Genomic DNA, 115,343 nt, shown 5'->3' on the forward strand with positions numbered 1-115,343 from the left:
AACATTTCTCAGGTTGCAACGGCGGAATTTTTTCTGCTGCTGTTTCAGATTACAGACCCAATCAAATAGCTGAACAAAAAATTAAAAAATCTCAAGACAAGATGGTTGTTGAAATGGTTAAGAATCCTGATATTCTTAAATCTATTGGAGCTGTCAAAAAACAAAATCAGTGGTTGGTTGGTTTTGCCTTGGAAACTAATGATGCCTTAAAGTACGGGGCAGAAAAGCTCAAGAAGAAAAATTTAGACTTAATTGTGGTGAATACCTTACAAGATAAAGGAGCTGGATTTGGTTTCGATACAAATAAAATAACCTTGTTGGACTTTAACAATAAAACCACTAAATTTGAGTTAACAACTAAGAAAGAAGCAGCAAAAAACATATTAGATTATCTATTGACCATAAAAAAATGAAAAAAATACTCGTACTCCTTTTTATAGCGTTTTCATTTTCTTACACAGCGCAAGAATTGAATTGCCAAGTTAATGTTCAGATAAATCCAACCCTACAAGTTTCTACAACAGATAAGGAGATTTTTCAAGAATTAGAACAATCTATTTTTGAAATAATGAACAATACCTCTTGGACAAAAGATGAATTTGAGGTTGAAGAACGAATAAATTGTGTATTTCAGCTCTCAATTACTGAAGTCTTAGGAAGTGGAAATTATCAAGCAACTGTTCAAGTTCAAGCAACACGACCTGTTTTTAATACAAGTTACAATACTACTTTATTTAATTATTTAGATGAAGATGTTCATTTTAACTTTAGAAGAGGAGCTAAGATTATTTATTCTGAAAATCAATTTACCGATAATTTGTCTTCTATTATGGCATTTTATGCTTTTTATATTTTGGGGCTAGATGGTGATTCATTTGCGAATCAAGGTGGAAGTCCATACCTTAAAAAAGCACAAGAAATTACTATGATGGCACAAAGCAGTATGATGCCCGGCTGGAAAGCGGATGAAAAAGGTCGAAAAAATCGTTACTGGTTAGTAGAGAACTCCTTACAAGAATTATTTTCACCACTTCGTGAATGTTTTTATGATTATCACCGCAAGGGGCTTGACCGCATGTATGATAATCAAGAATTAGCGAGAACTGAAGTACATAATGCCTTAAAAAAACTGATGAATGTTAATAGATCACGACCTGGTTCTGTGAATGTTCTTAATTTTTTAACAGCCAAAAGACAAGAGGTAATAGGAATATTTAAGGATGCAGAAAGAAAACAGCAAACAGAAGTTGTTAATCTACTAAAAAGGATAGACCCAACAAATGCATCTAAATATCAAGAAATTATTCAATAATGTTAAACCGATTATCTGTTAATAATTTTGCTTTAATTGAAAACGCAGAACTCAATTTAAAGAACAGTTTTACTGTAATAACTGGAGAAACTGGATCTGGAAAGTCCATTCTTTTAGGAGCGTTAAAACTAATTTTAGGAGAGCGTGCTGATTATTCGGTTATTCGAGATAAGGATAAAAAAACCATTGTTGAGGCATTGTTTCAGCTGGATCGCAATCGATTTGAAAGCTTCTTTACGACAAATGATTTAGATTTTGAACCGGATACATTGATTAGAAGAGAAATTAATGCAAAAGGAAAATCTAGGGCTTTCATTAATGATACACCTGTACAATTAACTGTTTTGAAAGAGCTTTCTGAGCGTTTGATACATATTCATTCTCAGCATCATACATTAGAATTAAAAAATAAGAGTTATCAGCGAGAAATTTTGGATGTGATCGCTGGAAATGAATCAATTCTTAATAAGTTTAAAGGTATATATGCGCAAATTAAATCACTAAAAAGTGAAATAGCAACGCTAAAAGAAAACAAGGCTAAACTTTCAATTGAATCGGAGTTTAATTCCTTTCAATTAGAAGAACTCAATAAGCTTCAGCTGGATCAAATTAATTATGCACAAATTGAAGAGGAAGTTCAACGAGGCGAACAGTTTGAAGAAATTAAGAATGCATATCAAATTATTTCAGAAGCTATTAATACTGAAGAAGGTGTTTTCTCTACCTTAAATCGAGTTATAAAGTCAGTTTCTATTCAGGATGATAAGGTAACGGCTTTAATTGAGCGTTTACAATCTGTTAATATTGAACTTAATGATATAGGTACAAGTGCTGAAAATGATTTGTCTGATTTAACATTCTCACCAGAGGAATTAAATAAAAACATTGAATTACTTGATGGTTTTAATGCAGCGTTAAGAAAACATAACTTAACGACACAAGAGGAGTTAAAACTGAAAATTGTTGAGTTATCCGAAGATGTAAATTCAGCTGATCAAATTGAAGAGCGTATTGAAGAAAAGCAAATGCTACTTCATAAAGTTGAAAACGAGGCCCTTGAAATAGCAGAAAAGCTTTCAAAAAAGCGCAAAGAATCAGCAAATAAAATAGAGAAACAGGTTAAGGACCTATTGAATCAATTAAAACTTGTAGGAGCAACCATAAAGTTTGAATTTTCAGCAACGACTTTAAATGAATTTGGAGTTGATGATATTACTTTGTTTTTTGCTCCAAACAAAGGAATTGAACCGAAAATAATCGAAAAGTCTGCTTCTGGTGGAGAATTATCCCGCTTAATGTTAGTGGTTCAATTCTTAATGTCGCAGAAAAAAGCCTTACCAACTGTTATATTTGATGAGATTGACACAGGAGTATCTGGCGAGGTTGCACAAAAGATAGGTGAGCATTTGAAAAAAATGGGGGAGAGAATGCAGTTACTCGCTATAACACATTTACCGCAAGTAGCGAGTAAAGGTTCTCATCATATTTTAGTAAAAAAGCAAGATATTAAAGGTGTTACCAAAACTTCACTTCTACCATTAAATGAAGAGCAAAGAATTGAAGAAATAGCAAAACTTATGAGTGGAAGTGTTGTAAACGAAGCAGCTTTGTTAAATGCCAAAAACTTAATGAATGAATAATAAGAAATTAATATTGGTGGGTTTAATATTTATTCTTTTGGGAATCATATTAGGAGCAATGGGAGCACACTACCTCGAAACAATTGGTATTGTCGAAGAGCAAATTAACAGTTTTAAAGTTGGAACGAGTTATTTGTTTTACAATGGATTAGGTTTACTTGCTTTAGCAGGAGTGGTAGATAAGTTTGATTTTGGAATATTATCTCCATTTCGATCGATTTTTTGGGGAACATTACTTTTTTCAGTTTCGATTTTTCTACTGGTTTTAGGAAAACCTTTGCTGAATCTAAATCTTGGAAAGTTTATTGGTCCTGTTACGCCTATAGGTGGATTGATAATGATTCTTGGATGGACAGTTTTACTTGTTAAATTCTTGAGAACCTACAGGTCTTAACATTATCAAAAATAGATATACAACATTGAAATGTGAATAAATAAAACCAGATATTAATTGAAATCAATGAATATCATTATAAATTTGTAAACCATAAAAGCATTAAGCAAAAATTAATATTATGAATGAATTTGGTAAAAAAGGTTCAAACGCCAATTTAAAGAAAGACATAGATTTAGGAAATCTTGAAAATGTTTTTTGGAACATGAGTCCTGCAGAATTAATAGAGGATACGATTCTATTAGGGGAAGGAACCTTAACCGATTCCGGTGCAATTGCAGTAAATACAGGTGAATTTACAGGTAGATCTCCTGAAGATCGTTTCATCGTTTGTGATGAGAAAACAGAAAATAATGTTTGGTGGGGAAACATCAATAAAAAATTTGATTCAGATAAATTTGATGCATTGTATAATCGAATGAAAGCATATTTATCAGGTAAAGATATGTATGTACGTGATTCTTATGCGTGTGCAGATGATGATTATCGATTGAATATTCGTGTGGTAACGGAGTTACCTTGGTCAAATATGTTTGCACACAATATGTTTTTACGTCCAACGGATGAAGAAATTGAAAACTTTTCACCAGAATGGCATATCGTATGTGCTCCGAATTTTCCTGCCGATCCAGCGATAGACGGTACACGTCAATCAAACTTTGCAATTATCAATTTTACCAAAAAAATGATAATTATTGGAGGTACTGGCTATACAGGTGAGATTAAAAAAGGTATTTTTTCAGTGCTAAATTTTGTTTTACCTTTTGAAAAAAATGTTCTTTCTATGCATTGCTCTGCTAATGTTGGTAAAGATAATGATACAGCAATTTTTTTCGGATTATCGGGAACAGGAAAAACTACACTTTCATCAGACCCTAACCGCAGGTTGATCGGAGATGATGAGCATGGATGGGCTGAGAATGGAAGTGTTTTCAATTTTGAGGGTGGTTGTTATGCGAAAACAATAGATCTTTCAGCTGAAAAAGAACCTCAAATATACGAAGCCATCAAATTTGGTGCATTATTGGAAAATATTGGATTCAAGGAAAACACTACAACTCCAGATTATGAGGATGACACAATAACGCAAAATACTCGTGTTTCATACCCAATTCATCATATTGATAATATTATGGTGCCCTCAAAAGGTTCTGCACCTAAGAATATTTTCTTTTTAACCTGTGATGCTTTTGGTGTCTTACCTCCGATATCTAAACTTAATTCAGGTCAGGCGATGTATCATTTTATTTCAGGATATACAGCAAAGGTTGCTGGAACAGAAGCGGGAATTACTGAGCCACAAACTGTTTTTTCAGCTTGTTTTGGCGCTCCTTTCTTACCTTTACACCCAACAAAATATGCTGAAATGTTAGGTGAAAAAATAGAAAAAAATGATGTTAATGTTTGGCTTGTCAACACTGGATGGTCTGGTGGTGGCTACGGAGTAGGTCAGCGAATTAAATTAAAATATACACGTGCTTTAATTACTGCTGCATTAACAGGAGAATTAGACAATATCAATTATAGTAAGGATGAGTTTTTTGGACTCAATATGCCAAAGGAGTGTCCTAACGTTCCTGATGAAATCTTAAACCCTAGAAACACATGGGAAGATAAAGAAGCTTTTGATATGAAAGCCTCGGAACTAGCACAAGCATTTGTAAATAATTTTAAATCCTTTGAGAGTAACGCTTCTAAAGAAATAATGGATGCCGCTCCAAATGTTATGGTAAAATAAGTGTAAATTTAATTGTAAACTATAAACAGTCAGATATTTAATTATGTCTGGCTGTTTTTTTGGTATATTTATTGTTAATAGTTCACACGTAACTAAAAACAAGGTTTATGAGATATTTTACTTTTTTATTCGCCCAATTATTTGCTTTTGCTGCTATGGCAAATGTGCAATCTAATCCTGTGCCTTTTGAAAGAAAGGATTCTGATCATATAAAGGAAATTATGACCCGTTGGGATAAAACCAAAGGTGCTTACTTATATGAAAGCATTGCAGCAATTGTAATGAAAGAACAACAACCTGAACGACCGCAAAGTGTTAATCAAACTAGCTTTGAACTACTCCAAATGATGGATGAGCAAAGAATTGATCGTATGACTCGTATTGCAACTACAGCATTAGAGAATGAAAAGAAATCGACTCGAAATGATCGTTATTATTGGGAAGAGTGGAAGGAATATGTTCAGTCTTCTAAATGCGACATCAATAGAAATGGTAAGTCGAGTGGCGATCCTCATTTAAGAACGTATGACGGTGAACGCTTTGACTTTCAAAACGCTGGAGATTATCTGTTAACAGCCTCTGAAGATAATTCATTTATGGTTCAGACCCAGCAGGTAAGATCATCGCCTAGTATTGCTTTGAATGGTGGTGTAGCTATGAACATAAATGGAGATTTGGTAACCTTTTCTTCTCCAGATGAAGAGCGTGGTCAAAAAATGATCCATATAAATAATGAAGAAATTCAAAATGAAAAAACAGATTTAATTCTTCCTCAAGGTGGAATAATCAACTATAGAAAAGGAAAACACCTTGTTAAATGGCCAACAGGAGAGCAAATGAGTATTTCAACAAGAGAATTTACTGATCAAAACCTCTTTGATCTTAAACTTTATGTTCCTTCATGTCGAAATGATTACTATGGTTTGTTAGGAAATAATGACGGAGAGATTAATGATTTAGTTGTGCATGATGAAGAAACAGGAGAGGAGTACACAAGAAAAAATGTAGGGGATAATTATGAAAACACCTTCGGGTCGAATAGAAATAAACCTGCTGTTCTCAATAGAAAATCAGGTGATTTATTTTTCATTACACGTGTTTATGGAGGTGCTTATCAATTAGACAGTACAACATCTTTGAGGAGGCATCAAATGACTGATATTCCAGACAGTATTAGATATCCTAAAGAGATGTTGACCTTAGCAGAATTAGAAGATGAAAAAATTGAAGAAGGATTGAAAAAAGCTAGAACTGCTGGTGTTGCAGAAGAAGACTTGTTTGAAGCAGTTTATGATTATGGACATTTAGGGCTTGAACCAATCGCGCACAAAGATGATTATCAACGTCCAAAGCGTTCAACTAAATATAAGGAGCCAGAATTGAATAAAGAGGGGACTGGTGTTAAGAATGACGGAAATGGTAATCAGCCACGAATTCGCATAAGACCATCAATATTTATTGGGACTGGAGTTCAAGTTAATCCACCGAGAAGAAATCAACCGAGAACAACTAACCCAAGACCAAATACAAGAACAAACCCTGGAGGAACACGAAGTACACCTTCAAGCCGATCTGGTAGAAGATAAAATATGTATTTAATTACATTAAGGTAACCCTGAAGTTATGTTATGACTTCAGGGTGTTTTTTTATTTCTGTGCTCGATTGAAATATTTTTCTAGCCAAATGTAATCTTGTAATAAATTTTAACCTTAACATTATGATTTTTATGGCGATGTGTAAATAAAATACTAGATAGGTGTTCTAGATAGTTTCCTTAAACGAATTTAAGGTAGATAAGGTAGATATTTGTTTTCAGGTTAAACTTTTACCCCAACGATACAAACATCATCAATTTGCTCATAACCACCTTTCCATTTGTTCAGTTCATCTTTAAAAATTATACTCTGCTGATCAATAGAATGGTCGGCATGATTTGACATGAAACGTTTCATTCTTTTTGTGGTGTATTTTTTATTTTTACTTCCTCCAAATTGATCTTGAAATCCATCAGATAGGGCATATATAACATCACCTTTTTCTAGTTGAATTTTTATGGTTTCGAATGGCTGATTAAAATAAGGGTAATACCCTATAGGAGAACGATCACCTTTAATCTCAAGTAAATTGCTTTCAAAAGTTTTAAAACGTGCTTTTGGTAATGTATGATTTATATTTGAAATATCTGGACGAAGTATATAAATGCTGTTATTTGCTCCAGCAAATTCTAATAGGTTTGTTTTTGGATCCCAAACGCATATCACCATGTCCATTCCGTCTTGTTTATGATTGGATTGGTCTTTCTGATTCAATGTATGAATGACACCCTCTTTTAGTTTGTCTAAAATTGTCCCAGGATCTGAAACACCTTGTTCAATTACAATTTCATTAAGTAATCGTACACCTATAATGCTCATAAAAGCTCCAGGAACACCATGTCCTGTGCAATCTACAACGGCCCAGACAATATTTCCATTGGTTGTTTTATTTCGCCAGAAAAAGTCTCCACTAACAATTTGCTTGGGTTGATTGAAAACAAAATGCGCCGGAAGTAAATCTTCTTCAATTACATTGCCGTCGAGAATAGCTTCCTGAATTCTTTGTGCATAATTTAAACTGTCGGTCATTTCTTGATTTTTCTGCTTAATGACCTTGTTTTTCTCAGATAATAAATCATTTAATTTTTTTGTTTGATATAGTTTCGCACGATAATTAAACCAATGAATATTAAAAGAACAGAAACAACGACGAAAAAAAGTATAACATTTCTTTGACGCTGTGTTTCTAATCTTCTTTTTTCTATTTCAGCATTTTTTAAAGCAAGTTCAGCCTCATTTTTCTTAATTTCAGCTTCCTTAGCCTTGTTGTATTGATCAAGTAATTCAATTTTTAAATCCTTCTTTTCTAATTCATTCTCTGTAAATTTTATTTTGATTTGCTGCAGTTGATTTTCTCTACTTAATTTGTTGATTTTGTAGAAGAATTGTTCGGTTTCTTGTGCTTCTTTGGAGTTTTTATCTTCTATGTATGCAATGGCTTCATCATCTTTTAAGGATTTTAAATTATCTAACTCCTTTTTAGCCAGTTCAATTTTTTTACGTTTTTCATTAAACTGTCTAATCTCTTCAGTTAAATTTCGCGTATAGTTTTTTAATTTATTGGATTTTGCGATTCGTAATGCTTCCTCATAATGCGTAGCGGCATCTTCGTAATTATTTTGTAAAACATAACTTCGTGCATATTGTCGATTGTACAATATTGCCAAATCCTGAAATTCATTGTTTTTATTTCTTCGAGCTCCTCGGCGATAAAATCGTTGTCCTTTATTGATTTTATCTTCTTCGTTAACATAATAGTCACCTAAAAGAATATAAGTCTCAACAACAAGTTTTTGTTGATTTTCAGATTTGGCAGTTTTCAACTGTTCTTCTAGTTGCTCCAGTTTTTGTCCATGTACAGTAAAGCTCAGAATGCAAATTAGCCCAAAAAGTAGAAATGCAATATTAAATTTCTCTTTCATATTAATCATTGTAATTGCACAAGGATATGTATTTAAAATATAAGGCCATTTATAAGCTTTAAAATTTAACAAAAATATAAATAAGTTGTGCTTTACATGTAATTTTGAAATCTTTCTCTATTCATATTTAAAACGATAGCCATAAGCTAATCTTACATAATAGTATAATTGATTATACCTGAATGTCTTAAATCTAATATTTTTTTGATCAAATGAAGAGGTCAACATCAAGAACCAATTTTTAACGTTATATCCTACTTGAAGTTTTAGGTCAACACGAGGAGCTAATCCTAAAAAACCTCTTTGATTTCCTGGATAATTATAAACTTTTGCCTGAATAACGCCACCTAATCCAACAAATGCCCCAAATTGCCAACCATCAATATTATTTAAGAAAGCATATCCTGGAATTGCGCCAACATCAAATGCTGTAATAGATTCAGATAAATGTATAGAGGATTCAGAGTCAAAAAAATTATGTGGAATGAGACCTTTATTCGCGGAAATACCATGCAAATTAGTAGTAATTCTAATGTAAGGGCCATGTACGCGTTGTGTGTACCTACCTTTTATACCTATGGCAGCTTGCATATTCAAATCTTTTGAAAAAAAATGATAAGCATTAATGCCCAAAGAAGCAGATTGAATTTTACTATTTAAAAAATACCCAGATGTAGAAAGGGGAATAGTATCTGCAATTTTTGAAGCATTTTTAATTCCGTATCCTCGATAGTCATGAAAATCTACTCTAAAATACCACTTTTTAAGACTGAATTGCACTCCTAAATCAAAGTAATTAGTTTTTCCGAATTTTTCTGTATTGCGGACATAACCAGGTAGCTTATAGTTAATGTTAATGGCAAACCATTTGTGAGCAATACCAAATCCATGAATAACGTTTAGGTTCGCACGATAGTTTAACCTTTTAAAATTACCAAATTTATCTCGCAAACTAAACGGAGCATCCTTCAAGGATAGAGAAGTATGCACAGTAATTCTATTTTTGTGCATAGCAAACGCTAAACTGTCACTTTGGGCATACGTAAAATTAGAAATCACCCAAAAAAATAGGAGAAGTTTTATAATTTTCATCGACTACAAACATACGTTATTCAAATTAAATTGTAACATTGTGCTGCAACTTTATATTTTTGTATAAAAAGTTACTTCATCGAAATTTTCAAAAGCTAATGAAAAAGTTATATAAATTTTTACTCAATACGTTACCAAGACCTTTACTCATAAGAATGAGTTACTTATTTAAGAAAATAGCACCTATTTTATATAAAGGTAACAAAGTTGCGTGTCCGGTTTGTGAACGTTCCTTTAGTAAGTTTTTATCTTATGGCTCTAGTGTTGCGCACCGCGAAAATGTATTGTGCCCGTATGACTTGACCTTAGAGCGTCATCGGCTGATGTGGTTGTATTTACAGCAAGAAACACGTTTTTTTAAAGACAAGCTTTCTTTGCTGCACATAGCTCCAGAGCAATGTTTTCATGAAAAGTTTAAAGCTCAAGGAAATTTGGATTACCTAACTGGTGATTTAGTTTCCCCAATAGCAGATTTACATTTTGATTTACATGATATTCCATTAGAAGAAGATCGTTTTGATGTCATATTTTGCAACCATGTACTCGAGCATGTAGACGACGCTTTACAATGTATGCGTGAACTCAATCGTGTTATGAAACCAGGTGGCTGGGGAATTTTTCAAGTTCCTCAAGATTTGTCTCGTGAATTAACATACGAAGACCCTTCTATAACTTCACCAGAGGAAAGAGAAAAACATTTTTGGCAAAAAGATCATGTTCGATTATTTGGAAGGGATTACCCTGAGTGGCTTAAAAGAGCTGGTTTTGAAGTGGAAGAGTTTCATACAACTAAAGAGTTTCCACAACAGGATATTGAAAGATATCGACTGATTCCAGAAGAAATTCTATATATTGTTCATAAAAAGAAGTAATGCAATTGAGAAGGGGCTTATATTTTTTGATTGTACTTTTATTTGGATGCACATCTAAAACAAATAAAAATATTTCTGCATACCCAACAGATCTGCCGTCTAAAGAGAAGGATCAGTTACTGGTCGAACTAGGAAAGGCACTTTTTTTGATCAACGTCTTTCCTTAAATAACACTATTTCTTGTAGTTCTTGTCATTTGCCAGAATTAGCATTTTCAGACGCTTCAAAAACCAGTATTGGAATTCATCAACGTCAAGGAAAAAGAAATTCACCAAGTTTGTGGAATGTGCGTAATCAAGATCAATTTATGTGGGACGGTGGTGTTAAAACCTTAGAAATGCAAGCCATTGTGCCTTTGCAAGATACCAACGAAATGGGAGGTACCATTATGGATTTATTTCCTAAGCTATCTAAAATTAAATTATATGACAGTTTGGCCCATTCAATTTACCAAAGAGATTTTGATCCATTTGTTTTAACCCGTGCCCTTAGTGCATATCAAAAAAGTATTTATCAAGAAAACAGTACCTTTGATGATTGGAAAAACAAAGGAATAGTAAAAGATTCTGCCCTAGTGAGAGGTTTTAAATTATTTGATGAAGAATTAAATTGTACGGCTTGTCACAGCGGATCTTCTTTTACCAATAACTCACTTCAAAATAATGGAATTTACGCAAAGTATGAGGATCCAGGTAGGTATAACATTACAGCAGATTCAAACGATATTGGAAAATTTAAAGTGCCCACACTTAGAAATATCGCTATTACCAAACCTTATATGCACGATGGAGAAATGGAGACTTTAAAAGAGGTTGTCGAACATTACAAAACAGGAGGAAAGCAACATTTTAATCAAAGTCAGCACATCCAACCATTTACACTAACAAATCAAGAACAAACGGATTTAATATATTTTTTAAATGCGCTTACTGACAAGCAATTTCTGGATTAAGTACCTTTAAAAGCTTCCATATTTTAAATAACTTTACCCCTTTAAATTAATTAAAGAAAGTAGTAGGAAAACATTTTCGCTTTCCAATAGAGTTGGTGTGCGTAGAATTGATTTAAAACCCTTATTTTTGACGTCAAATATAAAGAGTAATATATGAAAGGTGTTGCCCATTTTTATAAATTAAATTATGACTTTTCTCCTGAATTTGCTGAAGCACATCACGATGGAAATGAGTCTGAAAACAATAGGTTTTACGATTGGCAAGATGAATTGGAGCTTACCAACACGATAAAGTCTATTGAAGTTGTGGAAGATTCAGTTTACAATCTTCAAGGTGAAAAGGATGGATTTCCCTTTAATTACGAAATTCCCAATATGACGTGCTTTCAATTTATTGGTGAAGATGATTCAATAACAACAATGGCTTGTTCTCAATCTATTGTAAATCGTTTTGAGATTAGCGAGGAAGATGAATTAACGCTTTCAGTATATTTAGAAGAAAAAGAGCCTTTAACTAATCCTTTACCTGGTATTTATATCGATATTCAGGATTTTCCGAAATCTTTAGTGGATTGAGTCTAAAACTTAAACATATTGGTTTTAATTACGCGCTATCTAAACCTGTTTTTAAAGGGGTTGAATTAGAAGTGTCGCCTGGAGAAATCTGTTCAATTGTTGGTCCTAGCGGCACAGGAAAGTCAACTCTTTTAAAGTGTATGGCTGGGCAATTGCAAATTTCACAGGGAGAAATATTAATAGATGGTCATAAACTTCTTGGACCACAAGAAAAATTAGTTGCAGGACATCCTGAAATAGCATTGGTCAATCAAAATTTTGAACAAGATGAGTATTTTACTGTAAGTGAAAACATTGCAAACCAACTTCATCATTTAAATCGCCAAGACAGGTTAAGTTTTGTACAAGAGTTATTGACTATTTTTGAACTTAACTCTGTTTCTAATAAGAAGTCAAAGAAAATTTCAGGAGGAGAAAAACAAAGACTATCAATGGCCTGCGCACTGGCTAAGGAACCGAAGTACTTGCTGCTCGATGAACCTTTTGTTCATTTTGATGTTCATCTACATAGAAAAATTGGAACATATCTAAAAGAGTTAGCCAAAATTAGAGAAATGGGTGTTGTTTTAGTAACTCATAATGGAGCAGAGGCTTTATCTTGGTCAAATCGTATTTTAATGATGTACAAAGGAAATATCCAACGTTCTTATACACCGGAAATGGCATATTATAAGCCGAAAACATTATTTGAAGGACGATTCTTTGGAGATTTAAACAGTGTTTACATTCAAGAAAAACAATATTTGTTTAGACCGAATGAATATAGTTTAGTACCTGAAAATAATAAATTGGCCGTATCCGTAACCTTTCGTAAGAGTCAGTTTAACGGGCCGTTTATTGAGAATTACTTTCAACTAAAAAATAAAAATGAAATTGTTTTATATGCATCAACCGAACTAAAAGAAATTAAAGAAATATATGTCTGAAGACACCGAATACAAAAAAGCGCCAAAGAAAAACATTCAAGTGGTTAAAGATAAAAACAGAGGTAGAAAGCTTACTTGGTCTGAATTATTAGAACTTACCAAAATTAGTTTTAAGGAATTTTTTAAAGGCGATAGCTTTATGCACGGTGCAGCTTTGGCGTATTACGCAATGATAGCCCTAATTCCAATAATCTATTTGGCAATCACCAGTTTCGGATTAATTGTTGGCCAAGATCAGGTCATTAAAATTGTCGGAAACCTCCTTGAAACCAATATGGGCATAGCAGATGTTTCTGCATTTACAGATTTAATGTATAAATGGGAATTCGGAAAAGGAGGAACTCCTTTCATGCAAGTGGTTGGTATAATAGCACTTGCATTTATTTCAACGGCCATGTTTAATTCATTACGGAAATCATTAAACTCATTTTTTGGTATTATTCCTATCAAACATTACAATGCTGTACTAGAAGAGTTAGTAAAACGCTTACTTTCCGTTGGCTTGATGGCTATCTTTGCAATGATCGCTATTGTAATTTATTTTGCACAGTCTATTCTTGTTGCTATCGGTGCGAAAATGCTATCTGATGGAAGTTTTTTTCAAGAGGTGCTTTTTTCCATACTCGAGCATATATCTATATTAGCAATCAACTTTTTAGTCTTCACCCTTGTCTTCAAATATTTACACGATGGAATAGTAAAATGGAAATTAGCAATGGCAGGAGCATTATTTACTGCAATTTTACTTTATGGAGGACAAACTTTAATCAATTATTATTTAGCCAATTACTTTTTTGCTGCAGATGATAGTGGAATAGCAGGAACAATTATGGCAGTGCTCACCTGGATATTTTTCACCTCTCAGATTGTTTTTCTGGGCGCAAAATACACTTCTGTCTATGCAAGAATGGTTGGAATGCCAATAAAAGCGAAATAATCTCTTTTAAGGTGCCATCTCCTTCTTCGTTTTTATTTCTTTTTTGCTTTCAGTTTTCTTCCATCGTATTGCAAGAGCTTTCCATTATTCGAATTATTACGTAAGGATTGAAATAGATTTTCCGCATAAGCTAAATTACGATTTGTTGAACATACTGAAATAAGAACACAGGCTCGTTTATGCGCATTTATTGTTTTTTGCCTAAAATTCTACCCCAAAATTGAGCATCAATTATTAAATGCTTGGTTTTTTTTAGCTTTAACATGTTTGTTAATCAAAAAGAGGGAGGTGCTTCAAAAAATAAAGTTGTATTGTGTTGCGGATGTACAATTTCTAAAGTTGTAGCATGTAGATATAGACGATCAGCTAAGTTTCCATACAAATCATCGCCTAATATGGGCATATTTAAACCCTTGGAATGCGCACAATGAACACGTAATTGGTGTGTACGACCAGTAACAGGAGTCAGTTCAATTCGGGTTTTCCCTTTCTTACGTTCTATCACTTTGTATGTTGTTCTTGCTGATTTTCCATTTTCAAAATCAACTTTTTGCCGAGGTCGATCCAACACATCCATCGCTAGAGGAAGATCAATTATACCTTCGGTAGTTTTTAAATATCCGTCTAATAACGCGGTGTATGATTTTTTTACTTTTCGTTTTATAAACTGTTCTTGTAGTTTTTTGTGTGACTCTAGATCTTTTGCGATTATCAGTAAACCCGAGGTTGACATGTCTAAACGATGAATTAGAAGAGGTCCTTTTGCATCAGGGTACTGTTTTTTAATTCTTGCATAAACAGAGTCATAGATTTCTTTTCCAGGTACTGAAAGCAAATCGTGTGGTTTATTAACAACGAGTATAAACTCATCTTCATAAATTGTTTTAATCGTCTTATTTGCCCCAGGGTTTTTCAGTAAAGGGTTTTCATCCACTTGCATACCTTTTAACATGTGTGAAAGAATAGGCTTGCATTTTCCCAAACAAGCTGGATAATATTGTTTGTGTTTACGAATTTCAGTTCCAGGAGGAGCACCCCACCAAAATTCAGCCATAGCTATTGGCTTTAATCTGTTTTTAAAAGCATAATGTAAAAGTTTTGGGGCAGCACATTCGCCAGCACCAGCTGGAGGTTTCTTAAATGCCGTTTCTTGAAATATATCAAGCAGCGCTTTTCTTTCACCTTTAGCATTAAGAAAGGTATAAGCTTTAAAAAGTTTAGCTTGTAAAGTTGATGAGTCCTGTTTTCTTTTGGATAAAAGTTGTTGTAATTCGGTATTATATGTTGTAAGTTGTTTTTCTATTTTTGATATGGCTTGCTGGTTTTTCTTTTTTAAATCATTCAGACTATTTTTATAAGCAACGCTTTCTTTAGCTAAGGAAACTTTTAAACTTTCATATTCTTTTAAATTTAAATTTTTCTGGCCTTCAGATCTTTTTGATTTACGTTCGGCTTTGGCTTTTCTCATTTTTTCACGAAACTGTTCCTCTTCGATTGCACAAGTATTTTTCAAATTAGTTAATTCTGCATTTAACTTTTGAAAGGAAGTGTTTTCTTCAATCTCCGAAATACGTGTGTTTATTGCATTAATTTTCTCCTCACCTTCCAAGAAAAAACTGCCATCTGTAAGCATATCAAATACGGGAGGTACAAAATATTTGTGATGGTTAGTGTTGGCTAATTTACCAGAAAATGCGGCCAAATAACCGAGTTCACCAGCAGTATTTTTAACTACTAAAACACCAAACATTTTCCCTATTTCTAATCCTTTAACATTTTGCGCTAACCCAAAATTATGTTCCCAATTTTTATTTTTTATAATGGTTTGTAATTCTTTACTTGCTAATACTGCTAAGGGATGGGGTTGATAGTAAAAAGGATATGTAAATTTATCAGGAAGCGGGTATTTACTTATATCTTCCTGAAATGAAATAAATTTGCTTGGGTTATGCATTTTTCCATTGTTTTTGGCAAATGTACAAATAAAAAAGCTTGCTATTGGGCGAAAACATTGAACGATATCTAGTGAAATCAAAATTAATCTTAGGGTTTCTCCATTAAATTAAATCGCACTTAATATTTTTGTTTAACTTCTTTGGTTTTTTATTTATGTTCTTTTAACTACAATTTAAGTTTATCTCTACCATTAAATATTTCTGTCTCCTTTGAATTTTTATATTTGTTTAAAAATAAATTATTATGAAAAAAACATTGTTTTTATTAGGAAGTATTGCACTAAGTTGGTGTACTATGGCTCAAGTGAACACGCCAGCATTAAGTCCAAAAGCAGAAATTGAGCAAACTGTAGGTTTAACAGAGTTCGAGTTGACCTATTCTCGTCCATCATTAAGAGGAAGAGACATGTATAAGGAAATTATTCCCGTTGATAAAATGTGGCGTTTTGGTGCAAATAAGAACTCAACATTATCTTTCGATACAGATGTAGTTTTTGGTGGAGTTGATGTTAAAGCAGGAGAATATGCAATTTTCGCAATACCTGGAGAGAAGGAGTGGACCATCTTTCTTTACGATGATACGAACAATTGGGGGGTTCCAAAAGAATGGAACGATAAGAAGGTGGTTGCTAAAATTGGTGTAGAATCCAAAAAAACACCTCATACAGTTGAAACTTTTACAGTTGCTTTTGAAAATTTAAACATTGATAAATTTGATATGACAATTGCGTGGGGTAAAACATATTTACCAATTCATATTAAACTTCCTACAGATAAATTGACCAGAGAATCAATTAAAGAAACGATGAGTTCAGAAGAACCTACTGAAAGGGATTATTATAACGCAGCAAGTTATTTATTAAATGTTAATGCAGATCTTGAAAATGCATTGACATATATGAATAAAGCTATTGAAATGAATGATAATGCACCTTTTTATTACATAAGAAAAAAAGCATTAATTCTACATGCAAATGGTGAAAATGAAAAGGCAATTTCTACTGCTAAAAAATCCTTAGAAATGGCTAAGGCTGCGGGTAGCGAAGAGTATGTTAGAAAAAACGAGAAATCAATCAAGGAGTGGAGTAAATAACACTTACCATTTTATTTGCCATTGATTAAGGCTTTCTTAATTGCAGTTGTTTGCTTTTGAGAAAGCCTTTTTTGATTAAGGAAACTGACTTTTTGTTGTTACAGATGAGATTTGTTTTTAAGGTGATTTATTTTAATTACTCCTTTGCTTATGGAGAATAAAAATCCAGTTAGTTAAAATCAATTTGTATTTTTGACTTAAGCTTGTTATTAGACGTTCAATTAGGTTTGAATACGCAATTTATGATTCAGAACATTTTGTTTATTCATCTTCTTCAGGAAATGCGGTTTTGTATTCAGTATATCTAATAAATATTGATTCAACATAATTGTAGGTTTCACTACCGCGCATGTACCCATAATAACAAACAGGGTCATGATAATACTTAGGCTCTGACAATTTTTGGATAAATAATTCAACATTATCGTCCCAAACCAAAGGATCTTTCCCGTATTTTTTTGTCAATCTTTGAGCATCAAGGACATGACCAATTCCAGCATTGTAAGTAGCAAAAGCAAACTTAACGCGTTGTGTAGAATCAGGTATACTTTCCCATTCTTTATAATTTTTCGTAATCTTTCTGATACCACCATCAATTTGGACAGAGGGAGGAGAATCAGGATAGACACCAAAAGTAGGACCAACCGAAGGCATAAATTGCATTAAACCATAAGCGCCAGCCCACGATTGTTGATTTAAGCGAAATTGAGACTCTTGATATATTAAGGCAGAAATTAATCTCCAATCCCATGCATACTTCTCAGAAACGCGCTTAATAATTTTATCGTATGGTGATATTTTGGAGCCACCAATTGAGGAGTAATTACTTTTGGAGCGCGAAGTGTAAGTTGAAATATTCAAATACTTATGTTTGATGTAATTAAAAGTAGAGCTTTTCATGAAATCAACGAGCCAAGCATTTAATTTCTTCCTGAGCAGTGGAGATGACTTACGAACACCAAAGGCTATTTTTTGCTTTACACTTATTTCTAACTCCGTATCAATATCAGGATAATAGCGTTGATTAATTTTAGCAACATTATCATCAACTACAGTATATTGTATAAACTCCTTATTTACCATCTCAATAGCATCTTCAGGGATTACATCTCCGCTAAGAGGCTTCAAAACAATAGTATCTCCTAATTCGTTTTGCAAATTAACCAAACGATCATAATAACTTGAATTTTTCCAGATATGAACTTCTTTTCGTGATAGTTCAGCGGGATCACGAATAATTTCTTTTTCCCAATCTTTTTTTCTTCTGGATCTCCAATCTCTTGGTTTCTTTTGAACCAAAACTTGTGCACTTCGTAAAATGGGTAAAGAAAAGTCAATTTTTCGTTTACGATCTTTTGTAACTGTGTAATGACATGCTATAAGATCACCCTTTCCTTCATTGAGCATGGTCGTAATTTCATCTAAGTCTTTGACGACCTTAACTTCTAACTTCACACCAATTTCCTTGGCAAACTCATTAAGAATTTCATATTCGAGCCCCATTTTATGACCTTTATATATGAAATAGCTTGTAGCACTATTCTCCGCTAATACAGTTAATTTATTTTTATTTAAAATTTCACCGAGATCATCTTGTTGCTCAATTTCAGCTTTTCCTATTAGTTCTTGCTCTGATTCAGTAGTGTTTTGACAACTCAATAAACACATTACAAATATGCCTGTTGAAATGAAAAATGCTGGAATATGTTTTAAGTTTAGCGTCAAATTATGGGTTTAATGAATTTTAAAGATAATAAAAAAAAGAATGATTGGTTTACGATTGATAGCAAAAAATGCTTAAATTAAATTGAAATCTTACTTAAATAACAAAATTTATTTTTTTTAACCTTCTTATTATTAGTTTAAAAGGTTTGTTTATGCTTAAATGTGTTTCTTTTTTTTTAAAATATTTTAAGGGTGTAAATTATTAAATTTGTTTTTGGAACGCAATTTGTAATTACTCCCGTTAGAACTTAAAAATTATTATTATGCAGAACTTAAAACTACTATTATTTAGCATTATTCTGATGAGCTTACAATTTAAAGCTCAGGCACAATATGCTCAATTTAAGCAACAAGACTCTGAGCATATCAAAGAAATTTTAGAAGCATGGGATCATAAAGCTGGTCCTTATTTATACGAAAGTATGAATGCTATTGTAATGGAATCTCAACAACCTGAACGACCAGCAGGATTGTTTAAAACACCTTATCAATTATTAAGCGGCATGCACCTTGATCGAAAGAAAAGATTAAAAAGAATCGCGTCTACCGAGCTTGAAAATGAAAAAGCCGCTAAAAGAGGAGAAAGAGACGCTTATTACTGGCAAGAGTGGATAGATTATTTAGAAACATCTAATTGTGGCGTCGACAAAGGATCTTCAACTGGTGAACCACACATGTTAACTTTTGATGGAGAACGTTATGATTTTCAAAATGCAGGAGACTATTTATTGTCAAAATCTAAAGATGAAACCTTCGAAATTCAAACGCAATTATTTAGACGTGCTGCAAATAGCCCATGGTCATTAAACAGTGGAGTAGTGGCACATGTAAACGGAGATATTATTGAATTTAGAGGTACCAAAACGCCACTTGATGGCGAAGTATATATCAATGGCGAATTGATTCATGATAGAGATGCAACTATTAATCTTGATAATGGAGGAACGCTGCGATTAAATAAAACGCCTAAAAAGCAAGCTAATAGACATATAAAAGGTGATCGTTATGTTGTAAATTGGCCTACAGGAGAAAAAATGAGAATTGCCATTATAAGGAATTTTAGTTTTGGTAGAAATAAAGGTGAGGAAAATAATTACCGTAATGTCCTTTACCAAGTTTATGTTGAAGTACCAAGTTGTAGAAATGACTATTTTGGACTTTTAGGAAATAATGATGGTGAAAAAAATGATTTGGTTGTTGATGATACAACAGATATTAACAACGACCGTTCTGTTTACTCGGAAGATGAACTTTTTGGTGAAGCTAGAAAGTCTCCTGATGTGCTTGAAAGAAAAGCTAAGTCTTGTGAATATTTGGCTTATACCTTTGGAGATGTTTTTGAATTAGATAGTTTGACTTCTCTTTTTGCCATGAAAATGACTGATATCCCCGATGAAATTAGGTATCCGTCAAGATGTGTTACATTAGCAGATGCGTCTGATCAACAAATTGCTGAAGCAAGACAGAGGTCAAGGGAAGCCGGTATTCAAAATGATGATATTTACAATACTGTTTTTGACTTTGCCTATGCGGGTATTGATCCGGAAGATCAGGTAGATGAAGGTAGCAATGATAGAAGTGCTAATCGAACAAATGGAAATGCGAATGATAATAATACAACACCTGCAAATAACAGGACATCTGATCGAAAAGCGGATAGCGGTAATGATAAAAGTGATAGAAACTCTCAGGTACAAAAACCTAGAAAGCCTCGTGTTGTTACACAACCGCAGCCACGTCATACAACGCGAAGAAAAAAACCACAGACGCAGCAAAGACCGAATACGAGAACAAAACCTGGAACTAGAAGTAAACCTGGAACAAGAAGCAAACCCGGTACACGATCAGCTCCAGATCCAAGATAAATAATTTAATTAATACAATTAGAAGAGAAAAGAGGTACATCCATTGGAGTGCCTCTTTTTTAATTAAAATAACTGGGCTACCATGATAGATCGTTAATCATTAGTTTTAAGGTTGTGATTTTTCAATAATTACAGCCGAGAATCGTATCAACTAATTTTATCTAGTGTTAAATTTTACCCCAGCCAAGCCAACAAAAACCTGTCATTCAAATGGAGTTGCGAGAACTCGGGGCGACGAGGAATCTTTTTTTAATAATTACGACTTATCTTGGTAACCAAATAAAATAATTGATGTTAAAACTTAATGTCTAATCAACAAGCTCTTTTTCAAAAGCTTCTTTTAATGTTGCAACAGCAAAATCAATATCGTCTTTTTTCGTGTATCTTGAGAATGAAAAACGTACATTCGGACGTGAGGTATCTGCATTTATCCCTTCTAAAACATGAGATCCTTTATTACTTCCTGATGAACAAGCTGAACCTCCAGAGCAAGCAATTCCTTTTAAATCTAAAGTAAACAATAACATTGCAGCTTTTGATGTTTTTGGTAAACATACATTAAGTACGGTGTATAAACTATTCTCAGGTCTAATATCTCCATGAAATTTCACACCGTTAATACTCTCTTTTAAGCTGTTTATCATATATGTTTTTAAACCTTGCACATGTTCTTGATGTGTCGATAAATCCTCATAAGCAATATCCATGGCTTTTGCTAAACCAACAATTCCATAAAGGTTTTCAGTTCCGCCTCGTAAACCCCGTTCTTGTGCACCACCATGAATAAAAGGAAGACCTTTGATATTCTTATTGATATATAAAAATCCAACGCCTTTTGGACCATGAAATTTATGTGCGGCACATGTGATAAAATCAATATCCAGTGTTTTTAAATCGAAAGGATAATGGGCCATTGTTTGTACTGTATCAGAATGGAAATAAGCATTGTGTGTTCTACACATCTGACTTACTTTTTGAAGATCTAGCAAGTTTCCTATTTCATTGTTGCCATGCATTAGTGACACAAGCGTTTTTTCATTGCTCTCCGATAAAAGTTCTTCTAAATGATTTAAATCTACACTTCCTGAATCATCTAAATTTACAAGCGCAAATTCTGTGTCATTTTTTTACACGTACTTTCAATGGTATGAATAACGGCATGATGTTCTATTTCTGAGGTAATAATTCGCTTAACATCTAATTCGTGAACAGCGATATTAAAAACCATATTATCAGCTTCTGTTCCTCCAGATGTAAAGATGATTTCTGATGGCACAGCATTGATATGTTCCGCAACTTTCCTTCTCGCAGTCTCAATCGTACCTTTTGCCTTACGACCAAAGGAATGTGTTGAGGAGGGGTTCCCGAATTCATTTTTTAAATATGGAATCATTTCATCAACAACCTCAGGAGCAATGGGAGTGGTTGCTGCATTATCTAAATATACTTTTTTCATGCTGAATTTGATTTTTATCGAATTTATTTTGGCTTTACAAAATACGGTAAATCATACTGTTTTTGACGTATTATGGTCATCAAAATTAGGCTATTCTTGTATTCTTATTTATAAATAAAAATAGGTTAGAGAATTGTCTCGATTTCAGACATTATGTGCTGCGCGAGTTCATCTGCTTTTGAATTGTTTTTGCTTTCTGCGTAAACGCGAATAATTGGCTCAGTGTTACTTTTTCTTAGGTGTACCCATTCCTTATCAAAATAAATCTTTACACCATCTGTAGAGTCAACTTCTTGCTGACTATATTTTTCAGACATTTGAATTAGGACTTGATCTACGTTTGTTTCCGGACTTAATTGAATTTTATTTTTAGAAATCGTGTATTTTGGATAACTATCTCTTAATTCTGAAACTTTTATGTTTTTATGTGCTAAATGAGTCAAAAATAATGCAATTCCAACCAAAGCATCTCTACCGTAATGAAGCTCTGGCAAAATAACACCACCATTTCCTTCTCCACCTATAACAGCGTTTACGTTTTTCATTTTCTCAACAACGTTAACCTCACCAACAGCAGAAGCATGATGTGTATATCCATACTTTTCAGTGATATCACGCAGCGCTCGAGTAGAAGATAGATTTGAAACTGTCGCACCACCTTTTTTTGAAAGTACATAATCAGCAACGGCAACTAGTGTATACTCCTCTCCGAACATTGAGCCGTCTTCACAAACCATAGCTAATCGGTCAACATCCGGATCAACAGTTATTCCTAAGTCAGCCTTATGACTTATTATGGCTTTAGATAAATCTGTTAAATGTGCAGGCAGAGGCTCTGGATTATGCGCAAAGTGGCCTGTAGGTTCACAATGTATTCCTATAACCGATTTTACACCTAATGCATCTAATAACAAGGGTACAGCGATTCCCCCTGTAGAGTTTACCGCGTCAACAACGATACTAAAATTAGCTTTCTTAATAGCCGAAACATCAACATAAGGAAGTTTTAAAATAGCATCAATGTGTTTTTGGATATAATCTTCTTTTACTTCTAATTTACCCAATTTATCAACGTGCGCAAAGTCAAAAGCTTCTGCATCAGCAATGTTTAAAACTTTTTCACCATCTTCAGCAGAAATAAATTCTCCATTTCCATTTAGTAACTTTAAAGCATTCCATTCTTTAGGATTGTGACTCGCAGTAATAATGATACCGCCATGCGCTTTTTCCATTGTAACAGCCATTTCTACTGTTGGAGTAGTGGATAAACCAAGATCAATAACATTAATACCTAAGCTTCTAAGCGTCGAGATTACTAAATCGTTTACAATTGGACCAGAGATTCGTGCATCACGACCGATAACTAGACTTAATTGTTTTGCATTATTTTCATTTTGTAACCAAGTACCAAAAGCCGCAGAAAATTTAACAATGTCAAGCGGAGAAAGTCCTTCACCTACCTTTCCACCAATAGTACCTCGAATTCCAGATATAGATTTAATTAAAGTCACGTTTTAAGTTTTAGATTGTCTTTTTTAACTGTATCATTTTTAAACAAGCTATAGCTGCTTCAATTCCTTTATTTCCGTGTTTTCCACCTGATCGATCTATAGCTTGTTGCATCGTATTGTCTGTTAATACGCAAAATATTGCGGGTTTATTGTATTTTAATCCCACATCTTTTATTCCTTGAGCAGTTGCATCGCAAACAAAGTCAAAATGTTTTGTTTCGCCTTGAATAACAGAGCCAATTGCGACAACTCCATCAATTTCATCTTTTTCAAGAAGCCATTGAGAACCTAGAGAAAGTTCAAAAGATCCTGGTGCAAAATGAACGTGTATATTATCTTCCTTTACGCCATTTTCTATTAGTGCTTCTTTTGCTCCTTTTAGAAGGTTTAGGGTGATATTATCGTTCCATTCAGAAACAACAATGCCGACTTTAAAATCGGCACCGTTTGGAATACTATTTTTATCGTAATGTGATAAATTCTTATTTATTGTAGCCACAACTATTCAATTATTGAGTTCTCTGCTCGTGTAATGTATTTGTCAATTCCTTTTTGATTAGAAAATGATAAGAAATTGTCCTTAATAACTTTATAATACTCGGCTGCTTTTGAAAAATCTCCTGCTTCCTCAGCGTTTAATCCAGCTTTGTAATAATATAATGGAGTAGTTGCTTCGTTATCAATTCGTGTTGCTGCTTTAACATACATTTCCACAGCACTTTTATAATCGCCTAGTTCTGAATAACAATCTCCTTGTGTTCCAATTGCTAAGGTCATCAAATAGGAGTCTTCTAGCTTAACGCCTTTTAGTTCGTTCAAAGCTGCTTCATAATCACCTTGTTCAAAATACATATTCCCTAATGCATATTGAGAAACCTCTCCACCTTTATAGCCATCATATTCACTTACTAAGGCTTCAAACTCATTGATTGCCATTTGTGTTGAATCATTTTCAAGATACAAAACTCCATTTGCAATTGCTTTTTCTGACTCTGCTTGATTTGGAGCAACAATAAATTGTTGGTATGCAAGTACAGCAAGCACAATGATAGCTATACCTCCAACGGCATACGTCGTGAATTTAAGGATCTTGTTCCCCTTAAATTGTTCGATAATTTCTTCTTTTGTTATATTTTCACTCATAATTAGCTGTTTTAAGCGAATGCAAAAATAAGTTTTTTTTTGATGCAAAGCCAACAATTTATGAAAAGTACTTTGTTGAGAACTAATTTTATTATTCTTTATGGGGTTAAAAATGAATAAATCCTTTCATTTTAATTAACTTTATGGCGTGAATAATCATGTTTTTGTTTCCAAATTGAGCTTAGTTAATTTTAAAAATTATAAACAAGCTGACTTATCACTTTCGCCTGATATCAATTGTTTTATTGGGGAAAATGGTGCGGGAAAAACCAATGTTTTAGATGCCGTTTATTATTTAAGTATGTGTAAATCATACTTGAATCCTGTTGATCGTCAAAATATTTTATTTGATGCGTCTTTTTTTGTAATTCAAAGCTCGTGGAATAAAAAAAATGAGGTCGATCAAATATATTGTGGTGTAAAAAAAGGTCAAAAAAAGGTTTTCAAAAAGAATAAAGTGACTTATGAGAAACTCGCAGACCATATAGGACAGTTTCCAACGGTGATGATTTCACCCTATGATCGCAATTTGATTTTAGAGGGAAGTGAAATCAGAAGGAAATGGATGGATGGAATAATTTCTCAATTCGATCGCAATTTTTTGTCACAATTAATTAAATATGGTAAGGTGCTTAACCAAAGGAATGCCTTGCTAAAAAACATGTCCAGCTATGGCTTTTTTGATAATGAAAGTATAAGTGTTTGGGATGAACAGTTAATTGAATGTGGGAAAGTTATTCATGAAGCAAGAAAAAAAACCATAGAAGAGTTTATTCCTATTTTTCAAAAATATTATAATTGGTTGTCTGGAAGTAAAGAAGAAGTTAATCTATCCTATCGCTCTCAACTTTTTGATAAGTCTTTCGAAGAATTACTTGAAGAAGCCCAAAGTCAAGACCAAAGAAGGCAATATACAACTGTTGGAGTTCATAAAGATGATTTCATTTTTACAATTAAAGATCATCCCATAAAAAAATTTGGCTCTCAAGGACAACAAAAAACTTATCTAATAGCTCTGAAATTGGCACAATACGAGTGGTTACTCTCTCGATTAAAGTTAAAACCTGTTTTGCTATTAGATGATATTTTCGATAAATTAGATAATGAAAGGGTAGAGCGTTTAATGCAAATGGTAAGTGATCAAGATTTTGGACAGGTACTGATAACAGATACTGACCAAGAACGAATAGATGAAATTTTTTCTAAAAATGGCATTGATTACAAATCGTTCTTTATTAAAGACAACATCATTGAAGAATCCAAAAATAAAGTTACGGTAGAATGAATGAAAAAGATCGCAATCAAAAAGATAAAGGTATTGACGCAATCATAGATAAAATGATGCGAGCATGGGGCTTAGACAATAAGATGAAAGAAATGGATGTCATAAATGCCTGGCCTGATTTGATGGGGCAAGGAATAGCTAATCGTACAGAAAGAATACGCATCACCAATAAGGTATTACATTTAAAAATGAATTCCTCTGTAATGCGTGATGAATTACATTACGGCAGAAATGTAATTATTCAAAGAATTAATGAATTTGCAGGTACGGAAATGATTAATGACATCTGGTTTGAATAATTGCTTATTGAAGGATTGAAATGTCATTGTTCTCTAAATTAAATCTTAAATCTGAGCTGATAAAATCCGCTTTTATATTGTCGTCTGGAACAATACTGGCCCAAGCAGTGAGCTATATTTTGATGCCTTTTATCACTCGACTCTACACGCCTGAGGATTTTGGAGAATTTGGACTTATCATGCGAATCGTTGCGTTTTTAGCTGTAGTTGGAGCTGGAAGATATGAGTTTGCTATTCCATTGCCTAAAAAAATGAGCATGCTTTTCATGTATATCGGTTAACACTAAGAATCTTAGTTTGGACCGTAAGCCTTTCTTTTGTAACTGCCTTTATAATTTGGTTGTTGAAGGATAATTCAACAGAACTCTTTTTTTATCTCGTATTGGTTGCTGCAATAACTGGTTTTACTGTGTTTATAAATATTGGAAGACATTGGGCTATTCGAATGAAGTGGTTTAAAAATATTACTATTTCAACCTTATTGACTTCCGCTACATCAAATACAGCTAAATTATTAGCCGGTATAGCTGGGATGGGGGTTTTTGGATTGGCTTTATCAACTTTACTGGGCTTAATTGTTGGAAGCTTGATTTATGTGTTTGATGCCTTAGGAGTTTATAAATCACCACAACATATAAAATCAAAAAATAGAAGAATCGTTTTAGCCCGCAGATATAGCGATTTTCCTAAAGTAAATTTACCTCATTACTTGATTGATGGCGCAAGAGAGGTGTTAATTGCCTTTTTGTTAACCATTTATTTAAGCGCATACCTATTTGGTTCTTTTGATCATGCGTATAAAATGTTGAAAATCCCTTTGCTTCTGGTTGGTGTTGCGATAGGGCAAGTTTTATATAATCGTCTATCGGCTGATTATGCCAATAAAAAAGCTATTTATCCATTGTTGAGAAAATCAGTAATTACATTGGTTTTTTTAGGAATGATTCCCTTTAGTATTATCTACTTTGCCGGAGCACCAGTTTTTGAATTTGTTTTTGGTGAGCAATGGAACCTGTCAGGAGAAATAGCTGGTGCTTTATCGCCGTGGCTTATGGCTAACTTTGTCGCATCATCTATTTCAATGGTTCCCTCAATTATTCATAAACTAAGATGGTACTTTTGGGTAGGTATGTTCATGACTTTTATTCAGGTGTTGTATTTTATTTTTTTACCCGATATTTTAAACCTATTAAAGATTAGCGAAGTAGTTGGTATTGAAATTATTTCTTGGATTATGTTTATGTTGTATGCAATTGTAATTGTTTGGCAATTAATCATTGTAAAAAACATGGATCTTAAGAAGCTAAAATAAGTGGTTTGGAAATATTAAAGCTGTTCAAAAACAATATTTTTGAAATAACTTAAATTCCTATAAATAGATATGATGGTTTCTTTTTCCTCAGGACTATAAATCATGTCTTGCCAACTCAAAGGACGATTATCTATGCTCCATTTAAATTGTTCAACACGTTCTTCCTCTTTTTTTATATCATTCATTGGATATAGCATCCCATCAGGGCTTTCACGGTAGGTGGCAGTTTCTATTTCTCCAGCTGAAAACCCTAAACTAATGTTTGAGGCATAAATTCTATTCATCCCTTTACGTTCAACTATAATGACGGTATCATTTTCATTTTCCTCTTCTAAAAAATAAATCGTTTTTGCATTTCCTTCTATATTCACCCTTCTTATTGCTGTGCTATCAAAAAGTGCGTTCATGCTTGTTCCTGCAACTTGATTATAATAATTGGTTGAATCGACATGCGTAATAACCAAACCATTTTTTCTTAAAAAAGCACGTTGTATTTCGTTATTCTCTTCGTAAATAGAAATTGTATCTCCTGAGAGTTGCGCTTTTTTTGCCCAAAGAGTAGGTGCCTTGTACATATTCATTTCTCCTAATTTTCTATCGTAGGTCAATGAATCGCAAACTCCTTGCATATCTCCTCGGAATATTTTAACCCCGTTGAAGGCTTGTAATAGTTTCGGAGCGCGTGTTGTGTCAAGGTAGTTATAAAGCGTATCAGCATGAATATATAAAGTGTCTTCGTCATCAAATCGCTTGGCCAATGCATGTCCAGTGATAAATGAAAAGTTTTTACTTTCATCGTTGATGGCGTAATCGCCATTAAATCCAACCTTATTTGTGGTGTCCAGAATGTTGACATTGTACTTTCCAATGTAGATGCTATCAATAGCAGAATAGTAAAGACTGTCTGCAGCAATAAAAAGTTCATTACGATCGATGAAAGCGTTCTGTTCTAAAACACCTACATTTTCATTCAAATTGTACCAGCCTTTTTCACAATACATGTTGCTTTCAGCATTCATAATATGTGTAGGACCAAAGAAAAATGCTTTTTTTGATAAACCATTAAACTGTAAGGTGTCAGTGGTAACGGTAAACTCATCATTTTTGTAAACTACCTCGTTTCTAAAATTAAATTGCTTTGATTCAGGATAAAAGTAACCTATAACACTATTGAGTTGATCGTTAGATTTAATACTGGTTATTTCTCCCTTGTTTTTGTAGATTCCTACGTTTTTTTTAATGTCGTAGTCTAACGAGTCAGTTGTTAATTTATATTCATTATCTCTAACTCGTACATTTCCATAGAGCTTAGCATATTCTTTTTTCGTATCGAAAAATAGTGAATCACAAAACATGTTTAAGGTGTCTTGCTTATTTAGATGAATATTTCCATACGCTCGAATTGTATTGTTAACAATGTTAAAATAGGCTGAATCACAGTAAAGTTGTGTGTTTTCTTTTTTAAAGATTACATTTCCTTTAACAATATAATTTCCTGTTTTACCATCCAAACGAAGTTCATCAGAACCTTCTATCAATTCGATAAATTCCTGATTAAGTGCGTTTTTAGGAAATAAAAAAATTGCGCCTCCAACAAAAAGCGCAATTTTTAATATGTTCATTAATCTATTCAAAGATTCATTTATTTTTTAATGTTTGACTTCTATCAGGACCTACAGAAACAGTTTCTATCGGAACTTCAAGGTGTTTTTCTAAATAAGAAACATAATCTTTTAATTCCTGAGGTGCATCTGCAAATGAGGTTAATTGAGTTGTATCTGTTTTCCAACCTTTAATTGACTCATAAACGGGCTTAAATTCAATATCTGTAATATCAAACGGTAAATAATCAACTTTCTTGCCATCTATGATATAATGTGTACAAACTTTAATTTCATCAAAGCCATCTAATACGTCCGATTTCATCATAGAAAGTTCTGAAGCACCGTTGATCATGATTGCATATTTTAATGCAGGTAAGTCAATCCATCCGCATCTTCTTGGACGTCCGGTTGTAGCACCAAACTCTCCACCTGCATTTCTGATTTCGTCACCAACTTCATCGTGTAATTCTGTAGGAAAAGGTCCAGAACCAACACGTGTACAATATGCCTTAAAAATACCAACTACATCTCCAATTTTTGTTGGTGCTACACCTAAACCAGTACACGTTCCTGCCGTAATGGTGTTTGAAGATGTTACAAAAGGATAACTTCCAAAATCAATATCCAAAAGTGTGCCTTGCGCTCCTTCTGCCAAAATCGTTTTTCCTTCCTTCATCGCTTGATTAATGAAGTGCTCACTATCAATCGTCGTTAAAGATTTTAATAAGTCAATTCCTTCAAAAAAGGCAGGCTCAAGCTCTTGAATGTCATACGAAAATCCTTCGTAATGTTTTAACATTCCTTTGTGCTTCTCTACCAAAGCGTTATACTTTTCTTTGAAAGTTGAAGTAAATATATCGCCAACACGTAAACCGTTTCTACCTGTTTTGTCCATATACGTAGGACCAATTCCTTTAAGCGTCGATCCAATTTTTGACTTTCCTTTGGCTTGTTCTGATGCCGCATCTAAAAGACGGTGTGTTGGCAGAATCAAATGCGCTTTATTTGAAATCAACAAAGTCTCTTTGATCGGTAAGTTAAACTGCGCTAAATTTTCTATTTCCTTTTGAAAAATTACAGGATCGATAACTACACCATTTCCTACAATATTTAAGGTGTCTTTACGGAAGATTCCTGATGGAATGGTATGTAAAACATGTTTAATACCATCGAATTCTAAGGTGTGTCCGGCGTTTGGACCGCCTTGAAAACGCGCAATAATATCATATTTTGGAGTTAAGACATCGACAATTTTTCCTTTGCCTTCGTCACCCCATTGTAATCCTAATAATACATCTACTTTACTCATGCCTCTTGTGCATTTAATTGGTTAATGGCAGAATATAAATCTACCGAAATATTTAAAATTATTTATTTTTTGAATTTTAGAATACTTATCATTTATATCAAAGCGTAACTGTGAAATTATTAATGTTTTTGAAAAAGAAAAAAAGTACTTTAACAATGTCAAACACTTATCCATCGATGCAGGGATAAACTGAATGTTGTGTATTTTTATTCTAGATGAAAAGTCCACGACTTTATGATTTATCAGAGGATTTATTTTTATCTGCTTGCGGATTTCTTTCTCCATAAAAGTAGAGCGAATGATGATTAATTTTAACACCAAACACTTCCTCTATGGTAGATTTTATGTTTTGGATTCTTGGATCGCAAAACTCAAGTAATTCACCAGTATCTGTAAGTACAAGATGATCGTGCTGCTTAAAGCCATGTGATTTCTCAAATTGTGCTATGTTTTTTCCAAATTGATGTTTACGAACAAGGTTGCAAGCTAATAAAAGATCGATAGTATTATATAGTGTAGCACGAGATACACGGTAATTTTTGTTTTTCATTTTAATATAAAGTGATTCTATATCAAAATGTCCTTCATAATTGTAAATTTCTTCGAGTATAGCAAATCTCTCTGGAGTTTTCCTGTGACTGTTTTTTTCTAAATATGCCGAAAAAATATTCTTAACTGTTTCTTGCACGCTTTCCATACATCTTTCACATTAAAACACAAAAATAAGGAAATTGTGAGATAGTGAATTAGAAAAGTAGACATTTATAAAGAAGTTATGCACAGCGAATTTTTTTAAGGTTCTTTTTTATTCTGATTTAATACCTTGCGAAGTGATTAGTAAGGATTTTACATATAAAACTAATGTTTGTCATTTTTTGAAGATAAGGTACTAATGTAACATAGACTTTGGTTTAATATCCTTATTTTTAGTATTTAACATTAAACAAATAAGTATGAAAAAGAAAGTAGTTTTAATTACGGGAGGAGCAGGTGGCATTGGTGTCGCTACAGGACAAAATTTAAAGGAATTTAAACTTGTTATCTCAGATTACGCAGATGATGTGATTCAGAAAACAGTAGATTCGTACAATAAACAAGGATTCGATGCAGTCGGTTTTAAATGTGATATTACCAATAAAGAAGAGGTTGAGGCGCTTATGAATTTCACAAAAAAGCAGGGTGCTTTGAGTGGAGTAGTGCATACAGCCGGAGTAAGTGAAACGGTAAATGATGTGGAGCAGATTTACAATATAAATCTTAAAGGAACTGCCTTAATTTTAGATGGTGTTTTGGATATTGTTGATGAAGGTGCCTCCATAGTATTGTTTTCCTCCATGATGGGGCACACTGTACCGCCAAGTGATGCGTATGATGAAGCGTTGACTAATCCACTTGAGGAAAATTCTTTTTCTAGCATTAAAAATGTTGTAAAAGAAGATTCAAATATGATGTATAACTTTACCAAGAGAGGAGTTTTGTTGTTGACAAAAGAAAATGCCCAGCGTTTTGGGGCAAAAGGAGCAAGGGTAAACTCAATCTCTCCAGGCGTTATTATGACACAGATGGGGAAAAAAGCAGCTGAAGAACATCCGGAAAAAATAAAACAACTTCTATCTATGACAGCTTTAAATCGAACAGGTGAACCAGAGGACATTGCTGATGTTGTGAAATTCATGTTGAGTGAACAATCACGATTTATGTCAGGTTCAGATCTATTAGTAGATGGTGGTGTGTTGCCTTCAATTTTGAAGTACAACAAATAACAACCTTTTTTTGTGACACCTTTTACAACCGCAGTTTTTTACTTGAAACGCTCATAATCTTTTATACAAAAAAGGAAATAGTGATCAGTATTAGGCTTTATTTCTTTGTAAAAAAGAAAGTAATGGAAACGTTGTAAGTTGTTATCCTGAAAATATGTAAACTTTCAGGATAACAACTTTTAATTAATTGGGATCTCTACGTGAACTATTCTTATTGATTTCATCTTGTAATTCTCTGCGTAGAATTTGCTCTTTTTCTAAAGCTTTTTTTCGAACTTCTTGCAATTCATTTTCAGTTTCAAGCAATTTTGATTTTGCTAGTTTCGTGCGGTTATTCCCTTTTTTAAATACTAAAAACAATATTACTGCAAGTAGAAATAAAACAATAATAATACTCCACATGATGCTATTGTAAGCTGTTTTATGGGTTTGAATGCCTAATACTTCAATACTTTCAACTTTCTTGCGGGTTTCGTTAAGTTCTGTTTCTAAACTTTGGATAGTACTAGATCTTTCCGCTATTGCTGCTTTTTGCTCCTCAATAGTTGTCTTGTCCTTGTTGATTTTACTTTCTAACAGATTAATAGAATCAACTACATTTTTTTGTAGTGTATTCATATCTGTTTTTTTTATGACCTTAAAATTTTGATACGAATTAGAGGATTCAATAACCTTTTCAAATTGATCGGTAATTGAGGTTTGCTCCTGAGCAGAAACAACTGTGAAAATGAAAATAGCAAGTATTGAGTATATAAGTTTAGAATGTGTCATATTAAAATTTTCTCTAAAATTAGTTGTTTTATTTAATTTGTTGAGATCCGATTTGGTAAAAAAAGTAAAAATAAAAAGAATTGTATTATTATTCTAGAAGTGGGTTGAGCGCTTAAGCTTGATTTAGGGTAATTGCTGAATATAAGAATGAAAGTATCGTTTGGTGTTTTAATTAAACATCTTTTGAATTATGTTTTTGACTTTTGGGTGTTTTATCGATTCTAATTATGCAAACCTTACCCAAGGTTATTAACTATCTTTTGTTTTTTATGTTTTTAAACAGCTTTTAAGGTGATACTTACAATTTCTGGAGACATACCAATTCTTCCTGGAAAACCTAAGAAACCAAAGCCTTTACTGACAAAAAGATGTTGATTGTTTTCAGTATAATGTCCCAACCATCTTTTGTATCGGTATTGAACTGGACTCCATCGATAACCAGGGATGTCAACTCCAACTTGTGACCCATGTGTATGTCCGCTTAACGTTAAATCAAAATGCAAAGGATGCTGTCGCAATACATTTTCCCAATGGTCAGGATCGTGACTTAAAACAATGTTGAACGTGTCTTTAGATACATTTTGTGTAGCTTTATCAATATCACCATATTTTGGAAACGGACCTTGACCCCAATTTTCCACACCGATGATATCGAAACGCTCTCCGTTATCTTTAATTTGAACTGCTTCATTCTTAAGCAACGTAAAACCTGTTTGTTTAAATATGTTCGCTAATGCTTCTTGATTCTCTTGTCGTGCTTGAAGACTATCAAATTTTATATAATCTCCATAATCGTGATTTCCCAAGATCGCAAATTTTCCATATTTTGCAGTTAATTGCGTCAGCGCATCAAGATATGGTTCCATTTCAGCAGCTCTGTTGTTTACTAAATCTCCTGTGAACATGATTACATCAGGTTTTTGTTCATTGATTAAAGACAATCCCTCTTCAACGGCCTTAACATCATCAAAACTTCCTGCATGGAAATCAGAAAACTGAACTACTTTTAAACCATCAAAAGATTTTGGGAGTCTTTTCATATCAAGCTTTAGCTGTTTAACATGAAAATTATATTTACCTTTTGTGACTGCATATATTGTTCCCAAAACTGGAATAGCAGCTACACCCAAAGAAACTGTTTTAACAAAATTTCGTCTTCCAGGGAGTGTGCGTTTTTGTCCTTTAGGTGCAAATACTTTGATGTTAATTAACGCAATAACCCTTATGATGTCTTCCGAAAATAAAATAAAAGCTGCTACGAGTTTAGCAATGAAAAATCCTAAAGCAATCCCGAAAAACACATTGATAATTGGATTTGCGTTATAGATTCCGTTGGAACCTCGGTATAGATTTATAGCAAATCCACTTAGGAAAACAATTGAGGAAAATGGGATAATCCATTTAAACCACTTGAATGTTTTTTCTTTTAGGGTTTTTTTATATCCTTTCCAAAGATAAATATCCAATAAAACAAAGGATACCAATATCATGGAAAACCAAATAATATATCTGTAGCTCATTATTTTTTATTTCGGTAATCGCGTTGTACGATAAACGTATTATGAAAACACAAGGTTTTCAGCTTTAAGGTAAAATTCGGTGAACTAACAAGGTCCATCATTATTTTTGGGCATATTATAACTATTGTATCAAAAAGAAGAATGACTTATTTTTAACGGTGTTGCATTATTTTACAGTTACCTATCAAAACATCCATGTTGCATAAAAGTTTTACATTAAGATGAATTTTATTCGCTAATGTAATCTTCATCTTTTTCTTTGCTTACATCATCCCATCTTTCTACACGCTGAATTCCCTCTGTCATTTCAAACTTTTCGATCAATTCATCTAAATGATATTTATCCATTACATATACTTGAATCTTACCTTCAAAAATACCGTCTATGGATTCAAAACTAATGGAACGCATATTCACATTGTGTTGAAAAGAGATGATTTCTGTGATTTTGTTTACAATTCCCACATCATCAATTCCCACGAGTTTTAAATTGGCAATATGTTGTTTCACAGCTTGATCCTTCCAACGAGCAGTAATACAACGATAATTCATTTTCCCCATTAAGTTTTCAGCATTGGGACAGTCTGTTCTGTGTATTTTAATTCCGTTGCTTACCGTTATAAAACCAAAAACTGAATCTCCAGGTAATGGATTACAGCACTTTGCGAAGTCGTAATCAACATCCTTAAAGTCATCTCCTATTACAAGTGTGTCTTTCTTTTTATCAATTCTTTTTTGAATTTCAGAGGACGATTTAAGTTTTTTGGGTTTTACTTCTTTTTCAATTTTTAGTACACCAGCAACATTTTTTATACTGCGTAATTTCGTTAAATCAACTTTACCTTTAGCAATTCTTATATATAAATCAGTAGCTGTAGAAACATTGTAATATTTTTCAAGAATAGAAATGTTTTCACTGATAAAGCGAATATTATGTTGTTTAAACTTTCTATCTAAAATCTCTTTTCCGTCTTCAGCTATTCTATTACGTTCCTCGTTGAGGGCAGCTTTGATTTTTTGCTTGGCACGTCCAGTAATTGCAAACTTTAACCATTCTTCATTTGGCTTTTGTTTACTAGAAGTAATAATTTCAACTTGATTACCGCTTTTTAATTGGTGACTGAGCGGAACTAACCGTTTGTTTACTTTTGCTCCAATACACTTTAGACCAATATCGGTATGAATGTCAAAGGCAAAGTCTAGGGTAGTGGCACCAGTTGGAAGTACACGCAATTCACCTTGTGGTGTAAATACATATATTTCATCGTTAAATAAGTTTAATTTAAACTCATTTACGAAATCCATGGCGTCTTCGGAGTGATTACCAATGAGCTCACGGATTTCACTAATCCAACGGTCAAATTTATTTTCTCCATTTTTTGACTCCTTATAGTTGTAATGCGCAGCTAATCCTTTTTCAGCTATTTGGTCCATTCGAACTGAACGAATTTGAACCTCAACCCATTTTCCTTGTGGACTCATAACTGTTGTATGCAAGGATTCATAACCGTTGGCACGTGGAGTTGAAATCCAATCTCGCAATCGATCTGGATTAGGTTGATAAAAATCAGTAACAATACTGTACACTCGCCAACAGTCAGGTTTTTCTAATTCTTCAGGAGTATCCAAAATAATTCGAATCGCAAATAAATCAAAAACCTCTTCAAACGGGACTTTCTTACTCTTCATTTTCCGCCAAATGGAAGAAATGGATTTTGTTCTGGCTTTAATATCGAAAACATATCCTTCATTTTGAAGTGCTTCCTTAATTGGGTGTGTAAAACGACGAATAAACCTTTGTCTTACGGCATGAGTGGATTTTAGTTTACTGCTAACCTCGTTATATCCTTGTGGATTCATGTACATTAGACATAAATCCTCGAGTTCACTTTTAATGGTATAGAGTCCCAATCGGTGGGCGAGTGGTGCGTAAAGGAAATTTGTTTCAGATGCAATCTTTAATTGTTTATCTGGACGCATACTTTCCAAGGTTCGCATATTATGCAATCGGTCTGCAAGCTTTATGAGTACCACACGCAAATCATCAGAAATCGTAAGAATCATCTTTCTGAAGTTTTCCGCTTGAATAGAAACATTTTCATCAAAAACTTCAGGGATTTTGGTTAAGCCATCAATCACTTTCATGACAGTATCACCAAATAATTCCTGGATGTCATCCAGAGTTATATAGGTATCTTCAACTGTGTCATGCAATAAGGCTGCAATAACAGCTGTTGGACCTAATTCCATTTCTTCTGCACAAATCTTTGCGACCGCAATCGGGTGATAAATATAAGGTTCACCCGATTTACGACGCATGTCTTTATGTGCTTCTACAGCAACATCAAAAGCTTTACGAATTTGTTTTGTTTCCTCACGTGTTCGATTGTTTTTGGTTACACGCAATAAACTTCTAAAAGCGTTAAGAATTTCTTTACGCTCTTGTTCTAAATCAATTTCTGGCTTATTTTCCACTCAGTTTTTATTAAATAAAAATTAATCTGCAGGAAGTACTTTTGTAACGACTTCTCCAAAACCAATACGTACACCATTGGCTTGACAATGACCTCTCATTACTACAGTGTCTTTGTCGTTTATAAACTTTCTTTCAGAGCCGTCCTTCATTTTGATTGGTTTACTTCCTCTCCAAGTAAGTTCCAACATTGATCCGAAAGAACTCTTGTCTTCCCCAGAGATTGTTCCTGATGCCATCATGTCACCGCATCTAACATTACAACCATTCACGGTGTGATGTGCTAGTTGTTGTGACATATTCCAATACATATATTTATAATTGGACTTACAAACGGTTGTTTCTTCCGAATTTTCAGGAATAATTCCTACTTCTAAATCAATATCATAATGTGCGTCTTCTTTGTAGGCTAAATAAGGAAGTACTTCTGGATCTTGCTTAGGTCCTTTTGTTTTAAAAGGTTCTAAAGCATCCATTGTTACGATCCAAGGAGAGATTGAAGAGGCAAAGCTTTTCGCTAAAAATGGACCTAGAGGTACATATTCCCATTTTTGAATATCACGTGCAGACCAATCATTCATAATGCACATACCAAAAATATAATCTTTAGCTTCATCTGTTGAAATATTTTCACCAAGAGGTTTTCCATCATAGGTAACAAAGGCCATTTCTAATTCAAAATCTAATAGTTTACATGGTCCAAAAACAGGATCTTGATCATCATTTGGTTTTTGTTGTCCTTTTGGTCTTTTGATTTCTTGAAGTGAAGGGATGATAGAACTTGCTCTTCCATGATATCCTACAGGAATCCATTTCCAATTTGGTAAAAGCGCATTGTCTGGATCTCTAAATAATGTTCCAACGTTTGTTGCATGTCCTTCAGATGAATAGAAATCTGTATAATCACCCACTTGAACAGGCATGAGCATTTCTATTTGATTGACGTCGATAAGTACCTGATCAACATGATGCTTATTACTTGATAAGTCATCATTTTCGGTATTGAATAACTTTGATAGTCTGTTTCTTAAATCTCTCGTAGCAGCTTTTCCTTTTTTCATCATAGGATTGAGTGCATCTGTTTTGAAATCAGTCGCTTTAAAAGGTAGATTTTCCAGATATCCTAAAACGTATAATGCGTTTAAATCAATGACTTTATTTCCAATTCTTGAGCCTACTCTGGCATCTTCTTCATTTGTTTTAAATACACCAAAAGGTAAATTTTGAATGGGAAAATCGGAGTCTTTTTCAACTTCAATCCAAGATTTTAAAGAAGGATCGTTTGCTTTTATCATGTTATTATAATTTGATTTATGTTTTAAACAAAAATAGTAAAGTCTTTCGATTAGTCAAAGTACGAGAAGAACTGTTTTGGATATTCGGTTAATTGGTCTATTTAAAGCGTTGAAAATCGTTTTCAGATGTAATGATTTGTTTAAATGAAAGTGAATAAATGTCAGTTATTAGTTAAAAAAATGATCTGCTGAAAACCTTTAACCGAGAACGCTTTAATTTAATTAATCATCTTAATGTATAGACAGCTCCTGATAATATTGCTATTATGGAATAAAAAACACTGTATTCGAATGCAATATCTGAAGATATGAGAAACAAAGTCAGAAATGTACCTAGGACTGTAACAGTGATAATTATCGCTTTAATGAAACTCGTTTTAATTTCTTTTTTATTTAAAAAGTAAAAGAATCCAATTGAAATAATCACCGTTGGAAGTGCGAAGAGTATACTGAAAATTAGGAATATTGAAAAGGCTTCAAGTTGAAAAGTGATATCGATTTTATCACTACTTAACAAAGAATAAGTAAAAAGCAGTACTGGACTAACCAATAATATTGTAATCCAATATTTAAAAAAGTAAGAATAATTCATTTTTGTATTTTTTAGTATTTCAGTTTAATGGACTATCATAAAATACGCCAAAATTAAAATGCGTTATTGTTGTGATTTGCCTTGGAATCTATTTTCTATGTACTTCTCCGTCAGCTGACGGAAGAGTTGCTCCGAACTATCTCTTAATGTTAACTGATTTTAATTTAAGATATATTCTTGAATCTTATTAAAAAATCTGCGTAAATCCGCACGATTTTACAAAATGCTACCGCGAGATTTTATCTCGTGGTCATTTTTATAAATCGTCGATATTTACTCCCAAAACTCCACTTCATAAACATATTCCCTCTCATTCACATTACTATAAGAACGCTTATATTCTTTTATGGTCAATGGTTTGTTATCATCATCGTGATATTCGTATGTGTATTTAGTTTCGCTTGTATGGTCAGATGTTGCTTTATATTCAATAATCCTTCCGCTTTCATCATAGAAAAACTCATGGTGATGTCTGTCTCGGTCACGATATACTTCCACAGGTTGATTTTTATCGTTCATCAAAATGTCAATGGGTGCTCCTTTTTTCTTTTTAACACCTAATATATTTTGATTTTCATCGAGTAGCAAACAAGCATAAGAAGAGCAATATTTATTTTCTTCTAAATTCCTCGTCTCAATATATCTATTGGGATCAAATCCTCCAACCAAATTAACATCAAAGGCATAACGATAGTTTTGGTGATACACATAATGTTTTTGGCTCCACTCCAAATTGACCGCTGGATCATAGTGCCTCTCTATTACAAACTCTAAATTATCTTTGTAATCTAAGCGATTTTTTTGGTAATGAAAAAGGGTGAAGTTACCGTCAATATTGGACTCATCAATCATGACTAATCGATTCTTGGCATCATAACTATACTTTTTTTCATTATAAAGACTGCCCATACCATCAATAATCTCCCTTCGCTCAACTTGCTGATTTTTATTAAAATAAAAGATTTTTGTTTGCTGTTGTTTGATCACGGTATCTCGAATGTAAAAATTATTGATGCTGAGACGACGAATAGTCTTGTCAAAATCTAAATACTTTAATAGTTGTAATTCTTTTGGGGCAACACTAAATCTCGAAATATCAAAATTGTCATCGTTGTTTAACTGCTTAATAGCTTGTTCAGATGGAGCGATTAAAGGCTGGTTAAAAGCGGATTTAAATTGTGTATAAACACGAAGCAATTCTTCTACATCTTCTCCTTTTAAAAATATCCGAAACGGATAATTAAAAAATAGTTGTGAAGAATTGGAGAGTTCTGGAAACTCAACAACAATTCCAGCTAAATAAGGATAAACAATCGCTTCTTTATAAAACAGTTTTGATTCGAAATTCTTTATTTGTGATTTTGCCATTTCATCGATGCGGTCAATGTCTTTTGGATTGATTTTCTGGGTTTGTAGTAAATAAAGACGATTGAATTTCTCTAAAGTCAATTCCTTTAAAACTTGCTGTTGCGCTAGAGTAGGCGTGTCATTAAATGGCGTAATTGTTCCTTTTTTATAATCTATAAAGTAATACTGATCAATACTTCCACGTTGTGCTTCGTAATGAACTTTTGAATAAATCTCAAAGTTGTAGTTCACTACGTAAATTCCACAATTATTCATTACGCTTAAAAGCACAATATCCACAGATTTGAATTTGGGCTGCATGGAATTTCTGGTGTATTGGCCTTCAATTCTTTTTGATTCTTCTAACTTGTTTTGATATTGAATTGCTTTAGATTGAATCTGAAAAAAAGATACTTCATTTTTCACTTCTTGAACTACACGATCAAATAACTTTTCTTCAAGTTTTACCCAGTTTTCTGGTTTTTCAGTGTTTTTATCTTGTACGATTTCTAATTCACTTGGAGAATAAGGTCGCTTTATTTCTGCTGACAATACATAGCTCGAAGTTTTATATTGCTTGTTTTGGAAAACATCCATTAATTGAGACTGACCGTAAAAGGTCAACAAACAAAAAACGAAAATGATGATAATTTTATACATGTTTATTATTTTTCGGTGTAAAACTGAATAGAAATTCCTTCGACTACTTCATTGATCTCAACACGATAAAAGCCTTTGGTTTCTAAAAACTTTTTTATTTCATCGATTGGAAAGGTGTGTTGTTTGTTTTCTAAAGTAAATGTATTGTCTTCCTTTAATTGACCTTCTAGGATTATTTTTCCAGCGACATAGTTTGAACCGGCTAAAATGCGTTGGGCTTTGGCGGAGATTTTAATTGTTTTTCCATCTTTGATAAAATCAAATTTGAGTGTTGCTTGACGAATATCAAAGCCATAAAACTGTTTGACTTCAGCGGGCAATAAAGGTACATCGCTAAACCTCCCATTGGAAGGTCGAATATCTAATTCCGCTTTTTGAATTTCAATTTTCATCAAATTATTGATGATTCCTAATGGATAGCATGTGCTGTCTTCGTCAATAAAATCGATAGACTTAATGTCATTTTCGCTCACATCCATTCCTTTTGTTTCAAAATGAATCGTGTAAGGTTTTTTATTTTGATCGACTAAAGGATTATTGTTCAAACTCACGCCAATTGTTTTGGTACTTAAATGGGCATGAAGTGTTCTGTCGGTTGAATAGCGATAATGGAAGTTACCTTTTATATTACTGATATAACCTTCCGTTTTACATGGAGTAAGATTAAACTTTAAAAATCCTGGTGCCGGATAATGAAAAGCAAAGTCTTTGAACAAAAGCAATTTTAAACTTGTAAATCCAGCAGAGCGATTGTTGTCTGTTTGTAATCCCACATAGAAGATTTTGTCGTAATTAAAACTGTCAATGGGCACAATTGATTTGGGAATAAAATCTTTAATGTTTTCATACTCTTCAAAGTAGGAAAGACTTCCAGCATAACCTATGGAACCGCTTTGCAAAGTTGTGTCAATACAATTGCATGTATTATCTTTTTCTATGGGTTTTACGATTACAATGTGTCCATTTTTAAACTGACTCACTTCTGTTGTTCCGTCTGTTTTGTATTGAATCCATTGTCCGTGTCGATTTTTGTTTTTAAAATGGCCCAAAGTGAGTAGATTTCCGTTTTGATCAAGCCGTTTATAAACTCCATGTGTCAGCTTATTTTTGTTTTCATGAAGTGTTTTGAGTTGTCCGTTTTCAAAATAAGTTTTCACTTCGCCCAATCCAGTAGTTAGGTTATATCGGCGTTCCACTTTGATTTGATTGTTTTCATAAAATTGACGTTCTAGCTGAATAGAATCGCTTTCGGTCAGCAAAATGTTATAACTAGAAGTGTCGCCATTCTTTCTATAATAAGCATGACTATTGGTTTGGGAGTTTCGCCAGTATTTTAAGTTTCCATTTTCAAAATAATCAGCTTGATAAGTGAGTTGACCTAAACTGTCGTATTTCTTTGTTTCACGTAAATTTCCATTTTGTTGGTAACGATGGTTTTCTTTGATTTTGTGATTAGAGAAATACGTGGTTTTTTGTTTGTAAACTCCATCAATCGTTTTTTCTATCCATTCTCCAACAGGTTTTCCTAGTTTATATTCTTTATGGTAAATTGTATCACCATTAATGGGATTGTACATTAGCCAAACTCCATTGGGTAAACTGTCTTTAAAGGAGATTTCGAAAAATGGTGTTCCATCCGCATAATTCCATTTGTAAGTTCCATTTTTTAAGCCTTCTGTAATTAAAGCTTCTTTATTCCAAGCTGGATTGTAATTTTCACCGACTTGCTTTGCAATGTTTTTGATTTCTTCATCTTCTATATTATTTCCTGTCGCTGAATAGATTTGAATCACTTCTCCTTTACTATTAAAATTAGCGGAAGCAGAATGAAAATCTGTGGCATTAAAGTGAACTTTTCTCAATTGTTGATTTCTAAAAAAATCATAGCCAAAATAGGGACGAGAATGATTGAGATAATGAATAGATTTAATTTTCTTCGCTACCGAAGTTTCGATAAAAATGGCGTTGTCAACAGAAAATGTGCTTTGTTTCCCATTTTTGTATTGGATACCGATGCTGTTCTCACCGTTTCCATACGAATGAAAAATATGTTTGAGCTGACCTTCTTCATTATAGGTTTTGTTCCACCCGATATGAAATCTTCGTCTTCTCTTTGAATTGTAGAAATAGTCATAATCTTCTTTGATTTGACCATTTTCATAGTAGGTTTGATATTTGCCATCCAGTTCACCATCGGTAAAATGCATTACTTTTTCTAAATTTCCATTTTCATAATACATTTTAGAAACACCATTTTTTTTGCCGTTTTTCCATTCAGTAGTGTAGCGTAATTCTCCATCTTTCCAAGATTTTTCTATTCCCGTTTGTTGAGCAACTCGTTTTCCGTCTTTAATAACAATTTCAAAATGACCTTCATAATTTTTTGTTCCATCAGCGTCAAAACGTTCTTCTAAACCAGTTTGTAAATTGTCTTTATAACGAATACGTTTGTTCAACTTTCCCGAATGATACGAGTAGAACTCAGCTATACCATTCTTTTTATAATTCTCCCAAGTCTCCATCCGGTTTTTATAAATGACTTTTTCTCCGTCATTATTTCTTTTCTCTTGGAAGTAAACAATTTCTCCATCGTAAACATTATTGTAAACCTGGCTATCGGCTTTTATGGTTTCATAAAAAATGCCTTTACTATTGATTTTACCATTGGCAAAATATTGGGTGAAAGTTCCATGTTTTTTACCGTCTTTGTATTCTACTTCAGATTTCAACGCATTAGAATTGTAGTGATACTCTTTACATAATCCGTCTTTTTTACCGTTTTTGTATTGACAATCAGAAGTTAGCTTTCCATTTCTGTAATATTTTACTGTTCCGTGTAAAACAGAGATTTTTTGAGCTATATTTCTTGTGTTTACCGGTTTTACTTCTTCGAGTTTCTGTTTTTGATTCTTATTTAAAGCCAAATATTGTGGGTTATCTATAATGATAAAATTCTCCTCACGTTGTAAATCTCCGGATTGAGAATAACTTAACTTTCTTCCGATTTCTAAATCCTCTTTATACTGCCCTTTCGTTTGCAGTTGTCCGTTTTGAAAATATTGAGTGTAAGGTCCATCTTTTTTTCCTTCCTTATAATTCAATCGTTCTTGAATACCTTTTCCATGAAAATAGCGTTCTACTTCGCCATGTAAAACAGAAACTCCTGAATCGGGTAGGGCTTTGTAGTGCATTAAGGCAATTAACTGCTTACTGTTCTGAATAAAAACTTCAACTTTTCCATCCAATAATCCATGTTTATAATGTGCAATGGATTTTACATCACCATTGTGATAGAAAAGTTGTTGTTCGCCGTGTATTTTTCCATTTTTAACTTCGGCAATTTCTAAAGTGTCTTTGTCTTTGCTGCGAATAATCCAGGTTTCTTTGTTGAATAGATTGCCTAAAAATGGCTTCTGCACAAGGGTGTCTGTTCCTAATATGTTTTTGTATTCCTGCCGCGGTAAACTATTTTGTTGGGCAATGGAAACAAGAGAGAACAATAGGAGGAAGGGAGAGAAGAGAATTATGTTTTGAAAATTGTTTTTCATATTGAGTTTAATTGAACTGAAAGTTAAGATAAAAATATCGACTTTTAATCTACTGTTGTGTTGTATTTGAAATGCGTACAGTTGTGGATGGAATAGGTTCAAATTTATGCTGGATTTGTTTTTTTATTCTGATTTTCATTATCTTTAGTTAAATCCTAAATCAAAAAAAATGAAAAATTCAAAATTGCCTCAACGAAAAAATATTCGTTTAGAAGGTTATGATTACGGTTCTAGTGGGTATTACTTTGTGACTATAAATTCTAGAGAATTCAGACATACCTTTGGAAGTATCGAAAATAAAGTAATGTATTTAAGTCCTTTGGGAGAAATTATTGTGGAGGAATGGGAGTTTACAGGTGAATTGCGTCAAAATGTTAAACTTCATGAGTATGTGGTCATGCCAGATCATTTTCATGCGATTATTGAAATAAGATATTCACGTAATAAAAATAATATACCAGGTGAATTTAAAGCATCCAAACATACTTTATCTTCTATTATTAGAGCGTTTAAAGCATCGGTGACTAAGCGCAATATTAAAATGAATCCAGGGGATACCAAAAGCGTTTGGCATAATAGATTTCATGATAGAATTATTAGAAATAATCGAGAGCTCCAAAATAAAAAGAGATATGTTTTGAATAATGTGAAAGATTGGAAGGGATGATGAAGCTGGGGCGGAGGAGGTTAGCATTTTTTATTAATTGAGCAATTGTGTAGATGATTGCCGTGGGCAAATGAGCGTGCGGACGTTTGCCAAACGTCCGTACAGCGCTCATTGCTTCAATAAATATTTCTCCATTGTTAATTTCAGCTTCATTAATAGTATTGCTGAATTAATAAATAATGCTTTTCCGAGTATTGTTGATTAATATTTCATTTTTAGAAAAATGCAATTCTTATTTTTATTATCCATAAAAAAAGGCGCTCCATTTGAAGTGCCTTTTCATTAATCTATACTTTAACTATTTATTAATCCAAAAAAGAAGGAAACTCTTTTGGATTTGCCTCATTCATAATTTTATATGCAGCTGCATAAATATCATCGATATTTGGTTTAGAGAAATAATCTCCATCTGTTCCATAGGCTGGTCGATGGTCGTTTGCACTTACCGTTACTGGCTCGCTGTCCAATAAGTAATATGCTTTTTGCTTCACTAAAATCTGATCTAAAATATAGGCAGACGCTCCACTAGAAACATCTTCGTCAACAATCATTAATCGACTCGTTTTTTCCAAAGATTTAGAAATGTCGTGGTTTAAATCGAAAGGCAATAAAGTTTGAACGTCAATTAATTCAACACTAATTCCTGCCTTTTCTAATTCTTTGACTGCTTCTGCGGCAATGTTAAAAGTTGAACCATAACTAACTAAAGTTAGATCACTACCTTCTTTAACAATATCCACCTTACCGAGTTGTGTTTTGAATTCTCCCAAATTCGTTGGAATAGCTTCTTTAACACGGTAACCATTTAATGGCTCAATAACCAATGCAGGCTCATCAGCTTCAATTAAAGTATTATACATTCCAGCCGCTTGTGTCATATTTCTAGGAACACAAACGTGAACTCCTCGGGCGGCGTTAATGATCATTCCCATTGGACTTCCAGAGTGCCAGATTCCTTCCAAACGATGTCCACGTGTACGGATTATTAAAGGTGCTTTTTGACCTCCTTTAGTTCTGTATTGAATTGTAGCTAAATCATCAGAAATAACCTGAATAGCATACAGTAAGTAATCTAAGTATTGTATTTCTGCAATAGGACGTAATCCACGAAGTGCCATTCCTATTCCCTGACCGATAATTGTGTTTTCACGAATTCCTGTGTCAGAAACTCTTAACTCACCATACTTTTCTTGCATACCTTCCATGGATTGGTTTACACCACCAATCTTACCGGTATCTTCACCAAAAGTGATGATTTCTGGATGCTTTTCAAAAAGTTTGTCGAAATTGTTTTTCAAAATTACACGTCCGTCTTCAACTTTTTCATCGTCACCATACGTTGGTGCAAGCGCCTCTATATTGGTCACTGCATATTCAGAAGATGAATAGAGATGAGAACCGTATCTCGCTTTGTTTTCTTCTAACTTTCCTTTATACCAATTGATTAATTGCGTTCGAGATTCGCTATTCTCGCCACGTACTAATCGCAACACTTTATTTACAACGTTAAACACATCCTTGCGAATAGGTTCGTATGCATTCTCTAAATCTTCAATTTCCTTTGAAATAAAGTTGCTATTATCACTATCTTTTGCAACATTTTTCATCAATTGAATCGCAGCGTTAAAATCTGCGCCAACTCCCTTTCTAAAGTCGCTCCACGCGGCTTTTTTGTCTGCTAAAACTTCTTTCTTGGCTTCTTTTTGAATTTGGTCTAATTCTTCTTCTGAAGCAATAGTCTCTCCGTTTTCACCTTTAAAGTTGATGATAAACGATTTGAATTTAGCAATTGCGTCGAAGTCTTTTTCCCATTGCATGCGTTCTTCAGACTTATATCTTTCATGCGATCCGGAAGTAGAATGACCTTGTGGTTGATTTACCTCTTCAACATGAACCAATACAGGAATGTGTTCTTCACGAGCTAATTTTACAGCTTTTTCATAAGTTGCGCACAAATGAGGATAATCCCAACCTTTAGTTGTAAATATCTCAAATCCTTTCTTTTCGTCTGTTCGTTGAAAACCTGAAAGGGCTTCTGAAATACTTTCTTTTATGGTTTGGTATTTTTTAGAAACAGAAATTCCATAACCATCATCCCAAACTGACATTACCATAGGAACTTGTAAAACTCCAGCTGCGTTCATTGTTTCCCAAAACTGACCTTCAGAAGTACTCGCATCTCCAATTGTTCCGAAAGCTACTTCGTTTCCGTTATTTGAAAAAGAACTGAACTTCTCTATGTTCTTTAGTTCATCATGATTTCTATATACTTTTGAGGCTTGTGCTAAACCTAATAACCTTGACATTTGACCAGCGGTAGGAGAGATGTCTGCGGAACTATTTTTTTGTTCCATCAAGTTTTTCCATTCTCCGTTTTCATCTATATTCCGTGTAGCATAATGTCCACCCATTTGTCGTCCCCCTGATGCAGGTTCTAAACTTTCATCAGTTTCAGCGTACAATGCAGCGAAATACTGTTGAACATTCAACTGGTTTATAGCCATCATGATGGTTTGATCACGGTAATATCCAGATCTAAAATCACCATCTTTAAATTGTTTGGCTAATGCTATTTGAGCGACCTCTTTACCGTCGCCAAAGATACCAAACTTTGCTTTTCCAGTTAATACTTCACGACGACCAAGTAAAGAGGCTTCTCGTGAAATGTTGGCTAATCTAAAATCTGATAGAACCTCTTTTTTGAAGTCCTCGAAATTTATTTTATTTGATTCCTTTTTAGGGAGTGTTGCTTTGGACATAAGATAAAAATTTGAAGGCAAATATAAGGATATTTTTTCGTTAAAGCGAACGAAAGTAGGAGTGTTTAGATTAATCCCGTATTATTCATGAACACGAAGTCTCAGCGAAGCTAATTTAATTTTAAATCTATTCTAGGCACAAGACCCAAAAGTAATATATGCATATTTCGAAGGGCTTGTAACGACGAATAGATCAAAATCTTTCAAAAACCGAAGTACCCAAAAATGGGGTTCTTAAAACTTCCCAAAGAACCACTTAAAGACTTGATTTAAAAATATTAACAATTATAAAGATTAAGATTGTTGAATAATTCGGATAATTAAGCTTTGTGGGTTTAAAGGCGATGAATAACAACATCTATATCTAACGGTTTGTCAGATTTTGAAAGGTAGCAAATGTGTTCTGCTCGTTTTCACATTCACCATTAACTGACCTTAAAAGCGACTTGTATTACAATTGATCACAATTTAAATTGTAAATAATTATGCAACAGCTGAAAAGAATTGAACCAATGAACAGACGACTATCGTTTTTTACGTTTCTTCTTCTTTTTCTTTCCATTTAAATTAGAAAAACTTACTCCTTTATGGTTAGATGGTGGTGTTTTAATCGTGTTTCTTTCTTTTCTACGTGTTGATTTTTTGTTTTTCTTTTCGTCATTCAAATCATCAGGAGTAACAGCTTGATGTGCTCCTCCATCCAATGGAGAATTTGGATCTGTTGGGTCAATCCACTGACTTTTTGCAGGAATAGTTATCACCGTGTCTTTTTCTGAATCATAAGCTTTTAAATTCACTTGGTCTTCTTTGGATTTGTTTACAGCAATAATGTCTTCGTGCAATATCCATTGTTTTCCATTCCATTCGTAAGCATCATAAGACATATCAGGAACATAAAACTCTCTAAATTCTTTTAATCCCGGAGATTCTGGTGTAAGGTGATCAAATACTATTTTGTTTCTTTTATTATCAAAGCGAAGAGACATTGTTGCTTTATTAGAATGTTCAAAAATTACACGTTTTGCTCTACCTTGCTGAACTTCAAATAAAGGATATCCAAAATTTGGTATTTTTCCAGTAAAGTAAAGAACATCTATAAGTTTAATTGAACTTCTTTGATCATTAGCGTCGTATCCTAAAAGTGTGTAATAGGTTCTGTTTCTACGTTGAACGTCTATAATGTCATAATAAAGCGCACCATACCAATTTTCATGTGTTACGGTCTCATGCTGTATCATACCGAAATGTTGTGGCTTCCGATTTAACTCTGTAACATACATGCGGTTTCTACGTTCATCTTTCTTCATAACGAAGGCAAAATAATCATGCATTAAATCTTCATACTGAACATTCCATGAAATAACCCTTACCAATTCATCATCCGACTTTATTTTTCCAACAGTTTTAAGTGCTTTAAATGGAAAATCAAATGCGCCTTCGATGTTTAGTGTTTTTTTGAATAAGGTTTTGAACTTTTCGTTAACCTTTTTTAGTTCTTCATCACCTTTTGTGGTCCTTAACTCTGAAAGAAGGTTATTTAACTCAACTTCTTTTTCGCGCAGTTGTGTATAATTTTTTTGTCCTACAATTTGTAAGGCAATGAGAAAAATAAAAGTAATGGAAATAATATATTTCATAGTCTTATAACGTTTGCTTTTCGTCTTTGTTACACAATCTTAATACCAACCCAAAATATCATAAATTTTCTTTTTACAAAAATGGTTGTTTAATGTCAATATAAGTAAGATTATTTAGAATAAAAAAGTTGTTGTTAAAATGATGAACTCAAATGTAAGTACTCTTCGTTCATGAGACCAAAGCAAAAGAGAAGAAAAAACTGCCTTTTCTTCTCTTTTGTTCTATTTCAAACTTAAATGGTTGAAAAATTAATGATAATTAACTGAAGTAATGTTTTGCTTACTTCTTAAAGTTATCAGCAACAATAAGTTCTTTTGTTTTGTGCGACCAATCATAGAAACCTTCCCCAGACTTCACACCTTTCTTACCTGCTGCGACCATATTTATCAATAGCGGACAAGGTGCATATTTATCATTACCTAATCCATTGTAAAGAACTTCCATAATGGCCAAGCAAACATCTAAACCAATAAAATCTGCTAATTGTAAAGGTCCCATTGGATGCGCCATACCTAGTTTCATGACAGTGTCAATTTCTTCAACTCCAGCAACACCTTCGTTTAGTGTAATTATTGCTTCGTTAATCATTGGCATTAATATACGATTGGCTACAAAACCAGGATAATCATTAACCTCAACAGGTGTCTTCTTTAATGATTTTGAAGTTTCCATGATTAAGTTTGTGACTTCATCAGAAGTAGAATAACCACGTATAATTTCAACCAATTTCATTACTGGAACTGGATTCATGAAATGCATTCCAATTACTTTCTCTGGACGAGAAGTTACTGCCGCAATTTTCGTGATTGAAATGGATGAAGTGTTGGTAGCTAAAATAGCTTCAGGTTTTGCGGCTTTGTCTAATTGTTCAAAAATCTTGTATTTTAAGTCTTCGTTTTCTGTTGCCGCCTCGACAATTAAATCAGCTGTTTTAACACCTTCTTCTGTTGAAGTAAAAGTACTCAATCGACTTAAAGTTGAAGTCTTATCATCAGCACTAATTTTTTCTTTGCTTACCATGCGATCAAGATTCTTCTCAATCGTTGCCATTCCTTTATCTAGAGAATCCTGTGAGATATCAACTAATGATACTTCATATCCAAATTGAGCAAAAACATGAGCAATTCCATTTCCCATTGTTCCGGCACCTATTACTGCTACTTTTTTTATCATATCTTATTTTGATTTTTTTTCGTGCCCTAAAATTAAGGATATTGATTGAGATATGATTTGAAATCAATAAATTTTCGAGATTTGATACAATTCTAATAAATTAAAGTTGAAATACATGAGTTTTGAACTATTCACCTCATTTTTTTCAAAAAAAGCAAAGATGTTATGTTTCAAAGTGGCGAATCATGCAATTTCTCTTATTTTTATCAAAACTTTTTTATTTATTATGCATATTGTAATTATTGGTCCAGCTTATCCTTATCGTGGCGGTTTAGCAGTTTATAATGAACGACTCGCTAAAGCATTTGAAGAGGCTGGACATACAGTTGAAATTTTGACTTTTACACTACAATATCCAAAGTTTCTTTTTCCTGGTAAAAGTCAGTTTGTTGAAAAAGATCAAGCGCCAACATACGATTTATCTATTTCAAGAAAAATTAATGCAATCAATCCTTTTAATTGGCTAAAAGTTGGTCGATATATTAGAAAAAAACAGCCAGATATAGTCATTTCAAAGTTTTGGCTTCCGTTTATGGGACCTTGTTTTGGGACTATTTTACGGCAAGCAAAAAAGAATAAACATTCAAAGATTATTTCTATTTTAGATAATGTTATTCCTCATGAGTCAAGAGTAGGTGACAAGGTTTTTACTAAGTATTTTGTGCATTCAGTTGATGCCTTTGTTGCTATGTCGAAGAAGGTACATAACGATTTAGCTCAATTTGATACACAAAAACCTCGGTTGATTTCACCACATCCTATTTTCGATAATTTTGGTGCAAAAGTAGACCGAGAGACAGCTTTAACCCACCTGAAATTAGATCAAAGTTTTAAATACCTTTTGTTTTTTGGACTCATAAGAGATTATAAAGGTTTGGACTTATTGATTAAAGCATTTGCAGACCAACGATTGCGTAATCAGAATTTAAAATTAATTATAGCGGGTGAATATTACACAAATAAGGAACAATATTTATCTTTAATCAAAAATATGAGCTAACGGAAGATATTATTCACGTTGAACAATTTATTCAAGATGCAGATGTGAAATATTATTTTAATACTGCTGATGTTGTAGTTCAGCCCTATAAGACGGCTACCCAGAGTGGAGTAACGCAAATCGCTTATCATTTTAATAAACCAATGATTGTAACAGATGTTGGAGGATTAAAGGAAATGTGTCCTGATGGAAAAGTTGGCTATGTTGTACCTGTTGACGTACAAAAGTTAAGTGATGCCATTTTTAAGTTTTTCAGTGAAAATAGATCTGAAGAAATGATAGCACATTTAAAAGAAGAAAAAAAGAAATACAGTTGGGATATCCTTGTTGAGAACATATCTCAGCTTTACGATAAAACTAAAGTTTAAATGAAATATATTAGTAAAGCACCTTTTAGAATAGGTATTGCTGGAGGAGGAACAGATGTTTCACCCTATTCTGATGAATTTGGTGGAGCCGTTTTAAATGCTTCAATAGACTTACATGCCACTGTGGTAATTGTTCCACGAACAGATGACAAAGTCATTATTAATGCGATCAATAATGGTGTTAAACATACTTTTGAGGCACAGGAAGTATTAGGAGAGCATCCGGAACTAAAATTGCAAATTGGGGTTTACAATCGTATAATTAAAGATTTTGTTAAAAAGCCGCTAGCTTGTGAGATTATAACAACGATGGATGTACCAACTGGTTCAGGGTTAGGGACATCATCAACACTTGTGGTTGCATGTATTGGTGCATTTGTAGAATGGCTAGGCTTGCCTTTGGGTGAGTATGATATTGCACAGCTTGCAGTTCAAATAGAACGACATGATTTGCAAATGGCAGGAGGGAAGCAGGACCAATACGCTGCTACTTTTGGAGGCATGAATTTTATGGAGTTCTATGAGCAAAATCGGGTAATTGTAAATCCCCTAAGAATAAAATCGGAGGTTTTGCGTGACTTAGAGTTTCATTTATTGTTGTTTTATACGGAAACACAACGCGAATCCTCAAAAATTATAGACTTACAACGTTCTAACTTTGAAAAAAAGGGTTCTGATGCGATTCAGGCTTCCCATAAATTGAAAGAACAGGCCTATAAAATGAAAGAAGCAATTTTGAAAGGGAATTTATCACAAATTGAGGTTCCGTTGCAAGAGAGTTGGGAAAATAAAAAGAAGTTAGCAAGCGGGATTTCAAATGCGGCTATCAATACGATTTATGATACGGCAATTTCTGCAGGTGCAACTGGAGGTAAAATATCTGGTGCAGGTGGAGGCGGTTTTATGATTTTCTACTGTCCGAGCAATAGTCGTTTTGATGTAATAAAAGCACTTGCTGAGAAAGGAGTAAAATGGCAAAGATATAGATTTCAAAATAATGGATTAGAAACATGGACAAGTCAACAATAATAAAAGAAAACCTCAAAGCTTCGATTGAAGTTAAACAAGCATTATTAACTGATAAAGATATCATTAATAGAATAGAGGATTTAGCAGAACGAATTATCAAAGTTTATCAAGATGATGGAAAGGTGCTTTTTTGTGGGAATGGAGGATCTGCGGCAGACGCACAACATTTAGCCGCAGAATTGTCAGGACGTTATTATTACGATAGACCACCATTATTTGCAGAGGCATTGCATGTGAATACATCTTATTTAACAGCGGTTGCCAATGATTACTCTTATGATGTTATTTATGAACGTCTCATAAAAGGAATGGGTAGAAAAGGTGATGTCTTAATTGGGCTCTCCACATCTGGAAATTCTAAGAATGTGGTTAATGCATTGATAGAAGCAAAAAAAATAGGTATGCTAACAGTTGGATTTACAGGTAAGAATGGCGGAGTGATGAAAGAATATTGTGATATCTTAATTGAAATTCCATCAGAAAACACACCTAGAATTCAAGAATGTCACATGCTTATTGGGCACTCAATATGTGAGATTGTAGAACAAGGAATGTTTCCCCAACAAAAGAAAGGTTAATTATGGAGGCGATAATTCTAGCAGGTGGATTAGGCACCCGATTACAGCATATTTCAAAACATACCCCGAAGTCAATGGCGTTGATCAAAGGTCGTCCATTTTTAGCGTATCAATTAGATGCTTTAATTGCACAAGGTGTAAACCGCTTTATTCTTTCAATTGGTTATAAATCTGAACAAATTCGAGCTTATTTTAAAAATGAATACCGCAAATGTGAAATCATTTATGCTGTTGAAGAAGAATTGCTAGGGACAGGAGGTGCTATTATAAATGCAATGCAATTAAGTACATCACAGCATGTTGTTGTAGCAAATGGTGATTCTTTGGTGGTTAATAATCTAAAAGAACAATATGCCTTTCATATAAAAAATAGTGCTAATGTTACTTTAGCGCTTAAAGAAATGAAAAACTTTGAACGGTATGGAACGGTTGATTTAGATGAATTCAATCAAATTTTACATTTTAATGAAAAAAAACCAGTAAAGGAAGGTCTTATTAATGTAGGTGTCTATATTTTTGATAAAGAAAAAATATTAGATCAAACTTGGCCTAAGAAATTCTCTATTGAACGTGATTTTTTCGAGGATAAAGTATCCGAATTTAAACTATATGGTTGGGAAACAACCGGATATTTCTTGGATATTGGAATACCCATTGACTTTGAGAAAGCACAAACAGAAATAGGTACTTTTATGCACATTGATTCCTCTTGGACATTGTTTTTAGATCGAGATGGGGTGATTAATAAAAAAAGAGATAATGATTACGTGAAATGCTTGGATGAATTAATCCTCTTTCCTTCAGCACTTGAAGCAATTGCAGATTTAACTCCGCTCTTCGATAAGATCGTTATTGTTACCAATCAGCAAGGAATAGGAAAAGGATTAATGACAGAAACAGATTTAAAGTCTGTACATGAGGAGGTACTAAAAGAGGTGGAACGTTATGGAGGCCATATCGACAAAATATATTTTGCTCCACAACTCGCCAAAGAACAAAGCAAAATGCGAAAACCGGAGATTGGAATGGCAATACAAGCTAAAAAAGACTTTCCTTCCATTGAATTTGATAAATCGATTATGGTTGGAGACTCAATTAGCGATATGCAGTTTGGAGATAAAGCTGGAATGACCAATGTTTACATTCACCCTGTTAAACATGATGAATATTATACTGTTGACTCTTTAGCGACTTTTTCCAAAACAATTTCATCGTTAAAACAAAATTAATAGAGACTATAAAACTGAACTTTACTGCGATAATAATTTCGTAAAAAAAGAAGATAAACCCCGCTACGTATAGATTTTAGTCAACTATCTAAACGTAACGCGGTTTTTATATTTAATCCTTAGCTTAGGATATTACTTTCTTTACCAAAGCGTTTATATGAAAAAATCACCGAAATAGCAGCAGCAATTAACATGATTGCATAACTTATGATTAATAAAACTGGATCTATCGTTCCTGCAACAATTTCTTTAGTGGCTAAAACGATATTTACAATAGGAATTAAAGCGGTGGTATAGTCTAATTCAATATTAGGCAACATGCCTACAAAGGCAGGTAACAAAACAATGAAATTTACAGGAGTAAGTACACTTTGAGCCTCTTTAAATGATTTGGCGTAAATGGTTGCTGGGATCATTATTCCTGCAAAGAAAATGGTCAAGGGAATTAATAAAGCCAATAAACCTAAAATAAATTGAGGAGTTAGAATTCCATCAATTACATTGCTGAGTCCTGGTAAATCAACAAGAGAAAATAATCGTAATCCTGCAAACATTCCAAGAAGGGCAAATGCTGCTGCGGCAATACCCGACAATGAGATTACCATCATTTTTCCGATAAGAATTTTCCATCGTGGAACTGGTGTTGTTAAAAGCGTTTCTAAGGTTTTTCTTTCTTTTTCACCTGTAAATAAGTCAATCGCTGGATACATACAACCAATGAAACCAAATATAACAAACAAATAAGGTAAGAATCCACCGGCGACTTTACCAATTATTTCTTTCTTACTCGACATGTCTATAAATTGCTCATGAATTGGTTTGATAAGCTTTTTATCTAAAGACAACCTTTCAAATCGATCTTCGAGAAGCGTGTTCTCTATGATAGAAAGATAAGTGGTTATTCTTCCTTTATTACCCAAATTAACTCCTTTATGAAGAATAGCAACTGTAGATTGTTGATTTTGTTGTTGTTCACTATCAAAAGTAGGAGGGATGATAAACGCCAATTGAAGGGAGTCTTCGTTTATTTCTTGTCTTAATCCCAAAGTATCTTGTCTATAAAATATTTCTTTAGGTCCTAACGAATCAGGAATTGCCGATAATCGTTCAGTAAATAAATTGTCAGGTGTATTAGAAACAACTGCAATTTTGAGTACTTCTTCTTTCTGTTTGTCAGCAAAATATTTAGTGACTGTTGTCGACAATCCCAATAAAAGAGGAAAAACTAGAACAGGCACGACAATCATTGCGATTATTGTTCTGCGATCTCGCAAGGTGTCTTTTAATTCTTTTTTAAATATATCGAGTATCATGATTAATTATTTTCGTTGATGATGTGTATAAACTCAGCTGTTAAATTATCGGTTTTCATTTGATCACGAAATTCTTGCATAGTACTACTATGGATAATTTTACCTTTATGGATAATAGCTAAATCATCACATAATAAATCTACTTCACTCATAATGTGAGAGGAGAAAATAACCGTTTTTCCCTGTGTTTTACAATCGCTGATTAATTTGATGATGTTTTCGGCTGTAATAACATCCAAACCACTTGTGGGTTCATCAAAAATAACTACATCTGGATCGTGAATCATTGTTCTTGCAATAGACACTTTTTGTTTCATTCCTGTACTCAACCTGCCAATACGCTTGTCTTGAAAATCATGCATTCCTAGCAGCGTATATAAATGTTCTTTTCTTTGTTTGAAATCTTCATCTTTAACTCCATAGAGTTTTGCAAAATAGGCAATGATTTCATTTGCTGTTAAACGTTCATACAAACCTGTGGAGCCAGTTAAAAAACCAATATCCCTTTTCGCTTTATTGGTTTCTTTTTGAATATCAAAATGATTAATAACAATATTGCCTTGCGTAGGTTTTAAAATTCCAGCAAGCATTCTTAATGTGGTTGTTTTTCCTGCTCCATTCGGTCCTAATAACGAAAATATACGACCAGGCTGACAAGTAAAACTTACATCCTCAACGGCAAGCGCTACTTTGTCATTGGTATTGTTTTCTTTTTGTTGCTTTTTTGATAACTCGAATTCCTTTCGAATATTTTGAACTTGAATCATTAATAATGAATTAAAAGTGTAGTAAAAATTACGATGTAAAAATACGATTAGTAAACTGAAATACTTGTTTTTGATCTAAAAACTTGATTTTATTTACTTTTTCGCTTCAATACATCTTTTGGCTGGTTTAGTTTGTCTCTGAATTTTAATTGTAAGCCATGAAGAAAATTTCTTAAAAATTGGTCATTACATTTCCTATACTGACGTTGGGTAGGCTTTCTAAAAAATGAACTCAGCTCATGTTTACTTATCCGCATGTTGGCTAAATCAAGAATATGGATAATATCATCATCTTTTAGATTTAATGCGATTTTCAGCTTTCTAAATATGATATTATTATTCAATTGTTTTTCGGGTTGCATAGGTGGACCTTCTTTCTTTCCTCTTTTATCAATGATAAAACCATTTAAAAAGGTAGCCATTTCTACGTCTACTATTTTCACAAAGTCTTCTTCCTCTTCTTTTTTTAGCCAGTCACAAACTTCTGCTCTTGATGCAGTTATACCTCCTGCTTCAAATAAACTCATCATTTGTTCATCACTGTAGTCGAATGTATAGCGAAGTTGTCTTAATATATCGTTATTTGTCATTGTCAAATATTATTTTTCTATTGTTAAATATTTTTTTAATTTCTCAAGTGTTGCAGGACCAATACCCCGAATTTCTAATAATTCATCTAAGTGCTTAAAGGAACCGTTTGTAACTTTATAATCAATAATTGACTGCGCAGTTTTTGGACCAATTGATGGGATCATTGTTAATTCCTTCTTAGTTGCTTTATTTATATCTAAAGGAAACAAATCCTTCTTTTTTTGTGCTTCCATGGTTAAAACTTTAGTGTTTACCAAATCAGGAAACTCCCACATACCAAGTTTATTTTCTCTTGCTTTTTGTTCTGCTAATTTGAACGCGAGAATTGAATCACTTTGTTGACGCCCATATAAAGAATGTGTTGCATGACCAGAAGCAATCATTAAACGATTAATGCTATAAACAGAATCATTTTTTTTTGCTTGGATATATCCTTTATAACGACCGTAACTGTGCGTTGGTTTTTCATTGCCCGCAGTAATTTTTAATGCTGCACCTTTGATTAATGATTTTAGATAGTTTTGCGCATATTCAGCGTGAAAATAACTAGAGTCTTTATGTCCCGCCCATGTTTTAGGCATTTTTACACCTAATAATTCAACAGGGTAGTAGAGGTTTGTTGCCAATTCTAATTCAATGTTACCGTTTCTACCCATTCTGAAATTATCATACCACTTATTAGTGTCTATAGCGGGGAAACGGTGATAAGTTTCTCCTTTTGCTCTTTTTTTAACCCCCATAAAATCTTGATAAAATTGATTGGCGATCTTATTGTCATAAATCATTAAAATGTTTTCATCATTTGCGATCTCAGCGGCTGCAGAAAAATTGTATGATCCGACAATCGTTATAGCTTTATGTTTTTCAGGATAAGGAAATTGCGCATCAATGATTATGGTTTTTGCATGGAGTTTTCTAATTTCTTTTCCAGCCAAAATCATTCGGTTTCCAAAAGACATTTCAGGTTTAGCCCAAATCTGATTGTTGTTTCTGTATCTTGCATAAAAAGCAGGATCTATTACACCTTCAAGTATTATTTCACCGCGAGCCGACCGATCAATCATTGCTTGACTAATGGAAATATTAGGACTGATGGCAAAAGCAAGAAAACGAACATCGTGTTGTGCGTATTCATTGATTAAGGAGGTGATGCGCTGAGCTATACTTGGTTTGGTTTTTTCTCTGTCCATTGGACCAAAATAAACTTCCACTTTTATATCATTTACATAATGGAGGTTTTGAGATACATTTCTTTTGTCTTTGTGAAATCGAGCTTTTCTAGCATTAGGAATTTCGGTTTTACTTCCCCACATTTGTTCAAATTCTTCATGATAAGTTGCTGCAAGCCCATTGTCTTTAATTACCAATGTTGTATTGGTATTCCAAGGACCTGTGTAAGTAATATTCATAGAACCTGTCCATAAATAATCGTTTTCGGGATCTTTGTCTAATACATCAAAAACGGCAAACTTATGATGCATATTTGCACCTGAATTAGGAAGCTTTTCCTGCAAGCTTATAATACGGCCGTCGGGATGGTAAATAGTTCCACTATCATCAATGTTGTAAATACCTGCCGACCTTAAGGTATCCCACATAGGTTGCGTGAATTTTGGAGCATGATTACGGTGTATGATGTCTGTAATTACACGCACACGAACGCCTCTACGCGCAGCATTTGCCAAAGCATGACCTACACGCATGTTTTGAAGGTCGTAAGCAACCAAATCTATACTATGTTCTGCGCTATCAATACGGTCAACTAAAGGTTGAATCATATCCCATTGATCATTCGCTTGATTATTAGGTAGTGCAACACTGTAATCAGCAATAGAATTAAAATATGTTTTTATCCATTCTATACTGCTGGTGTCGTTTTTAGCAGCGAATGAAACTTGCTTCGTTACTAATAGTATAAAAATGAAAAAAAAGATTTTTTGCATAGCATTTTGATTATGCCTTTTCAAATCAGGTATCTAATTTTACTAATCGATCTCCTTTTAAAATTGGAATAACCTCCATTTGATTTGGTGTAAGACAGAATTTTATATCTTCATTCAAATTTAGCTTTTTTAATCTTCTTCTGTGCGAACTTGACTTTAAAAAACCAAAATAATTATCTTTTGCCGCTAAATAAAGGTATTTTGCAGCAACTGAAGCGTCCTCATTTGAAATGAATTTTCCTGTTTTTAATAATCCTTCAGCAATTGCTCCCCCACAAATAGAATCTTCAAGGTTAAATTTGTCTTTCCAACCAGAACAAAGGCAAAGCACATTTTTGTCTTGATCTTTAAGCCAATTAATAAGATAGTCTAAATTGGATAATGCACCAATTACGACAGTTTCTGCATCCTTTGCAATGTTAATTGCTCGTGTTCCATTTGTTGTAGAAAGCACAATGTCTTTACCCTTAATTTCAGGTTTCATATAGCTGTATGGTGAATTACCGAAATCAAAACCTGATACTATTTGACCCTGTCGTTCGGCGCCTACTAAATATCCTTTATCTTGGTAAGCTTTAGCTTCTTCAATTGTTGAAACGGGAATAAGGCTTTTAACACCGTTGTGAATAGCAGAACATATTGCTGATGTTGCGCGCAATACATCTATAACAACTACAATTTCGAAATTACCTTTATAGTAATCGTATCCTCCAGGGGTATAACAAACTTCAACTAATTTTTTCTGCATCTTGCGAAAATAGTTAAATATATATGAAAGTTAATTAGTCCGTATAATTAATTTAGTTGCGATGTAGAGAGTTTTCCATACAAAGGGATCAGAAGTGAGTTCAAAAAGCTACTTCTAGCGTTTGTTTTTGCTATTTAGAGAAAAGTCGCAAGATTATAATCAATATGAAACGACGTCCAAAATAGGATGTTTTTATAAGTTCTTAAAACATAATAATAATCTGTAAATCATCGGTGTATAGCGTGGCGCAGGTAGCTTTGGTACATGATAAATGTTGATTATTAAATATTTCATTCAATATGCATTTTTTTAGTCTAATAAATTGTAATTTAGATTTTTATGATTTTTGTTTTGACCTAACGCATATCTATCGATGAAAAAACAAGGATTTATTTTAATTTTATCGATATTTGTAGGTTAAACCATGAATTTGAACGTTTCTTGTAACTCATTGTACAGATTTGCGTTTTAAATAATAACGATGAAACAATTATTAACAGTCTTATCCTTTTTATTTTTGCTCACTCAGGCGTCTAATGCCCAAAAGGTAACTTATGAAGGTAAAATTACAGACATGGATTCTGAGAAGTCAATGTCTGGTGTAACCATTCGTGTTTTAGAAAATGGATCTGAAGTTACTAGTAGCACCACATCTTCAAATGGAAAATATAGTGTTCAATTTGAGCCAGGTAAAAAATACACCATTGTTTATGATAAACCAGGATATGTAAATAAAATCATTAAGATTGACGTAACAGAAATATTCGCAGAGGATATGCCACCTGGAGGAAAAATATTCCCTCCTGTTGATATTGATTTATTTACAGAACGAGAAGGCGCTGATTTTTCCTTTTTAGAAAATGAAGCTGTTGTGGAGTGGTTTTTTGATCGAGATCGAATGAATTTTGACAGGAAAAAGGTGAGTCGAGTCAAAAAGAAAATTTCAGATCGCTTGTTAGAAGCTGAAGAATCTGTAGGAAGAAATGAAGCAAAATACAATGCTTTAATTCAAGAAGCAGATCAACTGTTCAATGAAGAATCTTATGATGATGCATTGAATAAATACGTTGAAGCTTTGCAAGTGCCAGGAAAGGAGGCCGAAGAACATCCAAATAATCGTTTGTTAGAAATTGAAGGTATTTTACAAAAGAAAGAGGAAGAGGAGTTGGCTTATCAACAAGAAAATCAGGCGTATTTGAATGTGATAGAAGCAGCTGATAATTTTGCTGAGAATGAGGATTACGAAAAAGCACTTCAAAAATACCGCGAAGCTGCTGAAATGAAATCTGATGAACAATACCCAAAGGATAGAATACTTGACATTGAAAAGACAATCGCTAATTTAGAGAAAAAAGATGCGTATGATGATTTGATAACGCAAGCAGACAATTTCTTTAATCAGAACAGTTTACAAGCTGCAAGGGATAAATATCAAGAAGCTAATCGCTTATTACCAGACGAGAATTACCCTAAAGAACAGTTGGATGCGATTCAGGATAAATTAGATGCGCAATCAGCACAAAGACAACAAAAAGAGAACTACAACAAAGCTATAGCAGCGGCAGATAAGCTATATGATGATGAAGATTATGCGGGTGCTATTGAAAAATATGAAGAAGCTATTTCTTATGAGAGTGCTGCTACTTACCCAGTTGAACGTATTAAATTGTCAAAAACTCGATTAAAAGAGTTGGAGGATCAACAAGAAACAAAAGAAATGTTCAATCAATTGGTGGCCGATGCAGACCAAGCTGTTGGTGCTAAAAATTACGAATTAGCCATAGAAAAATATGACGAAGCATTAAACTTAATCACCGATGAAGATGTGGAAATTAAGCGTTCTAAAGCTCAAGACTTACTAGCAGCGCAAAAAGATAAAGAAAACAAGGCACAACAAATTGAAAATTTACTGGCTAGCGCAAATGCTAATCTAACGGATCAATCTTATGAAGCAGCGATTTCTGATTTTCAAGCTATCTTAGAAATCGAGCCGCAACATGCTGAAGCCATTGAGGGAAAAGCAAACGCAGAACGATTATTAGCAGAAAAACAAAATGCTTTAGCGCAAGAAAATGAGTTTAATGAGCTTGTTGAACAAGCGGATGAAAAATTTGAAAATGAAAATTGGGAAGAAGCGAAATCACTTTATATATCAGCTAAAGCTCTTATAGATGATAATGAGCACGTGAACAACCGTTTAGATGAGATTAGAACAAACATTGAAAATCAAAATGAACAAGCACGGATTGCTGAAGAAATCCAAGTTTTGCTCGATCAAGCGACTTCTTTAAAAGAAGATAATGAATGGTCTGCCGTTATTTCAAAATATGAAGAAGCCTTAGCTTTAGATAATAGTAGAAATGATGTTCAGGATTTATTAACCGCAGCGCAACAAAGTAAAAAAGACTTTGAAGCTGCTCAATCTAAGGAAGAACAATTTGCTCAATTAAAACAAGAAGGAGAAACACTTTTTGCAGCCGAAAGGTGGGAAGAAGCAAAAGAGAAATACGAAGCAGCATTAGCCATTCAAGATGATTCAGAAATTGAGGAAAGAATTTCTGCAATTGAAGCTGCATTATTGGCAGCAGAACAAGAGCGTAATCAAGAACAACTGTACAGTCAGAAAATGTCAGAAGCTGAATCTTTAGCAAATGCAGAAAGTTATGAAGATGCGCTAATGAGGTTTTATGAAGCATTGGAATTAAAACCAGATGATATTACTGCGAAGTCTCGAATTGCTGATATGGAACAAAAAATTGAACAGCTTGAGAGCCAGCAAGAGAGAGAGGAAAAGTATCAAACAGCAATGTCGTCTGGTAAGGAAGCAATGGATGAAGAAGACTATTCAGCAGCAATTAAGTTTTTTGATGATGCTTTAATTGAAAAACCAATGGATAATGAGGCTACTCGACTAAAAAATGAAGCAAAAACATTAATTCAAAATTTACAATCAGAAGAGGAGGTTTACAATAGTTTGCTAGCAGATGCTCAAGATAAATATGAAAAGGCAATTGACCAAAACAATAACATATCACAATTAAAAGAAGCGAAAAGCACCTTTGAAGAAGCTCAAGCGATGAGGCCAAAAGCGTCATTGCCACAAAGTAAAATTGTTGAGATAGATGAATTATTAAGGCAAATAGAGGAGGAGAAAGAGCAAGAAAATAATATAGCAGAAATCAATAGGAGGTATGAGGAACAATTAGATTTAGCGAGTGTCTCTGCTCAAAATAATAGGTACAACAAAGCAATTGAACATTTAGAAGAAGCAGCAAAGTTAAAACCGTCTGAGACGCTTCCAGCAGAAAAAATAGCAGAATATCAGGCCTTGATTGATCAACAATCAGCTAGAAACAGAGCAGAACAAGCTTATAAATCTTTAGTTGACCAAGCAGATTTAGCTTTTGAAAACGAATCATACGATGAAAGTATTGCCCTGTATGAAGAAGCACTTGATATAAAAGCAAACGAAGCTTATCCTTTGAAACAAATAGAAAAAGCTAAACAAGCTAAAGTAAACTTAGCGAATCGTTCTGTTAATGCAGAATATCAACGTATAATTGATCGAGCAGATGAATCATTTGCCGATGAACGTTATGAGGAAGCACTTTCACAATATGAATCGGCTTTAGAAGTAAAAGAGAATGATAGTTATGCTAAAGATCAAATCAGTGAAACACGACAAATTTTAGATAATTTGGCACAAAAGAAGGCGAAAGCAGCAAAAAACTCGGCTCAATTTGATGCTTATATTTCAGAAGCTGATGAACTTTTTGCACAAGAAAGATTTTTAGATGCTGTAAAGGTGTACGAGAAAGCTCTGAAAATTAATAAAAATGATGCGTATGCCCTTAAACAGGTTCAATTAAGTATTGAAAAAGAAGAAGAAAAAACGGCAAGAGGAAATGAAAAACGCTATCAGAAAATCTTAACTAAAGCAGATGAATATTTTGATGATGAAAATTATGACAAAGCGATCAGTTTATATGAAAGAGCGTTAAGTCTGCGCGCAACCGATCAATACCCGAAGGATCAATTATCAGCTATCCAGGCCATTAAAAACGGAAATGTAAAAACAAATAAAAGCGTAGAATATTTAGGAGAAGAGTCGAACATTTCCATTATGGAAGGAGCCGCACTATTAGAAGCTGGAGCAAAACAAAGAGAACAATTGAAACAAGAACGCGTTCAGAAGCAACTTCAAAAAAATGAAGGTTTAGCAGAAGAAAGGTCGGCATCGGATTATCAGGAGCGTGTGAAATATGAAAATGAAATTACTTCGATAAAAGACAGACGAAGTTCCGCTTTTGATGTGCGAGAACAGGATCATGTTGATTTTATAAATGAAATTGACGAACAGGAATATCAATTAGAATTAAAAAGGAACCAAGATTTAACCTTTGAGCAAGGTGCTGTGTACCGCATGAATCAAGAGTTGATATATATAGATGATGGAATGGCTGAACAAAAACGTAAAAACAGCGACAATCATTTAGCAACAATTGAAAAAATAAAAGACATTCAGATTGAAAGAGACCTTCAAAGTACAGCAGAGGCCGCACATCATAAAGTTAAAGTAAATAGTACACGCGATGAATTACTTAAGGTCGATGAAAAATATGATCAATTTACCGCAGAGCAAAATGAAATTAGAAAAGATAGAGAGGTTAAGGTTGATAACATTGAAAGAGGAAGGGAACTGAGATCGTTTGAGGAGAAAAATGATGAATACGAGCAAGTAATGCAATTACAAGACGATGCATTATTGGCAGAAATTAAAGTTGCAGAATCTCAAGAAGACAAAGCGATTATACATCAACAATTACAAGATGATATCTACGCTTTAGATGCAATGTTGCAAAGAAAAATGTCTGCCGAAACAGTGGAAGCTTATCAAGATCAGCTATTGATTGATGAGCAATTAACACGGGCAGAGATTCAGTATGCAGAAGCACAGGAAGGGAAAGATGACGCGCGTCAATTGGCTTTGGAGCAATTAAAAGATATGGATCAAAAAAGTGTTGAACAATCACATATACGTTCAGATCAACAATATGAAGAAGTTCAAGATGTTGTCCGAGAGGTAGAATCTGTTGAGCAATTAAATGAAGCACAAAAACAAAAGCAAGAATCTGATTTGTCAAGAATTAATGAAGAGGTTAAGTCTCAAGAACGTGCTATGGAACGTGCCAATGAATTAAGAGATCAAAATGAAGAGATTCAAAGACAGAACACAGTTAATGATATAGAACGCATTAAAAAACAAGAGGAAATAGCTAAAGCTCAAAAAGAAGGAAAGATCAAACAAAATCATGAGGATTTAAAAGGTTTGGAAGCGAGTTTAGACACAGATGGGCAAAGGCGTCAAGAAGAGTCACGCAATAAAAAGATTGCTACGCAAAAGATGATAGATAAACTCGAAGGCAATAAGATTAAATATTCGGCAACTATTGCAAATACCATAGGAGATCAATATCCTGAAGGTGTTTCTCAAGAAAATTATGTTCGCAAAGACGATGAAGGAATTCCTGTAAAAATTGTTACCCGAAGATTTGTAGTTAAAGACGGTAGAGGAGATATTTATATCCGAATGCAAACCAGAAGTGGTTTAACGTATAGTAAGAATGGCACACCAATTACAGAGCAAGGGTGGATAAATGGAACAGAAAATGCAAAATTGGAAAAACATTATTAATAGTCATAGTATTGGTTTTAATTATTTTGTAGGTGTAACTTTACTTGTTTTAATTTGTACCGCCTGTAAGCAATCAAATAGTGAGGTAGAAAAGCCAACAAACAAAGCAACTACTTATAAAAATACCGAAAATGTTTGGCAAACAAGCCCTAATATCATAGTGGGGAATGCCTTAGGGACTACATTTATTATTAAAACCAATGGAGATTCTTTACGTACATCACCCGAAGAAATAGATGCTTTATTTGAACGATTCAATGCGGAACTTTCTACATATATTGATTCTTCTTTGATAAGTAAATTTAATGCAAATAATACGGCTATTGATTTAAGCGGCACTGAATATTTTAAAAATTGTTTCGAAATAAGCCAAGAAATCTATAATAAAACTTCAGGTGCTTTTGATCCTACTGTTCATCCTTTAGTTGAGCTGTGGGGTTTTTTTAAACGAAATGAACATACGCCTTCACAAAGTGAAATTGATAGTGTGCTTAACTTTGTAGGACTAAAACCTAATCAATTGTACACGTACAAAGAAAACGTATTGGAAAAACAAGATTCGCGTTTTAAGCTAGTTTTTAATGCCATTGCTAAAGGTCAATCAGTTGATGTTATAGCAGATTTACTAAATAAGAAAGGACAGACTAATTATTTTATAGAAGTGGGCGGAGAAATACGTGTTAAAGGATTGAATGACCAAAAGGCCAAGTGGATAATTGGAATTGATGTACCTAAAGAATCAAACTCAGGGCAAGAGGGTGTTCAAAATAGAGCCTTAGAAAATTATATTGAAATAACAGACGTCGCCGTAGCTACTTCAGGAAACTATAGAGATTTCTATGAACTAGAAGGTAAAAAGTATAGCCATACCATAAGTCCAGTTTCTGGAAAACCAGTTAAACATAGTTTGCTTAGCGCAACTGTCATAGCACCAACAACTGCAATGGCGGATGCTTATGCCACTGCATTTATGGTAATGGGCGTAGATGCTTCTTTAGAATTTGTTAAAAATAACCCAGATTTAGGTGTGGATATTTATCTTTTATTTGATGCCGGAAACGGTAGAATTGAGAGAGCTTATAGCAGAGGAATGCTAAATTACTTGATAGACAGATAAAGAAGAATAATCTTAAATAAATTTCATTTTTCTTTATTTTTTAAAGCCAACCTGATACTTTACAGTGAATATATCTAAGCTGTCATTCATGTGAATCAACGATTAACTCCCAAAATCCTTCCATATTTGAAAATCGAGATTTCCAAACATGGAAGGATTTTGTTAGGTTAAAGAAAATATTTTTTATTGTAGCTTATTAAACTGTTGGTAAAGTTCCCGATAAGCATTTTTTAAAATGTTTAACAATGATAAAAGTAAGTTTAGGTACCAAAACTTTTACTCCTATCTGTCTTTTTAGTATATTAGAGGTATGAAAAATAAAGTTTTAATTCTATTTATGTTTGTCATTTCTCAAGGTTGGTTAATGGCACAAACTCCGCAACATGTTACCCAAACTGATAAAGAGCAAATTAACTTTTGGGAATCTAACACAGCAATGATTATTGGAATAGTGGTAATCGTTTTGCTAATTATCGCCCGAACATGGTCAAAACGCATCCATAAGAAACGAGATGAAGTTGTTAATAATAAAAACGAGGACGAAAATTAAACCTGATTTTTAGCTACGTTGAGATGCATTGAACTGCTGAACCGAACTCGCAAGCTCAACGTATTAAATAATTCTATCTAACAAATTGACTAAGTTACTAAAATCAGCTATTTTATATCACAAAAGTCCCGCTACTTTAGAATACAGGTAATAATTTGATTCACGAATTTTTTTGTCATCATTTTTGTTTTGCTACGCGACAAAAATGCCGCCAAAAAGAATTATACCGATATTTATAGCCCCGAGTTGCGCTTTGCTTACACGGGGCTATAATTACTTGACACCTTCAGCGTCAGGTGTAATTTAATCTAAAAAATTCGACTTAGTCGATGAAGTTAGCTATTTTATCCCGCTTTATTCACCAATCTTAATCTTTAAATTTATAAACCAGTAATATTCTTGTATTTGATTGTGTTTCATTCAATTTTTAAGAACCCCAAATTTGGGTACTAATAATTTTGCAAGATTTTGATTTAATTTTGACCTATTTGTCGTTACAAGCCCCGTGAAATATGCATATATTCCTTTAGGGCTTGTGCCTAAAATAGATTCAAAATTAAATGCATGAATAATGCGGGTTATGTTACAAAAGACCCTGTTTTGGAATGCGGCTAATAAACCTCCACAAATAGTGTAGTGCGATTGATTGAATAAAGCATGAACAATAAAAAATAAATATCATTTTTTTAATTGTTTATGCTTAGTTAAAACAATTCGGTTGCAATAAATACAATCGAACAAATAATTAAACTTGCTACATTAAGCTGTTTTTCTGGAACTAAAGAACTGTTCTTAAGCGACCTAAAATGTATAACTCCTATAATAGAAGCTATTACAAAACAGAATGCACCAACAAAAACTCCTGTCAAGTCCATTCCTAATCCCATCATCTCACCATTTATTTCAACTTTTCCTCTATTTGGATCAATCCAGTAGATTAAAAACATGATGACTTGAAAAAGTGCTGAATAGGAAAAAATAGAAATAAGCACTGATGCTAACACCTTAAATAACAAAATCAATTTAAAATAATACAAAATAAGCATAGCAGCAGCAAGTGAAATTACTACAAGCTGTGGCATTGCTTTTAGTTTAAACTGGATAAAAACAAACGCAATTAAAAGCAGGGTAAAAGCTATGTATTTGACAGGATTATTGGCTTTTATTCATAAAGTAAATATAAAACAATAAATCAGTTTATAACGCTATTTATGAAGCAACTCCTATTTTTTACTCTCAACTTTTATGGTATGTCCCATTCGATCTCGCTTTGTTTCCAAATAGAACTTATTGTGTTTATTACTTTCTATTTCTAAAGGTACATTTTCAACTATTTCAAGTCCATATCCAATCAAACCAGTTCGTTTAGTTGGGTTATTGGACATTAATCGCATTTTAGAAACATTTAAATCTCTTAAAATTTGAGCACCAATTCCGTAATCTCTCTGATCTCCTTTAAAACCTAGTTTTTCATTCGCTTGAACAGTGTCATAGCCTTCTTCTTGAAGTTTATAGGCTTTTAGTTTATTCATCATACCGATTCCTCGTCCTTCTTGATTCATATAAACAATTACTCCTTGTCCTTCTTCTTGAATCATGCGCATCGCTTCGTGCAATTGTGGTCCGCAATCACATCTGCATGAACCAAAGATATCTCCTGTTATACATGAACTGTGAACGCGTGTAAGTACTGGTTCGTCCTTTTTCCATTCACCTTTCACCAAAGCTAAATGCTCTTCGCCACTATTTTTATCTTCATAGGCAATCATTTCGAAATCTCCGAATTCTGTAGGTAATTGGATTTTAACTTTACGATCAACTAAGGTTTCTTTTTTAATTCTGTATTTTATAAGGTCTTCAATCGTGATAATTTTAACACCAAAGCGTTTTCCTATTTCAACCAATTGTGGCAATCTTGCCATTGATCCATCTTCATTCAGAATTTCAACAATAACTCCAGCAGGTTGAAAACCGGCTAGTCTTGACAAGTCAATAGCTGCTTCTGTGTGCCCGGCACGTCTTAAAACCCCACCTCTTTTAGCCCTTAAAGGGAAAATATGTCCTGGTTTACCTAGCTCTTCAGGTCGTGTTGATGGATCAATAAGAGCTTTGACTGTTTTATATCTATCGCTAGCTGAAATTCCTGTTGTACAACCATGACCAATTAAATCAACTGACACAGTAAAAGGTGTTTCATAAGCTGCTGAATTAGATTGAACCATCAGGTCAAGCCCCAATTCATCACAACGATCTTCAACTAAAGGTGCGCAAATTAAACCTCTTCCATGTGTAGCCATAAAGTTGATTATCTCAGGCGTAACATTTTCTGCTGCGGTAACAAAATCACCTTCGTTTTCTCGATCTTCATCATCGATTACTATGACAACTTTTCCAGCTTTTATATCTTCAATAGCTTCTTCTATTGTGTTTAATTTATATTGCATAAAATTGTTCTTAATTTTTATGCAAAAGTACGACAATAAAGCCGGATAATAAAAGGTTCAATCAAAAACTCAATTCTTTATGAGGTCAACTAAAGTTTGGGTTACTTTATTCCATTTATATTTGGCTGAGATAAATGAACGACCTTGTTCAATTAATTGCTGACTCAATTTTGGTTCTGCTAATAAGCGTTGAATTTGATGAGCAAATGTTTGTGCTTCATCAGCAATTAAAATTTCATGATTGGGTTGTGCGTCAAGTGCGTTGTTGGCTAATGAGGTAGTGATACATGGAATGCCTAGGGCCATAGCTTCTAAAAGTTTGTTTTGTAAACCAGTACCTAAAAACATGGGCGCGATGAATATTTTGGCACTTTGATAAGCAGTTCTAATATCTTCAACAAATCCTGTTATATGTACTTGATCAGATGCCAACTTGAGGACTTCGGATGAAGGAGAAGCTCCCGCAATTTTTAGTTTTATGTTTTTAGGAAGTAATGGTAAAACTTCCTCTACAATAAATTGGACTGCGGTAATGTTAGGCGGATAAGACATATTCCCAGTAAAAACAAGATCGAATTCTTGCTTTGATGGGGAAGGAGAGACTAAGAAAGATTCATCTACTCCGTTTGGAACAATATGTATTTGTTCTTTTAAAGTATGAAAAATGTAGTTTTTATCTTGTTTTGATATTATTGTATGATGTTCAAAATATTCAAAAATAGAATTTTCATAATTCGTTAATCTTTTATGTTCACTTTGAAAAATAAGTTTGTATATCCAATTAGCCGTATTGGCACGGCGCTCCATTCCTTTTGAAAATGCGTCCATGTAGTCAATTGTTTTTGGACAATCGTGATAATTTTTAACATACTCCGCCGAACGAATTAATTGACAATAAATATGATCGGGTTGAATTCTACGCAATTGCTTGTTAATCTTTTGCTGTATACTAAGGTGATAAAAATATCCTACTTGAAAAGGTTTCTTACTCAATAATTGCCTTAATAATCCTGTTATTTTTTGAAAACCATTGATGGGATACACTGTAATGGTTTTGCAATATGGTTTCAGTTGAGATTTCCATTTTTCACCTACATTTATTTCAGATGTGCTGATCAAATGTATTTCAAAGTGATGTGCAAGCTCTTTTATTTGATGATAAGCACGTAATTTATCTCCTTTTTCCAATGGAAAAGGAAAACGCGAAGTAATTACGACTAGTTTTTTATATGTCTTTGATGAATGCATGAATTCTTCTCGTTAACTTTTCAAAGCTGTAATGTTGTTCAATATATTTCTTGGCATTTGTACCTAGTTTTTTCCTTAATTTTTGGTCGAGATGCAGTCGGTACATTAAAGATCTAAAAGCGATGGGATCATCGGCAATCAGTACGTGTTTTTCATGTTCAACATCCACACCTCTTGCACCTTCTGTTGTAGTTACAATAGGTTTTCCCATTGCCATATTTTCTAATAACTTTATTTTCAAACCGCTTCCTGCATGCATCGGAATTATGCATATTCCATGTTGATGAATAAAATCAACTGCATTTTCGACTTCTCCTTGATTCTGAACTGCAGGATGATCATACTGGTGTTTTTTCAAGCCTTTTCCACCGATAAAAAATTGGGTTCCTTTTAATCCTTCAGGAATTACTTCTTTTAAAAACCAATGAATCCCTTCAATATTTGGCTTCCAATCCATAGCGCCAAGAAAATAAAAATCGTTTTGTGCATAATTGGGCGGCGGAAAGTTAGTCTTGACAGCTGTTGGAATTACTGTTGTCATAACATCAGGTTCAAATTGCTGAAAAAATAAAGCATCTGTTTCTGTTATCGCTATAATTCCATCCACTTTTTTTAATTCTTTTTCTTCATATTTCTTGAGTTGAATAGCCAAATGCTTGAAATACTTTTGCTTGAGGAAATTTCCTTGCGTTTCAGCCATAGAATTCCATACTTCATGTTCTAAATTGTGGGTTCTTACAATGACTTTAATGCCTTTTTTCTTGAAAATTGAAAGATAAGGAAGCAAATAAATACTCTCGAAAACAGCAATGGTAAATTTTTCTTTATCAATTAATTGTGTAAGTGTTTTAGCTACCTTTTTATCGTAAAAGCGAGCAACATTGTAAGATTTATTGCGCAATAAATGATAGATCGCATCAAAAATATTAGTCTTAGTTTGAATCTTTTGATGCCCAAATTTCATTCGGTCTCTCCATGTCGTTGGATAGGCTTCGGCAGAAAACGGATGTTTATATGTGGATAAAGTAAAATGATATACTTCAACGTCGTTTAATTGAAGAAGTGACCTTAAAATACTTGAAATAGCAACACAACCACCGTCTTTCAACGGAAAAGGAGGTTTGTTTGAAAAATGAAATATTTTATCCATTCTTCTTTCTTTTCATCCATTTTGGTATCACTACAACACTTCTGTCATTAGCTGCACTTATCATGAGTAATGCCGCAATTGGAGTGAGCAAAATATTTGGTCCCCACATACCAAAAAAGGGCGATAAAACTTGACTTTCAGCCATTCCATCTCCAATGGTGATTAAAACAAAGTAAATCATAAAAAGTAAAGCAGCGATAACTACTGGTGCACCAAAGCCACCACGTTTTACAATTGCACCTAAGGGAGCGCCAATAAAAAATAGGATAATGATGGAAAAAGATAAAGCAAATTTACGGTGAAATTCAATTTCATACCTGCGCATTACACGGTGCCGATTTCCTTCTATATCTATCTGTCCTTCTAAAGATTTTATATTGTTACGCAATTGTGACTTCATGTGATTAATTGCAGGTGTTTGCAAAGAATCGGGCATATTTTTAAATGCATATATGGGTTGAATTTTAAGTTTTTGAGGGATAGAATCTTGGATTGAATTTTTAGTTGATTTTACTTCCTCTGTTGAGGAACCATTATCAATATCAATCATATTGGTGTCATTAGAAATGCGTTTAATTTTATTTCGAACAGCAATGTAATTGTCAATATGTGACTTTTGTACTGTATCCATTTTCTGATCATTTAAAAAATGTATGGATTGAAAATAAGCATGTTTTGCTTTGCTATTAAAAGAAAGCGACTCCATCAGTTCATTGTAGCGTATTTTTATAGAATCAGCTGTTTCATCAATCTGAAAGACATTTAGCATTTCATAATCATTCTTAAAAAGCTCATCTTTCGACCTTTGAAGTTTAAAACCTGTCATGTCCATTTTATAGGTTGCAGTTTTAAAATCAGATTTACGACTTGGGAAAATACTGTGGTTTTTGTTTGAACTATTGTCCATTTGAAAGTCAGGGCTTTGGGCTAATTCCTCAATTACATTTCCGTCGAATAATTTAAAGAATAGAAAATCACCATTCTCCGATTGATAAAAAGTTCCAGATTTTGCAGTAATTGTTTTGATCTCTCGACTATTTCTTCTGTCATGAATAATAATGTCTTCAAAACTATTATCCTTACCATCTTTAATTTTTATACTGAATCCATCAATCTCTTGGGTATAGGAACCGGGTTTAAGAAAGGATGTCATTTTCTTTTCTTGAATATCCCAGATTATTGAATGCCATTTATAATTGGCAACCGGAATAACATAGTTAGAAAAATAAAACGTGCCTATAGCAATGAGTACAACAACTGAAGTTAACGGTCGCAAAATTCTGTAAATGGAAAGTCCACTAGATTTCAAAGCCGTTAATTCATTCGATTCTCCTAAATTTCCCATTACAATTAGCGATGATAGTAATATCGCTAGTGGCAATGCGAGTGGTAAAAGACTGGCAGAAACATAAAATAACAATTCAATGATAATTGCCGTTTCTAATCCTTTTCCCATCAAATCATCAATGTATTTCCATAGAAATTGCATTACAAGCATAAACATGGAAATAAAAAAGGTCGCTAAAAACGGCCCTACAAATGATTTTATGAAAAATATACTTAGCTTTTTCATGATTTTCTTTCAATTGCGAATGTACTGAATTAATTTTTATACTTGTGATGTTCCTGTCGCTTTATCTAAGCATTTTGTATTTTTGATTCACTTAATCAATACTTACCCAAAATTCTTTATGCATATAAGTGAATGTAGAAGTATTGAAATTCTAAAAGTTTTTCCATATTTGTAATATGAAACGCTTGCCAACTCTTTTATTGCTATGCTTGTCTTTAGTCCTTACGATTACAGCACAAGAGAACTATTTTTTAACACCTCAAAACAAAGCTTATCTATTTCATACCGTAAGGAAAAGTCCGATTCTTGAGAAGAATATCGGGCGATACATTGTTTATTCAGGAAAAGAAATCACCCTGCCCAACGGCGAAATTAATTATGATTCTACTGAACAAGTAATTATTAACCAACCCGAATTGTTAAAGATTTATGCTAATGAAATTCAACGCTCTCCAAAAGGTTTGCTTGCTGAATTAGCCAATAAAATGGCAATATGGGAATTAAATAAGGTGTTAAAATCGCACCGTAGTAATGATCTTTTAAATGATGGTTTACTTACTGATTACGAAAAGTTTGAAACGAAACTATTGCTTTATTTACCACAAAAAGCAAAGAAAAATAAAAAAGATGGTCTCCAAGTTCACAGAAAAGTGCTTAAGCTATCTAATCCCACACTCACATTTAAAGATAAAGTTGCAATGCTTGATGGTTTTGCTTCTTGGACAGAAAATGAAAAAAAGCAAGTCATTCTAGCCTATAATAAAGCCATAAATGAATGGGTGAAAGAGCGTACACATGAGATTTTTAAACTCCTTGGCGGAAAAGCAGAATATTTTGTAAATGTACTCACAGCAGCTGGTGACGGATCAACAACCTCAGGTTTATTTGAGGAACGTGAAAAAGATGAACGTGGAAGATTTAACAAAGGACTCCCTAAAGCAGTTGGACTTTTTCCCTATGAACCTTATATAGGTATAAAACCAAATAGCAAAAAAGAAAAACCAGAAGTTCTGTCGATGGGACATACCATTCATCAATTTGAAACCGTAGGACAGGGAAAAGAAACAAACGTACATTTAGATGTTTGGGGATATAATTCTGAGAAACAAACCACCGTTGTTATTCAAAAAGGTAAAAAATATTACCCGCTTTTTGGTTCTGGAGATACGCGTTTTATTTCACCAGATTCTAGTTTTGGTGAAGGCATGACATATTACTCTTTAATTCATCGCATACAGAGAGATATAGCTGATTTAGAAGATAAAATTTCAGGGAAAAGAGGATTAGATTATTGGATTGAACATTATGAAGACAAAAGAGATGATACCAAATTATCAATTGATAAAACAGAAAAAGAATTAAACGATATCCGTTACAGCACAATTACAACCAATAGTAAAAAGTACAAAACGGACTCAAAACGTTCTAAGCGTAAAAAAAGACAAGAAAAGGTAGTTCAATTGTATGGCAAACTAAAGTCGATTGAAAAAAAGCTAGTAGCTTTAGCTGAGGAAAAAGAACAAGTGCTTGTGAAAAAACAAGTTTTAAACAGAAAAGTACAGCAAATGTATGACTTAATTGGACAAAAATGGGTTCCATTCACAGAGAAAAATGGTTTATATATTTATGCCGATTCTACACGTTTTGATTTGCTTACACAAGAATTTACTTTTCCAGCCAATGCAGAAAAAGAAGTATTTGAAATTAAATTATTAGCCATTCCTATATCTTATAAAAGTAGCCAATTTGACGAAGTTATGTTGCATATAAACATTACAGATGCTTTGCCGAATTACACTTCTCAAATTCAATTAAAAATGAATGACGTTTTTGGCGTAGATGATTATAAACTGCCTCAAAACGTATTGTTACAACCTTCAGATTCAATAGCAGTAAAGGAATTTTTTGAAGCGCTTTTAGATAAAAAGAAAGACTTTAATATAATCGCTAGGGGAGGTGGTATCGGAAAATGGAAGAATGAGCAGGTTGTAATTGGAGATCAAAAATCAGAAATAGATCATTATCCTGGTGAGACGAATGAAATGCGTAAAGATTCAAAAAATGATTCTATTTTTAAAAGACTTCGCTCAACGGAAGTTTACATAAAAATCGATCGTTCCACATGCTTAGAGATCAATAGTTATACGGATCCAGTGCGCAGTAACTTTAAACCAATAAGCTCCGATTTAATAAAAGTTCAACGGAATTACGAGTTAAGTGGCAATCAAATGTTAAGTGCTTATCGAGCTTACACAACACTTAAAACCCTAAAAAACGAGTTAAATATTCTTGCAGGAAATTACTTAACACGTGAGGAAGCTGCTAAAGTTATTGATCGTTTGAATAAAGCCATTAGTAAATCGAAAGTAACTGTTGGACCTACCTCAATAAAATACAAAGCTTTTTGATGAAGGATTTAATGGTTTAAAATTCAAAAATATCAACTTACGCTATTTATTTAGTAAGTTATCTTTTTTATGTTGGGAATACTGTGGACTCCATTTGAATTGATATATTTAATCGCATAAAAATATTGATTATTAATTGAAATTTCTATACTTGAGAAGGTGCGACTTAATTTCAAAATGAAATTTTTATTGATCCGAAAAAACGTTTTGATGCTCCCTTCCTTGAAAACAGATGTATACCTTTCCTCTTTCATGATTTCTAAAAACTATAACTTTATCCACATGCGTTTAGGAGTCTTAATTATAACTTTTTTAAATGGTATACTTTCATTAAAGTATTTATATTGTACCTGAACAAGCATATAGATAACCTTAAGCTAATTTTTTTCAACTGGGCTACCAAGCTAGGTCGTTAATCCTAGTTTTAAGGTTATGTTTTTTCAATAATTACAGCCGAGAACTATATCAATTAATTTTATTTAGTGTTTAACTTTATCAAAAAAAGGAAGAAGAGATTCCTCAGTTGTTAAAATCTAAAATTTTATCAACTATCGGAATGACAGCTCATAAGGAGGTCTTTGGGATAAAATTTGCTCAAGCTTCGCTTGAGCAAATTTTATCCCGCCAAAGCCAACAAACACCTGTCATTCCGATGGAGTCCCGAGAACTCGGGGCGACGAGGAATCTTTTTTTAAATAATTACGACTTATCTTGGTAACCCAATTTTTCACATTAAAAGATTAGAAAAATGATTGTTGTTATTTTTAATCTTTAAAAAATTGCTTATTGAAATTAACCAAGAAAAGCTTGTCAGTTGCTCGGGTTAAGGCCGTATATAACCACCTAAAGTAAGATTGGTTTAGCATTTCTTCGGTTAAAAAACCTTGATCGACAAAAACACAAGCCCATTGACCACCTTGAGATTTGTGACAGGTAACTGCATAAGCATATTTAACTTGTAAAGCATTGAAATAGGGGTCAGCCACAATTAGTTCGTAGCGTTTTTTCTTGTTGCGCTCATATTCATAATCTTTCTCAACTGAAAAGAAGAGTGATTTCATTTTCTCGCGTGGAAGGTTTGGAGCTTCTTCATCCAAAACTTCAAGTAAAAACTTAACTTCAAACGGTTCTGCATCTGGATAATCCACAAGTTGTACCAGGGCATCCACAAAATCAAATCCATGCATGGTTTCACGGTTGCGAATACGCACGACTTTAATCGTTTCTCCATTTGCAATAAATCCATATTTTGAGTTGTCCCCTAGCCAATAATAATTATTGCGCACGACCATAAGTAAATCATTGGCTACAATTTTTTCTTCAAACCAAAAAATACGGGAGCGTATCTGTTGATTAAATAAATTCGCTCTTTTATTACTTCGGGTAATTACAAGTGTTTCAGTAATGCCGTAGTTGGTAAAAGCAGAATCTAATTCATCTTCCAAATCGTTTCCTTCTAAACGTATTAGGTCGTTTTTTCCACTTAAATCAAATGAAGGATATAGCCGTTCTGATGCTGAACGTAACTGTGTAGCATTTTTTAAAATATCAGAATCAGCAGCTTGTCTGAGAACTTTTACAAGCTGAAAGCCTTGTATTTCAAGTTGCGCATAATGGTTAGACATGTATTCGATATTCAAGGCTGGACTAAAATCTGCCCCAACAGGTGGTAACTGACCTTCATCACCAATGAAAATAAGCTTGCAGTTTTTACCATTATATGCGTAGTTGATTAAATCTTCAAGTAAATTTCTTGAACTAATTGCACCGTCATTCCTTTGTGTATAATCACCAATCATTGAAGCTTCATCTACTAAAAACAGTGTATGTGTATGTAAGTTCGGAGCGAGTCCTAGTTGTATCGCTCCACCTGCAATCTTTTCTTTTCTATAAATTTTCTTGTGAATGGTGAAAGCAACTTTGTTCGATCGCTGCGCAAATACCTTAGCAGCTCTTCCTGTTGGTGCTAATAAAACGGATTTTCTTTTGAGTTGTGATAAAGCTTTAACAAATGCACTTAATAAACTTGTTTTTCCTGTTCCAGCATATCCTTTTAAGATAAATAATGATTGGTCATTAGGCTGTACATAAAATCGACAAAGCGCTTCTAATAATTCATGTTGATCTCTTGAGATTTCAAACTCAAAATGTTTGAGGGTGTGCTTGTATAATTCTTTATGAAGCGGCATAAGGCGAAAATAAACTAATTTTTAGATTATAAAGTTGCATCAGTCAAAAGAATCTAAACTTTAATTGTTGTTATCCAAACTTGGAGTGACTTTATGTGTTTTTGAACAGATCTGTGGATTAACATAGCATTTTTTTGATTTTTTAAAAATATGAGATACTTCAACGGGTTCAACTGAGTTGAATAAGCTAAGGTGGTGAAAATACAGGTAAGATTTAATTTAATCACCTATAGTGAAAAGTTAAGATACACATTGTCATCCTTTAATATAAAATGAAATAAAAAATTGACTTTTGAAAAAAGGATGCGGTATTTGTCTAATAAAATGATGTTAACGCCATCTTGTTGATTAAACGGTTTAAAAAATCTAGTGTTTAATTCAAGCACATTTCAAAATTATTGTAGATTTGTAAAGATAAAAATGAATTTAATTAACATTGAATAATGAATAATCAATTTTCTGTATTTGTAAAGCGTTACTTAATAGCTGCGCTAATTGCTGTTTTTGGAATTGTAATGATTGTAATTGGATTACGGTCAGGTCAAGATCAACTGTTTATGTTTGCTGCGATTAACATCCTAGTAGGAGGAATCTTAGCCATATTATTTAGTTCAGGTTATTTGAAAAGAAACGTCGTTATGGCAATTGGTTTTATTTTTATAGGTGTTACCATTTATATTGGGTACAGTTCTGTTCAAGCTGTAAAAGCAACTATAGCGCATGAGAAAGCTTATGAACGTTCTACTTTGTTGTATCAATATGAGCTTACACAAATTCGTGATATCCAGAGAGCTTACCGTTCAAAAAATGGTGTTTATGCTTCTTCTTTCGATGAGTTAAAAGACTTCTTCGAAAATGATAAAATTCAAAAAGTAGACGCTATGGGGGTTGTTCCTTCAAGAAAATTAACCCTAGAAGAACGTGATTTATTATATGATGATAAAAGAGCTTTGGATCAAAACATGACAGAAAGAGAAGCTGCTTTGCTATCAAGTATGGAAGATGTTGAGTTAAATGAAGACCTGCAAGGTTTTAAAAGAGATACCATAATGGTTTCTTACAAAGATGAGTATTTGAGTTCTCGTTCACGCAAAAGAGCTAGAAAAGAATTAGGATTAGGCGCTTTTGATTTTGATGAGCTACGGTACATTCCTATGACGGATCCAAAGGAAGAATGGACAATTGAAACCCGTGATGAATTTGTTTATTTAAACACGGATACCATTCCTACAATCAAGGTTTACGGATTAGAGCCTTACCCACGTTTTGAAAACGGAAAACGCAAAGAGGTCGGTTTTGGAAATTTATCGTCCAATTCTGATAAAGCAACTTGGGAATAATAATTAATAGTTGTGAATAAAACGCAATTAACTATACATATTTCAAGAACCTCAGTACATGTTGCTGAGGTTCTTCGTTCTAACCAAAACATAGTTAGAGAAAGTAGTTTGGTGCTCTATGAACAGTCACCAAGTGAATATAAAAACAAATTGAAATCTTTTTTTGATGGACTCAATTGGGCAGATAAATATGACGAATATTCAATGGCCTGGGGTTCCCCCAAACATACATTATTGCCTTTATCTGCTTTTAACGAAAGTTCTGCAAAAGCAGTCTACGCTTTAATGTTTGGTGAAGACGTTGATGAAAATACCATAGATTTTAATCGGCTAATGGAACTAAATTTCGTAAGCGTTTTTGAAATTCCAGATTGGGTTAAATCGTTTTTTATTATGCGTTTTCCTCAAATCGTTTTTAAACATGAACATGCGATGACTTTAAGAGCATTGTTTCAAAAAAATACATTTAAACGCAAAATCGTTGTTAGTTTTAGCGATGATTATATCAATATTGCCGTAATTCATCAAAATGAATTGATTTTTTCGAATTGTTTTGAGGTGCAAACAGCTGAAGATGTGCTGTATTACCTACTTTTTGTAATTGAACAAAAGCAATTAAAACAAGAGGAGGGAACCATAAGTTTTTTATATATCGATGAAACAACAAAAGAAAAGGCAGAACAAACAAAACAGTTGCTTGCTGATTTGAAAGGACATAGTAAATTAAAAGTAACGGATGTTGATCACAAACTTAAACTTCAAACATTGTGCGTATAATTAGTGGACTTTTAAAAAAACAACGTTTTTCACCCCCGAAAGGATTTCCATCACGTCCAACTACTGATTTTGCTAAAGAAGGTCTTTTTAATGTACTGGAAAATGAACTTTACTTAGAGCATTTAGACATTTTAGACTTATTTGCAGGTACCGGAAATATCTCTTTCGAATTTGCATCTCGTGAAGCTGGACGAATCACTAGTGTGGATAAAAACTTTAAATGTACGCGATTTATAAAATCGTTTGCAGCAGAGCATGGAATTGGTGGTGCAATAACTGTGGTAAAGGCAGATGTTTTGAAATTTGTGAGTAAACATCAACAAACCTATGATTTAATCTTTGCAGATCCTCCGTTTCAACATCAATTACATCATGAATTAATCGATGGAATTTTTGCAAACAATCTATTGAAAAAAGAAGGGGTTTTTATTTTAGAACACGGAAAACATGATGATTTTAGTACCCATAAAAACTTCACGAGACAAAAAAAATACGGACAGGTTGTGTTTAGCTTTTTCGAATAGATTTATTAATTTTAAAGTAAAAGAATTATGATGAAGCGCATAGCAGTATTTCCAGGATCATTCGACCCGTTTACAAAAGGACATGAATGCATCATTCACAAGGCCTTAAATCTATTTGATGAAATTGTTATTGGAATAGGTGAAAACACATCTAAAAAATATCTTTTTGATGTTGAAAAAAGAAAGAATCATATCGCTTCTATCTTTAAAGATACTGAAAAGGTGAGGGTAGAGGTTTTCTCAGGTTTAACCGTTACTTTTTGTCAAGCTATAGGAGCTCAATTTATTGTACGCGGTTTAAGAGACTCAAAAGATTTTGGCTACGAGAGAAGTATTGCGCAAATGAATCAAGAAATTTCTGGCATAGAAAGTGTATTTTTCATGACTGTTCCGGAATACACGGCAATCAATTCAACTATTGTTCGAGAGATTCATAAAAGTGGTGGAGACATAGATTTGTTTGTAACGAATTCCGCTTTTCTCGTTTAATGTATACGAGATTTATCATTTTAAATTGACAATTATGCGCAGTGGTTTACTTTTCACCTTCATGTTATTGAGTTTCATCCAATTGTTTGCACAACCCGTAACTACCATCTCGGGTATAGCGGAGTCTTATGTAGGTGAGGAGGTGAAAGTTTTCACTATTGATGATTATTTAAGCCGAATTACCACACAGGTTGCAAGTACTACGGTTCAAAAAGATTCTACCTTTAAAGTTAGTTTTTTTAATAAACAAACCCGAAAATTAAGAATTGAGGTTGGTAAGAATCATTTTCATATTTACACTCAACCAAAGGCTAAATATAAAGTATTTGTAAGTGAAAGCAGTCCTTATATTGATGCAAATGCAGAACGAATAGAAGTAGAATTCTTCTTTCTCGATTTGCCAAAAACAGATATTAACTACAAAATATTAATGTTTGAAGATGCACAATTGTCTTTTTTAGAAGAACATTATTACCATAAATCACTCAAATCAGTGAATTTTGTTTCAAAGCTGGATACATTTAAAAATGAAATTAGCCAAAGATACGCAACAGATACCAGCAAGTTTTTTCATGCTTACATGCGTTATTCTTTTGCATCAATTGACAATTTATCATTCTTAGGTCAAAGAAATGCGTTTGAAAAGTATGATTTTTATATAAAGCCCGAAACGGTACTTTATCAAAATGATCGATACATGGATTACATTTTACACTATTATAAATTATATGAAACACAATTGCCTAATGAGGTGAATGAATTGTTTTATAAAGGTGTGGTGAATAGTAGTCCTACAATAATACTGAATGCTTTAGGCGGTGATATTGCCTTAAAAAACATACGATTAAGAGAATTGATCATGATTCGTATGTTGTCGGAGGTGTTTTATACCAATATCTATCCGCAAACCAATGTGCTTACTGTTCTTGATAGTGTTGCTAATCATGCAATTTTTGATGAGCATAAAAAAATCGCTAAAAACATTAAGTTTAGATTGTTAGACCTTGTTCCAGGATCAGAAATGCCCGATTTTAATATCTCTGTAAACGGAACGAAAAAATATAATAGTGACTACCGAGGAAAACATCTTTATATTCACTTTGCAAATAGAAATGTTCAACAATCTATTGATGACCTTAAATTGATATCACTACTTAAGAAGAAATATGGCAAGCATATTCAATTTTTAACAATACTGACATCAAATCCGACTGATACGCTATTAAATGATGCGTCTAGTTTTATAAAAACACATAATGTAAGCTGGGACTTAGCTGTATTATCGAATCAAGATCCTTTGCTGGAACGCTTAAATGTGAGTAGTTATCCACATTATCTTTTATTAGATGCCGCAGGAAATGTTGTGGCTTCACCAGCTCTGCTTCCGCGACCAAATAATGAATATGAAACCATTGAAAATATCTTTGTAAGAATTGAACGGAGGTATAGATTATTAGAACAGCGGGAGTAAATCGCTAGTTTCGGTAAAAAAAACTTCTTTTCAAGTTAGAAGATATAGATTACTTTTTAGGAGAATCATCAGCAGTGTAAAGAAAAAATTGCTTTTCTTGTTCCGAAGGCAAAACACAAAATTTTGAAATTATTTTATAGCGTCTCTTAGCAATTTGGTCATAAATCCAATCACGTAAAAACAAAGGAACAATTTTACCTATAAAATATAGAATAGGATAGAGGCCTTTTAACTTTTTTGAGATTTGTAACGCTGCTTCAGATTTTTGATAAAGTGAACCGTCTTTCAATAAATATAAGGTATTCATTTCAATGACTTCGTCGTGAATGTCCATTATTTTTTTTGCTAAATCAGATTGTAAAGCAATAAAATAGAAATCTGTTTTCTTTTGTTTTAGAATCAATTGAACTGAAGAACTACAAAATCCGCAATCTCCATCATAGAAGACGATATACTTTAATTTTATAATATCTTTAAATTTCATATAGATTATCCGTTCTTAAACAAATTTAATATTTATATTAGTTAATTGAGAACAAAAAATTGAATCAAAAACGATATTATGAAAATTGGAGTTTTATTATCAGGAAATGGAGTATATGATGGTGCTGAAATTCATGAATCTGTATTCACTTTACTAGCAATAGCAGAGGCTGGACATGAGCCTGTGTGCATTGGAGTTGATAAAGACCAACATCATGTTATTAATCATTTAAACGGTGAGCCTCAAAATGAAACACGTAATATGATGGTTGAAGCTGCTCGTATTGCCCGAGGCGAAATTACAGAAATCAATGATATTGCTCCAGCAGATATTGATGCGTTGGTAATACCAGGTGGTTTCGGAAGTGCTAAAAACTTTACCAATTGGGCGTTTGAGGGACCTGAAGGAACAATTTTACCTGAAGTTAAATTACTTCTGGTGAATATGATAAATGTAGGGAAACCAATCATTGCATTATGTGTTAGTCCAGTAGTTGTAGCGAAAGCTTTAGAAGATTCAAATATTAAAACATTTATGACAATTGGATCAGACCAAGCTGCTTCTGATTATGATATCAAAGGATTTGTGGATGGTTTAACTCAAACAGGGGTTGCAACTACTATGAAATTAGCCAATGAAATTAATGTTGATCGCGTAAACAAAATCGTTACGGCTCCATGTTATATGATGAAGTCAGATTTAATAACTTTGAGAAATAATATCGCAAACGCAATAAACGCTGGAATAGAGCTTGTTTAATTGTTTGTAAACTCGTTTATTTATGACAAGCGTATTAAAATAAAATGCATGATTGGAGTTTTACCTTAGATTTCCAACATAATTAGGAGGTAAATTTTAATCGTGCATTCGGACTTATATCTTGCTGGGCAAAATTTCCTTGAAGAAATTGATATCGACCAGCTATAGCAATCATTGCAGCATTGTCAGTACAATATTCAAACTTAGGAATAAAAGTCTTCCAATTCCTTTTTTCACCCTCTTCTTCCAAACGATTTCTCAAACCTGCGTTAGCAGAAACTCCACCAGCGATTGCAACTTGATTTATATTATGTAGTTCAACTGCTTTTATTAATTTGTCAAACAAAATATTGATAATGGTATGTTGTAAACTTGCGCAAATATCATTGAGATTGTTTTTTATAAAATCTACGTCTTTTTTTGTTTCACGCTGTAAAAACTGAAGAAAGTTTGTTTTTAAGCCACTAAAACTATAGTCAAAATCAGGCATTTTGGGTGTAGTAAATTGATACGCGTTAGGATTTCCATCTTGTGCATATTTATCAATCAAAGGCCCACCAGGATAGGGAAGTCCCATAAGCTTTGCGGATTTATCAAAAGCTTCTCCTGCGGCATCATCTTTTGTGGTTCCTATAACTTCCATGTCTAAGTAATCCTTCACTAAAACAATTTGCGTATGACCACCTGAAACCGTTAAACATATAAAAGGAAATTGAGGTTTCTCTTTTTGTTGGTCGTCTATAAAATGAGCAAGCACATGACCGTGCATGTGATTAACTTCAACCATCGGAATATCAAGTCCTAAAGCCATGGATTTAGCAAATGAGGTGCCTACAATCAAACTCCCTAACAATCCGGGTCCTCGTGTAAAAGCAATGGCATCTATATCTTTAAGCTTAATTTTAGCATTTTTTATAGCTGTATCAACGACTGGCAAAATGTTTTGTTGATGTGCACGTGAAGCTAGCTCAGGAACTACACCACCATAGGCTTCGTGTACTTTTTGACCTGCTATTTCATTGCTTAAAACGGTCTCATTTTTGAGGATAGCAGCAGAGGTGTCATCACATGATGACTCAATACCTAGAATGATTATATCTTTTTTAGCCAACTTTGAATATCTTTGTTTGAACGAATGACAAAATTACTGAAAATACTGGGGAATATTGTTTTATTTCTAGTGGAGATTGTACTGATCTGCATTATTGTTTTCGCATTTCTTATTCGTACCTCAAACTTTCAAACCTATCTTGCTCATAAGGGAGCTGAATTTTTAACCGAAAAGCTAGATACCAAAGTGAGTATTGGTAGAGTAGATGTGGCATTTATTGACCAAGTATACTTTGATCAACTGTATATCGAAGATCAACAACAAGACACCTTGTTTTACATTAACGAATTTAGAGTTAATTACAACTTGAGCGGTGCGATGTTACTGAATTTCAATATTGAAAAAGTTCGATTGAAAAAAGCAAAAATTGCCCTTCGCAGAAGAAAAGATGCAGAAGACTTAAACTTGCAATTTATTATTGATGCATTTAAACCTGAAGATGCCAAAGACGAACCTTTAGACTTTGCGTTTAACATCAAAAAAGTAGAACTTATTAATTCTCATTTTATTTTTGATGATGAAAATGCTCAATATGTTAATCATGGTGTCGATTTTAAGCACATTGACGCTAAACACATAAACCTTACTGCGTATGATGTTTTAATTTATCCAGATAAGTATATAGCAGATATTCAGGAGTTTAATTTCCAAGAAAAGAGTGGTTTTGAATTAACCGGTTTAACAACACGTGCTTTATTTGGACCGAAAGGTTTAAGAATGGCAGAAACGGAATTGAAAACTAGACGCTCTCATTTAAAGGTAAATTCTTTCGCTTTAAAAACACGAGATTTATCTTCATTTTCACATTTTGTTGATTCAGTGGGATTAGAAAGTGATTTTAAAACCTCTGAGGTAGCATTAAACGAAGTTGCACTTTTTGCTCCTCAATTAAAAGGGATGAATGAAGTGGTTACGTTAGCAGGTAATTCAAAAAATGCAGTAAACGATTTATTATTAAACGATATTTCAATAGCCTTTGGTAAAGGAACTAAAATCAAGGGAGATTTTTCCTTACCAAACTTTACACAACTTTCTCGTGCTAATATAAAACAACAATTAGACTACCTATCCGTTAATGTGTCGGATATTAAGCAGTTTAGATTACCTGATTCTGCACCGCAAAAATATATTTCCTGGCCAGAGGTGCTTGATGAACTTCGCTTTTTTGAAATTAATGATATCGCTGTTGATGGGAATGTCAACGATTTAAACTTTGATATCGAAGATCTAAATACAAACCTGGGCTCATTTCAATTCCAAGATGCGTTTAGGGTTTTGTCAGATACTAATTATCAAACTTTTACTATACTTCCAAAAAATAATAATCAAAGTCAGGTACAGGTTTCTGCTTTATCATTGTCTGCTATTGTGAAAGATAAAAATTATGGAAAACTAAATGGACTTTTTGGACTCAATACTGCTATTATAACATCAGATAAGATTCAAATTAAAGGAGTTGAAGGAACTTTAACGAACACCGAGCTTTACGATTATTCTTATGACTATATTATTTTAGATGGGTTTGATTATACTTTGAACAATAATCTTGTCACAACTCAAAATAGCATTCAAGGTAAAATGTACGTTCGAGATGAAAACTTTGACTTATCTTTTGATGGCTTATTTAGCATGGGAAATGACTTAAAAATAAAGGCCGATATAGATTTAGAATGTGCTCGATTGGATCAGCTTAATAGTGCGTTTGAAAACATGGGTGAATTGAGTTCTTTTATAAAAATTGATGCAGCGGGGAGTGATTTTAATGACTTTAAGGGAGATTTATTCATTGATTCCTTATATTATGAGGAAGATACTGCTTCGTTTTCAACAACTAATTTTAACGGATTTGTAGAACGACGTACTGATAAAGATAGTATTGCTATACAATCTGATTTTGTAGCAGTAGACATTAATGGATTAATTGATTATTCAAAAGTCGGGCGTAACATTCGAGCGCAAATTGGTCAATTATTTCCTGCCATGAATGTAGGAATTGAAGAAATGGTGAGCGATGATCATTCTAAATTTGATTATGATATTAAAATTAAACGTATAAATCCTATTTTAAATGTATTGTATCCAGTTGTTCAAGTGGCTGATCAAACATTTATTAATGGATATTATAATGGAAATACAAATGCGTTGGGAGTAAATTTATCTTCTGATTATGTAGCGTATGATAACATTAGACTGAGTCAAATTGATGCGATGCAAGAAATTTCTAATCAGGAATTGTTGGCATTAATAGATGTTAATAAAATGTATTTAAACGACTCATTAACTGTTCAAAATATTCACTTTACGGGGCTGGCAGCCGATGGTGGATTAGATTCTCAATTATTATTTGAGGATCAATCTGAATCAAGCTCAAATGTAGAATGGTTCACTAATTTACAAGAGAAATCAGCTTTTGAAATTAAAGTTTTCCCATCTTATATTACGTTAAATGGCCATCAATGGAATTTAAAAAATCATGCAGAGCTTTCTTACATTGACGAATGTTTGATTGTAGAAGGCTTAAAGTTAGAACATGAAGATCAATACGTTTCTGCGAATGGTCATTTGTCAAGTTCTATGTACGATAAAATGTACCTAGATGTCATGGATTTAGACTTGAAGGAATTAGGCGATATCTTAGGTCCTGACAATGTGCTTTCGGGAACGATGAATGTTTCAGGATATGTTACAACACCTGTTTCAAATTTACAGTTTTTTGGGGAAGCCATTATTGATGAATTTAAAATAAATGAAACAAAAGTTGGAAACTTGAGTTTTGGAGCAGATTACACTTCAAACAACGAAAAAGTTAATCTTTTTGGTGATATTTTATACGGAAGTAAGCAAACTTTTCAATTTAAAGGAGATTATTACTTGTCAGAACGGTCTCAAGCATTAGGAAATCTAGATTTCACTATGATTTTTAATAAAACCGATATTTCTGTTGTTAATGAGTTTTTAGATCCAGACGTAATTAGTGATTTACGTGGAAATTTGAATGGGGAGTTAAAGCTTATTGGAACGTTTAAAGAACCAGTAATGACAGGTAAAGTAGATTTCAACGATGGAATGATTAACTTGGCCATTCTCGGCTCTAACATGTTTTTTGAAGGAGAAATAGAGTCTGTAAAAGATGGTGTCTATATCAATCAAATGCCGGTGAAAGATGTGGAAGGAAATACTGGTTTTTTAACAGGATCTTTGTTCCATGACAATTTTTCCAATTTTTACTTTGAGCTTATTGCCAATTTAGAAGAACATCCTGTTAAACGTTTGGCTACAGATCCATCTAAACCCTTTCCTGTTGATCGTTTTAAAGTCATGAATACAAGTTATGATATTGAAAATCCTTATTATGGAGAAGCTTACATTACAGGGATTGCTAATATTTCAGGATATGCCGATAATCTTTCAATTATTGTAAATGCAAAAACTAAAAGAGGGACTAAAATTGTTTTTCCAATGTACGGACCAACTACAATTACAGAAGACGGTTTTATTTCCTTTAAAAAGGATAGCAGCATGGTCGCAGAAAGTGAAAAACGTGTCGATCTAACTGGAGTGGATTTACAATTGAATTTCGATGTTACTGACGAAGCTCAGGTAAAATTAATTTTTGACGAAAAAGTAGGTGATGAAATTTCAGCCCGAGGTAAAGGTGATTTAAGTCTCACAGTTGATCAATTCAATGACTTAGCTATGGATGGAACTTATAGGGTTTCAGATGGAGTTTATAACTTTGTTTTGGGGCCTTATAAACAAAACTTTAACATTTCTCCAGGAGGTACTGTTCAATGGGCAGGAGATCCTTATGAAGCAATATTAAATATTGATGCTTATTATCGCACCATGGCTAATCTTTCGGTGGTTATGCCAGATGTTGTCAATAGTCAATCCTCTAATAATGAAGAGATATTTTCACATTTGAATATCACTGGAAACATGATGTCTCCCGAAATAGCTTTTGATTTGGAAGCACCTAAAGCCTCGGAATCAGGTAAAGCTATAATTTCACGAATTCGAAGTGACCAAGATGAGTTGAACAAACAATTTTTCTCCATTTTAATTTCTAAATCATTTATACCTTTATCTGGTCAAGGTGGCGGATCTGGAGCAGCCGGAGGTGGAGCGTTTTTGGATTTGGCAACTACACAAATTAATAACATTTTAAATAAAATGACAGAAGGATATCAAATGAATGTAAATTTAGAAAATGATGAATTTTCTGGCCAATTTTCAGGTGAGTTTGGTGTTTCAAAAGCATTTTTGGATGATCGATTATTAGTTTCAGGTTCTTTTGGTGTAGGAACAACGCGTGGAGAGAACGGTACTTCAGATGAACTCCCTTCTCAAAATCAATTTATTGGGGACGTTAAGGTTGAATACCTACTCAATGAACAAGGAACATTTAGAATGAATGTTTTTAATGAATCTAATAACACAACTGTATTACAAAATGAAGCAAAAGGTCAATTTACCCAAGGTTTAGGGGTGAGTTATAAAGAAGATTTTCATACATTAGAGGATTTTAAACTCTTTCAGTTCTTTGCTAATATTTTTAGAAAAAGAGACGAATGGGTAGATGTACAAGAACAAAAAAATAATAAAGTTCCAATTCCTGCAGAGTATAGGGATGGAAAAGCTATAAAAAACGAAGAATGAAGAAAGTTTTAATTGCCAACCGAGGAGAAATTGCTAGACGTGTTATACGCACGCTTAAGAAAATGAATATTCAATCTGTGGCTGTTTATTCAGAGGCAGATAAAAATGCACCCTTTGTGCATGAAGCAGATGAAGCTGTTTTGATAGGACCGGCACCATCAGCTGAAAGTTATCTAGTCCAGGATAAAATTATTGAAGTCGCACAAGCATTAAATGTAAATGGAATTCATCCTGGATATGGATTTTTGTCAGAAAATGCTTCATTTGCAGAAAGACTTAAAAAAGAAGGGATTACCTTAATCGGTCCTTCAGCTGAAGCAATGCAGCTAATGGGGGATAAGTTAAGCGCCAAACAGGCTGTAAAAAAATACGATGTTCCTTTAGTTCCAGGAATTGATAAAGCAGTAGTTGATTTCAATGAAGCAAAAGAAATTGCTGTTCAAATCGGATTTCCTGTTCTAATTAAAGCTTCTGCAGGAGGTGGTGGAAAAGGAATGCGCTTGGTAGAACGGGAGGAAGATATGAAAGAACAAATGGAGTTGGCACAATCGGAAGCACGATCTTCATTTGGAGATGATGCTGTTTTTGTTGAGAAGTTTGTAACAAAGCCACGGCACATCGAAATTCAAATTTTCGCAGATAATCATGGAAATGTAATTCACTTGCATGAACGTGAGTGTAGCATTCAAAGAAGACATCAAAAGGTGATAGAAGAGGCGCCAAGTGCAATTTTAACACCAGCCTTGAGAAAGGAAATGGGGGAAGCCGCCTGTAATGTCGCAAAGGCTTGTAACTACTCTGGTGCAGGAACAGTAGAGTTTCTCTTGGATGCTGATTTGAATTTTTATTTTTTAGAAATGAACACAAGATTGCAGGTTGAGCATCCTGTAACTGAGGAAATAACTGGTTTGGATTTGGTGGAAATGCAAATTAAAGTTGCTCAAAATGAAAAGTTATCGATACAACAAAGCGACGTTCAATTAAACGGTCATGCGATGGAGGTGCGTGTTTATGCAGAAGATGCATTGAATAATTTTATGCCCGATATTGGTAGATTAAAACGCTATCAAAAACCAGTAGCTGATTACATTAGAATTGACGATGCGTTTGAAGAAGGTATGGAAATTCCAATTTATTATGATCCCATGATTGCGAAATTGGTTACTTGGGGAGATACACGTGAGAAATCTATCGAACGAATGATTGATGCAATTGATCACTATGAAATTTCTGGGTTGCGTACAACTTTAGACTTTGGAAAATATGTGATGAAGCATCCAGCTTTTAGATCTGGAGATTTTGATACAAACTTTGTGAAACACCATTTTGCTGATCCGAAAATCATGCATACTGCTCAAGAGGAAGAAAAAAGAGCACTTGAAGCATCAATTGATCAAATTTGGAACGATGTTATTGAAAGACAAAACGCTGAAGTAAAGTCAGAAATGATGAATTAGAATTATAACCGGCCGAAAGTTTTACCTTTAAATAAACGCAATAAAAAAGAGGTTGTAGTCAAACTACAACCTCTTTTTTTGTTGAATTCTTTTAGAATATAAAATACGCTATATTTAGTTAACAATTTCATCATAATACATGCTCCACGTTTCATTTTCTTCAAAGTAAGGTGCGCCAATGTTCATGATTTCTTGTGCCTTTTCAGTTTGACGGTCCTCTTTTAAGGCTAAAGCCGATTGGTATAAACCAAGCATGAAAATTTTCTTATCAGGCTTAGACCAACTAGTGATTTCAGCATCTTTCAATAATTTATCGCCATCTTTCCATTTGTTATTAGCTGTAGATTTGTCTCCTCTACGGTACCTTAAAGCACCCTCTAAATAATACACAGGAGCATAATCTCGTCCAAATTTATATAGTCTCATCGTCCATCCAAATGCACGTCTATATTCTTCATTTTCGGTTTCATTTTGAATGATTTCAAGCAATGACATCTTTAATTCTGAAACGAACTCAGCATATTTTTCTGCCACACTTCCGTCTTTGTCATACCTCAACATTTTCCCGATAGAGGTGAAAGCATCTTTATAAGCATTTTTGAAAGCATCGTCTCTATCAGCTCTAAATGAAATTTTGTAGAGTCCGTAAGAAAGATAGTAGTAAGGAACAGGATCTTTTTTTGTAGAGTTTTTGAGGGTATATTTTTCTGCTTTTTTGATTAGCTTCTCCCAATCACCATCCGCTTTTATTATCAAAAGGTCTTCATAAGTACCTTGCGCCAATAAACTCGTTGATAAAAATAAGGTTGTACATAATAGAAATAACGTTCTCATTGTTTAATTTTTTTTTGATTTTATAGTTTAAATTCAATAACTATGCCTAAAACAATAATTGAATGTAATTATTAATGCCTAATAATACGTATTATTATATAGAATGGATACGAAAAACTGAAGAAATCAGCTTTTTTTATCTTCAAAAAGATATTGCCAAGGTTTCAAACGGGGTGAATGTTCGATTATTACTTTCAAAACGGCTAAAATAGGAACTGTTAAAATTAACCCTAGCAAACCTGTAACAGCACCAAAGATGACTAAACTAATAATAATAATCAGCGGGTTGATGTTAACATTTTTTCCCATAATGTTAGGTGTAATAATGTTGCCTTCCAAGAATTGTACTACAGCAAAAATACCGATTACACCAATGCTATACCATCCTGAATCCTTGGTTAAAAAAGCGATAATAATAGGTATGGTGGCACTCACAATTACGCCTATATAAGGAATTGGTGTTAAGAGCGCTGTGAGAATCCCCAAGAATAAAGCGTACTTTATACCTAACAATAGAAGTCCAATGTAAGTGAGCACACCAACAATAGTCATTACTAGAAGCATTCCTTTCAAATATTGAAACATGCTGTGTTTTACATCATCTATAATTTCATCACTATCTTGATTTGGTTTCTTATTTTTTTGATACTCTGTTATAAATCGATAAACGTTGTTACGATACATGAGCATAAAAAATATGTAAATAGGGCAGGTGATTAAAAATACTACAAAATTAGTTACTCCCTTATAACTACCTTCTAGAATTGTGATGATTCCGCCTTTGAGCGAGGAAAGATAAGTTTGAAGTGTTTCTGCAGATAATCCTATCCAGTTACTTATCGACGAGAATGTTATATCATCAACATCAATGTTTAAAAAGCTTTCATTTTCATTCATTAATTTAGGAATCTCAGTTACAATAGATTGGCTTTGAACAATGAGAACTAAAATTAATCCCGACAAAATTATAATGATTAATAACACCGTTAACAAAACAGAAAATACATTTCCAAGCCGAAGTCTTTCAAAAAACTTTACGAGGGGCAAAAGAATTAAAGAAGCAATTCCTGAAAATACAATAGGCATTAAAATGGATCCAAAAAAATAAAAAGCCAACACAAGAAATGTAACAATAAACAAGCTTTTTGCAGTATTGTCGAGGTAAAAGTTCTTTTTCATAAAGGTTATTTTGCAGAATCTATAAGTAAATCTAATATTTTTATTGCTGATTTAGAAATTTTTGTTCCTGGGCCAAATACGCCAAATACACCTGCATCATATAAAAAGTCGTAGTCTTGTTGCGGAATAACCCCACCAGCAACAACCATTATGTCACCTCTATTCATGATTTCTAGCTCTTTTATAATTTGTGGTACCAAAGTTTTATGTCCGGCGGCAAGTGAAGAAACACCAATTACATGCACATCATTTTCAACAGCTTGTTTAGCTGCTTCTTTTGGCGTTTGAAATAAAGGGCCAACATCTACGTCAAAACCAATATCAGCAAAAGAAGTTGAAATAACTTTTGCACCACGATCGTGACCATCTTGTCCCATTTTAGCAACCATAATTCTTGGTCGTCTCCCTTCTAATTGAGCAAATTCATCTGCCTTTGCTTTAGCTGTATTAAAATCATTATCTTCCATGGACTCACTTGAATATACCCCACTAATTGATCGAATTGTTGCTTGATATCTTCCAAAACTTTTTTCCATCGCCTGAGAAATTTCTCCAAGACTTGCACGTTCTCTTGCGCATTTTACTGCAGCAGTTAAGAGATTGCCTTTACCAGACTTTGCAACTTTCTCTAACTCTTGAAGTGCAATCTGTACTTTTTCTTCATCTCTTTCGGCTTTCAATTGATTTAATCTTTCAATTTGTGATTGTCGAACTTTGGTATTGTCAATTTCGAGAATGTCGATAGGTTCTTCTTTGTCTAATTGGTATTTATTTACACCTACTAAAACATCTTTTCCTGCATCTAAACGAGCTTGTTTTCTTGCAGCGGCTTCTTCAATTCGCATTTTAGGTACACCTGTCTCTATAGCTTTAGCCATACCACCTAATCCTTCAACTTCTTGAATCAACTCCCAAGCTTTATTGACTAAATCATCTGTAAGCTTCTCAACATAATAACTTCCTCCCCATGGGTCAATAAAATCAGTAATACCTGATTCTTCTTGAAGAAATATTTGTGTATTTCGAGCAATTCGCGCTGAAAAATCTGTAGGTAAAGCAATTGCCTCATCTAATGCATTGGTATGTAAAGATTGTGTACCTCCAAAAACGGCAGCCATTGCTTCTATACATGTTCTTCCAACATTATTGAATGGGTCTTGTTCGGTTAAACTCCAACCAGAGGTTTGACAATGCGTTCTAAGCGCTAATGATTTTTTGTTTTTTGGATTAAATTGCGCTACAATTTTAGCCCATAAGAGTCGGCCTGCTCTCATTTTAGCAACCTCCATAAAATGATTCATTCCAATTCCCCAAAAAAAGCTTAATCGTGGAGCGAAAGCATCAATATCTAATCCTGCTTCGATACCAGCCCGTAAATACTCCAATCCGTCGGCTAGTGTATAAGCCAATTCTATTGAGGCTGTAGCTCCAGCTTCTTGCATGTGGTAGCCCGAAATAGAAATAGAGTTAAATTTAGGCATATTCAGCGATGTGTATTCAAAAATATCTGAAATAATTCGCATGGATGGAAGAGGAGGGTAGATATAGGTATTTCTAACCATAAACTCTTTCAGAATATCGTTTTGTATTGTACCCGATAATTGCTTTTGATCAACGCCTTGTTCTTCGGCAGCAACAATATAAAAAGCCATAATTGGAATCACCGCACCATTCATTGTCATAGAAACCGACATTTTATCTAGCGGAATTCCATCAAATAAAAGTTTCATATCGAGAATAGAGTCAATGGCCACTCCTGCTTTACCTACATCTCCTTCTACGCGCTCGTGGTCTGAATCGTAGCCACGATGAGTGGCTAAGTCAAAGGCTACGGAAAGTCCTTTTTGTCCAGCCTTTAAGTTTCTTTTATAAAAAGCATTTGATTCTTCTGCTGTTGAAAACCCTGCATATTGTCGAATGGTCCAAGGTCGAGCACTATACATAGTAGAATATGGTCCTCGTAAATATGGTGCTATACCAGACACAAAATGTCGCTGTTTTAAAGCTGCAATGTCTTCAAACTGATAAAACGCTTTTAAATCAATCTTTTCAGCGGTTTCATGCGTTTTATTAGCTTCTATTTTATTAGAAGCTTCAATATTTTGCGGTGATATTTGACTAAAATCAACTTTTTTCATATTATATTTCAACTTTACACGCGTTTTCTAGTACTAAAGGAGTACCAAACCTAGTATTTGCTGGTAATTTCCAGTTTTGTTCTTCTGGTGTTTCATTCAAGAATTTATTTACACCAATCAAGGTTTGCTGCTTTTTATTTACTAAAGATGTCCTTATATCTGCAACTCTTTGAATGTCAGATTTAAGATCGAAACTTTGTTCAAGGCTCTGAAATAAATCCCACGATTTTTCTTTTAATTCTTCGTATAACGATTGTAAAACATAAGCTCCTCCAGCAGGATCAATCACTTTATCTAGGTACGATTCTTCCTTTAACATGAGTGCAATATTTAAACCTAATCGTTGGGTTTTATCAAACATAGGTTGTGTTGACCAAGCATCGTATGGTCGTATGGTTAATTCATCCACGCCTCCAATAATTGCTGCTGATGCTTCAGTGGTTTGGCGCAATAAATTATTATGCGGATCTTTTAATGATTTATTAATAAATCCAGTCTCTGCTTCTATATAAGGAATAGCACTACAACTATGCTTAGGATGATAGTGTGAGACTATTGTTTGCCATAAAGCTCTAAACACTTTGAATTTTGTAATTTCTATAAAATAGCTACTTCCTAAGCCAAATTGAAATTTAATTTGTGGAGCTGCATCATCAACAGAGATTCCAGATTTAATTAAATTGTATAAAACTTCATGTCCTTCATGTAAAGCAAAAGCGATTTCTTGTTTGGCATTTCCACCTGCATGATGTACGTCAATGGCACGCACGAGTTTATTTCTCGCGTTTTTTATAAAACCGAAATTATTCTGTTCAGTGCATATTGTTGTCCCAAAGAAGGCGTCTTGCGCTGTTAATTTATTAAGCCAATCGAATTGCGCTTGTGTTTTATAGATAATTGTTGAAGTAATATGTTCAAAACCTATGTTTTTTACAATTTCATGACACTCATTCAGGTCAAATGACGAAATATCAATCGTTAAGGCAGTAGCGCCATTCATCAATTGTTGTAATGCAAAAGCATTCATTTTTTTGGCGTATCAATTGGAACGTACACGTTGTTTTTCCAATCATTGCTTTTTGTGGATCCACCTCTACTAAAATCAGCCTGCCCTGGTGCATTGTGATGGTCTTTTAAGTCCTCCGCTAGTCCGTATGAGTGGTAATTCAACTCCTCAACAGGGTGTCGAAGGTGTAAAACATCTTCTATAGTTTTTCCTTTTAAATCAACTTTTACTTTTTCAATCCATTCCTCTTTAGAAGTTGTTGAAAATGCATTATAGAAATCAGCCATAGCTTTAATTTGTCAATTTTTATCAAAAATAGAAAATTTTTAATGTTATTCTTGCGTATAGCTCGCCAATTAATGATTAAATTTAAAAGAAAAAGATGTTGGTAAAATTATATGATAAAATTTCTTCGGGATTAAACCTAAAAATCATAAAGTTAAGGACGTTCAGTTTTTTATGTTTAACTGCTTTGATGATAATAGGTTGTACGGAACAATCAACTCAAAAACAAAACCAGTTGAATGACGTAAATGAGCAGGACAGAAATGTGCAAAATAGAAATTCACAAGCGATTCAAATTGAACAAGAACTGGATACCCTCAAAAAAAATGTATCAAATGATTTATCGTTACCTGATTCGTTGATAACTTCATCTTCCCCTGAAGACTTAAGTTTGTTTTCAGGTCAAGCGGAAATAGCCATTTATAAACTAAATAAAGCGCGATATAAGGGAATACATCCTGGGGAAGCTGTTTTGATTTTTGTAACTGAACCGTTTTTAACAGACAAACAAGTTAAAGCCGACCAGCCTGATGATAAAAAAAGTCAGAAGGTTCTTAAGCTCAATAGAATTGATCGATTCAAAACGGGAATCTATGATTATTCACAGTATACTTCTGTTTTTACACCAATAGACAATGAAAAAGCGAAATATCCTTTAAAAATAACGATGGGAAGTCAAGATTGGTGTGGACAATCATTTACACAAATAAATAAAAAGAAAGCTTATGCTTACAGGCATTTTTCATATTTCGAAAATGAAGGAGATACTGCTTTTAGAATTCCACATGTTTACACAGGTGATAATATGATGAATTTGGCACGAATTTCACCAGACTTATTACCACAAGGAGACTTTCAAATTTTACCTGCATTCAATTACTTAAGATCGGCGCAAGTATCTGCAAAATCGTATTATGCAAATGCTTCAATTGAAGAAACGGACGAAGGTTATCTTTATGTTTACAACATACCAGAGTTAAAGCGAACTGTTAGGTACTATATTTCTAGTAAAAATCAATATCAAATCACACAATGGGAGGAACATTATCCAACAGTTTTAAATAATGAAATGCACCAATCGGTTTACACCCTAGAAAAAGTAAAATACATCCCATATTGGAAGCATAATAATGCTGAGGATATTCATTTGCGTGAGGAGCTTCAGTTAGATTTCTAACATCTGTTTAAGTAAAACATGACTGATAAGCAATGCTTTTAGTTGTCAAAATAAATTTATACGCATATAAATTAGGAATTATTAAAATGATTTTCTATTTTAGTCAAAACTGGAGAAGATCCAGCAATATTTATATTAATTAAGAGTAAAGAAATTATGGGAAGACCGCCAACAAGACCAGCGAAACTAAAAGATGGTTTTTATATTGAGGTTAGAAATGAGGGATCCAAAGCCAATGGGATTAAAATTCGTAGAGATACGAAAGAAGAGATGTTAATGGCTATAGAGGATTATGAGAGAATTAAAGACGTTACTGTTTTAGGTGAGCTCAAAAATGATAAATGGGTAAATAAAAAAGAAACTAAAAAGAAAAAGTAACTTTTTTCCAGTTTTATTAAAGTTTAATGCCTTCCTAGTTGGGAAGGCTTTTTTATTATCATAATTTAAGTAAAATATTTTTTGATATATGGATCCAGACTAATTATTGGGGATTAAGCATAAATATTTGTCAATCTGAATAAAACATATCCAAAATTTTATATTCTCCTACTGGGCTACCAAGCTAGGTCGTTAATCCTAGTTTTAAGGTTGTGTTTTTTCAATAATTACAGCCAAGAACTGTATCAATTAATTTTACCCCGCCAAAGCCAACAAACACCTGTCATTTCGATGGAGTTCCGAGAACTCGGGACGACGAGGAATCTCTTTTTAAATAATTACGACTTATCTTGGTAACCCAATTCTTCTATATCTTATCCTGAAAGTTTTTTATAATTTAGAATAAAATATATCATTAAAGCTTTAAGCATAAAAGTGGTTAAAACCATTCCCTCCCCAACTTTTGAGATTGATCCGATATATGCCTGTCATTCACGGCTTGCTTTCAGATTTTATAAATTAAAGTATGTGTATATAAGTTTTAGACGTTGTAATTTGATTCTTAAAAAACAACAGTATCTTTAGGCTATGAAAAATAAAATGTTTCTTCCATGGATTTTGCTATTCTTAGTTCTGTTAGGTAGTATTCCTTTAATTTTATATTATAAAGGTTTTACAAGTGCTAAAATAATAGGAATACTAGTGGTTATATCAACGAGCGTTGCTTTATGGGTTTGGCGAATCAATACCCGAAAAACATCTCCGAGAAATTCAAAGGTTCAATTAACGACTAACGATAAACATTGGTTAACTCAACACATTCCATTTTATAAGCGGTTAAAAAAGAATGATCAAACGATCTTTACTGACAGGGTAGGAATCTTTTTGGCTGATGTAAGGATTACAGAAGTAGGGAAGGAGCAGGCAGACAAAGAAACACAACTTTATGTAGCTTCAAGTGCAGTAATTGCTTTTTGGGGTTTACCGTATTATAATTATGGTAACCTACGTGAAGTGTTAGTTTATCCCACAAACTTTAATAAAGACAATAGTTTAAATAAGTTTGGAGTTGTGAACGGAAAAGTGCATCATGGTGGATTGATGAATAATACAATGATTTTATCACTTCCTGCTTTAATCAAAGGATTTCAGATTGATAATGATAAAAAGAATGTAGGTATTCATGAATTTTCCCATTTATTAGACAAATCAGATGGTAGTATTGATGGTATTCCAGTTTACTTAGGTGAGGAGGATAAGAAAATATGGGTTAAATTGATGAAAGAAGCAATGGAGAAAATAAATGCTGATGATTCAACTATACCTAGTTATGGAGGAACATCAGAAGCTGAGTTTTTTGCAGTTCTAACAACATACTATAAAGAATGCCCTCATTTATTAAAAGTAAAACACAAACCTCTTTTTGATTTTTTAGAACGTTATTTTAATCAAAAAAATATTGAGTTGTAGTTTTTTATCCACGCTTAAACAAGAAACGCACGCATTTCTTGATTTAACTCTACTTCAATTCTATCTTGTAAGGTTGTAGATAGCGTTAATCCGACAAAATCGCATCTAATGGGAAAACTCCTGTGTTTTCTGTCAACTAATGCTACTGTTTTTACCTTAATAACAGGCCGTTCTAATATTTTCATTAAAGCATATTGCATAGTGCGTCCTGAATTAATTACATCATCCACAAGAATTACAGTTTTTTGATCAATTGATGATAAAGAGGTGTCTGTTACAATTTCTTCTTTTAGCGGATCTTTTTTGTTAATTTTCAGTTCAATTATCTGAATATTTTCTACCTGAATGTCTTTGAGTCGCTTGGCTAAAATTTTAACGATTTCAAAACCATTCCCATGAATTCCGACTAAAATTAAATGTTGCGTATCTGGGTTGTTTTCAACTATTTCATAAGCTATACGATCTAGCTTTTGGTTGATTTGTCGATGATCTAATACCAGTGTGTCCATATTATTTTCGTTTTCGTGTCTTTAACCAATTCTGGAACGCTCTTGCATTTCTGTTGTGCTGAGTTAGTGTACGTGCAAAATTATGTAAGCCGTCGCCATCGGGTTTAGCACACATATACATATATTGGTTGTTTTCTGCATTTAGCACAGCATCTACTACACTTGCAGGTGGAATATGTATTGGACCAGGAGGCAGACCAGCATAAATATAGGTGTTATATGGACAGTCGCGGTCTCTGTGTTCAAAAGTTAAACGTTCTACACCTTTGAGTTCATCACCCCAACAAAATCTAAATGTAGGATCTGATTGTAATTTCCAACCTTTTTGTAAACGATTCAAATATAATCCTGCGATTGTTTTCCATTCTGAAGGGTATTTATCTTGTTCCTTATAAACGATTGATGCTAATGTAACGGCATCAGATTGATTTTTTAATCCTGATTTTCTTAATTTTTCCATTCGCTCTGCTGTCCAGAATTTCTTAAATTCTTTTGCCATTTTGTCAATAAACTCCACATGGTCAGTGTCCCAATAAAAGTGATAGGTATTGGGAAGGAATAATGCACTGATTTTTGCAGAATTAAACCCAAATTTGGTTAAAATAGAATCTGACAGAATATAATTAACAAAAGCAGCGCTATCCATTTCGATTTGTTTGGATACTTTACTTGCAATATCCTTTACGTCTCGGCAGTTGTTGAAAGTTACTTTAACTTCTAACTCTTTGTTTCCATTCCCTAAGTTATTCAAAGTGAATCCATTAATAAGGGTTTTGTATTTCGTTTTTGGTGCAATAGAGTACTTTCCTGCTCCAATCATTTTATCATTGAACTCTTTATACTTCAAAACTGATGAAAACCCGTCTAAATCATCTATAATTTTAGCGTTTACGAGAGACGATTTGAGTTCATTTAGCGTGGTATTTGTTGGAACATAAAAAATTACAGCCTGTTCGTTTATTGTTTTTTTATTTCCACCAAAATAGGCATTAATTGTAGTACACGAATTCACAGTAAAAAGTAAAACAAAGCCTATAAGAACAAATTGAATAAAACGCATTTTTAAATAAATTTTTGGTAAAAATAAGCATCAATAGCGTTATTTTTAATTATGTACCAATTCTTTTTTGTTCCATTTCGAACATATTTTGCCTTTTCAAACAACTTTATGCTCTTAAAATTGTCTGCTTGTATGTCACAATAAAGCTGTTCTAGTTCCATTTTGTGTGATGCAAAGCGCTCCATTAAAAAAAGTGCCTCTTGGGCATAACCTTTATTTCTATCCGCTTGATTGGCTATTAAGATTCCTATACCTGCCTTTTTGTTTTTGAAGTCAATTTTAAATAAATCTACTGTCCCTACAGCTGTGTGGTTATCAAGTCTGCAAATAACGAAACGCAATTGTTGGTTTTGCCTGACATGACTCGCATTTTTGACATAATGTTGTAATTGTAACAATGAAAATGGTGCTTCTGTTTCGCTATAACGCCAGTGGTTGGTGTCATTTTCCCACATTAACAATATGTTCACATCTGTTTCCTCAATCTGTCTGAGATAAATATTTTTTCCTTTAAGCATGGTTTTCCAAAGATACAAATTTCCGACATTAGTTGAAGCTTTTACGACCAAACATAACGCTCGAACTTATATCTTTGGAAAAGTTTATTTTTCTAAAATGGATTGAATTATTGATCTAGGGAATTAACGAATGCTTTAAAAACTGCTTTATGTCTATCCAAATCCATTTGTCCAGAAAGTGAAGCCCTGACAATATAGTCTTTGTCTCCTTCTTTTGTTGTTCCTTGAGTTGAAGTCGCTGGAATTGTCCAGTAACATCCTTTTAATTGCCCATAGCTTACGCAGTATTTACTTTCCTCAGGAATCTCTGTGATCATCATATTGATGAGTTTTAAGTTTAACTTACGCTTGTTTTCTTCTCTTTCTTCTGGTGTATCACCAAATGTTGGTAGGTCTAAAGAAAAAACAGAAGGCGTAAAACCATCTTTGGCAAGTTCATCTGACACAAAGTTAACCTTTGCAGGAGGTAATTCATTTTTTATAAATTCAACAAAAGCTTTAGTGTTTTTATAGGCTGATTCAATTCTTTGATTCATTGATGGCATTTGTTCAGCCAAAATCTCATATTGTAAGGCTGTAGCTTCATTATCACATATTAAAAGATGTTTTTCAACCTTGTCGATAAGTCGATTTGTTTTTGTATTACCTATGCAATATCCTGCTGTACATTTTCCTCCACTTGGAAATTTAGAACCACTCGCGTATGAAATGGTACGTACCTCAGATAAAATTTCTCCCTCTCCTAAGAAGTGGACATTTGGACAAAATGTTTGATCTAATATAAAAACAGGATCAATAGCTTGTTCGCCACTTTTTGTTGTTCTTTTAGCTGTTAAAACAGCCTTTAAATCATCTAGATTGGGCACTTCAACACGCGGGTTTGTTGGAATCTCTGCAATTATGTATGGAATAGCATCAATCTCACCAAGTGTATTTAAAACCTTATTTATACTTTGAACCATATCATTGTCACCATCAACGGGTAAGTCTACAATTTCTACATTGTCTAAACAAGCAGCAACTCTTCTCGCTTGATCATTGGTTCCACCATAACAGTTTGGAGGAACAATAAATTTTATCTCTTTGTTTGGATGATTTTCAAGAGCATCTTCTATGAGTCCCATCATAATTGCGTATTGCATAGAGAGTCCACTAGAAGCAGCTAAAGCTTTTGTTTCAGAACCAGAAATTTGCTGAATTAAACTTTGTACTGTTTCTTTCTCCTTTTTAGTGGTGTTTTTGTCTTCTTTTTCATAGGAAGTTGAGGTTAATTCCTGAAGTGCTCTATAACTGTTTTGAGGAGTCATAGAAATTGTTTCTCTTCTTCTAACGTGTTGTATTTCATTTATGTATTTGTTATTATCTAAACCGTTAGTAAGGATGATGCTGCCGAGTCCATTATAAATTTCAACGAAAAAGTCTATTGAAGTGTATAGATTTCTTTCAGCGCTGATATCCTCTTTGGTATCAATTAAAATAGTTGTTTCTTCAACAGATTCAACAGCTTGAATGTTTTCAATTTTTTGTGTCTTGAATTTATAACCGTAAACACGTTTTATGACCTCCTCATCAAAGCATTCTGGGAGCTTATCAAAATATAAAATTCTAGTTGCCTTGTTGTCCAATAAATTTTTTCTCAAAACAGCTAAAATAGGTGCTGTTTTTGAAGAAAAACTAATAACTGCCTCAGGATTTAGGTCGTTCATTTTGGCAATGCTCCATTCTAAGATACTGGAAAGCGGATGTCCTAAGCGAATGTAATCATAAGCGGTTGGTAGGGCAGATAATTCATTTTGTTCAGCATTATTTTCTAAGTAAAGCTTCTCAAATCCATCTAGAAAGGCTGTTTTTGCTAAGGATTCATTGTAAATATCAAGTCTATGTGTGGTCAAATTTAGCCAATCAGTGGGTAAATTAATAATAACATTTTTGATGTAATCTTGTATTTTGTTTGTTTTCATATCTTCTTTGATTATTAGCGGCGCAATGTACAATAATTAGCAGTTTTATTGAAATTTTTTGGCGTAAGTTTTCAGTAGTCTTTTTTAAATTTAATAGGTTATTCCTTATATGAAGTCTTGAATTAATATTTGGTGGGTTATACAAGCGGAAGGGTATATAATTAAATTCAGTCTCCGGGAAATGGATATTTTTGTTCATACGAGAGGTATTGAAATGATTGCATAGACATTAATGTTAACCACAAATAATAGATCCTAAAATTAAAATATTCTAAAAACTTGATAGGGTGGAACAAAATTTGAATATTTGTATTCACCGATGAAGAAACTTGTATTTTTATTTTTTATATGTTCCCTATTAGGGAGGACACAAGATTTAACCGGAAATTGGTCTGGAATACTAATTCACAATGGAGCTTCATTAAAAAAAGCTGATGTTATTTATCTCAAATTAACTGCAAACAACACAAAAGTTTCAGGTCTTACACGAATAGAATTACTTGACGGAACTGATTTTGCAGTTAAATCTTTCACGGGCGATCAAAAAGAAAATCAACTGCGACTATCAGAAGAATATGGGCGAAAATCTTCAAATACGCGTCTTTCTCCAGTTTGTAAACTAAATTATGAATTAAAATATATTGATTCTACGGGGTATTTAAAAGGTACTTACGTGAGTTCGGATTGTCGAAATTATCAAGGAGAAGTCGTTTTTTTTCGTTCAAACCATCCAGTAAATACAGATAAGAAACCAGCATCTACTCATCTTTGGAAACATAGATTTATACGAAATTATCAAAAAGGATATCCAGCACCTGAGATAATGAAAGCTGAGCAGATGAACTTTAAGTTTCAACCCATTTACTTTGATCATGATAAATCTGAAATAAAACCCGAGTTTCATGAATATTTGAATCGAATGGCACGTGTTTTAGACGGTATTCATGACTTGAGAGTTGAGATAATAGGGCACACTGATGCTGTAGGAACTGACCAGTACAACATTGGACTTTCAGAAAGAAGAGCAAAGGCTATACGTGATTATTTTAAAGCACAAGGTATTGAACCTGAAAAATTAGAAATTGACTTTAAGGGAAAACGGCAACCGATAGAAACGAATAAAACAAGGGAAGGAAAACAAATGAATAGGCGAGTAGTGTTTAAGTTTATTTAGATTTAAACGGTTCGATTACAGCTTTGATAGACGCAAAAGTATTATTCACCACAAGATAAAGATCTTCGTTTTTAAACCATCTTACTTCTCGAATATCTTCTTCTAATTGAGGTTTTACATTTATTTCATCCGTCTCAAGAAAATACCAATAATTTTTCTTGAAGTAGTAATTGTTATAAGCAAAGTAAACGTGAAATGTATTTGTCAGCGGTTTTATGATTTTCAACGATGTTATTCCACATTCCTCTTGAATCTCTCGAATTGCGGCTTCTTCTGGTGATTCATCTTTTTCTATTTTTCCTTTAGGAATATCCCAATGATCATTTCTGTAGATAAATAATAAATGTTGAGTTTTCACGTTTTGCACAATACCTCCAGCGGCTTCAATTGTAATGAAGTTTTTGAAGAATTGATTCATGGTTTGTTCAGGATCTGGTGAGTTAAAGAAGAACCGCTGTTGATTTGACTGTTTCAATTCGGAACGAAAGAGGTTAAAGTCATTGATTTTTAGTGCAGGTAGGAAACGATTTGGTAGAGAAGATGATGTAGACTTATCTTTTTGAAAGTAAATTGGAATATTATCGATAAAAACTTTATACATTTGCGAATATGATTACAGATATTGATAATTCAGCAAAGATAGCAGAATTTTTACTACAAATAAAAGCTGTCAAACTTCAACCAAATGACCCCTTTACATGGTCTTCAGGTTGGAAATCCCCCATATATTGTGACAACAGAAAAACGCTGTCGTATCCTAATATTAGAACTTTTATAAGACAAAGTTTTTGTAACGCAATTCTAGAAGAATTTGGAAAGCCAGAAATTATTGCTGGAGTCGCTACTGGAGGAATTGCAATGGGAGCTTTGGTTGCACAAGAGTTAGGTTTACCTTTTATATATGTTCGTTCATCGGCCAAAGGACATGGACTTGAAAACATGATAGAAGGAGATTACACCAGTGAAGCAAATGTTGTTGTTATTGAGGATTTAATCTCAACAGGAGGTAGCAGTTTAAAAGCAGTAGAGGCATTGAGAAATGCAAAACTCAATGTAAAAGGCGTTATGGCCATATTCCATTATGGATTCGATACCGCCGATGAAGCGTTTAAAGCCGCGCGATGTCCTTTAAAAGTTTTGTCAAACTATGACATTATGATTGAGAGTGCATTAAAACAAGGAACCATAAACGAGAATGATTTAAAATCTTTAAAGGAATGGAGAACTGCACCACAATCTTGGAAAAAATAAATAAATTATGAAAATTAAAAGTGAAAAAACTGTTGTAAACGCTGATGTTAAAAGCGTATTTAACTTTATATCAGACACAAGAAATCTTGAACAATTACTTCCAGAAAATGAAGTGAAAGATTTTCAAGGCTCGGAAAAGGATTGTTCGTTTAAGGTTCAAGGAGGAATTGTAATTTCTTTAGAACAAAAAGAATTAATTCCAACCCAAGAGATAAAAATGACGTCAGGTAGTAAATCTCCTTTCCCGTTTAAACTTTCTGTACATTTAGAAGATAAGGACGGGAAGACGGAAGGATATATTGCATTTGATGGAGAAGTAAACGCTTTTTTAAAAATGATGGTTAAAAAACCTTTGACAAATTTATTTAATCACATGACAGAAAGAATGACGACTGTTTTTGCTGATCAAAAATAAAAAAGTGTTTTTTTAGCCTTAAAAAGTGCTTAGTCTTCTATGTTTTTATAAAAATTAGAAGTTAAATAATGAGTAAAAAATCAATTCCAACATTATTTTTAAATTTTGAAACCGTTCCCCGTTGGGTTGTAATGGTTATTGATGTAATTATAAGTTTAGCAGCACTCGTACTAGCTTATTTTGTGCGATTTGATTTTTATACGGATTCAGAATTAATTAAACAAGAATGGGGATTTATTAAAGAGGTTCTCCCTTTTATTGTGATTCTTAAATTTGCTGTATTTTATTTTTTTAAAATTCATAAAGGCCTAATTCGACATACTTCATTAGAGGATGTAAAACGAATATTTTTTGCATTACTCACCTTTTCTTTAATTTTAGCTTTTACGAGTTTTATAAGAAAATTCTACTTTGATGAACGGTATGTTCTACCAACTTCTGTTTTAGTTGTAGAGTTTTTAGCTTCTTTACTTTTCTTGATTGGTTTCAGATTTTCAATTAAAGTATTGTATTATGAATTTCATAAGCCAAAAACAGAAGATCGAAAAAATGTAATTATTTATGGTTCGGGTGTTTCTGGATTAATTACGAAAAGAACCATAGAGAAAGATCCATCAATAGGTGTTAAAATAATAGGTTTTGTAGATGACAATAAAAAGCTGAAGGGGAGTAGGTTAGAGGGGGCTAAAATTTATCATAGCTCAAAGTTGAAGTGTTTAATCGACAAACATGAAATTAATGAATTGATTGTTGCCATTCAAAACCCTATTAATAAGAATGTAAATCAAATTATTGAAACTTGTTTAGAGAAAAATGTTGAGATAAAAAAAGTACCTAGTTTTAAACGATGGATTGACGGTGAATTTCAACTCAACCAAATTCGAAAGATAAATATTGACGATTTACTTGGACGAGATCCAATAAGTCTTAAAGTTGAAGCAGTTAAGTCAGAGCTCAAAGATCAAATAATTCTAATCACAGGAGCTGCGGGATCTATTGGTAGTGGTATTGTTCGTCAAGTTGTAAATTATTCCCCTAAGAAAGTTATTCTTTTAGATCAGTGGGAATCAGGGTTGTATGACTTGCGTATAGATCTGATATCTAAGGAGTTGAATCAAAATGTTGAAGTTGTTATCGGTGATGTCCGAGATAAAGCCCGCATGGAAAAACTTTTTAAAACCTATACTCCTACAATTGTTTTCCATGCTGCTGCTTATAAGCATGTTCCATTAATGGAGGCCAATCCGTCTGAATCTATAAAGACAAATGTTTTGGGTACTAAAACAATAGTAGACTTATCAGATAAATATAAGGTTGTTAAAATGGTGATGATTTCAACAGATAAAGCTGTAAATCCTACCAATGTAATGGGAGCTTCTAAAAGAATTGCGGAAATCTATGCTCAAGCAATCAATGAAAAGTCAACCACTCAATATGTTACAACACGGTTTGGCAACGTTTTAGGATCAAATGGATCTGTTATTCCACTTTTTAAAAGACAAATTGATGAGGGAGGGCCAGTAACGGTTACAAATGAACATGTAACTAGATATTTCATGACAATACCAGAAGCTTGTCAACTTGTTTTAGAAGCGGGAGCGATGGGTAAGGGTGGTGAAATATATGTTTTTGACATGGGAAAGCCAATAAAGATTGTTGATCTTGCTAAAAAAATGATTCGTTTGTCAGGATTGGAATTAGAGAAAGATATTGAGATTAAGATTACGGGTTTGAGACCAGGAGAAAAGCTTTATGAAGAGTTGCTTGCCGATACAGAAAATACACTTCCAACACACCACCCAAAAATCATGAAAGGTAGTGTTACCGCTTCTTCATCCACCAAATTAAAATTGATAGAAGAGTTGATTCTTCTTTTTGATCAGCAAGATAATCAAGCTATAGTAAAACTTATGAAACAAATTGTACCAGAATTTAAAAGTAATAATTCAGAATATTCAAAATTAGATTAGATGTTAAAACCAGCAGAGATTCAAGTTAGATTCGCAGATTGCGACATGATGGGACACGTTAATAACGCAGTTTATTTAAGTTATTTCGAAATGGCAAGAATGCATTATTTCGAACAATTAGTAGGAGCTGAGTGGGATTATCAAAAACACGGAACGCTACTAGTAAAAAATGAGGTGGTTTACCTTAAGCCTGTATTGCTAAATGATACTCCAAAAATTTTTGTACATTTAGAGCGTATTGGAGAAAAGAGCTTTACTTTTGGATATACCGTTAAAGTAAATGATGAAGTAAGAACTACAGGTAGTTCGAAACTAGTTTGTTTTGATTTTAAAACGCAATCAACAGTTAAAGTATTTCCTTCATTTATAGAGGCTTTTCAAAAATTAGATCAATAATATGAATAAAGTAGTTATTCTCATTTTTTTACTATGTATTCCATTTGCACACAGTCAAATATCAAAAAATAATGCTTTTGGAAATCAACGCGGACCTTGTTTTCAGAAATCGCTCGATCGACTAGGAAAAAGATATGCAAGTTGGGAGTGTGATGAGTTTGACAATATTGTTGATTGTAATGAAAAATTAGAATCTGATCCTGGAAGTAACCTCGTTCTCACACGTTCTTCAGGTACACCTTTTACAGGAGATTGTGAGTCATGTCACATGAATGGTTTGCGCCAAAGATTAGTGCATTTTGTGAACGGAAAAACAGATGGAATTGATACGACTTATTATCAGTCAGGCTGTCCACAAGTGGTGAGGAATCACATAACTGGAGTGGAAAATGGGACATGGACATATTATAATGACACCAGTGGTTTGGTCGCTTGGAAAATAAACTACTTTAACGGAGAGAAACATGGAGAATCCATTTTTTATCGACAAAATAAAGTAGGAACTGATTTTGTAACCGTTAAAATTAATGGGGCAGAAAGAAAGATTCACTATTCCACGTATGAAAACGACACTGTAAAAATTGAAATCTATAACAATGGTAAACTAGAAGGTATTAAGAAAGAATACTGGCCAGGTTCCAAAATAAAACGAGAAGTCAGTTATAAAGAAGGTGTTTTTGATGGCGCTTATATTGAATATGGTCCATCAGGAAATGTGATGCAAGAAAGAAATTACGACGAAGGATTAAAAGATGGTGATTGGAAATATTATTACAATGATGGTAGTTTATTAAAAACTGAAAGTTGGAATAAAGACGTTAAAGACGGAACATTCAAAACCTTCTATATTCAAGGGCATATCCAAACTCTTGAAACCTATAAAAGAGGCATGAAGCACGGTCGATTTATGGAGCGTTTTCCGGACGATAAGATAAAAAGAGAAGCCGAGTACAAACGTGGCGAATTGATTGAAGAACACGTATTTGATAAATACGGTAATGAAATTAGAACTGTTGGTGAGGATCAACCGCATGAGAAAAATGAGGATGATGAAATGCCGACAACAAAAAAGCGAAAATGGTGGCAGTTTTGGAAGAAAAAGTAAACCATTTTTATTTGAAATAGAAATATGAATAAAGATTTAAATTTAGCCGTACTTATAGACGGTGACAACGTACCTAGCAAATACATCAAAGAAATGATGGAAGAAATTGCCAAATATGGTACGCCAAGCATCAAAAGAATATATGGGGATTGGACGAAGCCACATTTGTCAAAATGGAAGAATATTTTACTTGAAAATGCAATTCAACCCATTCAACAATATGGTTACACGCAAGGTAAAAATGCTACAGATTCTGCTATGATTATTGACGCTATGGATATACTTTACAGCGGCGATACTGATGGTTTTTGCATTGTTTCTTCAGATTCAGATTTTACACGACTAGCAACACGATTAAGAGAATCTAGCAAATTTGTAATCGGAATTGGTGAACAAAAAACACCTGAACCATTCATTGTAGCGTGCGATAAGTTTATTTACTTAGAAATTCTTAAAGAAGACGAAGTAGAGGATAAAAAAGGCAAAACCAAAAAGAAAGCGAAAGAAACAGTCCAAAAACTTACACCAAAAGTAACGCGATTAATCAGACAAACGATTTACGATTGTGCAGATGATGATGGTTGGGCTTTTCTTGGAGATGTTGGCTCTTTAATAAATAAAAAACAACCAAATTTTGACCCAAGAAATTTCGGGTTTTATAAGTTAACGCCTCTAATGAATTCAATCGGAACGGTTAAAATTGAAGAGCGTCAGGCGCCTAATAGCAGGTCTAAACACATTTTTGTAAAGAACATATCATCAAAAAATGTAGATTAATTAAATGTTCTAAAAAAGGAACAAATCAGTCTTAACGTATTGTTTTATTGTTTAATACAAAACTTGAATACTCTTATATGCTTTCTGTTAAGAATAGAGGTAAATTCTGAAGGTTAGTTTGATTAAAGATACTTCACAATTCTGTTCTTACTTAATAGTACTGGATATTCTTTTTATGGTTTTATGTATTGAAAAATAAAGTCCTTTTGAGATGCTTAGTGTTTTCTAGGGTTACCCATTTAAATGGCAATAAGCAATTTCGTTTAAATCTATTTACCATTTATTGTAAAAGACTTTGATAGTAAATTGATTTGAAGAGATCCTTCCCTTAGAAAAATAAAAATTTTCCAAGGTTCAGGATGACAGTTTCATAGGGGGGCAATCAAAAATCAATTTTTTATTTTACGAAGGATCTATTTTGATTTATCCCAATTAACAATAAGAAGCCAAGGTTCTGACTATTAATATAAAATATTGGATTTGGATGAGACGTAAATTGGCAATTACAAACTGCGATTTAAATGGGTAACCCTATCGTTTTAATTCGAATTCATAATCTTTTATAAAAGCCCTTTATCACTTGTTAATACCTTGCATTTTTACTATATTCGCAGTGCTTAGAAAAATTAATTAAAAAAATAAAAATAATATGGCCTTTGACATTGATATGATTAAAGCCGTTTATGAGCGATACCCCGAGCGTATTGCAGCGGCAAGAAAAATTGTAAATAAACCGTTAACCTTATCGGAGAAAATTTTATATACGCATCTTTGGGACGGAAAAGCAGAAACTGTTTACGAACGAGGTAAGTCGTATGTGAACTTTGCCCCAGATAGAGTAGCTATGCAAGATGCAACAGCACAAATGGCGTTGCTGCAATTCATGCAAGCGGGAAAAGATAAAGTAGCAGTTCCTTCAACAGCTCACGCGGATCACCTTATTCAGGCCAAATTAGGTGCCGATAAAGATTTACAGGAAAGTTTAAATAAAAATAATGAAGTTTTTAATTTCCTAAGTTCAGTTTGTAATAAATACGGAATCGGATTTTGGAAGCCAGGTGCTGGTATTATTCACCAAGTAGTTCTTGAAAATTATGCATTTCCTGGCGGAATGATGATTGGTACAGATTCACATACAGTAAATGCTGGTGGACTTGGAATGGTTGCGATCGGTGTCGGAGGTGCTGATGCAGTTGATGTTATGGCAGGAATGCCGTGGGAGTTAAAATTTCCAAAATTAATTGGTGTTAAATTAACGGGTTCACTTAATGGTTGGACAGCTTCTAAGGATGTTATTCTTAAAGTGGCTGGTATCTTAACAGTTAAAGGTGGAACTGGAGCAATTGTAGAGTATTTTGGAGAAGGTGCTAAATCACTTTCGGCGACTGGTAAAGGTACTATTTGTAATATGGGGGCTGAAATTGGAGCAACAACTTCAACTTTTGGTTATGACGATTCAATGAGACGTTATCTAAAAGCTACTGATCGTGCAGATGTTGTTGAATTAGCTGATCAAGTTGCAGAACACCTTACAGGTGACGATGAAGTTTATGCTGAACCAGAAAAGTATTTTGATCAAGTTATTGAAATTAATTTAAGCGAATTAATGCCTCACGTAAATGGACCATTTACGCCAGATTTGGCTACACCTATTGATAAATTAGGAGAAGTAGCTAAGAAGGAAGGTTGGCCACTAGATATTGAATGGGGATTAATAGGTTCTTGTACTAACTCTTCGTATGAAGACTTAACTAGAGCAGCTTCAATTGCACAACAGGCAGTAGATAAAAATCTAAAAACAAAATCAGACTTCGGTATTAATCCAGGTTCTGAACAAGTACGTTTTACTGCTGAAAGAGATGGTTTGTTAAAGGTTTTTGAAGATTTGGATGCCACTATTTTCACTAATGCATGTGGACCATGTATAGGTCAGTGGGATAGAGCGGGAGCTGACAAACAAGAGAAAAATACAATTATTCATTCTTTCAATAGAAACTTTTCAAAGCGTGCTGATGGAAACCCAAATACACACGCATTTGTTACCTCACCAGAGCTTGTAGCTGCAATGGCTATTGCTGGTCGTCTTGATTTCAATCCTTTGACGGATACTTTAAAAAACGAAGATGGAGAGGATATAAAGTTGGATCCACCAACAGGAACGGAATTGCCAGAGAAAGGATTTGATGTTGAAGATAATGGATATCAAGAACCAGCAAAAGACGGTAGTAATGTAGAAGTTAATGTAAAAGAAGATTCAGATCGTTTACAATTACTTACACCTTTTGAGCCTTGGGATGGTGAAAATATTACAGGGATGAAGCTTTTGATAAAGGCGTTTGGTAAGTGTACAACAGACCACATTTCAATGGCTGGGCCGTGGTTACGTTACCGTGGTCATTTAGATAACATCTCAAACAACTGTTTAATTGGTGCTGTTAATGCTTTTGGAAAAGCTACTAATGAAGTTGTTAATCAATTAACTGGAGAAAAAGGTGAAGTTCCAGCTACTGCAAGAGCATATAAGGCAGCTGGAATTCCTACAATTGTTGTTGGTGATCATAATTACGGTGAAGGTTCTTCACGTGAACATGCAGCAATGGAACCTCGTCATTTAGGAGTAATGGCAGTAATAGTTAAATCTTTTGCGCGTATTCATGAAACTAACTTGAAAAAGCAAGGTATGTTAGGTTTAACATTTGCTAACGAAAGTGATTATGATAAAATAAAAGAGGATGACACATTCAACTTTTTAGATTTAAATGAATTTGCTCCAGATAAGCAAATCACTCTTGAGGTAGTTCATAGTGATGGTGCTAAAGAAGAGCTTAAATTGAATCATACGTATAATGCACAGCAAATTGAATGGTTTAAAGCGGGTAGTGCTTTAAACCTTATTAGAGAAAAAGCGAATGCTTAATATAACTCAACATTTATTTAAAATGCCGTTTCAAATGAAACGGCATTTTTTTTAAAAAAAATATACGATAAGCTGTGCGGTATTAAAATTTATGCTTAACTTCAGTTAACCTAAATTAAAATATATGTATCAAAATACCACCACAATCAAATCATGGGCGGAAGAAGATCGCCCAAGAGAAAAACTTCAAAGTAAAGGAAGAAATGCGCTTACCAATGCAGAGTTATTGGCAATTATTTTGGGATCGGGAACCAATAAAAAGTCAGCGGTTGAATTGGGCCAAGAGATATTAAAAACGCATGATAATAGCCTTTACGAGTTAGGTAAAATGAATCAAAGTGAATTAATGAACTTCAATGGAGTTGGACAAGCAAAAGCCATTTCAATAATTGCCGTTATGGAGTTGGGGCGTAGACGTGCAGCAGAAGAAATTCCTTTAAAACCCAAAATATCTCAAGCAAAAGATGTTTTTGACAATGTAAAAAGAGATTTTCAAGACCTAGAACATGAAGAGTTTAGAGTTTTAGGACTTTCTAGAAGTAACAGAATAATGGGAAACAAGCTTATTTCTAAAGGTGGACGGTCGGGAACCGTAGCTGATGGAAAGTTAATATTTAAAGAACTCCTCGATATGAAAGCCTCTTCGTGTATTTTACTTCACAATCATCCTTCTGGAAAACTTTTACCTAGTCCGCAGGATGTCGACTTAACAAAAAGATTTGTTCAATTTGGTAAACTGATTGATTTACCTGTTTTGGATCACTTAATTATCACAGATACTGGCTATTATAGTTTTATCGAGAATGGAAAAATGTAATAACTTAGGTTTCTATTGATTTCAGATTACCAATTGATTGGCGCTCGATTTAATTGTTGGAGCAAATCATTCGTTTTACTAAAATGTTTATTTCCGAACCAATATCCTCTATTTGCACTTAATGGTGAAGGATGTCCACTCATTAACAAGTGATGTTTTGATTGATCAATTAATTTTGCCTTCTTTTTTGCAAAGCCGCCCCAAAGTAGGAAAATAACATCTTTGTTTTGACGTGAAATTGTTCTAATAACTTCATCTGTAAAGGTTTCCCAACC

93 protein-coding genes and 2 pseudogenes (2 of these 95 cut by a window edge) are annotated in these 115,343 nt (G+C 33.5%); 49 read left to right on the forward strand and 46 right to left on the reverse strand.

Annotated features, from left to right (window positions below; translation table 11 throughout):
* From coaBC to CW751_RS03315, 6 genes are all read left to right on the forward strand, one after another.
* Positions 1 to 413 carry the end of a bifunctional phosphopantothenoylcysteine decarboxylase/phosphopantothenate--cysteine ligase CoaBC gene (gene coaBC / locus CW751_RS03290; RefSeq protein WP_101333577.1) on the forward strand. Its footprint begins 787 nt before the window's first position, so the window shows 413 of its 1,200 coding nt (coding positions 788-1,200); the start codon falls outside the window, past its left edge; it ends in the stop codon at positions 411 to 413.
* The gene (porD, locus tag CW751_RS03295; protein ID WP_101333578.1) at positions 410 to 1,312 is read left to right on the forward strand and encodes a type IX secretion system protein PorD; all 903 of its coding nucleotides are present in this window, start codon (positions 410 to 412) and stop codon (positions 1,310 to 1,312) included. Before coaBC ends, porD begins: the two co-directional genes overlap by 4 nt.
* Complete coding sequence (locus tag CW751_RS03300; RefSeq protein WP_101333579.1) at positions 1,312 to 2,952, forward strand: DNA repair protein RecN; 1,641 nt, start codon at positions 1,312 to 1,314, stop codon at positions 2,950 to 2,952. Before porD ends, CW751_RS03300 begins: the two co-directional genes overlap by 1 nt.
* The gene (locus tag CW751_RS03305; protein ID WP_101333580.1) at positions 2,945 to 3,346 is read left to right on the forward strand and encodes a DUF423 domain-containing protein; all 402 of its coding nucleotides are present in this window, start codon (positions 2,945 to 2,947) and stop codon (positions 3,344 to 3,346) included. The genes CW751_RS03300 and CW751_RS03305 overlap by 8 nt, the downstream gene beginning before the upstream one ends.
* 121 nt (positions 3,347 to 3,467) lie before the next feature.
* A complete protein-coding gene (gene pckA / locus CW751_RS03310) occupies positions 3,468 to 5,084 on the forward strand; it encodes a phosphoenolpyruvate carboxykinase (ATP) (RefSeq protein ID WP_101333581.1) in 1,617 nt (538 codons plus the stop codon).
* Positions 5,085 to 5,191: 107 nt separating this feature from the next.
* Positions 5,192 to 6,670: a VWD domain-containing protein gene (locus CW751_RS03315; RefSeq protein WP_101333582.1), complete on the forward strand. Its 1,479-nt coding sequence runs from the start codon at positions 5,192 to 5,194 to the stop codon at positions 6,668 to 6,670.
* Positions 6,671 to 6,902: 232 nt separating this feature from the next.
* Here CW751_RS03315 and CW751_RS03320 read toward each other — a convergent pair whose 3' ends face one another.
* The 3 genes from CW751_RS03320 to CW751_RS03330 form a co-directional block, all read right to left on the reverse strand.
* The gene (locus CW751_RS03320) at positions 6,903 to 7,709 is read right to left on the reverse strand and encodes a PP2C family protein-serine/threonine phosphatase (protein ID WP_101333583.1); all 807 of its coding nucleotides are present in this window, start codon (positions 7,707 to 7,709) and stop codon (positions 6,903 to 6,905) included.
* 50 nt (positions 7,710 to 7,759) lie between these two features.
* On the reverse strand, positions 7,760 to 8,602 hold the full coding sequence (locus tag CW751_RS03325; protein ID WP_133122109.1) for a hypothetical protein: 843 nt from the start codon (positions 8,600 to 8,602) through the stop codon (positions 7,760 to 7,762).
* A 117-nt stretch (positions 8,603 to 8,719) separates the two neighbouring features.
* Positions 8,720 to 9,694 carry a DUF4421 family protein gene (locus tag CW751_RS03330; RefSeq protein ID WP_101333585.1) on the reverse strand — a complete coding sequence of 325 codons (975 nt, stop codon included), beginning with the start codon at positions 9,692 to 9,694 and terminating at the stop codon, positions 8,720 to 8,722.
* Positions 9,695 to 9,792: 98 nt separating this feature from the next.
* On the opposite strand from CW751_RS03330, the gene CW751_RS03335 reads away from it, so the two are divergent.
* The 6 genes and pseudogenes from CW751_RS03335 (at position 9,793) to CW751_RS03355 (ending at position 13,957) form a co-directional block, all read left to right on the forward strand.
* The gene (locus tag CW751_RS03335; protein WP_101333586.1) at positions 9,793 to 10,566 is read left to right on the forward strand and encodes a class I SAM-dependent methyltransferase; all 774 of its coding nucleotides are present in this window, start codon (positions 9,793 to 9,795) and stop codon (positions 10,564 to 10,566) included.
* A 154-nt stretch (positions 10,567 to 10,720) separates the two neighbouring features.
* Positions 10,721 to 11,101 (forward strand): annotated as a pseudogene (locus CW751_RS15800) (cytochrome-c peroxidase); the annotation flags it as partial.
* Positions 11,102 to 11,140: 39 nt separating this feature from the next.
* The gene (locus tag CW751_RS15805) at positions 11,141 to 11,518 is read left to right on the forward strand and encodes a cytochrome-c peroxidase (RefSeq protein WP_262484518.1); all 378 of its coding nucleotides are present in this window, start codon (positions 11,141 to 11,143) and stop codon (positions 11,516 to 11,518) included.
* Positions 11,519 to 11,671: 153 nt separating this feature from the next.
* Positions 11,672 to 12,094: a hypothetical protein gene (locus tag CW751_RS03345; RefSeq protein ID WP_101333588.1), complete on the forward strand. Its 423-nt coding sequence runs from the start codon at positions 11,672 to 11,674 to the stop codon at positions 12,092 to 12,094.
* A complete protein-coding gene (locus CW751_RS03350) occupies positions 12,091 to 13,020 on the forward strand; it encodes an ATP-binding cassette domain-containing protein (RefSeq protein WP_165779205.1) in 930 nt (309 codons plus the stop codon). Before CW751_RS03345 ends, CW751_RS03350 begins: the two co-directional genes overlap by 4 nt.
* Positions 13,013 to 13,957, forward strand: a complete 945-nt coding sequence (locus CW751_RS03355) for a YihY/virulence factor BrkB family protein (RefSeq protein ID WP_101333590.1) — start codon at positions 13,013 to 13,015, stop codon at positions 13,955 to 13,957. The genes CW751_RS03350 and CW751_RS03355 overlap by 8 nt, the downstream gene beginning before the upstream one ends.
* A gap of 274 nt (positions 13,958 to 14,231) precedes the next feature.
* On the opposite strand, the gene CW751_RS03360 is transcribed toward CW751_RS03355, so the two are convergent.
* The gene (locus tag CW751_RS03360) at positions 14,232 to 15,911 is read right to left on the reverse strand and encodes an RluA family pseudouridine synthase (protein ID WP_101333591.1); all 1,680 of its coding nucleotides are present in this window, start codon (positions 15,909 to 15,911) and stop codon (positions 14,232 to 14,234) included.
* A gap of 245 nt (positions 15,912 to 16,156) precedes the next feature.
* Between CW751_RS03360 and CW751_RS03365 the strand changes: the two genes are divergently transcribed.
* On the forward strand, positions 16,157 to 17,005 hold the full coding sequence (locus CW751_RS03365) for a DUF2911 domain-containing protein (RefSeq protein ID WP_101333592.1): 849 nt from the start codon (positions 16,157 to 16,159) through the stop codon (positions 17,003 to 17,005).
* A 261-nt stretch (positions 17,006 to 17,266) separates the two neighbouring features.
* Here CW751_RS03365 and CW751_RS03370 read toward each other — a convergent pair whose 3' ends face one another.
* On the reverse strand, positions 17,267 to 18,730 hold the full coding sequence (locus CW751_RS03370; RefSeq protein WP_133122110.1) for an MltF family protein: 1,464 nt from the start codon (positions 18,728 to 18,730) through the stop codon (positions 17,267 to 17,269).
* A 263-nt stretch (positions 18,731 to 18,993) separates the two neighbouring features.
* On the opposite strand from CW751_RS03370, the gene CW751_RS03375 reads away from it, so the two are divergent.
* Positions 18,994 to 20,595 (forward strand): VWD domain-containing protein, encoded by a 1,602-nt coding sequence (locus CW751_RS03375; protein WP_101333594.1) that lies wholly within the window; start codon positions 18,994 to 18,996, stop codon positions 20,593 to 20,595.
* Positions 20,596 to 20,903: 308 nt separating this feature from the next.
* Here CW751_RS03375 and CW751_RS03380 read toward each other — a convergent pair.
* From CW751_RS03380 to CW751_RS03395, 4 genes and pseudogenes are all read right to left on the reverse strand, one after another.
* Positions 20,904 to 22,051, reverse strand: a pseudogene (locus CW751_RS03380) (cysteine desulfurase family protein).
* A 125-nt stretch (positions 22,052 to 22,176) separates the two neighbouring features.
* Entirely contained in the window at positions 22,177 to 23,562 is a 1,386-nt protein-coding gene (glmM, locus tag CW751_RS03385; protein WP_101333595.1) for a phosphoglucosamine mutase, read from the reverse strand.
* A 10-nt stretch (positions 23,563 to 23,572) separates the two neighbouring features.
* A complete protein-coding gene (gene ribH, locus CW751_RS03390) occupies positions 23,573 to 24,061 on the reverse strand; it encodes a 6,7-dimethyl-8-ribityllumazine synthase (protein ID WP_101333596.1) in 489 nt (162 codons plus the stop codon).
* Positions 24,062 to 24,063: 2 nt separating this feature from the next.
* Entirely contained in the window at positions 24,064 to 24,705 is a 642-nt protein-coding gene (locus CW751_RS03395) for a tetratricopeptide repeat protein (protein ID WP_101333597.1), read from the reverse strand.
* Between the two features lie 148 nt (positions 24,706 to 24,853).
* Here CW751_RS03395 and recF point away from each other — a divergent pair, with 148 nt between their 5' ends.
* From recF to CW751_RS03415, 4 genes are all read left to right on the forward strand, one after another.
* On the forward strand, positions 24,854 to 25,990 hold the full coding sequence (gene recF / locus CW751_RS03400) for a DNA replication/repair protein RecF (RefSeq protein ID WP_101333598.1): 1,137 nt from the start codon (positions 24,854 to 24,856) through the stop codon (positions 25,988 to 25,990).
* On the forward strand, positions 25,987 to 26,289 hold the full coding sequence (locus CW751_RS03405; protein ID WP_101333599.1) for a DUF721 domain-containing protein: 303 nt from the start codon (positions 25,987 to 25,989) through the stop codon (positions 26,287 to 26,289). The genes recF and CW751_RS03405 overlap by 4 nt, the downstream gene beginning before the upstream one ends.
* Before the next feature lie 107 nt (positions 26,290 to 26,396).
* The gene (locus CW751_RS03410; protein ID WP_205677775.1) at positions 26,397 to 26,570 is read left to right on the forward strand and encodes a hypothetical protein; all 174 of its coding nucleotides are present in this window, start codon (positions 26,397 to 26,399) and stop codon (positions 26,568 to 26,570) included.
* 8 nt (positions 26,571 to 26,578) lie between these two features.
* Positions 26,579 to 27,601, forward strand: a complete 1,023-nt coding sequence (locus CW751_RS03415; RefSeq protein WP_101333601.1) for a lipopolysaccharide biosynthesis protein — start codon at positions 26,579 to 26,581, stop codon at positions 27,599 to 27,601.
* Positions 27,602 to 27,615: 14 nt separating this feature from the next.
* On the opposite strand, the gene CW751_RS03420 is transcribed toward CW751_RS03415, so the two are convergent.
* From CW751_RS03420 to CW751_RS03430, 3 genes are all read right to left on the reverse strand, one after another.
* The gene (locus CW751_RS03420) at positions 27,616 to 29,223 is read right to left on the reverse strand and encodes an OstA-like protein (protein WP_101333602.1); all 1,608 of its coding nucleotides are present in this window, start codon (positions 29,221 to 29,223) and stop codon (positions 27,616 to 27,618) included.
* Positions 29,224 to 29,239: 16 nt separating this feature from the next.
* Positions 29,240 to 30,514 (reverse strand): adenylosuccinate synthase, encoded by a 1,275-nt coding sequence (locus CW751_RS03425; protein WP_101333603.1) that lies wholly within the window; start codon positions 30,512 to 30,514, stop codon positions 29,240 to 29,242.
* Between the two features lie 232 nt (positions 30,515 to 30,746).
* Complete coding sequence (locus CW751_RS03430; protein WP_101333604.1) at positions 30,747 to 31,211, reverse strand: Fur family transcriptional regulator; 465 nt, start codon at positions 31,209 to 31,211, stop codon at positions 30,747 to 30,749.
* 256 nt (positions 31,212 to 31,467) lie between these two features.
* Here CW751_RS03430 and CW751_RS03435 point away from each other — a divergent pair, with 256 nt between their 5' ends.
* Positions 31,468 to 32,277 carry an SDR family oxidoreductase gene (locus CW751_RS03435; RefSeq protein WP_101333605.1) on the forward strand — a complete coding sequence of 270 codons (810 nt, stop codon included), beginning with the start codon at positions 31,468 to 31,470 and terminating at the stop codon, positions 32,275 to 32,277.
* Between the two features lie 183 nt (positions 32,278 to 32,460).
* Here the strand turns inward: CW751_RS03435 and CW751_RS03440 are convergent, their stop codons facing one another.
* The 7 genes from CW751_RS03440 to CW751_RS03470 all read right to left on the reverse strand — a co-directional run bounded on the left by CW751_RS03440 (position 32,461) and on the right by CW751_RS03470 (position 44,483).
* The gene (locus CW751_RS03440; RefSeq protein ID WP_133122111.1) at positions 32,461 to 32,895 is read right to left on the reverse strand and encodes a hypothetical protein; all 435 of its coding nucleotides are present in this window, start codon (positions 32,893 to 32,895) and stop codon (positions 32,461 to 32,463) included.
* A gap of 428 nt (positions 32,896 to 33,323) precedes the next feature.
* Positions 33,324 to 34,568: a metallophosphoesterase gene (locus CW751_RS03445; RefSeq protein WP_101333607.1), complete on the reverse strand. Its 1,245-nt coding sequence runs from the start codon at positions 34,566 to 34,568 to the stop codon at positions 33,324 to 33,326.
* Between the two features lie 228 nt (positions 34,569 to 34,796).
* A complete protein-coding gene (locus CW751_RS03450) occupies positions 34,797 to 37,043 on the reverse strand; it encodes a RelA/SpoT family protein (RefSeq protein ID WP_101333608.1) in 2,247 nt (748 codons plus the stop codon).
* A 21-nt stretch (positions 37,044 to 37,064) separates the two neighbouring features.
* The gene (gene fahA / locus CW751_RS03455) at positions 37,065 to 38,336 is read right to left on the reverse strand and encodes a fumarylacetoacetase (protein ID WP_101333609.1); all 1,272 of its coding nucleotides are present in this window, start codon (positions 38,334 to 38,336) and stop codon (positions 37,065 to 37,067) included.
* Between the two features lie 226 nt (positions 38,337 to 38,562).
* The gene (locus CW751_RS03460) at positions 38,563 to 38,928 is read right to left on the reverse strand and encodes a hypothetical protein (protein WP_133122112.1); all 366 of its coding nucleotides are present in this window, start codon (positions 38,926 to 38,928) and stop codon (positions 38,563 to 38,565) included.
* A gap of 273 nt (positions 38,929 to 39,201) precedes the next feature.
* Positions 39,202 to 40,935 (reverse strand): hypothetical protein, encoded by a 1,734-nt coding sequence (locus CW751_RS03465; protein ID WP_133122113.1) that lies wholly within the window; start codon positions 40,933 to 40,935, stop codon positions 39,202 to 39,204.
* Between the two features lie 5 nt (positions 40,936 to 40,940).
* Positions 40,941 to 44,483 carry a toxin-antitoxin system YwqK family antitoxin gene (locus tag CW751_RS03470; protein WP_101333612.1) on the reverse strand — a complete coding sequence of 1,181 codons (3,543 nt, stop codon included), beginning with the start codon at positions 44,481 to 44,483 and terminating at the stop codon, positions 40,941 to 40,943.
* 169 nt (positions 44,484 to 44,652) lie between these two features.
* On the opposite strand from CW751_RS03470, the gene CW751_RS03475 reads away from it, so the two are divergent.
* Positions 44,653 to 45,150, forward strand: coding sequence for a transposase (locus CW751_RS03475; RefSeq protein WP_101333613.1), 498 nt, complete (start codon positions 44,653 to 44,655; stop codon positions 45,148 to 45,150).
* 305 nt (positions 45,151 to 45,455) lie between these two features.
* On the opposite strand, the gene CW751_RS03480 is transcribed toward CW751_RS03475, so the two are convergent.
* The 3 genes from CW751_RS03480 to CW751_RS03490 all read right to left on the reverse strand — a co-directional run bounded on the left by CW751_RS03480 (position 45,456) and on the right by CW751_RS03490 (position 50,717).
* Positions 45,456 to 47,909 (reverse strand): alpha-ketoacid dehydrogenase subunit alpha/beta, encoded by a 2,454-nt coding sequence (locus CW751_RS03480; protein WP_101333614.1) that lies wholly within the window; start codon positions 47,907 to 47,909, stop codon positions 45,456 to 45,458.
* 524 nt (positions 47,910 to 48,433) lie between these two features.
* Positions 48,434 to 49,546 (reverse strand): hypothetical protein, encoded by a 1,113-nt coding sequence (locus CW751_RS03485; RefSeq protein ID WP_101333615.1) that lies wholly within the window; start codon positions 49,544 to 49,546, stop codon positions 48,434 to 48,436.
* Between the two features lie 280 nt (positions 49,547 to 49,826).
* Positions 49,827 to 50,717, reverse strand: a complete 891-nt coding sequence (locus tag CW751_RS03490) for a 3-hydroxyacyl-CoA dehydrogenase family protein (protein WP_101333766.1) — start codon at positions 50,715 to 50,717, stop codon at positions 49,827 to 49,829.
* A 229-nt stretch (positions 50,718 to 50,946) separates the two neighbouring features.
* On the opposite strand from CW751_RS03490, the gene CW751_RS03495 reads away from it, so the two are divergent.
* The 5 genes from CW751_RS03495 to CW751_RS03510 are packed head-to-tail and all read left to right on the forward strand — an operon-like array spanning position 50,947 to position 54,924.
* Positions 50,947 to 51,720 carry a glycosyltransferase gene (locus CW751_RS03495; RefSeq protein ID WP_205677776.1) on the forward strand — a complete coding sequence of 258 codons (774 nt, stop codon included), beginning with the start codon at positions 50,947 to 50,949 and terminating at the stop codon, positions 51,718 to 51,720.
* 44 nt (positions 51,721 to 51,764) lie between these two features.
* Complete coding sequence (locus CW751_RS15810; RefSeq protein WP_394335954.1) at positions 51,765 to 52,088, forward strand: glycosyltransferase; 324 nt, start codon at positions 51,765 to 51,767, stop codon at positions 52,086 to 52,088.
* The gene (locus tag CW751_RS03500) at positions 52,089 to 53,117 is read left to right on the forward strand and encodes a GHMP family kinase ATP-binding protein (RefSeq protein ID WP_101333616.1); all 1,029 of its coding nucleotides are present in this window, start codon (positions 52,089 to 52,091) and stop codon (positions 53,115 to 53,117) included.
* A complete protein-coding gene (locus CW751_RS03505; RefSeq protein WP_101333617.1) occupies positions 53,099 to 53,695 on the forward strand; it encodes a D-sedoheptulose-7-phosphate isomerase in 597 nt (198 codons plus the stop codon). Before CW751_RS03500 ends, CW751_RS03505 begins: the two co-directional genes overlap by 19 nt.
* 2 nt (positions 53,696 to 53,697) lie before the next feature.
* Positions 53,698 to 54,924 carry an HAD-IIIA family hydrolase gene (locus CW751_RS03510; RefSeq protein ID WP_101333618.1) on the forward strand — a complete coding sequence of 409 codons (1,227 nt, stop codon included), beginning with the start codon at positions 53,698 to 53,700 and terminating at the stop codon, positions 54,922 to 54,924.
* 119 nt (positions 54,925 to 55,043) lie between these two features.
* On the opposite strand, the gene CW751_RS03515 is transcribed toward CW751_RS03510, so the two are convergent.
* The 5 genes from CW751_RS03515 to CW751_RS03535 all read right to left on the reverse strand — a co-directional run bounded on the left by CW751_RS03515 (position 55,044) and on the right by CW751_RS03535 (position 60,286).
* A complete protein-coding gene (locus CW751_RS03515) occupies positions 55,044 to 56,237 on the reverse strand; it encodes an ABC transporter permease subunit (protein WP_101333619.1) in 1,194 nt (397 codons plus the stop codon).
* Positions 56,238 to 56,239: 2 nt separating this feature from the next.
* A complete protein-coding gene (locus CW751_RS03520; RefSeq protein ID WP_101333620.1) occupies positions 56,240 to 57,004 on the reverse strand; it encodes an ABC transporter ATP-binding protein in 765 nt (254 codons plus the stop codon).
* A gap of 89 nt (positions 57,005 to 57,093) precedes the next feature.
* Positions 57,094 to 57,594, reverse strand: a complete 501-nt coding sequence (locus CW751_RS03525) for a YehS family protein (protein ID WP_101333621.1) — start codon at positions 57,592 to 57,594, stop codon at positions 57,094 to 57,096.
* A 9-nt stretch (positions 57,595 to 57,603) separates the two neighbouring features.
* A complete protein-coding gene (locus tag CW751_RS03530) occupies positions 57,604 to 59,538 on the reverse strand; it encodes a phospholipase D-like domain-containing protein (RefSeq protein WP_101333622.1) in 1,935 nt (644 codons plus the stop codon).
* 25 nt (positions 59,539 to 59,563) lie between these two features.
* A complete protein-coding gene (locus tag CW751_RS03535) occupies positions 59,564 to 60,286 on the reverse strand; it encodes a 2-phosphosulfolactate phosphatase (protein WP_101333623.1) in 723 nt (240 codons plus the stop codon).
* 481 nt (positions 60,287 to 60,767) lie between these two features.
* Here CW751_RS03535 and CW751_RS03540 point away from each other — a divergent pair, with 481 nt between their 5' ends.
* The 3 genes from CW751_RS03540 (at position 60,768) to CW751_RS03550 (ending at position 67,648) form a co-directional block, all read left to right on the forward strand.
* On the forward strand, positions 60,768 to 65,981 hold the full coding sequence (locus CW751_RS03540) for a tetratricopeptide repeat protein (protein WP_101333624.1): 5,214 nt from the start codon (positions 60,768 to 60,770) through the stop codon (positions 65,979 to 65,981).
* On the forward strand, positions 65,956 to 67,098 hold the full coding sequence (locus CW751_RS03545) for an FAD:protein FMN transferase (RefSeq protein ID WP_165779207.1): 1,143 nt from the start codon (positions 65,956 to 65,958) through the stop codon (positions 67,096 to 67,098). The genes CW751_RS03540 and CW751_RS03545 overlap by 26 nt, the downstream gene beginning before the upstream one ends.
* A 310-nt stretch (positions 67,099 to 67,408) precedes the next feature.
* Positions 67,409 to 67,648: a hypothetical protein gene (locus CW751_RS03550; RefSeq protein WP_101333626.1), complete on the forward strand. Its 240-nt coding sequence runs from the start codon at positions 67,409 to 67,411 to the stop codon at positions 67,646 to 67,648.
* A gap of 704 nt (positions 67,649 to 68,352) precedes the next feature.
* Here CW751_RS03550 and CW751_RS03555 read toward each other — a convergent pair.
* From CW751_RS03555 to CW751_RS03575, 5 genes are all read right to left on the reverse strand, one after another.
* Entirely contained in the window at positions 68,353 to 68,730 is a 378-nt protein-coding gene (locus CW751_RS03555) for a hypothetical protein (RefSeq protein WP_101333627.1), read from the reverse strand.
* A gap of 141 nt (positions 68,731 to 68,871) precedes the next feature.
* Entirely contained in the window at positions 68,872 to 70,092 is a 1,221-nt protein-coding gene (locus CW751_RS03560) for a bifunctional 3,4-dihydroxy-2-butanone-4-phosphate synthase/GTP cyclohydrolase II (RefSeq protein ID WP_101333628.1), read from the reverse strand.
* Between the two features lie 69 nt (positions 70,093 to 70,161).
* Complete coding sequence (locus CW751_RS03565) at positions 70,162 to 71,340, reverse strand: glycosyltransferase (RefSeq protein ID WP_101333629.1); 1,179 nt, start codon at positions 71,338 to 71,340, stop codon at positions 70,162 to 70,164.
* Entirely contained in the window at positions 71,318 to 72,490 is a 1,173-nt protein-coding gene (locus tag CW751_RS03570; protein WP_101333630.1) for a glycosyltransferase family 4 protein, read from the reverse strand. Before CW751_RS03570 ends, CW751_RS03565 begins: the two co-directional genes overlap by 23 nt.
* Positions 72,483 to 74,063, reverse strand: coding sequence for an LptF/LptG family permease (locus CW751_RS03575; protein WP_101333631.1), 1,581 nt, complete (start codon positions 74,061 to 74,063; stop codon positions 72,483 to 72,485). The genes CW751_RS03570 and CW751_RS03575 overlap by 8 nt, the downstream gene beginning before the upstream one ends.
* 176 nt (positions 74,064 to 74,239) lie before the next feature.
* Between CW751_RS03575 and CW751_RS03580 the strand changes: the two genes are divergently transcribed.
* Positions 74,240 to 76,471 (forward strand): hypothetical protein, encoded by a 2,232-nt coding sequence (locus CW751_RS03580; protein ID WP_101333632.1) that lies wholly within the window; start codon positions 74,240 to 74,242, stop codon positions 76,469 to 76,471.
* A 764-nt stretch (positions 76,472 to 77,235) separates the two neighbouring features.
* Here the strand turns inward: CW751_RS03580 and CW751_RS03585 are convergent.
* Positions 77,236 to 78,660 (reverse strand): ATP-dependent DNA helicase, encoded by a 1,425-nt coding sequence (locus tag CW751_RS03585; RefSeq protein WP_101333633.1) that lies wholly within the window; start codon positions 78,658 to 78,660, stop codon positions 77,236 to 77,238.
* 443 nt (positions 78,661 to 79,103) lie between these two features.
* On the opposite strand from CW751_RS03585, the gene CW751_RS03590 reads away from it, so the two are divergent.
* Genes CW751_RS03590 through CW751_RS03610 form a run of 5 tightly spaced genes read left to right on the forward strand, consistent with a single transcriptional unit; the run spans position 79,104 to position 83,261 of the window.
* Complete coding sequence (locus CW751_RS03590) at positions 79,104 to 80,000, forward strand: hypothetical protein (protein ID WP_101333634.1); 897 nt, start codon at positions 79,104 to 79,106, stop codon at positions 79,998 to 80,000.
* Positions 80,001 to 80,012: 12 nt separating this feature from the next.
* Positions 80,013 to 80,777 carry a DUF3822 family protein gene (locus tag CW751_RS03595; RefSeq protein WP_165779208.1) on the forward strand — a complete coding sequence of 255 codons (765 nt, stop codon included), beginning with the start codon at positions 80,013 to 80,015 and terminating at the stop codon, positions 80,775 to 80,777.
* Positions 80,768 to 81,301, forward strand: coding sequence for an RsmD family RNA methyltransferase (locus tag CW751_RS03600; RefSeq protein WP_101333636.1), 534 nt, complete (start codon positions 80,768 to 80,770; stop codon positions 81,299 to 81,301). Before CW751_RS03595 ends, CW751_RS03600 begins: the two co-directional genes overlap by 10 nt.
* Before the next feature lie 27 nt (positions 81,302 to 81,328).
* A complete protein-coding gene (gene coaD / locus CW751_RS03605; protein WP_317045787.1) occupies positions 81,329 to 81,790 on the forward strand; it encodes a pantetheine-phosphate adenylyltransferase in 462 nt (153 codons plus the stop codon).
* Between the two features lie 34 nt (positions 81,791 to 81,824).
* Positions 81,825 to 83,261 (forward strand): TlpA family protein disulfide reductase, encoded by a 1,437-nt coding sequence (locus CW751_RS03610; RefSeq protein WP_133122114.1) that lies wholly within the window; start codon positions 81,825 to 81,827, stop codon positions 83,259 to 83,261.
* Positions 83,262 to 83,310: 49 nt separating this feature from the next.
* On the opposite strand, the gene CW751_RS03615 is transcribed toward CW751_RS03610, so the two are convergent.
* The gene (locus CW751_RS03615; protein WP_101333638.1) at positions 83,311 to 83,745 is read right to left on the reverse strand and encodes a thiol-disulfide oxidoreductase DCC family protein; all 435 of its coding nucleotides are present in this window, start codon (positions 83,743 to 83,745) and stop codon (positions 83,311 to 83,313) included.
* 78 nt (positions 83,746 to 83,823) lie between these two features.
* Between CW751_RS03615 and elbB the strand changes: the two genes are divergently transcribed.
* Positions 83,824 to 84,504: an isoprenoid biosynthesis glyoxalase ElbB gene (gene elbB / locus CW751_RS03620; RefSeq protein ID WP_101333639.1), complete on the forward strand. Its 681-nt coding sequence runs from the start codon at positions 83,824 to 83,826 to the stop codon at positions 84,502 to 84,504.
* Between the two features lie 82 nt (positions 84,505 to 84,586).
* On the opposite strand, the gene tsaD is transcribed toward elbB, so the two are convergent.
* A complete protein-coding gene (gene tsaD, locus CW751_RS03625) occupies positions 84,587 to 85,615 on the reverse strand; it encodes a tRNA (adenosine(37)-N6)-threonylcarbamoyltransferase complex transferase subunit TsaD (protein ID WP_101333640.1) in 1,029 nt (342 codons plus the stop codon).
* 24 nt (positions 85,616 to 85,639) lie between these two features.
* Between tsaD and CW751_RS03630 the strand changes: the two genes are divergently transcribed.
* The gene (locus tag CW751_RS03630) at positions 85,640 to 90,274 is read left to right on the forward strand and encodes a translocation/assembly module TamB domain-containing protein (protein ID WP_101333641.1); all 4,635 of its coding nucleotides are present in this window, start codon (positions 85,640 to 85,642) and stop codon (positions 90,272 to 90,274) included.
* Positions 90,271 to 91,731 carry an acetyl-CoA carboxylase biotin carboxylase subunit gene (locus tag CW751_RS03635; protein ID WP_101333642.1) on the forward strand — a complete coding sequence of 487 codons (1,461 nt, stop codon included), beginning with the start codon at positions 90,271 to 90,273 and terminating at the stop codon, positions 91,729 to 91,731. The genes CW751_RS03630 and CW751_RS03635 overlap by 4 nt, the downstream gene beginning before the upstream one ends.
* Before the next feature lie 114 nt (positions 91,732 to 91,845).
* On the opposite strand, the gene CW751_RS03640 is transcribed toward CW751_RS03635, so the two are convergent.
* The 5 genes from CW751_RS03640 to CW751_RS03660 all read right to left on the reverse strand — a co-directional run bounded on the left by CW751_RS03640 (position 91,846) and on the right by CW751_RS03660 (position 97,175).
* Positions 91,846 to 92,565: a hypothetical protein gene (locus CW751_RS03640; protein WP_133122115.1), complete on the reverse strand. Its 720-nt coding sequence runs from the start codon at positions 92,563 to 92,565 to the stop codon at positions 91,846 to 91,848.
* Between the two features lie 126 nt (positions 92,566 to 92,691).
* Positions 92,692 to 93,744 (reverse strand): AI-2E family transporter, encoded by a 1,053-nt coding sequence (locus CW751_RS03645; RefSeq protein ID WP_101333644.1) that lies wholly within the window; start codon positions 93,742 to 93,744, stop codon positions 92,692 to 92,694.
* A gap of 5 nt (positions 93,745 to 93,749) precedes the next feature.
* Positions 93,750 to 95,882, reverse strand: coding sequence for a methylmalonyl-CoA mutase (gene scpA, locus CW751_RS03650; protein WP_101333645.1), 2,133 nt, complete (start codon positions 95,880 to 95,882; stop codon positions 93,750 to 93,752).
* 1 nt (position 95,883) lies between these two features.
* On the reverse strand, positions 95,884 to 96,909 hold the full coding sequence (locus CW751_RS03655; protein ID WP_101333646.1) for a methylmalonyl-CoA mutase family protein: 1,026 nt from the start codon (positions 96,907 to 96,909) through the stop codon (positions 95,884 to 95,886).
* Entirely contained in the window at positions 96,906 to 97,175 is a 270-nt protein-coding gene (locus tag CW751_RS03660; RefSeq protein ID WP_101333647.1) for a hypothetical protein, read from the reverse strand. Before CW751_RS03660 ends, CW751_RS03655 begins: the two co-directional genes overlap by 4 nt.
* 95 nt (positions 97,176 to 97,270) lie before the next feature.
* On the opposite strand from CW751_RS03660, the gene CW751_RS03665 reads away from it, so the two are divergent.
* From CW751_RS03665 to CW751_RS03675, 3 genes are all read left to right on the forward strand, one after another.
* Positions 97,271 to 98,350 carry a hypothetical protein gene (locus CW751_RS03665; protein ID WP_133122116.1) on the forward strand — a complete coding sequence of 360 codons (1,080 nt, stop codon included), beginning with the start codon at positions 97,271 to 97,273 and terminating at the stop codon, positions 98,348 to 98,350.
* A 156-nt stretch (positions 98,351 to 98,506) separates the two neighbouring features.
* Positions 98,507 to 98,728 (forward strand): hypothetical protein, encoded by a 222-nt coding sequence (locus CW751_RS03670; protein WP_101333649.1) that lies wholly within the window; start codon positions 98,507 to 98,509, stop codon positions 98,726 to 98,728.
* A 588-nt stretch (positions 98,729 to 99,316) separates the two neighbouring features.
* Complete coding sequence (locus CW751_RS03675) at positions 99,317 to 100,198, forward strand: M90 family metallopeptidase (protein WP_101333650.1); 882 nt, start codon at positions 99,317 to 99,319, stop codon at positions 100,196 to 100,198.
* A 14-nt stretch (positions 100,199 to 100,212) separates the two neighbouring features.
* On the opposite strand, the gene CW751_RS03680 is transcribed toward CW751_RS03675, so the two are convergent.
* The 4 genes from CW751_RS03680 to CW751_RS03695 form a co-directional block, all read right to left on the reverse strand.
* Positions 100,213 to 100,707 carry a phosphoribosyltransferase family protein gene (locus tag CW751_RS03680; protein ID WP_101333651.1) on the reverse strand — a complete coding sequence of 165 codons (495 nt, stop codon included), beginning with the start codon at positions 100,705 to 100,707 and terminating at the stop codon, positions 100,213 to 100,215.
* Position 100,708: 1 nt separating this feature from the next.
* Positions 100,709 to 101,767 carry an endolytic transglycosylase MltG gene (gene mltG, locus CW751_RS03685; RefSeq protein ID WP_101333652.1) on the reverse strand — a complete coding sequence of 353 codons (1,059 nt, stop codon included), beginning with the start codon at positions 101,765 to 101,767 and terminating at the stop codon, positions 100,709 to 100,711.
* 2 nt (positions 101,768 to 101,769) lie between these two features.
* A complete protein-coding gene (locus tag CW751_RS03690) occupies positions 101,770 to 102,285 on the reverse strand; it encodes a GNAT family N-acetyltransferase (RefSeq protein WP_101333653.1) in 516 nt (171 codons plus the stop codon).
* Positions 102,286 to 102,392: 107 nt separating this feature from the next.
* Positions 102,393 to 104,246 (reverse strand): PLP-dependent aminotransferase family protein, encoded by a 1,854-nt coding sequence (locus CW751_RS03695; protein WP_101333654.1) that lies wholly within the window; start codon positions 104,244 to 104,246, stop codon positions 102,393 to 102,395.
* Between the two features lie 319 nt (positions 104,247 to 104,565).
* Between CW751_RS03695 and CW751_RS03700 the strand changes: the two genes are divergently transcribed.
* The gene (locus CW751_RS03700) at positions 104,566 to 105,420 is read left to right on the forward strand and encodes an OmpA family protein (protein WP_101333655.1); all 855 of its coding nucleotides are present in this window, start codon (positions 104,566 to 104,568) and stop codon (positions 105,418 to 105,420) included.
* On the opposite strand, the gene CW751_RS03705 is transcribed toward CW751_RS03700, so the two are convergent.
* Positions 105,413 to 106,021: an NUDIX hydrolase gene (locus CW751_RS03705; protein ID WP_101333656.1), complete on the reverse strand. Its 609-nt coding sequence runs from the start codon at positions 106,019 to 106,021 to the stop codon at positions 105,413 to 105,415. The genes CW751_RS03700 and CW751_RS03705 overlap by 8 nt on opposite strands.
* Before the next feature lie 8 nt (positions 106,022 to 106,029).
* On the opposite strand from CW751_RS03705, the gene pyrE reads away from it, so the two are divergent.
* The 8 genes from pyrE (at position 106,030) to radC (ending at position 115,068) form a co-directional block, all read left to right on the forward strand.
* Entirely contained in the window at positions 106,030 to 106,671 is a 642-nt protein-coding gene (gene pyrE / locus CW751_RS03710) for an orotate phosphoribosyltransferase (protein ID WP_101333657.1), read from the forward strand.
* A 7-nt stretch (positions 106,672 to 106,678) separates the two neighbouring features.
* Entirely contained in the window at positions 106,679 to 107,086 is a 408-nt protein-coding gene (locus tag CW751_RS03715) for a hypothetical protein (RefSeq protein ID WP_101333658.1), read from the forward strand.
* A gap of 68 nt (positions 107,087 to 107,154) precedes the next feature.
* On the forward strand, positions 107,155 to 109,056 hold the full coding sequence (locus CW751_RS03720; protein ID WP_101333659.1) for a polysaccharide biosynthesis protein: 1,902 nt from the start codon (positions 107,155 to 107,157) through the stop codon (positions 109,054 to 109,056).
* Entirely contained in the window at positions 109,057 to 109,452 is a 396-nt protein-coding gene (locus tag CW751_RS03725; RefSeq protein WP_101333660.1) for an acyl-CoA thioesterase, read from the forward strand.
* 1 nt (position 109,453) lies between these two features.
* Complete coding sequence (locus CW751_RS03730) at positions 109,454 to 110,557, forward strand: toxin-antitoxin system YwqK family antitoxin (RefSeq protein ID WP_101333661.1); 1,104 nt, start codon at positions 109,454 to 109,456, stop codon at positions 110,555 to 110,557.
* A 24-nt stretch (positions 110,558 to 110,581) separates the two neighbouring features.
* A complete protein-coding gene (locus CW751_RS03735; RefSeq protein ID WP_101333662.1) occupies positions 110,582 to 111,334 on the forward strand; it encodes an NYN domain-containing protein in 753 nt (250 codons plus the stop codon).
* Between the two features lie 649 nt (positions 111,335 to 111,983).
* Positions 111,984 to 114,251 carry an aconitate hydratase gene (locus CW751_RS03740; protein ID WP_101333663.1) on the forward strand — a complete coding sequence of 756 codons (2,268 nt, stop codon included), beginning with the start codon at positions 111,984 to 111,986 and terminating at the stop codon, positions 114,249 to 114,251.
* Between the two features lie 124 nt (positions 114,252 to 114,375).
* Positions 114,376 to 115,068 (forward strand): RadC family protein, encoded by a 693-nt coding sequence (gene radC / locus CW751_RS03745; RefSeq protein ID WP_101333664.1) that lies wholly within the window; start codon positions 114,376 to 114,378, stop codon positions 115,066 to 115,068.
* Between the two features lie 26 nt (positions 115,069 to 115,094).
* On the opposite strand, the gene CW751_RS03750 is transcribed toward radC, so the two are convergent.
* Positions 115,095 to 115,343: the 3' end of a uracil-DNA glycosylase gene (locus CW751_RS03750; protein ID WP_101333665.1), read on the reverse strand. 417 nt of this gene lie beyond the right edge of the window; 249 of the gene's 666 nt are visible here — the last part of the coding sequence; the start codon falls outside the window, past its right edge; the stop codon is at positions 115,095 to 115,097.

Origin of the sequence: Brumimicrobium salinarum (assembly GCF_002844555.1) — a bacterium.
GTDB classification, from domain to species: Bacteria; Bacteroidota; Bacteroidia; order Flavobacteriales_D; family Crocinitomicaceae; genus Brumimicrobium; species Brumimicrobium salinarum.

Bases quoted from the DNA above. Each gene is read 5' to 3' on its own strand.
- porD (WP_101333578.1), top strand. From the start codon at position 410: ATGAAAAAAATACTCGTACTCCTTTTTATAGCGTTTTCATTTTCTTAC.
- CW751_RS03300 (WP_101333579.1), top strand. From the start codon at position 1,312: ATGTTAAACCGATTATCTGTTAATAATTTTGCTTTAATTGAAAACGCA.
- CW751_RS03305 (WP_101333580.1), top strand. From the start codon at position 2,945: ATGAATAATAAGAAATTAATATTGGTGGGTTTAATATTTATTCTTTTG.
- pckA (WP_101333581.1), top strand. From the start codon at position 3,468: ATGAATGAATTTGGTAAAAAAGGTTCAAACGCCAATTTAAAGAAAGAC.
- CW751_RS03315 (WP_101333582.1), top strand. From the start codon at position 5,192: ATGAGATATTTTACTTTTTTATTCGCCCAATTATTTGCTTTTGCTGCT.
- CW751_RS03320 (WP_101333583.1), bottom strand. From the start codon at position 7,709: ATGACCGACAGTTTAAATTATGCACAAAGAATTCAGGAAGCTATTCTC.
- CW751_RS03325 (WP_133122109.1), bottom strand. From the start codon at position 8,602: ATGAAAGAGAAATTTAATATTGCATTTCTACTTTTTGGGCTAATTTGC.
- CW751_RS03330 (WP_101333585.1), bottom strand. From the start codon at position 9,694: ATGAAAATTATAAAACTTCTCCTATTTTTTTGGGTGATTTCTAATTTT.
- CW751_RS03335 (WP_101333586.1), top strand. From the start codon at position 9,793: ATGAAAAAGTTATATAAATTTTTACTCAATACGTTACCAAGACCTTTA.
- CW751_RS03345 (WP_101333588.1), top strand. From the start codon at position 11,672: ATGAAAGGTGTTGCCCATTTTTATAAATTAAATTATGACTTTTCTCCT.
- CW751_RS03355 (WP_101333590.1), top strand. From the start codon at position 13,013: ATGTCTGAAGACACCGAATACAAAAAAGCGCCAAAGAAAAACATTCAA.
- CW751_RS03360 (WP_101333591.1), bottom strand. From the start codon at position 15,911: ATGCATAACCCAAGCAAATTTATTTCATTTCAGGAAGATATAAGTAAA.
- CW751_RS03365 (WP_101333592.1), top strand. From the start codon at position 16,157: ATGAAAAAAACATTGTTTTTATTAGGAAGTATTGCACTAAGTTGGTGT.
- CW751_RS03375 (WP_101333594.1), top strand. From the start codon at position 18,994: ATGCAGAACTTAAAACTACTATTATTTAGCATTATTCTGATGAGCTTA.
- CW751_RS03395 (WP_101333597.1), bottom strand. From the start codon at position 24,705: ATGAGTGAAAATATAACAAAAGAAGAAATTATCGAACAATTTAAGGGG.
- CW751_RS03405 (WP_101333599.1), top strand. From the start codon at position 25,987: ATGAATGAAAAAGATCGCAATCAAAAAGATAAAGGTATTGACGCAATC.
- CW751_RS03420 (WP_101333602.1), bottom strand. From the start codon at position 29,223: ATGAACATATTAAAAATTGCGCTTTTTGTTGGAGGCGCAATTTTTTTA.
- CW751_RS03425 (WP_101333603.1), bottom strand. From the start codon at position 30,514: ATGAGTAAAGTAGATGTATTATTAGGATTACAATGGGGTGACGAAGGC.
- CW751_RS03430 (WP_101333604.1), bottom strand. From the start codon at position 31,211: ATGGAAAGCGTGCAAGAAACAGTTAAGAATATTTTTTCGGCATATTTA.
- CW751_RS03435 (WP_101333605.1), top strand. From the start codon at position 31,468: ATGAAAAAGAAAGTAGTTTTAATTACGGGAGGAGCAGGTGGCATTGGT.
- CW751_RS03440 (WP_133122111.1), bottom strand. From the start codon at position 32,895: ATGAATACACTACAAAAAAATGTAGTTGATTCTATTAATCTGTTAGAA.
- CW751_RS03445 (WP_101333607.1), bottom strand. From the start codon at position 34,568: ATGAGCTACAGATATATTATTTGGTTTTCCATGATATTGGTATCCTTT.
- fahA (WP_101333609.1), bottom strand. From the start codon at position 38,336: ATGATAAAAGCAAACGATCCTTCTTTAAAATCTTGGATTGAAGTTGAA.
- CW751_RS03460 (WP_133122112.1), bottom strand. From the start codon at position 38,928: ATGAATTATTCTTACTTTTTTAAATATTGGATTACAATATTATTGGTT.
- CW751_RS03465 (WP_133122113.1), bottom strand. From the start codon at position 40,935: ATGTATAAAATTATCATCATTTTCGTTTTTTGTTTGTTGACCTTTTAC.
- CW751_RS03470 (WP_101333612.1), bottom strand. From the start codon at position 44,483: ATGAAAAACAATTTTCAAAACATAATTCTCTTCTCTCCCTTCCTCCTA.
- CW751_RS03475 (WP_101333613.1), top strand. From the start codon at position 44,653: ATGAAAAATTCAAAATTGCCTCAACGAAAAAATATTCGTTTAGAAGGT.
- CW751_RS03480 (WP_101333614.1), bottom strand. From the start codon at position 47,909: ATGTCCAAAGCAACACTCCCTAAAAAGGAATCAAATAAAATAAATTTC.
- CW751_RS03485 (WP_101333615.1), bottom strand. From the start codon at position 49,546: ATGAAATATATTATTTCCATTACTTTTATTTTTCTCATTGCCTTACAA.
- CW751_RS03495 (WP_205677776.1), top strand. From the start codon at position 50,947: ATGCATATTGTAATTATTGGTCCAGCTTATCCTTATCGTGGCGGTTTA.
- CW751_RS03500 (WP_101333616.1), top strand. From the start codon at position 52,089: ATGAAATATATTAGTAAAGCACCTTTTAGAATAGGTATTGCTGGAGGA.
- CW751_RS03505 (WP_101333617.1), top strand. From the start codon at position 53,099: ATGGACAAGTCAACAATAATAAAAGAAAACCTCAAAGCTTCGATTGAA.
- CW751_RS03510 (WP_101333618.1), top strand. From the start codon at position 53,698: ATGGAGGCGATAATTCTAGCAGGTGGATTAGGCACCCGATTACAGCAT.
- CW751_RS03515 (WP_101333619.1), bottom strand. From the start codon at position 56,237: ATGATACTCGATATATTTAAAAAAGAATTAAAAGACACCTTGCGAGAT.
- CW751_RS03520 (WP_101333620.1), bottom strand. From the start codon at position 57,004: ATGATTCAAGTTCAAAATATTCGAAAGGAATTCGAGTTATCAAAAAAG.
- CW751_RS03525 (WP_101333621.1), bottom strand. From the start codon at position 57,594: ATGACAAATAACGATATATTAAGACAACTTCGCTATACATTCGACTAC.
- CW751_RS03530 (WP_101333622.1), bottom strand. From the start codon at position 59,538: ATGCAAAAAATCTTTTTTTTCATTTTTATACTATTAGTAACGAAGCAA.
- CW751_RS03535 (WP_101333623.1), bottom strand. From the start codon at position 60,286: ATGCAGAAAAAATTAGTTGAAGTTTGTTATACCCCTGGAGGATACGAT.
- CW751_RS03540 (WP_101333624.1), top strand. From the start codon at position 60,768: ATGAAACAATTATTAACAGTCTTATCCTTTTTATTTTTGCTCACTCAG.
- CW751_RS03545 (WP_165779207.1), top strand. From the start codon at position 65,956: ATGCAAAATTGGAAAAACATTATTAATAGTCATAGTATTGGTTTTAAT.
- CW751_RS03550 (WP_101333626.1), top strand. From the start codon at position 67,409: ATGAAAAATAAAGTTTTAATTCTATTTATGTTTGTCATTTCTCAAGGT.
- CW751_RS03555 (WP_101333627.1), bottom strand. From the start codon at position 68,730: ATGCCACAGCTTGTAGTAATTTCACTTGCTGCTGCTATGCTTATTTTG.
- CW751_RS03560 (WP_101333628.1), bottom strand. From the start codon at position 70,092: ATGCAATATAAATTAAACACAATAGAAGAAGCTATTGAAGATATAAAA.
- CW751_RS03565 (WP_101333629.1), bottom strand. From the start codon at position 71,340: ATGCATTCATCAAAGACATATAAAAAACTAGTCGTAATTACTTCGCGT.
- CW751_RS03570 (WP_101333630.1), bottom strand. From the start codon at position 72,490: ATGGATAAAATATTTCATTTTTCAAACAAACCTCCTTTTCCGTTGAAA.
- CW751_RS03575 (WP_101333631.1), bottom strand. From the start codon at position 74,063: ATGAAAAAGCTAAGTATATTTTTCATAAAATCATTTGTAGGGCCGTTT.
- CW751_RS03580 (WP_101333632.1), top strand. From the start codon at position 74,240: ATGAAACGCTTGCCAACTCTTTTATTGCTATGCTTGTCTTTAGTCCTT.
- CW751_RS03585 (WP_101333633.1), bottom strand. From the start codon at position 78,660: ATGCCGCTTCATAAAGAATTATACAAGCACACCCTCAAACATTTTGAG.
- CW751_RS03590 (WP_101333634.1), top strand. From the start codon at position 79,104: ATGAATAATCAATTTTCTGTATTTGTAAAGCGTTACTTAATAGCTGCG.
- coaD (WP_317045787.1), top strand. From the start codon at position 81,329: ATGATGAAGCGCATAGCAGTATTTCCAGGATCATTCGACCCGTTTACA.
- CW751_RS03610 (WP_133122114.1), top strand. From the start codon at position 81,825: ATGCGCAGTGGTTTACTTTTCACCTTCATGTTATTGAGTTTCATCCAA.
- CW751_RS03615 (WP_101333638.1), bottom strand. From the start codon at position 83,745: ATGAAATTTAAAGATATTATAAAATTAAAGTATATCGTCTTCTATGAT.
- elbB (WP_101333639.1), top strand. From the start codon at position 83,824: ATGAAAATTGGAGTTTTATTATCAGGAAATGGAGTATATGATGGTGCT.
- CW751_RS03630 (WP_101333641.1), top strand. From the start codon at position 85,640: ATGACAAAATTACTGAAAATACTGGGGAATATTGTTTTATTTCTAGTG.
- CW751_RS03635 (WP_101333642.1), top strand. From the start codon at position 90,271: ATGAAGAAAGTTTTAATTGCCAACCGAGGAGAAATTGCTAGACGTGTT.
- CW751_RS03640 (WP_133122115.1), bottom strand. From the start codon at position 92,565: ATGAGAACGTTATTTCTATTATGTACAACCTTATTTTTATCAACGAGT.
- CW751_RS03645 (WP_101333644.1), bottom strand. From the start codon at position 93,744: ATGAAAAAGAACTTTTACCTCGACAATACTGCAAAAAGCTTGTTTATT.
- scpA (WP_101333645.1), bottom strand. From the start codon at position 95,882: ATGAAAAAAGTTGATTTTAGTCAAATATCACCGCAAAATATTGAAGCT.
- CW751_RS03655 (WP_101333646.1), bottom strand. From the start codon at position 96,909: ATGAATGCTTTTGCATTACAACAATTGATGAATGGCGCTACTGCCTTA.
- CW751_RS03660 (WP_101333647.1), bottom strand. From the start codon at position 97,175: ATGGCTGATTTCTATAATGCATTTTCAACAACTTCTAAAGAGGAATGG.
- CW751_RS03665 (WP_133122116.1), top strand. From the start codon at position 97,271: ATGTTGGTAAAATTATATGATAAAATTTCTTCGGGATTAAACCTAAAA.
- CW751_RS03670 (WP_101333649.1), top strand. From the start codon at position 98,507: ATGGGAAGACCGCCAACAAGACCAGCGAAACTAAAAGATGGTTTTTAT.
- CW751_RS03675 (WP_101333650.1), top strand. From the start codon at position 99,317: ATGAAAAATAAAATGTTTCTTCCATGGATTTTGCTATTCTTAGTTCTG.
- CW751_RS03680 (WP_101333651.1), bottom strand. From the start codon at position 100,707: ATGGACACACTGGTATTAGATCATCGACAAATCAACCAAAAGCTAGAT.
- mltG (WP_101333652.1), bottom strand. From the start codon at position 101,767: ATGCGTTTTATTCAATTTGTTCTTATAGGCTTTGTTTTACTTTTTACT.
- CW751_RS03690 (WP_101333653.1), bottom strand. From the start codon at position 102,285: ATGCTTAAAGGAAAAAATATTTATCTCAGACAGATTGAGGAAACAGAT.
- CW751_RS03695 (WP_101333654.1), bottom strand. From the start codon at position 104,246: ATGAAAACAAACAAAATACAAGATTACATCAAAAATGTTATTATTAAT.
- CW751_RS03700 (WP_101333655.1), top strand. From the start codon at position 104,566: ATGAAGAAACTTGTATTTTTATTTTTTATATGTTCCCTATTAGGGAGG.
- CW751_RS03705 (WP_101333656.1), bottom strand. From the start codon at position 106,021: ATGTATAAAGTTTTTATCGATAATATTCCAATTTACTTTCAAAAAGAT.
- pyrE (WP_101333657.1), top strand. From the start codon at position 106,030: ATGATTACAGATATTGATAATTCAGCAAAGATAGCAGAATTTTTACTA.
- CW751_RS03715 (WP_101333658.1), top strand. From the start codon at position 106,679: ATGAAAATTAAAAGTGAAAAAACTGTTGTAAACGCTGATGTTAAAAGC.
- CW751_RS03720 (WP_101333659.1), top strand. From the start codon at position 107,155: ATGAGTAAAAAATCAATTCCAACATTATTTTTAAATTTTGAAACCGTT.
- CW751_RS03725 (WP_101333660.1), top strand. From the start codon at position 109,057: ATGTTAAAACCAGCAGAGATTCAAGTTAGATTCGCAGATTGCGACATG.
- CW751_RS03730 (WP_101333661.1), top strand. From the start codon at position 109,454: ATGAATAAAGTAGTTATTCTCATTTTTTTACTATGTATTCCATTTGCA.
- CW751_RS03735 (WP_101333662.1), top strand. From the start codon at position 110,582: ATGAATAAAGATTTAAATTTAGCCGTACTTATAGACGGTGACAACGTA.
- CW751_RS03740 (WP_101333663.1), top strand. From the start codon at position 111,984: ATGGCCTTTGACATTGATATGATTAAAGCCGTTTATGAGCGATACCCC.
- radC (WP_101333664.1), top strand. From the start codon at position 114,376: ATGTATCAAAATACCACCACAATCAAATCATGGGCGGAAGAAGATCGC.